The sequence below is a fragment of the Nocardioides sp. Z43_10 genome (assembly GCF_059766615.1).
On the sequence record NZ_JCBAJY010000002.1, the window covers coordinates 282197 to 395319 of the forward strand.

The following is a 113123-nucleotide window of genomic DNA, read 5'->3' on the forward strand; positions in this document are numbered from 1 at the left end:
CGCGGTACTTGACCAGCGCGCCGAGCGTCGCCGAGGCGGTGGCGAGGTCGAGGTCCTCGGCGCCCAGCATGGTCAGGGCGCGGGCCCAGTCGAGGGTCTCGGCGACCCCGGGCGGCTTGAGCAGGTCGTGGCCCTCGCGCAGCTGCTGAACGGCGACGACCACCTGGCGGGCCAGCGTCTCGGAGACCTCCGGGGAGCGGGTGCGCAGGATCTCCACCTCACGCTCCAGGCCGGGGTGGTCGATCCAGTGGTAGAGGCAGCGCCGCTTGAGCGCGTCGTGCAGCTCGCGGGTGCGGTTGGAGGTGAGCACGACGATGGGCGGGGTCGCGGCCTTCACGGTGCCGATCTCGGGGATCGTCACCTGGTAGGTGGAGAGCACCTCGAGCAGGAACGCCTCGAACTCGTCGTCGGCGCGGTCCACCTCGTCCACCAGCAGCACCGCCGGGCTGGCCTGCAGGGCGGCCAGCACCGGGCGCGCCAGCAGGAACCGCTCGCTGAAGAGGGTCTTCTCGGCCTCCTCCACCCCGTGGCCGGCGGCGCCGGTCGCCTCCAGGGCCCGCAGGTGCAGGATCTGGCGGGGGAAGTCCCAGTCGTAGAGCGCCTGGGTGGCGTCGATCCCCTCGTAGCACTGCAGCCGGATCAGCGGCACCCCGAGCACCTGCGCCAGCGCCTCGGCCAGCGCGGTCTTGCCCGTCCCGGGCTCGCCCTCCAGCAGCAGCGGACGCTCCATCCGCAGCGCCAGGAAGAGCACCGTCGCCAGCGACTCGTCGGTGACGTAGCCGGTGGCCGAGAGCCGCTGCGCGACGTCGGCGGGGTCGGCGAAGGACGCCGAGGCCGCCGGGGGCATCGAGGCGGCGGACGCCGGGGTGGCGGACGCGGTGGCGGCGGACGCGGCGCCGAGAGGGTGGGCCGAGCCGGCCGGGCGCACCGGCTCCACGGGAGGCGCGACCGGACCGGAGGAGTGTGACGGGGACTGCATCCGGCAAGGCTACTCAGCCGCACGTTGGATCCCGGTTGGCAGCACTTGACGAACCCCACCCCACCCAGTCGGCGAACTCGCGCCGTACAGGCGCCGAGTCGGCGTGAACTCGCGACGTATCCGGGCCGAGTCGGCGTGAACTCGCGCCGTACAGGCGCCGAGTCGGCGTGAACTCGCGACGTAGGGGCGCCGAGTCGGCGCTCAGGCGTGGCCGGGGGTGTCCACGTCGCGCCCGGTGGCCAGGTCGGCGCACTCCACGAGGCTCACCTCGCGGGCGGCCAGGTACTCCCGCGCCCCGCGGTCCCCGGTGGCGCTGGACGTGATGCCGGCCCAGTGCGCACGGCCGAGGAGCACGGGGTGCCCGGGCACGCCGGCGTACGACGCGCGCCGCAGGGTCGTGGGCCCAGGAGCCGGCCCCGCGGCGAGCAGGCGGGCGACGACCTCGGGTCCGACGTCGGGCAGGTCCACGAGGGAGACGAGGGCGACGTCCTCTGCGGACCCCAGCGAGGCGAGGCCGGCGCACAGGGAGGCGCCCATTCCCTCGGCCCAGTCGTGGGCGAGAACCACGTCGACGTCCTCACCGGCCTCGTCCAGCAGGGCGCGGGCGTCGGCGGCGGCTGCGCCGAGCACCACCGTGAGGCCGGCGCATCCCCCCAGGCGCAGCGCCGCGATGCTGCGCAGCAGCCACGACGTACCGTCCGCGTCGCGCACGAGCGCCTTGGGAGTCCCCATCCGACGCCCGGCTCCGGCTGCGAGGAGTAGTCCGGTGGTCACCGGCCAAGCCTCACACAGCCCGGCCACCTCAGGGTGGCCGGGAATCCACAGCGTTGGGTTTACGCAACATTTCGTTCTGTTTTTCCGACGATATGTGTTGACGGCCTAATGTTTCTCCACCTAAGTTCGACGCGTGACAGGGCGTAGGCGCAAGGACGCGAGACCGATCCACAACCGCGTGGCGGTGCTGCGCGCAGAGCGGGCCCTCTCGCGGGCCGCACTGGCCGAGCGAGTCGGCGTCAACCCGCAGACGATCGGTGCCCTCGAACGCGGGGACCACTCCCCCAGCCTTCACCTGGCGATGAGCATCTGCGAGGTGTTCGGCGTACCGATCGAGGCGATCTTCAGCCGGGAGCCGTTCCCGTCGATCACCGCGGGCTACCGAACCCAGAGCCCCCAGAACTCTCAGGAGGAGCCGACATGACCAAGCAGACGCTGACCCCGACCCGTCGCCATTCGCTGGCCCCCACGACCGCTCTGGTCGGCACGGCCGCCTGGCTGGTGTTCGTCGCCCTCATCGCGGCCCAGCAGCAGCCCTACGGCTGGGCGGGGGGCGCCAGTCTCCTGGTGCTGGGCGGTTGCTGGTTGGGCTGCCGCAAGCTGATCGGCGACATCGCCGAGCGCCGAGTCGACGAGGTGGACGAGTACGAGCTCGCCCAACGCAACCTGGCCCGCAACGCCGGCTACGCCGTGGCGCTGGGCTCGCTGACCGTGCTGTACCCGCTCGCCGTGACCGCCGACCGGCTGGCCGAGCGCGGGCGCACCGAGCTGCTCGACCAGCTCGGGCCGCTCGTTCTGGCGGCGCTGCTGCTCACCGCCGCGACGCCGACGTTCCTGCTCGCCTGGCGAACGCGCCTCCAGGCCGCGGAGCTCGACGAGCACGGCCTCTGAGCCGAGCGGCCGACGCGAGCTCACGCCGACTCGCCCCCCGTGCGACGCGAGCTCGCGCCGACTCGACCGCCGTACGACGCGAGCTCGCGCCGACTCGACCGCCGTACGACGCGAGCTCACGCCGACTCGTCAGCCGACCTTGTCCCAGCCTCGGCGAGGGCGGTGGCTGCCGAGCTGGTCGTCACGGCTGCGGTAGACGATGTAGGGCCGGGTCAGGTAGCCCACCGGAGCGCTGAAGACGTGCACCAGCCGGGTGAAGGGCCACAGCGCGAACAGCATGAACGCGGTCAGCGCGTGCAGCTGGAAGCCGATCGGCGCCTCGGCCATCAGTGCGGCGTCGGGCGTGAACGCCAGGAAGGAGCGGTACCAGACCGACACCCCCTCCCGGTAGTTGTACTCCCCGCCCAGGGTGAAGATCGAGCCCGCGATGGTGTTCCACATCCCGAGGAAGATCACCACCCCGAGGAAGGCGTACATGACCTTGTCCATCCGCGTGGTCGCCGAGAACACCGGCCCCACGGTGCGCCGGCGGTAGATCAGGATGACCATCCCGACCGTGGCCGCGATGCCGGCGACGAGGCCGCCGCCGACCGCCAGATAGTGGTAGAGGTGGTCGTCGATGCCGACCGCCTCGGTCCACGAGCGCGGGATCAGCAGGCCGATCACGTGACCGCCGACGACGCCGAGCATCCCGAAGTGGAACAGCGGCGAGCCCAGGCGCAGCATCCGGTCCTCGTAGAGCTGGGAGGACCGGGTGGTCCAGCCGAACTTGTCGTAGCGGTAGCGCCAGAAGTGGCCGACCACGAAGGTCGCCAGGCACAGGTAGGGAAAGACCACCCACAGGAACTGGTCCATGTCAGGCTCCTCGTCGGGTCGGCAGGGAGGGCATCGGCAGGTCCACGACCCCGCCGGTCGGCGGGGGCATCCGTCGGCCCCCCATCCGGTCACTCAGCGCCGCGTCGAACTGCGGCGTTCCGTACGGCGTGAGGCCGACCTCCTCCTCGGGAGGCCCCTCGGCGGCGAGCCGGCGCACGGCCTCGCGCTCCTCGCCCTCCAGGGGCGGCAGCGTCGCGGACACCGCCTCCATCACCTCGGCCCAGGGCGAGCCCAGGTCGCTCAGCGCGATCCGCAGCAGCTCCAGGCCGGCGCGGTGGTCGAGCATCAGCTGGCGGCCCTGCTCCTGGTCCACGCACGCGGCGTACTCGAGCACCACGCACAGGTGGTCGGGCAGCTCGGAGTCGTCGAGCTCGACGCCCGAGGCCTGGTAGGCCTGCTTGAAGCGCAGCAGCGCCATCCCCCGCTTGCGGGTGTCCCCGTGCGCGAAGTAGGTGAGGAACAGGTTGCAGCGTCGCCGCGAGTCGAAGGTCTCCACATAGTCCTGCTGCAGCTGGCGCAGGTCGGTGGCGTCGCGGTGGGCCAGGAACCGGGCCAGCGGCTCCCCGACGCTCGCCGGCAGGTGCGGCACCGCCCGGCGTACGACGTCGAGGTCCTGCTCGTCGCCGGGGTAGTCCAGCAGCAGCGAGGCCGACTGCCAGGCCAGCGTCAGCTCCTCGGAGGTCAGCGCGCGGCGTCCCGCCCGTGGGCGGGGCCGCAGCCGGGTCCTCATCGCGCCCCGCCCTCACTGTCCGGCTTGGGCGGGAACAGCCCCGTGGGCGCCCCCTTGCCGTCCCAGTTGAGCAGGTTGACCCGGGCGCTCTTGTTGTCCGGCGCGGCGAACGAGTCGGCGGTCTGGCGATCGCGCAGCATCTGGAAGTTCTCCACCGCGATCGGCGTGGGCGCCCCCGACCCCTCCCCGAACGGACCCGAGCCGCCCATCCCCGGCCCGCCGTCGTAGTCCAGCGAGCACTCGGTGGCCAGCTCCTCCAGCGAGTGCGCCTGCTCGGCGTGCGCCGCCGGGATGACGTAGCGCTCGTCGTACTTCGCGATCGCCAGGAGGCGGTACATGTCGTACATCTCCTCCTCGCTCATCCCGACCGCGGCCGGGATCGCCGCGTTCGGCTCGCGGCCCATGTTGATGTCGCGCATGTAGGAGCGCATCGCCGCGAGCTTCTTCAGCACCCGGTCGACCGGCGCCACGTCACCGGCGGTGAAGAGCTCGGCGAGGTACTCGATCGGGATCCGCAGGGCGTCGATGGCCGCGAACAGGTTGTCGGTGTCCTCGGCGTCCTCGCCGGTCTCCTTGACCACGTCGATGACCGGCGAGAGCGGCGGGATGTACCAGACCATCGGCATCGTCCGGTACTCCGGGTGCAGCGGCAGCGCCACCTTGAAGGTGTTGATCAGCGCGTGGATCGGCGAGCGCTGGGCGGCGTCGATCCAGTCGCGCGGGATGCCCTCGCGCTCGGCGGCCCGGATCACCTCGGGGTCGTTGGGGTCGAGCAGCACCGAGCGCTGTGCCTCGTAGAGCTCATGGTCGTCCTCGACCGAGGCCGCCTCCAGCACGCGGTCGGCGTCGTAGAGCACCAGGCCGATGTAGCGCAGCCGGCCCACGCAGGTCTCCGAGCACACCGTGGGCAGGCCGACCTCGATGCGCGGGAAGCAGAACGTGCACTTCTCGGCCTTGCCGGTGCGGTGGTTGAAGTAGATCTTCTTGTAGGGGCAGCCCGACACGCACATCCGCCAGCCGCGGCACTTGTCCTGGTCGACGAGCACGATGCCGTCCTCGGAGCGCTTGTAGATCGCCCCGCTCGGGCACGACGCGGCGCACGACGGGTTGAGGCAGTGCTCGCAGATCCGCGGCAGGTAGAACATGAAGGTCTGCTCGAACTCGAACTTCACCTTGTCGGCGATCTTCGCCAGCATCGGGTCGTGCTTCTCGGTGGCCTTGGAGCCGCCGAGGTTGTCGTCCCAGTTCGAGGACCACTCGATCTTCATGTTCTTGCCGGTGAGCAGCGACTTGGGCCGCGCCACCGGGGTGTGCTCCTGCGCCGGGGCGTCGGTGAGCGTGGCGTAGTCGTAGGTCCAGGGCTCGTAGTAGTCCTGGATCGAGGGCATCTTGGGGTTGGAGAAGATCGTGGCCAGCTTCTTCATCCGGCCGCCGGCCTTGAGCTTGAGCCGGCCGCGCTTGTTGAGCTCCCAGCCGCCCTTCCACTCCTCCTGGTCCTCGTAGGTGCGGGGGTAGCCCTGGCCGGGCCGGGTCTCCACGTTGTTGAACCAGACGTACTCGGTGCCGGCGCGGTTGGTCCACGCCTGCTTGCAGGTGACCGAGCAGGTGTGGCACCCGATGCACTTGTCGAGGTTCATCACCATCGCCATCTGAGCCATGACCTTCATCAGTAGGTCACCTCCTGCGAGCGCTTGCGGATGACCGTGACCTCGTCGCGCTGGTTGCCCGTGGGGCCGAGGTAGTTGAAGGCGAACGCCAGCTGGGCGTACCCGCCGATCAGGTGGCTGGGCTTGACCAGGATCCGGGTCAGCGAGTTGTGGATGCCGCCGCGCTTGCCCGACGTCTCCGCGAGCGGTACGTCGATCAGCCGGTCCTGTGCGTGGTGCATGTAGACGGTGCCCTCCGGCATCCGGTGCGAGACGATCGCCCGCGCGACGACGACGCCGTTGCGGTTCACCGCCTCGATCCAGTCGTTGTCCTCGACGCCGACCTTCTCGGCGTCCTTGTCGCTCATCCAGATCGTCTGCCCGCCCCGCGAGAGGGAGAGCATGAACAGGTTGTCCTGGTACTCGGAGTGGATCGACCACTTGTTGTGCGGGGTCAGGTAGCGCACGGTCACGCTGAGCTGGCCGTGCGACTCCCCCATCTCGCCGATGGCGGGCTCGCTGAACAGCGCCCCCATGTTCAGCGGCGGCCGGTAGACCGGCAGCGACTCGCCCAGCTCGGTCATCCAGTCGTGGTCGAGGTAGAAGTGCTGACGCCCGGTGAGCGTGTGCCAGGGCTTGAGCCGCTCCACGTTGATCGTGAACGGCGAGTAGCGCCGCCCGCCGGTCTCCGAGCCCGACCACTCCGGCGAGGTGATCACCGGCACCGGCGCCGCCTGGGTGTCGGCGAAGGTGATCTGCTTGCCCTCGTGCTCGGCCGCCAGGTCGTGCAGCAGCGTGCCGGTGCGCTTCTCCAGGGTCTTGAACCCCTGGGTGGCGAGGTGGCCGTTGGTGGTGCCCGACAGCGCGAGGATCGCCTCGCAGGCGTGCACGTCACGCTTGAGCGACGGGCGCCCGTCGGCCGGGCCGCCACGCACGGTGCCGTTCTTGTGCTTGAGGTACTCGATGGACTTGGTGACGTCGTAGGTGACGCCCTTGGTGGTCGTGCCGAGCTTGTCCAGCAGCGGACCGAGCGCCTTCATCTGCGCGCCGATCGCGGCGTAGTCGCGCTCCACCTCGACGATCTTGGGCATCGTCACGCCCGGCACCGGCTCGCACTCGCCGTGCTTCCAGTCCGCCACCACGCCGTGCGGGTTGGCCATCGCGTCCGGGGTGTCGTGCAGCAGCGGCACCGCCACGACGTCCTTGCGGGTGCCCAGGTGGGTGGCCGCGAGCTCGCTGAACTTGTCGGCGATCACCTGCCAGGCGTCCCAGTCGGTGCGGGTCTGCCACGGCGGCGCGATCGCCGGGTTGAACGAGTGGATGAACGGGTGCATGTCGGTGGTGTTGAGGTCGTGCTTCTCGTACCACGTCGCGGCCGGCAGCACGACGTCGGAGAAGATCGTCGTGCTGGTCTGGCGGAAGTCGAGGGTCAGCAGCAGGTCGAGCTTGCCCTCGGGGGCCTCCTCGTGCCAGTCGACCTCGGTGGGCCGCTGGCTCGGCGCCGCCTCGGTGGCGCGCAGCGAGTTGTCGGTGCCGAGCAGGTGCTTGAGGAAGTACTCGTTGCCCTTGCCCGAGGAGCCGAGCAGGTTGGCGCGCCAGATCGACAGGATCCGCGGGAAGTTCTCCGGGGAGTCGGGGTCCTCCGCGGCGAAGCGCAGCTCGCCGCTCTTGAGCTGCTCGACCACGTGCTCGGCCACCGGCCGGCCGGCGGCGGCGGCCTCCGCGGAGACCTCGATCGGGTTGCGGTTGAACGTCGGGTAGGACGGCATCCAACCCATCCGCGCGCTCTTCGCGATCACGTCGGCGGTGCTCATCCCGGCCAGCTTCCCGCTGCCGGTCTTCGCCGAGAGCACGTCGGCGGCGAAGTGGTCGTAGCGGAACTGGTTGGTGTGCAGGTACCAGTACGCGGTGTGGATCATCTGCCGCGGCGGGCGCATCCAGTCCAGCCCGAACGCCAGCTGCGCCCAGCCGGTGACCGGACGGCACTTCTCCTGCCCGACGTAGTGGGCCCAGCCGCCGCCGTTGACGCCCTGGCAGCCGGTCAGCGTGGTCAGCGCGAGGAAGCCCCGGTAGATCGTGTCGGAGTGGAACCAGTGGTTGGTGCCGGCGCCCATCAGGATCATCGAGCGACCCTTGGACTCCTCGGCGTTCTGCGCGAACTCCCGCGCGATCCGCGCCGCGGCCGAGGCCGAGACGCCGGTGACGGTCTCCTGCCAGGCCGGGGTGTACGGCGCGCTGGCGTCGTCGTAGGACGTCGCGTAGTCGCCGGCCAGCCCCTCACGCCCGACGCCGAACTGGGCCAGCATCAGGTCGAAGACCGTGGTGACCAGCCGGCCGGCCACGCGCCGTACCGGCACCGCGCGGGTCAGCGAGCCCGGCGTGCCGTCGACGTTGTCGAAGCGGGGCAGCTCGGCCAGCACCGTCTCGGCGCCGGGCTCGAGCAGGCTCAGCTGCGGGTCGACGTCACCGAGCTCGAGGTTCCAGTGTCCGGCTCCGCTCTCGCCGAAGCGGTGCCCCAGCGACCCGCCGGGGACCACCGGCTGCCCGGTGCGGGCGTCGACGAGCACGGTCTTGAAGTGGGCGTTCTCCTCGCCGGCGTGCTCGGGCAGGTCCGAGGCGGTGAGGAACTTGCCGGGGCGGAACACGCCGGCGCCCTCTCCGGCGACCTCGTCGAGGGCGACCAGGTAGGGCAGGTCGGTGTACTTCTTCGTGTACTCGGTGAAGTACGGCGTCTGCCGGTCGACGAAGAACTCCTTGAGGATCACGTGCGCCATCGACATCGCCAGGGCGCCGTCGGTGCCGGGCGCGATCGCGAGCCACTCGTCGGCGAACTTCACGTTGTCGGCGTAGTCGGGGGCCACCACGACGACCTTCTGGCCGCGGTAGCGCGCCTCGGTCATCCAGTGCGCGTCGGGGGTGCGGGTGACCGGGACGTTGGAGCCCCACATGATCAGGTAGCCGGCGTCCCACCAGTCGCCGGACTCCGGCACGTCGGTCTGGTCGCCGAAGACCTGCGGCGAGGCCACCGGCAGGTCGGCGTACCAGTCGTAGAACGACAGCATCGAGCCGCCGATCATCGAGGTGAAGCGGGCGCCCGAGGCGTGCGAGACCATCGACATCGCGGGGATCGGCGAGAAGCCGGCCACGCGGTCGGGGCCCCACTTGCGGATCGTGTGCACGTAGGCGGCCGCCACCATCTCGGTGGCCTCCTCCCAGCTCGCCCGGACCAGGCCGCCCTTGCCGCGGGCCGACTTGTAGGCCTTCGCGCGCTGGGGGTTGTCGACGATGTGCGCCCACGCCTTGACCGGGTCGCCGCCGTGCTGGGACTTGGCCTCGCGGTACATCTGCTGGAGCACGCCGCGGACGTAGGGGTAGCGCACCCGGGTCGGCGAGTAGGTGTACCAGGAGAACGCCGCGCCGCGGGGGCATCCGCGCGGCTCGTACTCCGGCGAGTCCGGGCCGACCGAGGGGTAGTCGGTCTGCTGGGTCTCCCAGGTGATGATCCCGTCCTTGACGTAGACCTTCCACGAGCAGGAGCCGGTGCAGTTGACCCCGTGCGTGGAGCGGACGACCTTGTCGTGGCTCCAGCGGTCGCGGTAGAAGTCGTCGGCCCCCCGCCCACCCGTGCGGTGCAGGGTGCGCAGGTCCGCGCTGACCTTGGCCTTGGTGAAGAACCGCCGGCTGCGCACCATGGCGTCGGAGAACCCGCCGTCCATTCCCGCCTGCTTGCTCCGCTTTCCCTCGGGCTGGACCTCAGTGCTCACGTTTCTCTCCCCTCGCCTGCGGGCCTTTGAGGGCCCTTCTGCCAGCCTGGATAGGGACCCTATCCTGGCCAGAACGGGCCGAATGTCCCTATATCCACGGAGCTGAGTACCCCGATGCTTAGCGACGTCCGCTTTACCTTGCCGACCCCCATGCAAGCAGACCGGAGAATCCAGTGTCAGCCCCACCCGTCTCACAAGCACCAACTGCAACAGCTCCGGCGCCCGTCCCCCCGGGCGCCGGTCGCGTGCTGAGCCTCTCCACGATCGCGTTCACCTTGATGTTCGCGGCCTGGATGATGTTCGGCATCCTCGGTATCCCGATCCGCGACGAGTTCGGTCTCTCCGACGTCCAGCTCTCGTGGCTTTCCGCCGTGGCCATCCTCAACGGCTCGCTGTGGCGGCTGCCCGCCGGCATCGCCGCCGACCGCTTCGGCGGCCGGGTCGTGTTCATCGGCCTGCTGTTGGCCACCGCGCTCTTCTCCTACCTGGTCGCCCAGGCCGGCAGCTACGGGATGCTCCTGCTGCTCGCCTTCGCGGTCGGTTTCGCCGGCAACGCCTTCACCGCCGGCATCGCCTGGAACTCGGCGTGGTTCCCGCGCCAGCGCCAGGGCTTCGCGCTCGGCGTCTTCGGCGCCGGCAACGTGGGCGCCTCGGTCACCAAGTTCATCGGCCCGGTGCTGATCACCGCCACCGCCGGTGGCACCTACTTCGGCTTCGTCGAGGGCGGCTGGCGGATGATCCCGGTCATCTACGCCGTGCTGCTGCTGGTCATCGCGGTGGCGCTGTGGGTGGGCACCCCCCGCCAGGACCGCAAGCCCGGCGCGGGCCGCCCGATCCGCGAGCAGCTCGTGCCGCTCAAGCAGCTGCGGGTGTGGCGCTTCAGCCTCTACTACGTCGCCGTCTTCGGCGCGTACGTCGCGCTGTCCTCGTGGCTGCCGAAGTACTACGTCGACAACTTCGACATCTCGCTGACCAAGGCCGCGCTGCTCACCGCGACGTTCATCTTCCCGGCCAGCCTGCTGCGCCCGCTGGGCGGCTGGTTCTCCGACAAGCTCGGCGCGCGCCGGGTGATGTACTGGACCTTCGCGATCATGCTGGTCTCGACGTTCCTGCTGATGATGCCCAACGGCCACGTGGTCGTGGAGGTCTCCGAGAAGACCGACCCCTCCGGCATCGCCGAGGTGCTGCCCTACTCGATCGGCCTGTGGCCCTTCGTCGGGCTCGTCTTCCTGCTCGGCTGCTCGATGGGCATCGGCAAGGCCGCGGTCTACAAGCACATCCCCGAGTACTTCCCCGGCGAGGTCGGCTCCGTCGGCGGCCTGGTCGGGATGCTGGGCGCGCTGGGTGGGTTCTTCCTCCCGCCGCTGTTCGCCTACACCACGTCGTGGACCGGCCTGCCGTCCGCCACGTTCTTCGTCCTCTTCCTGCTCACTCTGGTCTGTGCGATCTGGATGCACTGGACCGTGGTGCACATGCTGCACAACGAGTCCCCTGAGTTGGCAGGTCACTTCGAGAAGCCCAATGCCATGGAGGCACGAGTCTGATGACCACTTCCCCCCCGTCCGCCCCCGACGCCGCTCGCAGCGGCAAGGAATGGCTGCAGGCCTGGGACCCGGAGAACGAGGAGACCTGGGACAAGGCGCTCGCCTGGCGGACCCTGTCGATCACCACGTTCACCCTCACCCTCGCCTTCGCCTCCTGGTTCATCGCCAGCGCGCTGGCCCCGAAGCTGAGCAACCTCGGCTTCGACCTGACCAAGGACCAGCTCTACTGGCTGGTCGCGCTGCCCGGCCTCTCCGCCGGTCTGCTGCGGCTGACCTGGATGGTCCTGCCGCCGATGCTCGGCACCCGCAAGCTCGTCACGCTGACCACCCTGTTGCTGCTGCTGCCGCTCGTCGGCTGGGCGATCGCGGTGCAGAACCCGGACACGTCGTACACGACGCTGCTGATCCTGTCGTTCATGTCCGGCATCGGCGGCGGTGCGTTCTCCGGCTTCATGCCGAGCACCTCGTACTTCTTCCCGCGCCGGATGCAGGGCACCGCGCTCGGCCTGCAGGCCGGCATCGGCAACTTCGGCGTCTCGCTGGTCCAGTTCGTGACGCCGTGGATCATCGGCTTCTCGATGGTCGGCTTCCTCGGCTCCTCGCAGCTCGAGAGCGTGCCCGGGAAGGCCTCGCAGGAGGTCTGGTACCAGAACGCCACGTACGTCTACGTGCCGTTCGTCCTGATCGGCGCGTTCCTGGCCTGGACGATGCTCAAGAGCGTCCCGATCAAGGCCAACGTGCGCCAGCAGTTCGACATCTTCAAGAACCAGGACACCTGGTGGATGACGCTGCTCTACATCATGACCTTCGGCACCTTCGCCGGCCTGTCGGGCCAGTTCGGCCTGATGATCAAGAACCTGTACGGCGCCGGCAACACCGAGATCGCCACGATCCTCTCCGACGGCACCACCCAGATGCTCATCGAGGGCTACTCGATCCCGGACCCGGTGAAGTTCGCGTTCCTCGGCCCGCTGGTCGGCGCCGGCGCCCGGGTGCTGTTCAGCCCGCTCACCGACAAGCTCGGTGGCGCCAAGTGGACCCTGGTGAGCGGCATCGGCATCCTCGCCTCGATCATCTACACGAGCATGCACCTCACCCCCGACACCAGCTCGGCGGCCGCGCTCGACGCGGACTTCGACAGGTTCCTCTACGGGATGCTCGCGATCTTCCTGTTCACCGGCATCGGCAACGCCTCGACGTTCAAGCAGATGCCGATGATCTTCGAGCGCCGCCAGGCCGGCGGAGTGATCGGCTGGACCGCGGCGATCGCCGCCTTCGGGCCGTTCTTCTTCGGCATCGGCCTGACGATCATGGCGCCCGAGACCTTCTACTACATCGGCGCTGCCTTCGCGGCGATGTGCATCGCGATCACCTGGATGCGCTACGCACGCCCGGGGGCACCCAAGCCCTCCTGAGCGCACAGCGCTTCGCGCTGGCGCGAAGCAGCTGAGACGAGCCGCTGGCTGGACCGGTCACCCCGGATCCGGCCGGCGGCTCGCGTCGTTCCCGGGGTTTTACTACTGTGGGATCCGTGGAAAACGTCTCGTGGTCCCCGGCGGATCGCCCCGCCGGCTTCGGGCCCCGGCTGGGCACCTCGCGCCCCCTGTCCCCGGCGCGGGCCGCGATCCTGGCCAAGCTGCACGACCAGCCGGACCCCACCACCCAGGCCGCGATCGTGGCCGCCACCGGCCTGCACCCCAACACCGTGCGCGAGCACCTCGACGGGCTGGTCCGCCGCGGGCTGGTCCGTCGCACCCGGGCGCGACCGTCGGGGCGGGGCCGGCCGGCCTGGCTCTACGAGTCGGTCGCCGAGGACCCCGCACGCTCGGAGTACGCCGGGCTCGCCTCCGCGCTGGCCGTCACCATCGCGCGCCACAGCCCGGCCCCGCAGCACGACGCCGCCGAGGCCGGCGAGCGCTGGGGCCGTCAGCTGGCCCGCGACCGCGGAGCCTCGCCGGTGCCCGCCGAGCAGGCCCGTGCGCAGGTCGTCGAGCTCCTCGACGACCTCGGCTTCGACCCCTCCCCCGAGGAGGGGCGCCCCGAACACGTCCGGCTCACCCGCTGCCCGCTGCTCGAGGTCGCCTACCGGCAGCCCGAGGTGGTGTGCTCGGTCCACCTGGGCCTGGTCCGCGGCGTGCTGGCGGAGTACGGCGCCAGCGCGGAGGGCAGCGCGCTGGAGCCGTTCGCCGAGCCCGGGGCCTGTCGCCTCGTCGTACCGCCCGTGCCGGGGCCGGACGCCGGCTGAGCCTCCCGGGCCCCCTGGGACGCCAACAGGGCCCCGGTCCGAAGACCAGGGCCCTGCTGGTGGTGCTGTGCGGGAGGAGCTGGACTCAGAAGTCCATTCCACCCATGCCGCCGGACGGGTCGCCGCCCATGGGCGCCGACTTCTCCGGCTTGTCGGCCACGACGGCCTCGGTGGTGAGGAACAGCGCAGCGATCGACGCGGCGTTCAGCAGCGCGGAGCGCGTCACCTTGGCCGGGTCGATGATGCCCTCGGCGATCATGTCGACGTACTCGCCGTTGGCCGCGTTCAGACCGTGACCGGGGGTCAGGTTGCGCACCTTCTCCGCCACGACGCCGCCCTCGAGGCCGGCGTTGATCGCGATCTGCTTGAGCGGGGCCTCGGTGGCCTTCAGCACGATGTTCGCGCCGGTGGCCTCGTCACCCTCGAGCTCGAGCTTCGGGAACACGATCGCGGCAGCCTGGACCAGCGCGACGCCACCACCGGCGACGATGCCCTCCTCGACGGCGGCCTTCGCGTTGCGAACGGCGTCCTCGATGCGGTGCTTGCGCTCCTTGAGCTCGACCTCGGTGGCCGCGCCGACCTTGATCACCGCGACACCGCCGGCCAGCTTGGCCAGGCGCTCCTGCAGCTTCTCGCGGTCGTAGTCGGAGTCCGACTTCTCGATCTCGGCGCGAATCTGGTTGACCCGGCCCTCGATCTGGCCGGCGTCGCCGGCGCCCTCGACGATCGTGGTCTCGTCCTTGGTGATGACGACCTTGCGGGCCTGACCGAGGAGCTCGATGCCGGCCGACTCGAGCTTGAGGCCGACCTCCTCGGAGATGACCTGGCCACCGGTCAGGATCGCGATGTCCTGCAGCATGGCCTTGCGGCGGTCGCCGAAGCCCGGAGCCTTGACGGCGACGGACTTGAACGTGCCACGGATCTTGTTGACGACCAGCGTGGACAGAGCCTCGCCGTCGACGTCCTCGGCGATGATGACCAGCGGCTTGCCGGACTGCATGACCTTCTCGAGCAGCGGCAGCAGGTCCTTGACGTTCGAGACCTTCGAGTTGGCGATCAGGATGTAGGGGTCCTCCAGGACCGTCTCCATCCGCTCGGGGTCGGTGACGAAGTACGCCGAGATGTAGCCCTTGTCGAAGCGCATGCCCTCGGTGAGCTCGAGGTCGAGCCCGAAGGTGTTCGACTCCTCGACGGTGATGACGCCTTCCTTGCCGACCTTGTCCATCGCCTCGGCGATGATCTCGCCGACCGTGGTGTCAGCAGCGGAGATCGAGGCTGTGGAGGCGATCTGCTCCTTGGTCTCGACGTCCTTCGCCATGCTCAGCAGCTGGGCGGAGACCGCCTCGACAGCCTGCTCGATGCCGCGCTTGAGGCCCATCGGGTTCGCACCCGCGGCCACGTTGCGCAGACCCTCGCGGACCATGGCCTGAGCCAGCACGGTCGCGGTCGTCGTGCCGTCACCGGCGACGTCGTCGGTCTTCTTGGCAACTTCCTTGACCAGCTCTGCGCCGATCTTCTCGTACGGGTCCTCGAGCTCGATCTCCTTGGCGATGGACACACCATCGTTGGTGATCGTGGGGGCGCCCCACTTCTTCTCGAGAACGACGTTGCGGCCCTTGGGACCGAGAGTGACCTTGACGGCGTCGGCGAGCGTGTTCATGCCACGCTCGAGGCCGCGCCGGGCCTCCTCGTTGAAAGCAATCAGCTTTGCCATGTCTCCTGCGATTCCTTCACGCTAGAGAGTGTCGGACCGGGTCGTTGCCCGCGACGGACGATCTGGCCGTACCGGCGAACCCTTCCCGCCGACGCTGCAGACCTCAACTCACCGGTCCGGTGTCTGTCACTCTCATCACGAGAGTGCCAACGTCATGTTTAGCACTCGAGCAAGGCGAGTGCAAAGCCCTCAGGGCAACGAGGCGGCCACCAGGGCCGCGAACGCCTCCGCGTTGTCGGGCACGACGTCGAGGTAGAGGCCGGGTTCGATCAGCTCCAGCTCGCTGAGGACCGGCCGGCCGCCGTAGGACATCAGGTCGACCCGGCCGTAAGGCAGCTCGCGACCGAGCCTGCGCCCGGCCGCGGCGAGCGCCGCCTGCGCGGCTGCGGCCAGCTCCGGGTCCAGCGGGACCGGGCGCGACGAGCCGCCGTACGCCTCGTGCACCCGGATCTCGTCCCCGCCCGGCAGCTTGTCGACCTGGGAGACCGCGCGGCCGTCGAGCACGAAGACCGAGCTCTCACCGCGGCTGCGCACCGACTCGACCAGCGGCTGCACGATCCACGGGCCGGCGCTGAGACCGGCGAGCCTCGCGTCGTCGGCGCTGTCGGCCACCACCACCCCGACGCCACCGGCGCCGGTGCGCGCCTTGACCACCACCGTGCCGTGCTCCTCGATCGCGGCCTGCAGCCCCGGGCGCAGGTGGGAATCGTCGAGCAGCGCGGTGGGCACGACCGGGACGTCGTCGGCGAGCTCGGCGAGGTAGGCCTTGTCGGCGTTCCACGCGAAGACGTCCGCGCCGTTGAGCAGTCTCGTGCGCTGCTCCACGCCCCGGGCCCAGGCCAGGAACTCCGGCAGCCGCCGGTGGTAGTCCCAGGTCGACCGCACTGCCACCAGGTCAGCCGCCGCCCAGTCGATCGTCGTGTCGTCCCAGCAGACCCAGCGCGCCCCGATCCCCCGGGCGGCCAGCGCCGCCACCAGCAGCTGGCCCTGCGGCTCGCCGTCGGGCAGCAGCGGGAACGTCACCAGCAGTACGTCGGGCACCGGGCCAGCCTAGGCGCCGTCGGGCCCCTGGTGCGGATCCCTCAGCAGCCGCCGGCCACCGCCGGGATCACCGAGATCTGGGTCCCGTCCGGGGTCGGCGTGGCCAGGTCGTCGAGGAAGCGGACGTCCTCGTTGCCGACGTAGACGTTCACGAAGCGGCGCAGCTGGCCCGCGTCGTCGAGGATCCGCGCGCGGATCCCGGCGTAGCTGCTCTCCAGGTCGTCGAGCACCTCGCCCAGGGTGCCGCCCTGGGCGCTCACCTCGGACTCCCCTCCGGTGTAGGTGCGCAGGATCGTGGGGATGCGGACGGAAACGCCCATGTGCTGCTCCTCTGGTGCGGGCGGACGGTGCTGGGTGGGCTGCGGCGCCGGGTCAGGCGATGCCGGTGGCCGAGAACGCGGCGTACGACGCAGCGATGGTGGCCGCCGGACCCACCTGGTCGGAGATCGCGTCGAGGGTCTTGAGCCCCATGCCGGTGTTGATCACGACCGTCTCCAGTGTGGGGTCCAGCTGGCCGGTCTCCACCAGCTTCTTCAGCACCGCGACCGTGGTGCCGCCGGCGGTCTCGGTGAAGATGCCCTCGTTGCGGGCCAGCAGCAGGATGCCCTCGCGTACCTCGTCGTCGCTGACGTCCTCGACCGCGCCACCGGTGCGCCGGCAGATGTCGAGCACGTAGGGACCGTCGGCGGGGTTGCCGATCGCCAGGGACTTCGCGATCGTGTCGGGGCGCACCGGGCGCACCACGTTCTTGCCGTCCTTGAACGCCACCGACACCGGCGAGCACCCGGTGGCCTGGGCGCCGTAGATCTTGTAGGGCTTCTCCTCGACCAGGCCGAGCGCGATCAGCTCCTGGAAGGCCTTGTCGACCTTGGTGAGCTGGGAGCCGGAGGCGACCGGGATGACGACCTGGTCGGGCAGGCGCCAGCCGAGCTGCTCGGCGATCTCGTAGCCCAGGGTCTTGGAGCCCTCGGCGTAGTAGGGCCGCACGTTGACGTTGACGAACGCCCAGCCCTCCTCCTCCCCCGCGATCTCGGAGGCCAGCCGGTTGACGTCGTCGTAGTTGCCCTCGACGGCGACCAGCGCGTCGGTGTAGACCGCGGAGTTGACCTGCTTGGGCTTCTCCAGGTCCGAGGGGATGAAGACCACGGTCTTGATCCCGGCCCGGGCACCGGCAGCGGCCACCGCGTTGGCGAGGTTGCCGGTCGAGGGACAGGCGAAGACCTTGCTGTGGAACTCTCGCGCCGCGGACAGTGCGCAGGCCACGACCCGGTCCTTGAAGGAGTTCGTCGGGTTCGTCGAGTCGTCCTTGACCCACAGGTTGTCGATGCCGAGCTGGCGCCCGAGGTTGTGGGCCTTGAGCAGCCGGGTGAACCCGGGCTCCATGTTCGGGCTCTCCTCGATGTCCGCGGGCACCGGCAGCAGCGCCTTGTAGCGCCAGATGTTGCGCGGCCCCGCCTCGATCTCGGCGCGGGTCACGGCGGGGAAGTCGTAGGCGATCTCTAGGGGGCCGAAACACTCGGGACAGGCGTAGTGCGGGCCGAGGGCGATCGCGTGACCGCACTCGCGGCAGGCGAGGCCGGTGGCGTTGCCGAACGCGCCCTCGCGCAGGACAGGTGTGCCGGACGGTGCGGTCTCGGTTCGGACCGACGTGTCAACAGCGCTCATGAGTGACCTCCTCCTCATCTTCCCCGCGACGTACCTCGCCGTGGGCGGAATTAGCACCGTTTCCACGACTGCCGAAGCAGGGAGAACGTGGCGGTTGCCGGGACTTCACTGGGCCGTTCCCTCAGTCCCTCTCGATGAGCTGCCGCGAGCCTACGGCCGCCGTCTCACGATGTGCACATCGTGACCAACATGCGAGATGGTGGTGGGGGCTGGCGGGACCACGAGTTAACTCGTGAAACCCGCACTTCCCACATGTTGCAACGTGTGGGATGTACGGGTTTCGTGTGGCCAGTACGGCGCAGCCGGGCGACGGGCCGCGCGCGCCGTCGGCGTTGCGCTGAACCGCTCCGGATCGGACTTCCGCTACTCGCCGCGGCCGTGCAGGAGGCGGTCGTCGAGCTCGCGCCGCCGGCATCGATCGGCGAACCGCGCCCCGGCAGCCTCGTCCGCCGCGAGCGCGGCGTACTCATCTGGGGTGAGCCGGTAGTACACCTCGAACTCGACGCCCCCGTTGCTCACCGGGATGGAGAGGTAGGGCTCGCCGGTGCTCGCGACGACACCGAGGGAGAAGCCTCCGCTGCGGGAGACGTGGATGTCGCGGTAGGGCCGCGGTAGGGCAGGTCGTGCGGCAGGCCGCTGTCCGGGCCGCGTAAACGGGGACACGATGATCCCCAAGACGAGGGCAAGGATCGTGAGCATCGCGGAGAGCAGCACCGCCCAGCCGGCCCGCCATTGACCGAATGCGAACGCGAAGGTCGCGACGACGAAGACGACCACTGCCACCAGCGCGAGGCCGGCCAGCAGGTAGGTGGCGATCAACCTTCCTGACACCCGGCGCGGCGCGGCTGCGTCCCTCACCTGCATGTCCCGTCCCACCCTTGAGCACGCTTTGAGCGGAGTCGGGTTGCCGGGGAAGGCTGGTCGCTGGGCACGGGGTCCATCCTGCCAGTCCTGTGGCCCTGAGGGGCGGAGCTTCCGTGACCGGACCGCGACGAGAGGGGACGCGGCCGGAGCCTGCGCGGGTGGGACCGGTGAGGCTGGATCGCCGGCTGGGGCGGCCGGTGTCGGCGGAACCACGAGTTAACTCGTGAAACCCGCACTTCCCACATGTTGCAACGTGTGGGATGTACGGGTTTCGTGTGGCCAGTACGGCGCAGCGGGGCGAGGGGGTCCCAGCGTGCGGTCGGAGCCTGCGCGCATGGGGCTGGCGGGACTGGCTAGTCCGTTGGGGTTATCGGTGTCGGCGGGACCACGAGTTAACTCGTGAAACCCACACTTCCCACGTGTCGCAACGTGTGGAAAGTACGGGTTCCGTGTGGCCAGTACGGCGCAGCACGGCGCCGGCCCGCCGGCCCGCCCCGGCCCGCCCCGGCCCGGGCCGCCCCGGAAGACCCGCCCCTCAGCCGCCCGCGTTGAGCGCGTCCGCGGTGAGCTGGCGCAGCAGCTCCATCACGCCGTCGGGGCCCTTCACCACGATGTCGGCGAGCTCCACCAGGGCGCTCTGCTCCTCGGAGGCTGAGCAGACCAGGAGTGTGGCGAGCCCCTCCTCGCGCAGCTCGGCGACCGCGCGGAAGGCCTCGACGTCGCCCAGGTCGTCACCGGCGAAGAGGAAGCCCCCCGCGCCGACCTCCTCGGCGATCAGGTGCACGGCGTTGCCCTTGTGCATGCCCGGCGAGCGGACCTCGACCACGTTGCGCCCCGGCTCCACCGCGAGACCGTAGCTCTCGGCCAGCTTCGAGACCGGGGCGAGCAGCTGCGCGAACGCGCCGGCGGGGTCGGCCAGGCGGCGTGTGTGCACGGCGACGCCGAGCCCCTTCTCCTCGATGTAGGCGTCGGCAGCGCCGGCGCGGCGCAGCGTGGCAGGAAGGGCGGCGATGAAGGACGAGAGCCCGTGCGGGGGGCGCGGCGAGATCACCCGGCGGTTGGTCGAGGACCAGCGCTCGTTGCCGTACTGGCCGAACAGGTAGAGCTCGCGACCGGCGCCGCCGAGCTGGTCGCCGACCTCGTCGAGACCGCCGAGCGCGAGCGCCTGGCGGGCCGGCCGCCCGGTGATCACCGCGATGGCGCGCACGACGTCGGCCAGGCCGACCAGCACCTCGGGGGCGTCCGGGTGGATGTGCGCCTCGGTGGGGTCGTCCACGATCGGCGACAGCGTGCCGTCGAAGTCGAGACCGACCACGACCGACTCGGCGACGCGGACCAGGGCGGCGTAGCGCTGCTCGCCCTCAGGGGACGTGAACTCCATGGTGACAGCCAATCACGGAACCGGACGCCCACCGCAGCCAGCGAGGCTGCGCTGGGCAAAGCCCTGAGGCCTCAGCCCGTGTCGGACCGCTCAGCTGTAGTCGGCCGTCAGGATCACGGTGAGCCGGTCGAAGCGCATCGGCGCGACGGCGGGCATCAGCCGCTTGATCCCCAGGTCGCGCGCCAGCATGGTGGCGGCCGCCTCCAGGCGCGGAGGGAAGTAGACCGTGGACGCCGGGATCGTGCCGACCCAGTTGTCCGAGCCGACGACCTTCCAACCGGCCCCGGAGGCCTTGCCTGCCGTGGTCCCGGCCAGCCCGGTGATGCCGGAGTTGTTGAAGATCTCGACGTAGACCTCGCCGCGCTTGACCGCGGGCGCCTTCTTCACCGGCTTCTTCTTCGCCGGCGCCGGCGCGGTGCTGGGGGTGGGCGTCGGCGAGGTGGTGGCCTCGGGCTGGGAGACGACCTGGACCGTCTCGCCGGAGCCGTCGTCCTGGGTGGCGACGAAGGCGACCCCGGCCATCGCGACCGCGACCACGCTCAGCATCACCAGCGGGGAGGGCAGGGCGACCCCGCGCTCGTCGCGCCGGGGGGTGTGGGGAAGGAGAGTCACCGCGGCCTCAGACGTCGAAGCCGAGCCGGCGGGCCGAGCGCTGCCGTTGGCGGGCGGCGCGCAGTCGGCGCAGCCGGCGCACCAGCAGCGGGTCCGCCTCGAGGGCGGCCGGCTTGTCGATGAGGGCGTTGAGGACCTGGTAGTAGCGCGTCGAGGACATGTCGAACTTCTCGCGGACCGCCTGCTCCTTGGCGCCGGCGTACTTCCACCACTGGCGCTCGAACTCCAGGATCTCGCGGTCGCGGTCGGACAGGCTCTGCTCCGGGGCCTCGTGGCCCTGGAAGGCGTTTGCGGCGTCCATGCAAGGTCTCCCGGTGGTGCGTCTGGCTCTCGGCCGTGGGCGAACGAGATACGAGGTGCTGAGGTCCCACTCTAGGCGACGAACCACAACGGTGTCATTCGATCCCCGCGCGTCGCTCGGCGAGCGGAGGTGCCGCGCGAGATCCGTGCCACTAGCCTCGGCGCATGAGCACCGACACCGACGTGCGCTGGGGCATCCTGGCCACCGGCAAGATCGCCCACAGCTTCGCCGACGACCTGGCCGCCACCCCCGGCGCGCGCCTGGTCGCGGTCGGCTCGCGAAGCGCCGAGCGCTCCCGGGAGTTCATCGCCGAGGTGGGCGCGGACCCCGAGAGCGTCACCCCGCACGGCTCGTACGCCGACCTCGTGGCCGACCCGGACGTGGAGGTGGTCTACGTCGCCACCCCGCACGCGCGCCACCTGGCCGACGCCCGGCTCGCCCTGGAGGCGGGCAAGCATGTGCTCTGCGAGAAGCCGCTGACCCTCAACGTCGCCGAGGCCGAGGAGATGATCGCCCTGGCCCGCGACCGCGGCCTGTTCCTGATGGAGGCGATGTGGACCGCCTGCCACCCGCTGGTCCGCGAGCTCGGCCGGGTCCTGGCCTCGGGCCGCCTCGGCACCCCGCGGATGCTGCACGCCGAGCTGGGGTTCCGCGTCGACGCCTCCGAGGACGACCGGATGCTCGACCCCGCGCTGGGCGCCAGCACCCTGCTCGACATGGGCATCTACCCGCTCACCTTCGCCCACCTGATGCTCGGCGCGGCCGAGGACCTGCACGGCACCGCCTCCCTCTCCGACCGGGGCATCGACCTCGACGTGGTGGTGACCGGCCGCTACCCCGGCGGAGCGCTGGCCACGATGTCGGCGTCGATGACCTCGTGGTCCTCGCGCGCCGCGGCGATCGCCACCGACCTGGGCCGCATCGACGTCGCCGACTTCCACCACCCCACCCGCGTGACCTTCACGCCGTACGACGCCGCGGGCGCGGACCAGGCCGGGCACACCGAGCCGGTCGCGATCACCACCGACGAGCCGGTGCTGGGACGCGGGTACGGCAACGAGATCGCCGAGGCGGGCCGCTGCCTGCGCGCGGGACTCCTGGAGAGCCCGCTGGTCCCCCACGAGCAGACCCTCACCCTGATGCGCCAGCTCGACGACCTGCGTGCCCAGATCGGCGTCCGCTACCCCGACGAGCGCTGACGCGCCGTGGGTCACATGCGTGTGGACCACGCCTCCGTTCGACCCGAAGCACTAGGGTGGCTGTCGTGACGCACATCGGCTCGGCAGACCTCGTCATCGTGGCCAACCGACTGCCCGTCGACCGGGTGACCGACAGCGACGGCAACCTCGGCTGGCGCCGCTCGCCCGGCGGGCTGGTGAGCGCCCTGGAGCCGGTGATGCGGGCCAACGACGGCGCCTGGATCGGCTGGCCCGGCGGCGCCGACGAGGAGCTCGAGCCGTTCGTCGACGACGGCCTCTCGCTGATCCCGATCGCGCTGAGCGCCCAGGAGATCGAGGAGTTCTACGAGGGCTTCTCCAACGGCACCCTGTGGCCGCTCTACCACGACGTCGTGGCCAAGCCGGAGTTCCACCGCGAGTGGTGGGAGTCCTACGTCGTGGTCAACCGCCGCTTCGCCGAGAAGGCGGCCGAGGTCGCCTCCGAGGGCGCGACCGTGTGGATCCAGGACTATCAGCTGCAGCTGGTCCCGCAGATGCTGCGCGACCTGCGCCCGGACCTGCGCATCGGCTTCTACCTGCACATCCCGTTCCCGCCCGCCGAGCTCTTCCAGCAGCTCCCGTGGCGCCGGCAGCTGCTCGAGGGGCTGCTGGGCGCCGACCTGGTCGGCTTCCAGCTGCCCGGCGCGGCCCAGAACTTCGTCCGCCTGGTCCGCCAGCGGGTCGGGCACAAGACGCACCGCGACATGGTCTACCTGCCCGACGGCCGCTCGGTGAAGGCGCACGCGTTCCCGATCTCGATCGACGTGGAGGGATTCGAGGAGCTGGCCCGCTCCGAGGGCGTCGCGAAGCGCGCCCAGGAGATCCGCGAGGCCCTCGGCAACCCGCGCAAGATCCTGCTCGGCATCGACCGCCTCGACTACACCAAGGGCATCTTCGCCCGGCTGCGCGCCTTCAGCGAGCTGCTCGCCGAGGGGCGACTCGACGTCGAGGACGCCGTGTTCGTCCAGGTTGCCACGCCCTCGCGCGAGCGTGTCGAGCAGTACCGCATCCTGCGCGACGACATCGACCGCCTCGTCGGCCGGATCAACGGCGACCTGGGCCGGATCGGCACGCCCGCGATCTCCTACCTGCACTCGTCCTACCCGCGCGAGGAGATGGCCGCGCTCTACCGGGCCGCCGACATCATGGTCGTCACGCCGTTCCGCGACGGGATGAACCTGGTCGCCAAGGAGTACGTCGCCACCCGCCTGGAGAACGACGGCGCGCTGGTCCTCTCCGAGTTCGCCGGGGCCGCCGAGGAGCTGCGCCAGGCCTGGCTGGTCAACCCCTACGACATCAACGGGATGAAGTCCGCGCTGATGGAGGCCTACGAGGCCCCGCCCAAGGAGATCACCCGACGGATGAGGGCGATGCGCAAGACGGTCGGCGAGAACGACGTCTCGAAGTGGGCCAACCGCTTCCTCGAGGAGCTCGCCGCCACCCGCCCCGACCACGGCAAGGTCGTCCGCCCCGCCCGTCGCAGCTGAGCCGGGCTCAGTCCGTCGGCGGGGCCTCCGAGCCCGGCACCCGGGGCTCCATCAGCCTGCTCACCGACGCGGCGAGCTCGGCGCCCAGCCGCCCCCAGCCGGGCTGGTAGCCGAAGACCTCGGCCAGCGACGTCATCCCCTGCTGGCCGTCCATCAGGTCGACGTCCTCGGGCGTGATCAGCCCGGGGTGGGCCACCCCCACGGCCTCGGAGACCTTGAGCAGGTCGCGGCGCAGCGAGACCAGGTAGTTGGCGACCCGCTCGCTCTTCAGGTCCGGGTCCAGGCCGCGGACGTAGCGGGGGTTCTGCGTCGCCACGCCCACCGGGCACCGGTCGGTGTGGCACTTCTGGGCCTGGATGCACCCCATCGCGAGCATCGCCTCGCGGCCCACGTTGACCATGTCGGCGCCGAGCGCGAAGCCGACCACCGCGTTCTCGGTGATGCCCAGCTTGCCGGCGCCGATGAACACCACCTCGTCGGCCAGTCCGGCGGCGGCGAAGCGCTTGTAGACCTCGGCGAACCCGACCCGGAAGGGGTAGGCGACCGCGTCGGCGAAGATCATCGGCGCCGCCCCGGTGCCGCCCTCGCCGCCGTCGATGTTGACGAAGTCGACTCCCCGCTCGCGCGAGAGCATCATCGAGACCAGCTCGTCCCAGAAGTCGAGGTTGCCGACCGCCGACTTGATGCCGACCGGCAGACCCGTCGTGTCGGCGACCAGCTCCACGAAGTCCAGCAGCGAGTCGACGTCGTGGAAGACCTGGTGCCGGCTCGGCGAGGCACAGTCGACGCCGGCCTTGATCCCCCGGATCTCGGCGATCTCGTCGGTCACCTTGGCGCCCGGCAGCATCCCCCCGAGCCCGGGCTTGGCGCCCTGGCTGAGCTTGATCTCGATGGCCCGCACCGGGGCCGACTCCACCACCCGCCGCAGCTGGTCGAGGTCGAAGTTGCCCTCCTCGTCGCGGCAGCCGAAGTAGGAGGTGCCGATCTGGAAGACGATCTCTCCGCCGTGGCGGTGGTACGGCGAGAGCGCGCCCTCGCCGGTGTTGTGCAGGACCCCCGCGGACGCCGCTCCCCGGTTGAGCGCCTCGATCGCCGCGTGCGAGAGCGAGCCGAAGCTCATCCCCGAGATGTTCACCACCGAGCGCGGCCGGAAGGCGTGGCGCCGTCCCCGAGGACCGCCGAGCACCTTCGCCGCGGGCACCGCAATGCTGTCCTCGGTGTGCGGGTACGTCGAGGCGCCCTGCCCGGAGAACGTGCGGTGCTTGATCACCGGGTAGCCCACGACGTGCTCGATGTTGTTGTCGGTGCCGAAGCCGAAGTAGTTGTTCTCCAGCTTGGAGCTGGCGTAGATCCAGCTGCGCTGGTCGCGGCTGAAGGGCCGCTCCTCGTCGTTGGACGTGACGATGTACTGCCGCAGCTCCGGGCCGACCCGCTCCAGCAGGAAGCGCCCGTGCCCGATCACCGGGAAGTTGCGCAGGATCGCGTGCCGCTTCTGACGCAGGTCGTGGACCCCCACCACCCCCAGCGCGCCGAGTGCCGCCGTGCCTGCCGCCGTCGTTCTCCTCCACCTCATGGCACCGTGTCTAGCCGCACCACCCAAGGCGTGTCGAGGCGGGGTGCTGGCGCGGGAGGGCCGGCTACCGGCACTATCAGCCGCCAAGGGGCCCTCGCGGCCCGTTCTCGGGAACTTCAGGAGTACCACCATGCGCAGACGCGCTCTCGCCGCCCTGTCCACCCTGCTGCTGACGATGGCCGCCCTGGTCGGCGTCACGTCGGTGACCGCGGCTCCGGCAATGGCCGACGGCTGCTACTCGTGGAGCCGCAACCTCGCCCCGGGCGCGACCGGCGCCGACGTCACCGAACTGCAGGTCCGCGTCGCCGGCTGGGCCGGGTACGGCGCGACCTTCGGCATCGACGGCAGCTACGGCCCCGCGACCACCACCGCGGTGCGCAACTTCCAGAAGGCCTACGGCCTGAGCGCCGACGGCCTGGCCGGGCCCGCCACGTTCGCCAAGATCTACGCCCTGCAGGACGACGACTGCTCGACGCTGCACTTCACCTGGGCCGAGGTCGACGGCGGCTGCGGGGCCGGGGGCTACAGCGGGGGCTCGGTGAGCGCCGCCCAGGTCAAGGAGAACCTCGAGCGCGCGATGTGGCGCGCCGAGGCCCTGCGCCAGCGGCTGGGCAACAAGCCGCTGCGGGTGACGTCGGGCTTCCGCTCGAAGGCCTGCGACAAGTCCGTCGGCGGCAGCGGCACCGGCCAGCACACCTACGGCCGGGCGCTGGACTTCACCGGCATCAACGGCAGCCCGTCGTTCTGCCAGATCGCGCAGGCAGCCCGCTCCACGGCGTTCAACACGATCCTCGGGCCGGGCTACCCCGGCCACGACGACCACACCCACGTCGACATCCGCCCGGACCGGGTCTACTGGAGCGCCCCGGGCTGCGGCATCGGCTGATCCTCACCGCGTGGGGGCGGACGTCGCTAGGGTGCCAGCCATGTCACACGACGTCCTCCCCCGCGGGGTGCGCCTGGGCTACGGATCGGGATCGGTCGCCACCGGCGCCTTCGGCACCGTGCCCGGCTTGATGCTGCTGCCCTACCTGACCGACAGCCTCGGCATCGCCGCGCTGTGGGCGGGGGTCATCGTCTTCGTGCCGAAGTTCCTCGACGTGGTGCTGAACCCGGTCGCCGGACGGATCAGCGACCGCACCGTCGACCCGCGCGGCCCGCGCCGGCCCTGGCTGCTGCGCGCCGGCCTGGTGCTCGCGGTCTGCTTCGCGCTGATCTTCGCCGGGCCGTCGTGGGACTCCTCGCTCGCCGAGGCGGCGTGGGTGCTGGTCTTCTTCCTGGCCGCGGCGGCCGCCTATGCGTTCTTCCAGGTCCCCTTCGTCGCGATGCCGGCCGAGATCACCGACTCCTACGACGAGCGGACCCGGCTGATGACGTGGCGGGTGGCGATCCTGGCGCTGACCATCCTGCTCGCCGGCGCCTCCGCCCCGCTGATCCGCGACGCCATCGGCGGCCGCGAGGGCTACCGCGCGATGGGCGTGGCGATGGCCGCCCTGATCGCCCTGGGCGTCGTGCTCGCCTACCGCGGCACCCGCCGCGCCCCGATCGGCGCCAGCGCCCCGGGCGCCGGCACGCTGCGTGAGCAGCTGGGCATCGTCGCCGCGGCCCGCGACTTCCGGCTGCTGCTGGTCACCTTCGTGCTGCAGGCGCTGGCGGTCGGCTGCATGCTGGCCGGCGTCGACTACGTCGCCGGCGACGTGCTCGGGCGTCAGGGCTCCTCGACGCTGCTGTTCGTGTGCTTCGTGGGACCCGCGATCGTGCTCACCCCGCTGTGGGCGCGACTGGGCGAGCGGCTGGGCAAGAAGCGCGGGTACCTCGCCTCCTCGGTGCTCCTGGCCCTCGGCGCCGGGCTCTTGGTGATGGCCTCGTGGATGCCGGCGGCGGGAGTCCTCGCCGCCACCGCCCTGGTGGGCGTCGGCTACGCCGGCTGCCAGGTGTTCCCGATGGCGATGCTGCCCGACGCCGCGGCCGTCGACGCGCGGCGCACCGGCGAGAACCGGGCCGGGGTCTACACCGGGGTCTGGACCGCCGGAGAGACCTTCGGGATGGCGCTGGGCCCCGGGGTGTTCGCCGCCCTGCTCGCGCTCGGCGGCTACGTCTCCTCCACCGACGGCGACGCGGTCCAGCCCGACTCCGCGGTGACCGCGATCGTGCTCGGCTTCTCGCTGCTGCCCGCCGCGCTCGTCGTCCTCAGCCTGTGCTGGCTGGCCCGCTACTCCCTGGACGCGGCCGCGCTCGACGCCGCGGCACCGCCCTCCGAGAGGACCCCCGCATGAGTGACGCCCTGGCCCGCCTGCACGAGCTGCAGAGCGGCGACCTCCCGGTCCAGGGCGGGCGGACGCTGGCCTACGTCTACGACTCGGGGCTGGCCGACGTGGATCGGATCGGCCGTGCGGCGGTCGCGGCGTACGCCGGCTCGAACGGCCTGGACCCGACGGCCTTCCCGAGCCTGCTGACGATGGAGAACGAGCTGGTCGGCTTCGCCTGCGACCTCCTCGACGCGCCCGCCTCCGCGGTCGGCACGGTGACCTCCGGCGGCACCGAGTCGGTGCTGCTCGCGGTGCAGGGCGCCCGCGACGCCCGCCCCGACGTGCGGCGACCGCGAATGGTGATCCCCGAGACCGCGCACGCGGCGTTCCACAAGGCCGCCCACTACTTCGGCGTCGAGGCGGTGATGGTGCCGGTGGGTCCGGACTTCCGGGCCGTGCCCGAGGCGATGGCGGCGGCGATCGACGACGACACCGTGCTGGTGGTGGTCTCGGCACCGTCCTACGCGCACGGCGTGGTGGACCCGGTGGCCCCGATCGCCGCGTCCGCCGCGGCGGCCGGGGTGCGCTGCCACGTCGACGCGTGCATCGGCGGCTGGGTGCTGCCCTACGCGGAGCGGCTGGGGCGCGCGGTGCCCGGGTGGACGTTCGCCGTCGAGGGCGTCACCTCGATCTCCGTCGACCTGCACAAGTACGGCTACGCCCCCAAGGGCACCTCGCTGCTGCTGCACCGGACCGCGCAGCTGCGCCGTCCGCAGCTGTTCGCCTCGGCGCGCTGGCCCGGCTACACCATGCTGAACTCCACGATGCAGTCGACGAAGTCGGGCGGACCGCTGGCCGGCGCGTGGGCGGTGGTGGAGACGCTGGGCGACGCGGGCTACCTGTCGCTGGCGCGCGAGGTGTTCGCGGCGGTCGACGCGATCGTGGCGGGGGTGGGCGAGATCCCCGAGCTGCGGCTGGTGGTGGCGCCGGACTCCACGCTGGTGGCGCTGGCCACCGACGGGTCCTGCGATGCGTTCACGGTGTGCGACGAGATGGCCGCACGCGGCTGGTTCGTGCAGCCGCAGATGACCCACGGCGCTCAGCCGCCCACCATCCACCTGTCGGTGAGCGCCGCGACGCACCCGCACGTCGCGGAGCTCCTCGGCGCGCTGCGTGACTCGGTGGCCGCGGCGGTGGCCGCGGGGCCGGTGACGGTGGACCCGCAGATCGTGGCGTTCGTCGAGGCGCTCGACCCGGCGTCGCTGGGCGAGGACGACTTCGACGGCCTGCTCGCCGCCGCCGGTCTCACCTCCGGGGAGGCCGGCCCGCTGGCCCTGCCCGAGCGGATGGCCGAGGTCAACGCGCTGCTCGACGTGGCCAGTCCGGCGATGCGCGAGGCCCTGCTCGCCGCCTTCCTCGACCGGCTGGCCCGGCCCGCCCGCTGACGGGCGGCCGGGTGCGAGCCGGCTAGAGGTGGTCGGGGACGATCAGCGCGTCGGGGTCCTGGCGCACCGGCATCGCCTCGACCGCGCTCCGGGTCAGCCCGGCGGTGGACTTCACCAGCAGCGCGCGCCGGCGCGGGGGCATCGCGTCCCAGGAGCCGGGGTTGCGGTGGTCCATCAGGGAGCGGATCGCCTCCTCGGCCGCCGCGGCGTACTCGTCGGCGCTGAACTGGGGCGTCGCGCCCACGGTGGGCCGCTCCGGCAGCGCCAGCAGCGCGGGCAGGATCATCTCCCCGGCGGCGGCCTTGTGGTGGTACCTGTCGATGGGCGCCTGCGCCTCCCAGGACGCGTCGGCGCCGCCGCGCCGCCAGGGCGCCCGCTTCGCGACGTACAGCTGGCGGGCGACGGCCTCGACGGCGACGGTCATCTCGCGCTCGGTGAACTTCATGGTCACCGATTGTCGCGCACCGCGGAAGCGGCGCGCCCGCCCGGGCGGCTCAGCCGTCCGGCTGGGGACGGCCGTAGTTGCGCCTCTTCGCCGCCTCGACGACGTCGGAGAGCTGCTCCTCGGTGATCACCCGCGGGATGCCGAGCGCCGAGGCCCGGTGGTGCAGCTGGCACAGCCACTCCAGGAGCAGGGCCCGCTCGATGGCCTCGCCGAGCGTCTCGCCGTGCGCCACCGACCCGTGGTTGGCCATCAGCGCGGCGCTGCGCCCGCACAGCGCGTCGCGCACCGCCAGCGCCAGCTCCCGACTCCCGAACGTGGCATAGGGCGCCACCCGCACCGTCCCGCCGAGCAGCAGCTGCTCGTAGTGCATCACCGGCAGCTCGTCGAGCACGCAGGCGACGGCGGTGGAGTACGGCGCGTGGGTGTGCACGACCGCGCCGACCCCGGGGTTCCCGTCATAGATGGCCAGGTGCAGGTCGAGCTCCGAGGTCGGCCGCAGCGAGCCGTCGATCACCTTGCCGGCCGCGTTGACGAAGGAGACGTCCTCGGGCCGGCACTCCTGGAGCACCACCCCGGTGGCGGTGATCGCCACCAGCTTCGGGGCGACGAGCAGGCTGACGTTGCCGGCGGTGCCGATCAGCAACCGCTCCTCGGCCAACCGCCGCGCCGCCGCCGCCACCGCGCGGCGGGCGTCTCGTCGGCTCTCCCGCCCGGCCCCGAACCGCTGAGTGATCTCATCGTTCATCGCCCGCCTCCCCGAGAGCCGTGTCGCGTGACCAGGCCCTCCCCACCGAGGAGGTACTGCGCCACACCCACGTTCATACCACTGCGGTACCCCCCTCGGAGGCGTCCACGACCGATCCGAGTCGGCAATCGGGCCGGTCCCGGCACCGGGCCGGCACCGGGCGCCGCGTCGACGGCACAATGGCGGCCGTGAGCGTGCTGACTGGACTCGTGGACCGCGGACTCGTCGCCCCCGACTGGGCCGAGGCGCTGGCTCCGGTCGAGGACCGGATCGAGGTGATGGGACGGTTCCTGCGCGCCGAGCTGGCGGCCGGGCGGCCCTACCTGCCGGCCGGTGAGCAGATCCTGCGCGCGTTCGCCCGCCCGCTCGCCGAGGTGCGGGTGCTGATCGTGGGCCAGGACCCCTACCCGACCCCCGGGCACCCGATCGGGCTGAGCTTCGCCGTCGCCCCCGACGTTCGCCCCGTGCCACGCAGCCTCGCCAACATCTACACCGAGCTCGGCACCGACCTCGGCATCGAGCGACCCGAGCACGGGGACCTGACCGCCTGGTCGGAGCAGGGCGTGATGCTGCTCAACCGGGTGCTCACCGTGCGCCCCGGCGAGGCCGCCTCGCACCGCGGGCGCGGCTGGGAGGAGGTCACCGACTGCGCGATCCGCGCGCTGGCGCGCCGCGGTGGCCCGCTGGCCGCGATCCTGTGGGGACGAGACGCCCAGTCCCTGGCACCGATGCTGGGCGAGGTGCCGGTGGTGTCCTCGGCCCATCCCTCGCCGCTCTCGGCGAGGCGGGGGTTCTTCGGGTCCCGGCCGTTCAGCCGGGTCAACGCTCTCCTCGCGGAGAGCGGCGGTACGCCGGTCGACTGGCGACTGCCGCTGGCGCCCCCTCCCGATGTCTTGTTGAATCTTTAACTAAACAGGCGCACACTGGTGCCATGACCCTCATGCCCGCCCTGTTCCTGGGCCACGGCGCCCCGCCCCTGCTCGACGACCCGCGGTGGTCGGGCGAGCTGGCCGGCTGGGCGCGCGACCTGCCGCGCCCCAAGGCGATCCTGATCGTCTCGGCGCACTGGGAGTCGGCGCCGGTCTCGCTGAGCGCCTCGAGCGCACCACTGGTCTACGACTTCGGCGGCTTCGACGCCAAGTACTACGCGATGACCTACCCGTCCCCGGACGCCACCGCCCTGGCCCGGCGGGTGGCGGCGATGATGCCGCCCGGCGAGCCGGTCCACCAGCACGCCTCGCGCGGCCTCGACCACGGCGCCTGGGTCCCGCTGCGGATCATGTACCCCGACGCGGACATCCCGGTGCTGCAGATGTCGCTGCCCACCCACGACCCCGAGCGCCTGCTGGCCCTGGGCGAGCGGCTGCGGCCGCTGCGCGAGGAGGGCGTGCTGATCATCGGCTCGGGCTTCCTCACCCACGGCCTGCCGTTCCTGCGCGAGTTCTGCATCGACGCCGCCGCACCGGGCTGGTCGCGCGAGTTCGACGCGTGGGCCGGCGAGGCGCTGGCGCGCGGCGATGTGGACGAGCTCGCGGCGTACCGCCACCGGGCGCCGGGCATGCCCTACGCGCATCCCACGGTCGAGCACTACTCCCCGCTGTTCGTGACCCTGGGCGCGGCCAGCGACCCCGCGACGCCCGGCACCCAGGTCATCGACGGCTTCTGGATGGGGCTCTCCAAGCGCTCGCTGCAGGTCGCCTGAGCGCCCTGGCCCCACCCCGCCGGGGCGCTAGCGGATCCGGAGCCTGCGCATCATCGCCAGCCCCTGCAGCTGCTTGCGCGCCGCGTCCGCGAAGGGCACGTCGTCGGGCGTCTGCATGACCTGCTTCTTGAGCACCGCGAGGTTCTGGCAGTCGGTGTACTTCAGCAGCCCCTGGTCGCCGTGGCGGGCTCCGACCCCGGACTGCTTGACCCCGCCCGAGGGCGTGGCCTTCGCGGCGTACGCGGTGGCCAGGATGTCGTTGACGTTGACGTTGCCCGCCTCGACCCGCTTCGCCACCCGCACCGCGCGCTTGAGGTCGGCGCCCCAGACGCTGGCGTTCAGCCCGTAGTCGGTGTCGTTGGCGAGGCGGAGCGCCTCGTCCTCGGTGCGATAGCGGTGCAGCGCCACCACCGGCCCGAACGTCTCGCACGAGCCGGTCAGCATGTCGGTGGTGACGCCCTCGAGGATCGTCGGCTCGTAGAAGGCCGGGCCGAGGTCGGGGCGCACCCGGCCGCCGGCGAGCACCGTGGCTCCCTTGGCCACCGCGTCCCCGACGTGGGCGGCCACCCGGTCCCGGTGCTCGACGGAGATCAGCGAGCCGACCTGCGGGTCGAAGTCGTACGCCGCCCCGACGCGCAGCGCCCGCGTGGTGGCCACGAAGCGGTCGCGGAACTCGTCGTAGATCGAGTCGTGGATGTACATCCGCTCGATGTGCATGCAGATCTGGCCGGTGTTGCCGAAGGCGCCGAAGACGGCCGCCTCGACGGCCTCGTCGAGGTCGGCGTCGGGCAGCACGATCATCGGGTTCTTCCCGCCGAGCTCCAGGCAGCAGCCGATCAGGTTGCGTCCGGCGCGCTCGCCGATGGTGCGCCCGGTCGCCGTGGAGCCGGTGAACATCACGTAGTTGGCGTTGTCGATCAGGGTGGGTCCGACCGCGGGGCCCTCACCGCAGACCACCTGCAGCAGCCCCGGCGGCAGGCCTGCCTCCTCGAGCAGCGCGAAGCCGTAGAGCGGCGAGAGCGCGGTCTTGTTGTCGGGCTTGACCACCACGCCGTTGCCGGCCATCAGCGCCGGCATCGCGTCGGAGAGCCCGGTGGCGAAGGGGAAGTTCCACGGCGCGATGATCCCGACGACCCCCTTGGGCTGACGGATCTCGGTGGAGGACGACACCAGCGGGATCGGCCCGGGCCGCTTGACCGGGCGCAGCAGCCGGGGCGCGCGGCGCAGGTAGTGGCTGATCACCATCGGGACGTCGCAGGTCTCCTCGAAGGCCATCCGCCGCGCCTTGCCACTCTCGGCCTGGATCAGGTCGACGATGGTCTCGTTGTGCTCGAGGAGCAGGGCGTGGAAGCGCTTGAACACCGCGAGCCGGCGCCGCAGCGGCCACTGCGACCAGACCCGCTGGGCGGCCCGGGAGGCGGCGAAGGCCTGCTCGATGTCGGCCGGGGTCGACTGCGGCAGCTCGACGAGGACCTCGCCGGAGTAGACCTCGGTGAGCTTCCAGGTGCCTCCCGAGGTGGAGGGCACCCGCGCGACGAGGCGCTGCAGGAAGGAGTCGGTCAGGGAGGCGGGGCGCTGCAGGGTCATCGAAGGTCTCCGGTCTCAGCCGTTGAGGACGAGTTCGGCGCACTTGTCGCCGATCATGATCGAGGGAGCGTTGGTGTTGCCACCGGTGATCGACGGCATGATCGAGGCGTCGGCGACCCGGAGGCCCTCGACGCCGCGCACCTTGAGGTCCGGGCCGACGACCGCCCGCTCGTCGACGCCCATCCGGCACGAGCCGACCCCGTGGTAGACGGTGGTGGCCCGGTTGAGGATCTCCACGCGCATCGCGCGTGCGTCGTACGCCGCGCCGGGGTGGATCTCGCCGAGCACGTTGTCGCCGAAGGCGGCGCTGCGCATGATCTCGCGGATGATCTCCACCCCCTCCACCAGGACGTCGCGGTCGGACTGCTCGGCGAGGTAGTTGAAGTCGATCAGCGGCGCGGCGCGCGGGTCGGGCGAGGCCAGCCGGACGGTGCCGCGGCTCTTGGGATAGATCAGCGTCGACATCACCGTCAGCGCGGTGCGCTTGTCGACCTTGTGCCGGATCGGCGCGTCCTGGTTGGGCGAGGGGTAGGCCCAGGGCAGCACGTGGATCTGCAGATCGGGGACGTCGGTGGCCTGCGAGGTCCGCACGAACGCCGTCGACTCGAAGACCGAGTTGGCCAGGAACGACGAGGCGGTGCGGGTCAGCTCGCGGGCGACGCCCTTGGCGAAGTACGCCGGCGTGCCGCGGTGCAGCGAGTTCTTCATGTGGAACGACAGCGGCACGAACATGTGGTCGTGCAGGTTGTCGCCGACCGGCAGGTCCGCGCGGACCGCGAGCCCCATCGCATCGAGGTGCGCGGCCGGGCCGATCCCCGAGAGCATCAGCACCTGCGGCGAGCCGAAGACGCCGGCGGCGAGGATGACCTCCTTGCCGGCGCGGACCACGCGCCGCTCCCCCGACTTGTCGATCACCTCGACGCCGGTCGCGCGCCCCTGCTCGAGGACGATCCGGGCGACGTGCACCTCGGTCTGCACCGAGAGCGTGGGCAGGTCCTGGTTGTGCACGTAGCCACGCGAGGAGCTGTAGCGCAGGCCGTGGTGGATGCTCTGCTGGAAGTGGCTGACCCCCTCCTGCGCCGCGGCGTTGTAGTCGTGCAGGATCTTCACGCCCAGGGTGTCGGCGGTCGCCTGGTCGAACTGCTCGGAGGCCTCCGTGCGCATCGTGTGGCGGGTGACCTTGATCGGCCCGCCGGCACCGCGGTAGGCGCTCTCGCCGTCCTCGAAGTCCTCGACGCGCTTGTAGACCTGGTTGACCTCGCCGGCGCTCCAGCCGTGGTTGCCCTCGGCGGCCCAGGCGTCGTAGTTGGCGCGGTTGCCGCGCACCCAGAGCATCCCGTTCACCGAGCTCGAGCCGCCCAGCACCTTGCCGCGAGTCTGCGGGATGCGGCGGCCGAGGAGGTGGCGCTGCGGCGTCGTGTAGTAGCCCCAGTCGATCGGCTTCTTGACCTGCGGCACCGAGTGCATCGGGCCGATCATCCCGGGCTTGGTGACGACGAACTGGGTGTCGCGCTTGCCTGCCTCCAGGAGGATCACCGAGGCGCCCGAGGCGGCCAGCCGGGCCGCGGCCGCACAGCCGGCGCTGCCCGCTCCCGCCACCACGTAGTCGGCCTCGTTCACCAGCTGCTGCTTGCCCATGGATGTCCCCGCTCGGTGCAGTCGTACTCTCGGTATGTGATCGCGGACACACTGTAACAAGTTCTAGTTTGGACGTACAGGCGCGCTCGCCCCCGGATCGGGCAAGATGGCCTGGTGAAGTTCCTCTCGATCCAGTCCTCGGTCGCCTACGGCCACGTCGGCAACTCCGCAGCCGTCTTCCCCCTCCAGCGCCGGGGCCACGAGGTGTGGCCGGTCTTCACCGTGCACTTCTCCAACCACACCGGGTACGGCTCCTGGCGCGGGCCGATGCTGCCCGCCGAGGACGTGCGCGCGGTGATCACCGGCATCGAGGAGCGCGGCGTGCTCGGCCAGGTCGACGCGGTGCTGTCCGGCTACCAGGGCGGCGAGGACATCGGCGACGTGATCATCGACGCGGTGGCCCGGGTCAAGGCCGCCAACCCGCGCGCGACGTACACCTGCGACCCGGTGATGGGCAACGCCAAGTCGGGGTGCTTCGTCAACCCGGCGATCCCGGTGCTGCTGCGCGAGCGGGTGGTGCCGGTGGCCGACGTGATCACCCCCAACCAGTTCGAGCTGGGCTACCTCACCGGCACCGACCCCAAGAGCCTCGACGACGTGCTCGCCTCCGCCGACCTGGCCCGCGCGATGGGCCCCTCCACGATCCTGGTGACCAGCGTGGAGCGCGAGGACCGGCCCGCGGGCACCATCGAGATGATGGCCGTCACCGGGGAGGGCGCCTGGATCGTGCAGACCCCGCTGCTGCCGATGAAGGCCAACGGCTCCGGCGACGTGACCGCCGCCCTGTTCAGCGCGCACCTCGGCGAGACCGGCGACCCGGCGCTGGCGCTGGCCCGTACCGCCTCGTCGGTCTTCGACCTGCTGCAGAACACCCTGGACTCCGGGGACCGCGAGCTGCGCCTGATCGAGTCGCAGGACGCCTTCGCCACCCCGCGGATGCAGTTCGAGGTGAGCCGGGTCCGCTGAGGCGCATCGCGTCCCGACCGGGTGGAGCCGCGTGACGGGATCGAACCGACGACCTTCCGTTTACAAGACGGATGCTCTACCAGCTGAGCTAACGCGGCGCGGCCGCCGCAGCGGCGCGCGCTCATCGTAGTGGGCCCGGGTGCCCTGCCCCGAACTCGGCTGCGCCGGCCCACGATGACCCTGCCCCCCGGCGCCGCTCGGGTCTAGGCTGCTGGACCATGGCGCTGCGCATCGTGGCCGGGCGCCCGGACCCGGCGTTGCTGAGACTGCCCTGGTCCACGCCGTTGGCGCAGTGGACCGACGACTACGTCGTGCCGCTGCCGCGGGGCCTCTCGCGCCACGTCGTACGCATCATCCGGCTCGGCTCCAGCACCTACGCGGTCAAGGAGACCCAGGAGCCGATCGCGTTCCGCGAGTACCGGCTGCTGCGCGCCCTGCAGCAGCTGCAGCTGCCCGCGGTCGCGCCCCGCGGGGTGGTCGCGGGCCGCGTCGACGACGCCGGCGTGGAGCTGCCCGCGGTGCTGATCACCGACCACCTGCGCTTCTCGCTGCCCTACCGCAGCCTCTTCGCGCGCGGCGCCACCGCGGAGAGCCTGCCCCCGCTGGTGGACGCGCTGGTGGTGCTGCTGGTCCGGCTGCACCTGGCCGACTTCTTCTGGGGCGACGTGTCGCTGTCGAACGTGCTCTTCCGCCGCGACGCGGGCGCGTTCGCGGCGTACCTGGTCGACGCGGAGACCGGCGAGCTGCGCCGGACGCTCTCGGCGCAGATGCGGGCCTACGACGTGAGCGTGGGCTGCGAGAACGTCTTCGCCGAGCTCCTCGACCTGAAGGCCAGCGAGGCACTCGACGAGGTGGATCCGCACGAGATCATCGAGCGCATCGAGCTGCGCTACCAGGCTCTGTGGGACGAGCTGACCGAAGCCGAGGAGTTCTCCCCCGACGAGATGTGGCGCATCGAGCAGCGCATCGAGCGGCTCAACGACCTCGGCTTCGACGTGGACGAGCTCGACATCGTCACCGACTGGGACGGTGACCGGGTGATGATCCAGCCGAAGGTCGTGGAGCTGGGGCACCACCGCAAGGAGCTGCAGTCGCTGACCGGGCTCGACGTCCAGGACAACCAGGCGCGGCGTCTGCTCAACGACCTGGCCTCCTACACCGCCTACCACGACCTGGGCGCCGAGGACCGTGCGGTGGTGGCCAACCGGTGGCTGACGAAGGTCTACGAGCCGATCATCGCGATGGTCCCGCCGCAGGCCCGCGGCAAGCTCGAGCCGGCCGAGATCTTCCACGAGATCCTCGTGCACCGGTGGTACCTCTCCGAGCGCGCCGGGCACGAGATCGACATCTTCGAGACCGCCCGCGACTACATCACCCGATTCCTGACCCGGCGCCGCGACGAGGACCTCACCACTCCGCCCGGTCTGTGAGGACGGTCAGGAGGAGGGCGCGGCGGCGGCCTCGGCGGCCGGCTCGGTCAGGCTCAGCTCGTCGTACTCGCCGACGTCGAAGCGGCCGTTGGTCTGCAGCACCACCGCCTGGATCCCGACCGGCCGGCCGTCGCGGTAGGTGATCAGGCTGACCTCGGCCGCCCGGCGCGGCTTGCTGCCCACCGCGATCGCGTACGCCGCGCCGCCGGTGGTGCCGTTGGTGAAGGTGTAGCCCCGCTCCCCCTCGGGCCCGAGCACCAGGTCCGGCCCCGAGCGGACGTGGGTGTGGCCGCCCACGACCAGGTCGGCGCACCCCGCGTCCAGGACGTCGCTGGCGAGGTTGGCGTCGTGGACCAGGACGGTGGCGATCCGCTCGTCGGCGTCGCACACCTCCTCGGTGAGCCGCTCCTCCACCTCGGCGAACGTCAGCCCGCTCTCGTCGCGCCAACTGCCCAGCCCGCTGGAGCGCGGGTCCGGGACGCCGATCAGCCGCGACCCGCCGGGTCCCTCCACGACGTCGCCAGAGAGCACCGTCCAGCCGCGCTCGGCCAGGTAGTCGCCGACGAAGTCGCCGGTGTCGTGGTTGCCGGTGACCGCGAACCTGTCGAAATCCTGGAAGGCGGCGTCGAGGGAGTCCAGGCTGAACGCCTCCCAGGCCTTGCCGGTGGAGGTGTCGTCGCCGGCGTCGAGGATCGCGGTGGCGCCGGCGTTGTCGGCGATCGCCCGGGCGACCGGGTCCATGCCGATGTTGTCGTGGCGGTCACTGACCAGGATCGCCACCGTCTCGTCGTCGTCGGGCTGGCGCAGCTCGAGCTCGGCGGCCGCCTCGGCCGCCTCGGCGTAGAACGTCTTGGACTCGTCGAAGGTCTCCACCGCGCTCGAGACCAGCCGCCGGGTCTGCTCGGTGGTCACGTCGGAGCGGATCTGCACCTGGGCGGCCTCACCGGGCAGCGGCACCTCCTCGCCGAGGAAGTCCCCCAGCCCGACCCACTCGGCCGAGGCGTCCAAGGGCTCGCCCTGGCGCTCCCACGGCTGCCAGGCCACCGTGACCAGCACCAGCGAGCCGACCACCACGCCCGCACCGGCCGGGGTCGCCGCCCGGCGCGCGAGCTCCCGGCGGCGCCGGGAGCCCAGCAGCAGCCACAGCCCCACCGGCAGCGCGCCCACGACGGCGCCGCGCAGCAGCGCCAGCTCGGCCATGTCCCTCAGGGCGTCCTTCACCTTGGCGATCTGACCCTCGGGCTGGCTGGCGATGAACGCGTAGCGGCTGATCAGCTCGTCGGTGGACTCCGACTCCGTCTTGCCCAGGGTCACGTCGACGCCGATCGGCGCCCCCGAGTCCACCCGGACGTCGGGCAGCACGGGTCCGGTGCGCAGCACCACGAAGGAATCACGGGTGGGGCGCACCACCGCCTCGTGACCGGCGAGCACGGTGGTCCGGCTGCCGGTGAGGAAGAGCAGCCAGCTCGCCCCGAGCGTGACCACGATCCACACGGCCAGCAGCGCCGCGACCCGGGGCCAACGGCGCCGCACCTGCGGGGCTGCCGTGCTCAGACGCGCGCCTGGGCGACGGCGTACAGGGCGATCGAGGCGGCCACGCCCGCGTTGAGGGACTCCAGGTCGCTGGCCATCGGGATCGACACCAGCTGGTCGCAGGTCTCCGCGACCAGGCGGCCCAGCCCCTTGCCCTCGGAGCCGACCACGACCACCAGCGGGCCGTCGGCCAGCGCGAGGTCGGGCAGCGACACGTCACCGTCGGCGGCCAGGCCGACGACCATGCAGCCGGCGTCCTGGTAGGCCTTCAGCTGGCGCACCAGGTTGACCGTCTGGGCCACCGGCACGCGCGCAGCGGCCCCCGCGGAGGTCTTCCACGCGGCGGCGGTCATCCCGGCCGCACGCCGCTCGGGGATCAGCACGCCGTGGGCGCCGAAGCCGGCAGCCGAGCGGATCACCGCGCCCAGGTTGCGCGGGTCGGTGACCGAGTCCAGCGCGACGATCAGCGGCTTCTCGCCGAGCTCGGTGGCGCGGTCGATCAGGTCGTCGGGGTGCGCGTACTCGTAGCTGGGCAGGCGGGCCGCCAGGCCCTGGTGCACGGCGCCCTTGGTGATCCGGTCGAGCTCGCCGCGGGGCACCTCGAGCAGGCTCAGGCCCATCTCGGCGGCCATCGCGAACGCCTCACGCAGGCGACCGTCACGCTCGGCGCCCTCCGCGACGTACACGGCCGTCACCGGGATCTGGGCGCGCAGCACCTCGACCACGGAGTTGCGTCCCGCGACCCACTCGGCCTCCGAGGTGCCGGTGACGCGACGCTTGGGCGCACGCGGGCCGGTCCGCTCCGCGCGCTTCGCGTCACGGTAGGCCTGGTGGTAGGGCCGGTCCTTGGCCTTGGGGGTGGGGCCCTTGCCCTCGAGGCCGCGCTTGACGCGGCCCCCCGACCCGGCGGTGGGATTGCCCTTGCCGGTCTTCTTGATCGCGCCCTTGCGCTGGGAGTTGCCTGCCATCAGAGGTTCCACTTCGGTCCGGAGGGGGTGTCTTCGATCTCGATGCCGGCGGCCTTGATCCGATCCCGGATCGCGTCTGCGGCGGCGAAGTCCTTCGCCGCCCGAGCCGCGGCTCGCTGCTCGAGGAGGCCGGCGACGAGGACGTCGACGGCGTGGGTGAGCTTGTCGTCGTTGCTTGCGCCCGCGCCGGCGCCCCAGGCGGGGGCGGCGGGGTCGAGGCCGAGCACGTCGAGCATCGCGCGCACCTGCCCGAGGGCGGTGGCCAGCTCGGGGGACGCGCCGCCGGCGAGCAGCCGGTTGCCCTCGCGCACGGTCTCGTGCAGCACGGCCGTGGCGGCCGGGGTGCCGAGGTCGTCGTCCATGGCGGCGACGAAGGCGTCGGGCAGCTCCGCGGCGGCCGGCTCGACGCACGAGGAGGCGCGCTCGAGGAAGCCCTCGATGCGGCGGAAGCCGACGGCCGCCTCCTCCAGCGCCTCGAAGCTGAACTCGACGTGGCTGCGGTAGTGCGCCGCGACGAGGTAGTAGCGCAGCTCGATGCCGCGGAAGCGCTCGAGCACGGAGGGGATCGTCAGCGAGTTGCCCAGCGACTTGCTCATCTTCTCGCCGGCGGTGGTGATCCAGGCGTTGTGCATCCAGTACGTCGCGAACGGGTGCCCGGCGGCCCGGGACTGCGCCTGCTCGTTCTCGTGGTGCGGGAAGCGCAGGTCCACGCCGCCGCCGTGGATGTCGAAGGCGGTGCCCAGGTACTTGCCGGCCATCGCCGAGCACTCGATGTGCCAGCCGGGACGGCCCCGGCCCCACGGGCTGGGCCATGAGGCGGTGAGCGGCTCGGACTCCTTGTGTCCCTTCCACAGGGCGAAGTCGCGGGGGTCGCGCTTGCCGCGCGGGTCGGCGTCCTCGGCCGCCTCCATGTCGTCGATGCCCTGGCGGGTCAGCTCGCCGTACGACGGCCACGAGGCCACGTCGAAGTAGACGTCGCCGGACCCGTCCTCGGCGGCGTAGGCGTGGTTGCGCTCGATCAGCGCGGTGATCAGCTCGATCATCTCCGGCACGTGGCCGGTGGCGGCCGGCTCGTAGGTCGGCGGCGCCACGTTGAGCGCGGCGTAGGCGGCGCTCAGCTCCCGGTGCATCTCGTAGGCGAGGTTGTACCAGGGGCGGCCCTGCTCGGCCGACTTGGAGAGGATCTTGTCGTCGATGTCGGTGACGTTGCGGATGAACGTCACCTCGTAGCCGCGCGCGCGCAGCCAGCGCTGGAGGACGTCGAAGTTCACGCCGGAGCGGACGTGGCCGACGTGGGGCGCGGACTGCACGGTGAGCCCACAGACGTAGAGGCCGACCTTCCCCTCCTGCAGGGGCACGAAGTCGTGGACAGCGCGGGTCGCGGAGTCATAGAGCCTGAACGTCACCCGGCCAAGTCTAGGGGTGGCCGGCACCCGCGCCCGCATCGCCGGAGCCGGCACCGACGACGGAATCCGTGACGCACGGGACAGCAGTGACCAGTGGGAGTTATCGTCGGGCGGTGCCCGAGTCCCGCGTCGTGTCCCCCGTCCGTCCCCGCCGCCAGCAGCGTGCTCGTGCGGTGCTGGCGGGGACGCTGGCCGCGGTGAGCATCGCCCCGCTCGGCCTGCTCTCCCCCTCCGCCGCGCTCGACGCGTCCTCGCGCGGCGGCTCGTCGGCCAACGCCGCGCGCGCCGTACGCACCGCCGACTCGCAGGTCGCCTACCGCGAGTGGTCGAGCGACGCCCAGCTGGCCAAGGGCCGGATGCGCGGCGTCCGGGTCAGCGGCGGCCAGCTCGTGCTCGACGCCCCCACCGCTCTGCGCACCCGCGCCGGGCGCAGCTATCGCGCCGGCACCTGGGTCTCGCCGTGGGCGCGGACCGGGTTCGGACTCACCGAGATGGTGGCTTCCTGGAAGGCGACCACCCCGCGCGACAGCTGGATCCAGGTGGACGCCCGGGGCCGCACCGCCAGTGGCGCTCCCGCCACCTGGGACACCCTCGCCCGGTGGAGCGCCGGCGACGGCTTCCAGCGCCGCGACACCCTCAGCGGCCAGAGCGACGACCGCGCCAAGGTCAACGTCGACACCTGGCAGGTCACCGCACCCGAGGGGCTGACCTCGTGGCAGCTGCGCATCACGCTGCTGCGCCGCGACGGCGCCCGGTCGGCCAGCCCGGCCGTGGACACCGTCGGCGCCATGGTCTCCCGCCTGGGCGACCTGTCGAAGGCGCCGACCTCCGCGCCGGGCGTCGCGCGCGGGATCACCCTGGACGTGCCGCGCTACTCGCAGATGGTCCACCGCGGCCACTCGCCGCAGTGGGGCGGCGGCGGGCAGGCGTGGTGCTCCCCGACGTCGGCGTCGATGGTGCTGGGCTACTACGGGGCCCTGCCGCGACCGAAGGCCTACCGCTGGGTCGGCAGCGGACACCTGCACCCGTTCGTGGACCACGCGGCGCGCCAGACCTACGACTACGCCTACCGGGGCACCGGCAACTGGCCCTTCACCACCGCCTACGCCGCCTCGCGCACCGGCGCCGCCTTCGTGACCCGGCTGCGCGACCTCACCGAGGCCGAGCGCTTCGTCGCGGCGGGCATCCCGGTGGTGATCTCGGTGTCGTTCTCCTCCGGCCAGCTCACCGGCGCGCCGATCTCCGCGACCGCCGGGCACCTGCTGGTCGTGGTCGGGTTCACCAAGTCCGGCGACGTGGTAGTCAACGACCCGGCCGCCGCCAGCGCCGCCGGCGTACGCCGTACCTACGGCCGGGCGCAGCTCGAGCGGGCCTGGCTGGGCGGCTCGAAGGGGATCGCCTACGTGATCCGGGACGCCGCCCACCCGCTGCCGGCCCGGCGCGCGGGGGCGACCCCCAACTGGTGAGCCGGCGGTGAGCAGCGGCGCTCAGGCGCCGTAGCCACCGTCCACGTCGAGCTTCTGTCCCGACACGAACGCCGCCCGGTCGCTGGCCAGGAAGCAGACGGCCTCGGCCACGTCGACGGCGTTGCCGAAGCGCCGCAGCGGGATGTTGGCGCGAGTCACGGCGAGGGCGCGCTCGCCGAGCTCGCCGGACTCGATCAGCCGCGCGGCCATCCCGTCGGTGAGCATGCCGGGGCCGACCGCGTTGACCCGCACGCCGTAGCGGCCCTCCTCCACGGCCAGCGCCCGCACCATCGCCTCCACCGCCGCCTTGGGCACCGAGGAGAGCCCGTCGCGCACCGGGAAGCGGCTGGTCGCGGCCGTGGTCACCGCGACCACCGAGCCCTCCGCCGCGCGCAGCAGCGGCAGGGCCGGGTGCACGACGTTGAAGAAGCCGGCGGCGTCGGCGTCGAGCTGGGTGGCCAGCTCGCTGGGGGCCACCGTGGAGAGGTGGCGCATCGGCACGTGCGGGCCGGCCGCGTGCACCAGGGTGTGCAGACCGCCGTGCCGCTCGGCGACGGCGGCCACGACCCGGGCCGCGTCGTCGGGTGAGGACACGTCGAGCTGGTGCGCGGAGGCCTGCACGCCCCACTCGCGCACCGACGCCGCGACCGCGGCGCCCACCTCCGCGCGGGTGCGGTAGGTCAGCGCGACGTCGGCTCCCCGGCGGGCGAGCATCCGGGCGATCGAGAGGCCGATGCCTCCGCTGCCGCCGACCACCAGCGCACAGCCGGGCCGTTCGGCGAAGTCGAGGGGGTCGGGCATCAGGCCTCCTGAGCGGTGAACTCGATCGAGTGCCAGCCGGTCACGCCGTCCGGCAGGGGCTCGGTCTCGACGCCAGTCTGCACGTCGCCGTTCTTGTCGATGGCGCGGACCATGGCGATGTGGTCGCCCGGCGGCACGTCGAAGGTGATCGCCCACTGCACCCAGGTGTCGTCGTTGGGGGCCGCGGCGACGTCGGCGTGGAACCACTCGCTGCCGTCGATGGTGACCTCCACGGCCGAGACGCCCACGGGCGGCGCCCAGGCCACGCCTCCGAAGCGGACCAGCCCGGCGGGCTGGTCCTCGCCGTCGCGGGGTACGTCGATGCGCGAGGCGATCTTGACCGGCGCCTCGAGCGCCCACCCCCGGCTGGGCCAGTAGGGGTCCATCCGGTCGAGGCGGGTCACCTCGATGTCCACGACCCACTTGCACGCCGACGCGTAGCCGTACACGCCCGGGACCACGCTGCGCGCCGGGGACCCGTGCTCGACCGGGAGCGGCTCGCCGTTCATCGCCACCGCGAGCATGGCCGCGTCGACGCCGTCGATCGCGGTGAGCGGGGTCCCGCAGCTCCAGCCGTCCTGCGAGGTCTGCAGGATGGCGTCGGCCTCGGGGAGCACGCCCGCCTCGGCGAGCAGCACGTGCAGCGGCACGCCGCTCCACCAGGCGTTGCCGACCTGGTCGCCTCCCACCTCGCTGGTCACGCAGACGAGCGTCACCCAGGCCTCGCTCATCGGCCGGGTCAACAGCTCCTCGTAGCTGAGCACGACCTCGCGCTCGACCATCCCGTGGATGCGCAGGAACCACGCGTCGGGGTCGATGGAGGGCGGCACGAGCACCGTCTCGACGGTGAAGAACTTGTCGGTGCGGGTGCGCCACGGCGCGACGCCGGCGAGCCCGATCCGCGCGTCGGCCGGGGCCAGCGGCTTGGAGACTCCGGCGATCCGCAGGAGCTTGCGCTTGCGCTCGACCAGCTGGCGGCCCTTGCCCCAGGTGCTGGCCGCGACGCTGAGCGCGACCGACCCGGCGGTCGCCACCCCGGCGCGCACCAGGAACGAGCGGCGGTCGTGCTCGACCTGCGCCAGGCTGCGCGCCCGCGGGGGCTCGGGCGACTGGGGCTGGGCCGGCTCGGGCTGGGGCTGGGGCTGGGCGGGGTGGGTCGGGACGGGCTGGGGCTGGGTCGGCTGGGGCTGGGTCGGCTGGGGCTCCTCGAGGCGGCCCGCACGCAGCGCCCGGGCCCACCGGCGCAGCGGCCGGGTGAGCAGCAGCAGCATCACCACCCAGGTGAGGAGCGCGACGAGCACCGGGATCTGGTCGTACCAGTTCGTGGCCGGCAGGGCGATCACCGCCAGCGCGGCGAGGCCGGCGAGCGGGACGAGGACCACGCACGAGAGCCACCAGTGCCGCTCGGCCAGGCGCCCGGCGTACCCGAAGACGGTGCCGAGGACCAGCACCACCACCAGCACCGTGACCGGTGTGCGCAGCGTGCCGACCAGCGCGTCGAAGCGCCCGTCGAGCTCGCCCGGGGCCAGGAAGGACAGCGCCTCGCCCGCCGCGCCCAACGGCGACTCGACGGTGAGCAGGCGGGCTGCCGCGTGGCTCGTCGCCAAACCGGCCAGACCGGCGACGATGCCGCTCAGGGCCCACAGGCGACGAGGGGTATGCACTCGGTGATTCTTGCTCAGGCATGATCGGTGCGTGAACGACACCCCTCGCCTCCCGCGCGTCGGCCTCGGTACCGACGTCCACCGCCTCGTCGACGGGACGCCGATGCACCTGGGCGGTCTGGCCTGGCCGGAGGAGCCGCAGGGGCTCGAGGGTCACTCCGACGCGGACGTGGCGGCGCACGCCGCCTGCGACGCGCTGCTCTCGGCTGCCGGGCTGGGCGACCTCGGCAGCAACTTCGGCACCGCGGAGCCCGAGTGGGCAGGTGCCTCCGGGGTCACCCTGCTCGCCGAGACCGCCCGCCGCGTCCGTGCCGCCGGCTTCGAGATCGGCAACGTCGCGGTCCAGGTGATCGGCAACCGTCCCCGGATCGGGCCGCGCCGCGCCGAGGCCGAGACGGCGCTCTCCCAGGCGGCCGGCGCGCCCGTGACCCTCTCCGCCACCACCACCGACGGGCTCGGTCTGACCGGCCGGGGCGAGGGCGTGGCCGCCGTCGCCACCGCCCTCGTCGTCTAGCGGCCCGGGGAGACCGCGCGGACTGCCCGCGTCGCCGCCCACCGTGCGCGGGCCTCGTGGCCGGCGTCGTCGCAGGCACGTCGCTCAGGCGACCCGAGGGGCCTGCTTGCGGTGACCCACCATCACCACACCGTCGACGATCCGTACGTCGTAGGCCGGGACCGAGACGCCGGCGTCGTCCAGGCACTGCCCCGAGCGCAGGTCGAAGGCGTTCTTGTGCGTCGGCGAGGCCACGAACGGCACGTCCCCGCGGGTGCCGACGATGCCGCGCGCGAGCACCGAGGCCTTCGCGAACGGGTCGTGGTTGCCGAGCGCGTAGACCTGGTCGTCGGAGGTGCGGAAGATCGCCACGGCCTGGCCGTGGACGAGCGCCGTGGCGCCGCGCTCGACCTCCAGCTCGTCGACCCGGCAGACGGGGTGCCACTCCTCTCGCGAGCTCGCATTGGGACTCATGGTGCTCCTACCGGGATGGTGCTACCGAGATGTACCGACTCGTCGACGTCGACGAAGGACTTCAGCGCCACCCGGTCGTGGCCGGGATGCGGCATGCGATGTCCTTCCTGGTGCGTTGACGGTAGGGGTCGCGTGTGTGGTGGCGGTTTCACCGTGTTACGACCGTGATAACGCGTGCGCACGCGCCGACAGGCCCCCGAGGCCGCCGGGCCGAGCGCCGTCCGGGCTAGCATCACCTCGTGCGTGCCGCCGTCGTCATCCTCGCCGCCGGGTCCGGCACCCGTGTCGGCGCCGACCGCAACAAGGTCCTGCTGCTGCTGCTCGACGCCCCGGTGGTGACGTGGTCGGTGCGCCAGGCGCTGAGCGTGCCCGATGTCGCGCACGTGGTCGTGGTCGCGCGTCCCGGCGAGGAGGAGGACGTGCGCGCGGCGGTCGAGGCGCACATCGGCACCGCCGAGGTCCTCCTGGTCACCGGTGGCGAGTCCCGCCACGCCTCCGAGGCACGCGCGCTGCGGGCGCTGGCCGCGCAGATCGAGGCCGGCGAGATCGACGTGGTGGCCATCCACGACGGGGCCCGCCCGCTGGCCGGGCCCTCGCTGTTCGCCGCGACGCTGCGCGCGGCTCGCGACCACGGCGGCGCGCTGCCCGTCGTACCGCTCGATCAGCTGGTGGGCCGCGACGGCTCCGCAGTGCCGCTGGCCGACGGCGAGGCTCTGGTGGCGGTGCAGACCCCTCAGGCGTTCCGGGCCCGCGACCTGTTGGCTGCCTACGCCGCGGCCGAGGTCACCGGCTTCGAGGGCACCGACACCGCGAGCTGCCTGGAGCGCTGCGGCGGCGTCGAGGGGGCCCCGGTCCGGATCGTCGCGGTCGACGGCAGCCCGCTCAACATCAAGATCACGTTCCCCGAGGACGTCTCCCTGGCCGAGTCGCTGGCCTGACCCACGCTCGCCGGGCCCACGCTCGCCGGGGCCACGCTCGCCGGGGCCTGTGGCTCCCGCCCGGGCGGTTGCCCGGGACTCAGGCGGTGGTCATCGCCTCGAGCAGTCGAAGGTCGTCGGTGGAGCTGATCCGGCGGCCCTGGGCCGGAGCCTGGCTGAAGACGAGCGGGAAGCGCGCGCGCAGCTGGGTCACCAGCGTCGCGAAGTCGAGGGAGGGCAGCGCCTCGAGCGCGGCGACCACGGCGGGCGGCAGCACGATCGGGGAGGCGACCGCGACCAGCTCGGCCCGGTCGAGGGTGCGGCCGACGCTGGGCACCCCCTCCTGGCCGGTGACCACCTTGACCGTGTCGGTGACGGGCCGGACCCCGACCACCACGCACGAGCGCTCCACCGCGAGCTCGAGGCAGTGCTGCAGGAACTCGGCGGGGACCAGGGGGCAGAGCGGGTCGTGGAGCACGAACGGCTCCCCCGACGCCTGCACCTCGCTCCACGGCGTGCCGGTGTCGACGGCGGTGACCCCGGCGTCGCCCAGCGCCCAGGCCGCGCACGCGACCAGGGACTCGCCGTGCACCAGCGCGAAGGGCAGCGAGCCGCGCCCCTCCTCCACCACCGCACCGAGGGCGCTGAGCGGCTCGTCGTCGTACGCCGCGAAGGGCTGCGGCTCGGGCGCATCGTGCGGAGTGGTCATCAAGCAGCCCCAGTCGTTCGTGGTGCGGGTGTCGGGTGGTGCGGGTGGTGCGGGGGTGGAGTCGGTGCGGCCAAGGTAGGCCGACCGGGGACGACGAAGGCCCCCGGGGTCTCCCCCGGGGGCCTCACGTCGTCGATCTCGGACAGCGTCCGAGGATCAGCTCACTCAGGAGGCGAGGACCTCATCGAGGATCGCCTCGGCCTTGTCCTCGTTCGTGCGCTCGGCCAGGGCCAGCTCGGAGACGAGGATCTGTCGCGCCTTGGCCAGCATCCGCTTCTCGCCGGCCGACAGACCACGGTCACGCTCGCGGCGCCAGAGGTCGCGCACGACCTCGGACACCTTCATCACGTCACCGCTGTGCAGCTTCTCGAGGTTGGCCTTGTAGCGCCGCGACCAGTTCGTGGGCTCCTCGACGTGCGCGGCACGGAGGACGTCGAACACGCGGTCGAGACCCTCCTTGTCGACGACGTCGCGGACCCCGACCAGGTCGAGGTTGCAGGCCGGCACGCGGACGACCAGGTCCTGCTGGGCGACGATGCGCAGCACGAGGTACTGCCGGTCCTCACCCTTGATGGTCCGCATCTCGATGTCCTCGATGACTGCGGCCCCGTGATTCGGATAGACAACCGTTTCGCCGACGGTGAAAGTCATATGTCAGGTACCCCTTTCCAGACCACTATGTTAACACGTGATCCGGCTTACGGGGACCGCGTTTCTGCAGGTCAGACGCCCAATCAGGGCTTGACAGATCGCGGGTCGATGTGTTGCCCAACGAATTTGGGGCCGTTCCGGCCGCGCGCGGACAGCCTGTGGACACACTGAGAGACACTCGGAGTTACCCCTGTCCCGACGATTGGGCCGCGCCCCTGTCGTCAGCGCCGGTGTTGGTCGATACTGCACCCATGCCGCCCACCCTGCGCAGGCTGCGACGCAGTCCCTCGACCTCCGATGCCCGCCCACCCGAGGCCAGCGCCCCCGCATCCTCGAGCCCCGAGACGCAGCCGGACAAGACGCAGGACAAGAAGGCCCCCGGCACCCCGCGCCCCGCCGGGAAGCCGGCCGAGCCGGCGTCCGGGGCCCCCGAGCCGGGCCGGCACTTCTCCGGCTTCCGGCACCCGCGGCTGGCGCTGCTGCGGGCCGCCCACCCCCGCCAGGCCGTGCTCACCGCGCTCGCGCTCGCCGTCGCCGCCGCGCTCTCCGGGCGCTCCGGGCGGGAGGTGGGCCTGGTCCTGCTCACCGTGCTGGTGGGCCAGGTGGTGCTGGGCTGGCACAACGACCTCGTCGACCGGGCCCGCGATCGTGCCGACGACGCCCCCCGCAAGCCACTCGCCCACGAGCAGATCGACCCGGGCACGGTGTGGTTCGCGCTCGCCTGCGGGGTGCTGCTGGTCGTCCCACTGGCGGTGGCCAACGGGGTGACGGCCGGCAGCTACTACCTGGGGTCGCTGGCCATCGGCCTGCTCGGCAACCTCGTGCTGCGCGGCACCGTGCTGTCCTGGCTGCCCTGGGCAGCCTCGTTCGCGCTGTACCCCGCCTTCCTCTCCTACGGGGGCTGGGGCGGTCAGGCGACCGGCAGCCCGCCGGAGCCGCTGCTCGTCGTACTGGCCGGGCTGTTGGGCGTGGGCGTCCACTTCCTCAAGGCCCTGCCGGGCCTGGTCGGCGACAACCGGGCCGGGCTGCGCCATCTGCCGCTGCGCATCGCCCTGCGCACCGGGGCGCCGCGCCTGCTGTGGGCCTCGATCGCCTGGACCGCGCTCGTCGTGGCCGGGCTGGTGTGGGCCGGGCTGACGGTAGGCCTCGCACGCTGACCGAGGCGCTCGGCGCTAGGCTGTGTCTGCACCCTGCCTCCCGGCCCTGCCCGACAGGCCGACGACGACCGCGAAGGTATCGAAGACCACGATGATCACCCGACGCAGCCTCGCGCTGGCCACCGGCGCCCTGGCGCTCGCCGTTCCGACCCTCTCCTCCTGCGGTTTCGACTACGCCACCGACCAGGTGTACACGCCGGCCCACGGGGTCAACGACCGCGACGGCGACGTCGACGTGCTGGGCGCGGTCATCGTGGCCAGCGACGACGACTCCGGCACCTTCATCGCCAGCTTCGCGAACAACTCCCCCACCGAGGAGGCCTCCGTGACCTCCTTCGCCGGCGCCGGCGACGACTCGTCCCTGACCGCACCGAGCTTCAAGCCGATCGAGATCCCCGCGGGCGGCTTCGTCTCGCTCTCGCAGGAGGGTGGCATCGAGGTCGAGGGCGACTTCAGCCACGGTGACTTCGTCGAGATCGTGCTCGAGTTCGGCAACGGCGAGAAGAGCGAGATCAAGATCCCCGTGGTCCCGAACGCCGGGGACTTCGCCGACCTCGACGGCCCCGCCCCGGCTGTCAGCGAGACGCCCGAGACCGAGAGCGAGACCGAGGACCACTGATGACCTACACCCTCATCCTCCTGCGCCACGGCGAGAGCGACTGGAACGCCAAGAACCTCTTCACCGGCTGGGTCGACGTCGACCTCACCGAGAAGGGCCGCCAGGAGGCCGCGAACGGCGGCGTGCTGATGCGCGAGGCCGACCTGCTCCCCGACGTGGTCCACACCTCGTTGCAGCGCCGCGCGATCACCACCGCGAACCTGGCCCTCGATGTCGCCGACCGGCACTGGATCCCGGTGCGCCGCTCCTGGCGCCTCAACGAGCGCCACTACGGCGCCCTGCAGGGCAAGAACAAGAAGGAGACCCTGGAGGAGTACGGCGAGGAGCAGTTCATGCTCTGGCGCCGCAGCTTCGACGTGCCGCCGCCGCCGCTGGACGACGCCAGCGAGTTCTCCCCGGCCCACCTGCCGCAGTACGCCGACCTCGGCGACGAGCTGCCGCGCAGCGAGTGCCTCAAGGACGTCATCGCCCGGATGCTGCCCTACTGGGAGTCCGGCATCGTCCCCGACCTGCGCGCGGGCAAGACGGTCCTGGTGGCCGCGCACGGCAACAGCCTGCGCGCAGTGGTCAAGCACCTCGACGGCATCAGCGACGCCGACATCGCCGGGCTGAACATCCCCACCGGCATGCCGCTGGTCTACCGCCTCGACAGCGACCTCAAGCCCACCGTCCCCGGTGGCGAGTACCTGGACCCGGAGACCGCCGCCGCCGCGGCCGCGGCCGTCGCCAACCAGGGGCGCTGAGCCTGCGCCTCGGCGGCGTCCCACCCCTCGCCGTTTGGTCCCCAACGGAGCGATTTCTCACGGAATCACCTCCGTTGGGGACCAAACGGCGGGGGTTTCTTCGCTTCCCGGCCCCGGCGACTCAGACGTCGGCGAGGTACGGCGCCTCGCCGGTGACCACGAACACCACCCGGTTGGCGACCGACACGGCGTGGTCGGCGATGCGCTCGTAGTAGCGGCCCAGCAGGGCGATGTCGACCGCCGCCTCGACGCCGTGGCTCCAGTCCGCGGAGAGCAGCTCGCTGAAGCTGGTACGTCGCAGCCGGTCCATCTCCTCGTCGACGACGCTCAGCTCCCGCGCCCCCTCGACGTCGCGCTCGGAGATGATCCGGGCGATCTCCTCGACCATCGTCTCCGCGACCGTGGCCATCCGGCCGATCAGCGGTCGCAGCTCCTCGGGCACGGCGACGTGGGGCACCCGCAGCCGGGCGATCTTCGCCACGTGCACCGACAGGTCCCCCATCCGCTCCAGGTCGGCGACCATCCGCAGCGCCGCCACGATCGTGCGCAGGTCCCCGGCGACCGGCTGCTGCAGGGAGAGCAGCGCGAAGGCCCGGTCCTCGAGCCGCTCGCGGGCAAGGTCGATCTCGGCGTCGCCGGTGATGACGCCCTCGGCAAGGCCGGCATCACCCTCCAACAGGGCCGCGGTGGCGCGCCGTACGGCGAGCCCCACGGTGGTCGCGATCTGGTGCAGATCGCCGAACATGGAATCGAGCTGGTCGGTGTAGGCCTCGCGCATGCGGCGACCCTAGGCCGCGCCGGTGACGCCAGGGAGCGGTGAGATGAACGCACGATGAACACTCCCGCAGCCCCTCGGCCCGGCCCGGACCCGCCTGCGCGACTGCGTAACATTCAGCCCGTGGACCCGACGACGCAGGCGCTGCTGGCCGCCATCCTCGGGGCCGTCGTCGCCGGCAGCGCGGTCCTCGCCTGGCACGTCAGCGAACGTCAGCAGCGTCGCCTCCCCGAGCTGGAGGAGCCGATCGTCTCCGCAGACGTGCGCACCGTGCTCTCGGTGCTGCGCAGCAGTGCCGTCGTCCTCGACACCGACGACGTCGTGCGCAAGGCCTCGGCCCCGGCGTACGCGCTCGGTCTGGTCCGCGGGGCCCGGCTCGTCCACGAGGAGCTGGCCGAGCTGGTCCACCAGGTCCGCCGCGACGGCCAGATCCGCGAGTCCGACCTCGTCATCGCCGGCGGCCTCGGCGTGCCGCAGCGCCACGTCAGCGCCCGGGTCGCCCCACTGAGCTCGCGGCTGGTGCTGGTCCTGGTCGAGGACCGGACCCGCGAACACCGCATCGAGGCGGTCCGGCGCGACTTCGTCGCCAACGTCAGCCATGAGCTCAAGACCCCGGTGGGCGCCATCAAGCTGCTGGCCGAGGCCGTCGACGAGGCGGCCGAGGACCCCGAGGCGGTACGCCGCTTCGCGGGGCGGATGGTCACCGAGAGCGACCGGCTGACCATGCTCGTCCAGCAGGTCATCGAGCTGTCCCGGCTCCAGGCCGACGACCCGCTCGAGACCACCCAGCCGGTGCCGGTGTACGAGGTCCTGGCGCGGGCGGTGGACGCCAGCTCCACCGACGCAGGCTCGCGCGGCATCGCCGTGGTGACCGACGCGCCCGAGGACCTGATGGTGCTCGGCAGCCCCGACCAGATCGCGCTGGCGGTGAGCAACCTGGTGGCCAACGCGGTGACCTACTCCCCCGCCGGCTCGACCGTCGCGGTGGGCGCGCGCGGCACCGACGGCGAGGTGGAGATCTCCGTGGTCGACCAGGGCATCGGCATCTCCCCCGACGACCTCGAGCGCATCTTCGAGCGCTTCTACCGCGTCGACCCGGCCCGGCGTCGCTCCACCGGCGGCACCGGGCTCGGCCTCTCGATCGTCAAGCACGTCGCCTCCACCCACGGCGGGGAGGTCCGGGTCTGGTCGGTCGAGGGCCAGGGGTCTACGTTCAGCCTGACCCTTCCCCGACCGGCCCAGGAGACAACACTGTGACGCGGGTACTCGTCGTCGAGGACGAGGAGAGCTACGGCGACGCGCTCTCCTACATGCTGCGCAAGGAGGGGTTCGAGGTCGCTCTCGCCACCACCGGCCCCGAGGCGCTCAGCGAGTTCGAGCGGCACGGCGCCGACATCGTGCTGCTGGACCTGATGCTGCCCGGCCTCTCGGGCACCGAGGTGTGTCGACGGATCCGCGCCACCTCGCACGTGCCGGTGATCATGGTGACCGCCAAGGACGACGAGATCGACAAGGTGGTCGGGCTCGAGCTGGGCGCCGACGACTACGTCACCAAGCCCTACTCCCCGCGTGAGCTGGTCGCCCGGATCCGGGCCGTCCTGCGGCGCGGCGGCGAGCCTGACCAGGAGCCGGCCGCCCTCGAGGCGGGGCCGGTGCGGATGGACGTGGAGCGGCACAAGGTGACCGTCGACGGTGCCGAGCAGCGTTTCCCGCTCAAGGAGTTCGAGCTGCTCGAGATGTTCCTGCGCAACCCCGGCCGGGTGCTCACCCGGGGACAGCTCATCGAACGGGTCTGGGGTGCCGACTACGTGGGCGACACCAAGACTCTCGACGTGCACGTCAAGCGGCTGCGCGCCAAGCTCGAGCCGGAGCCGTCCGTGCCGCGCTACCTCGTCACCGTGCGGGGACTGGGCTACAAGTTCGAGGTGTAGCGCGCCCGGCCCGGCCGACCCGGCCCGCGTCGTACCCACGGGGAACTGGCAGCACCTCGCGTATCGACGTCCGGAAACCGCGTGTCGGGCGGCTCGCGCGCGACCTAGGCTCCGTGGGGTGACTCTGACCCGTACCGGTACCGGCCACGCGACGGCACCCACGCGCGCGTGGCTGCCCGTGGCTGCCGCGACGGTGACGCTGGTCTTCTGGGCCTCGGCGTTCGTCGCGATTCGCCACCTGGGCAGCGACGTACCGCCCGGAGCGCTGTCGCTGGGCCGGCTGCTGGTCGCCGCCGTCGTGCTCGCCGCCCTGCTCGCCCGGCGACCGCGCACCTGGCCCGAACGACGCGACTGGCCACTGCTGGTGCTGTGCGGGGTCGCCTGGCTGGGTGTCTACAACCTGGCCCTCAACGAGTCCGAGCGCCGCATCGACGCCGGCACCGCGGCGCTGATCGTCCAGGTCGGCCCGATCATCGTGGCGCTGCTGGCGACCGTGTTCCTCGGCGAGCGGCTCACCCGGTGGCTGGTCATCGGCATGGTGGTGGGCTTCGCCGGCGTGCTGATCATCGCCCGCGGCTCGGCCGGTCACGCCGACGGCGACGTGGTCGGGGTGCTGCTCGCCGCCGTCGCCGCGGTGACGTACGGCGTGGGCGTGCTGGCCCAGAAGCCGCTGCTCGCGCGCCTCCCACCGTTGGAGGTGACGTTCCTGGCCACCGTCATCGGCGCCGCGGTCTGCCTGCCCTGGGCCGGGCAGCTCGTCGAGGTGACCCGCGAGGCGTCGGCGTCCACGCTGCTGTGGATCGTCTACCTCGGGGTCTTCCCGACGGCGATCGCGTTCACCACCTGGGCCTATGCGCTGGCGCGCACCGACGCCGGCAAGATGGCGCTGACGACGTTCCTGGTGCCGCTGCTGGCCACGCTGATGGCGTGGGCCGCGCTCGACGAGGTGCCGCCGGCGCTGGCGTTCCTGGGCGGCGCGCTGTGCATCGGCGGCGTCCTGCTCACCCGCCGCTCCGCCCGCCCGCGCCCGGCCCAGGCGGCGCCCGAGGACGTCGTACCGGGCTGAGCGCGCGGGCCTGAAGCGGGCGGGCCTGATGCGGGGCGAGCCGTCACTGGCGCCGCGACACGCCGCGCAGAAGGTCGAGGGAGTGACGGGTCGCGGGGGTGGGGGGAGGCTGGGGCTGGGGGCTGGGGGTCAGGGGGTGGGCTGGGGGGCCTCGTCGCCGGCCTCGAGCCAGCCGCGGAAGGCCTCGAGGTTGCGGGTCGACTCGCCACGCAGCTTGCGCCACTCCCACTCCTTGCGGATGGAGGAGGCGAAGCCGAGCTCGAGGATGGCGTTGAACGAGTCGTCGGCGTACGACAGCACCGCGCCGACCAGCCGGTCCAGCTCCTCGGGGGTGATCGAGGCGAGCGGGAGCCGGGCGTCGAGGTAGATGTCGCCCAGCCGGTCGACCGCGAACGCGACGGCGTAGAGCCGCAGGTTGCGCTCGAGCAGCCAGCGGTAGACGCGCTCGTGGTTCTCGTCGGGCTTGCGGCACACGAAGGCGTGCACCCCGAGGGCGTGCGGGCCCACGTCGAGGCGCATCGGCACCTGCAGCTTCTTCTCCCCCGGCACGGTCAGCGTGAAGACGCCCTCGGAGGGCTCCTGGTGCTCGATCTCGGCTGCGCTCAGGTAGTCGCGGACCACCTGGACCTGTTCGGCGCTCACGACGCGACCTCCTGCTTCATCTGGGCTCGCGCCCGACGGTAGACCGCGAGCGTGCGCTCGGCGGTCGCCTCCCAGGCGAACTGGGACGCCTGGCGCACGGCGCCCTCGCACAGCCGCGCGTGCAGGCCCTCGTCCTCGAGCACCCGGCGCAGCGCGGCGGCCCAGTCGCGGGGCTCGTGCCCCTCGACCAGCAGCCCGCTGTGGCCGTCGCGCACGACGGTGGTGAGGCCCCCCACCGCGGCGGCGACGACCGGGGTGCCGGTGGCCTGGGCCTCGGCGGCGACCAGGCCGAAGGACTCGTTGTAGGACGGTACGGCGACCAGGGTCGCGGCCGCGCACCAGCGGGCCAGCTCGTCCTGGGCGACCGGCGGGACGAACCGGACCACGTCGTGCAGGCCGAGCTCGTCGGCGAGCTGGGCCAGCGACTCGGGATGCTCCAGACCGCTGCCGGAGGGGCCGCCCACGATCGGCACCACCAGGCGCGAGCGCAGCGCCGGGGACTGCTCGATGAGCACCGCGACCGCCCTCAGCAGCACGTCGGGGGCCTTGAGGGGCTGGATGCGGCCGGCGAAGAGCAGCACGTGCGCGTCGGCCGGCAGGCCCAGGCCGGCGCGTGCTCGGGTGCGGTCGAGGGGCCGGAAGACGTCGAGGTCGACGCCGGGGTGGACGACCTCGACCCGCGCCGGCTCCGCGTCGTACAGGTTGATCAGCTGCTTGGCCTCGAGGTCGGTGTTGGCGATGAGCATGTCGGCGGCCTCGACCACCTGCTCCTCCCCGATCAGCCGGGCGGCGGGCTCGGGGACGTCGCCGGCGGCGAGCGCCTCGTTCTTGACCTTCGCCATCGTGTGCATCGTGTGCACCAGCGGCACGCCCCAGCGGTCGCGGGCCAGCGCACCGACCTGCCCGGAGAGCCAGTAGTGGGAGTGCACGGCGTCGTAGTGGCCGAGCGGCTGGGCGGCCTCGGCACGCAGCACCTCGCGGGCGAACACGCACAGCTGGCCGGGCAGCTCCGCCTTGCCCAGGCCCTCGAAGGGGCCGGCGTGGATGTGGCGCACCAGGATCCCGTCCTCGACCTGCACCAGCGGCGGCAGCCGCGAGGACGTCGCGCGGGTGAAGATGTCGACGGCGATCCCGCGCTGGGCCAGTCGCCGGGAGAGCTCGAGGACGTAGACGTTCATCCCGCCGGCGTCGCCGGTGCCGGGCTGGTCCAGGGGTGAGGTGTGCAGGCTGATCATCGCCACCCGGGAGACGTCGCCGGACATCTGCTCACCGCGGACGGAGAGGGTGGGCTCGCTGCCCCGGCGCACTCGCGCAAGCTTCACGTGATCCCTTCCGTCGCTCCTGCGGGATCGAGTCCCGCAGTCTGAACCACGGAGGATTCTCCTGGATTCCCCAAGCGCGCGCCTCAGCGGGCATGGCTTCCGCGCGGCGCCCGCCGCGAGGGCGGCGCCGCCCGGCGCCCCCGCCGCTCGGCGGGAGCCGCGGTCCCGGCCCACCACAGGCAGGCCAGCGCGACCAGCGCACCCGCGAAGGCGTCGACGACGTGCGCGTCGGCGAGGCCGCCGTCCGCGACCGGGCGCACCAGCGCGAACACCGACCAGACCAGGAGCGGGAGCGCCGCCCCCACGACGACACGCAGCCACAGCGGCGCCCGGCGCACCATCGCGACCCCGATCCCGGCCAGCGCCACCGCGAGCAGGACCAGACCGGCCCAGTAGAGCCCGTCGAGCTGGCCCGCGGTGGTGCGCTCACCGCGCGACAGCGCCGAGCGGGCGATCCAGGCTCCGGCGCCCAGAACGCCGGCGATGCCCACGGTGCTCCTCAGAGTCATGGGGTGACACTCCCAAAGACAACCCGAAGAGACAACGGGGGTTGACACACCGTGGACGACTCCCACCTCGCGGCGCCCCGACCGAGGGCCGGCGTGCCCCGGGCGCACCGGTGACCCGCCCCACTGCGGCGCGCGAATACGTGGGTGTCGCCGCGCGGTCACCGCGTCGATGCAACACTGATCCCGTGCAGACCATCGGACTCATCGGCGGCATGAGCTGGGAAAGCAGTGCCGTCTACTACCGCGACCTGAACCTCGGTGTGGAGAAGCGACTCGGCGGCTACTCCTCCGCCAAGAGCGTGCTGTCCTCCGTGGACTTCGCCGAGGTGACCTCCCTGCAGCGCGAGGAGCGGTGGGACGACCTCGCCGAGGTCGTCGCCGAGGCCGCCCGCGGCGTCGAGCGGGCGGGAGCGGACTTCCTCCTGCTGTGCACGACGACCTTCCACCGGGTCGCCGACCAGGTGGCGGCCGCCGTGGACATCCCGCTGCTCCACCTCGCCGACGTGATCGCCGAGGCGTGCAAGCGCGAGGGGCTCAGCTCCGTCGGGTTCCTGGGTACGGCGTTCTCGATGGCCGACGGCTTCTTCACCGACCGCATCGCCTCCCACGGCCTGCAGGTGGTCGTACCCGACCCCGACCAGCACGAGCGGGTCGACCGGATCATCTACGACGAGCTGGTCCACGGCCGGGTCCTGGACGCCTCGCGTCGCGAGATCGTCAAGCTCGTCGACCAGCTCTGGGACAAGGGAGCCGGCGGCGTCGTCCTCGGCTGCACCGAGCTCGAGCTCCTGGTCAAGCAGGCCGACGTGGAGCTCCCGCTCTTCCCGAGCACGGCCCTGCACGTCTCGGCTGCGCTCGACCGCGCCCTGGGCTGAGGCGTACGGGGGTCGTCGGCGCCTCAACCCGTCGCCGTTTGGTCCCCAACGGGAGCGAAAACCGGCATCCGGCATCCGTTTCCGCCCAATCGGCGACCCCACCGTCCCCGAGACACCGAATCACCCTCCGTTGGGGACCAAACGGCGACGAAAACCGGCGCCAGCCATCCGTCTCCGCCCAATCGGCGACCCCACCGTCCCCCGCCCCACCACCCCGCCCCACTCCCGCGGCACCGACTACGGCGCCGACTCGTCGGGTAGCGCCAACGAGGCCAGGCGCCGGAGGTCGTCGGTGAGGTGCTGCTCGCCGACCGCGACCGTGTGGTCGTCGAGGACGAACGAGTAGACGTAGCGGTCGGGGTGCGCGGGGGTCTGGATGAGGCCGGTGAGCTCGACGCGGCCGAGCAGGTCGCGGGCCTCGGCGACCCGAGGATCGTCACCGTCGAGGTCGAGGCGTCCCGCGGTGGTCTGCCCGACGAAGCCGCCCGAGCGCCGCACTTCGAGCACATGGGCGGCGGCGACCTGTCCGGCGCCGTCGACCGGGGCCGTGGGCGCGCCGGACCGGGACGGCTCGACCGCCTGCCCACCGGGCACCGCCGCCCCCGCGGGCACCACTCCCACCTGCGCCCAGGCCGACGCGACCGCCTCCCGATGCGCGCCCGCCACCGCGAGCGTCGCGGCGGCGAACGACGCGAAGCCGGTGCCGGGGCCGACCTCGCCGGAGGTCAACGCGTCGTACCAGACCCTGCCGGCGCCGTCCCACGACGAGCCGCCGATCGCCACCGCCGCCAGCTGGAAGGCGCGGTTGGGGATGCCGGAGTTGAGGTGCACTCCGCCGTTGTCGTCCTGGGTCTCCACGTAGTCGTCGAGGTGGCCGACCTGCGGGTCGCGCCCCAGCACCGGGTCGTCGTACGCCGTGCCGGGCGCGGCCAGGTCGCGCAGGCCGCGGGCCCGCACCCCCGGCAGGAACAGCCCCTCTCCGATCAGCCAGTCGCCCTCGGCCGCCTGCTGCCCGAGCAGGCGCTGCTTGAGGCAGGAGGCGAACGCGTCGGACAGCGACTCGTTCAGGGCGCCGGGCTGGTCCTGGTAGGCCAGGTCCGCGGCGTGCTGGACCACGCCGTGCCCGAACTCGTGGGCGAGCACGTCGACCGGCTTGGTGAACCGCTCGAAGACCCGGCCGTCGCCGTCGCCGAAGACCAGCTGGGTGCCGTCCCAGAAGGCGTTGGCGTAGTCGCGGCCGTAGTGGACGGTGAGGCTCACCGGTGCGCCGCGGCCGTCGTAGGAGTCCCGCCCCCACACCTCGGCGAAGAGCGCGAGCGTGGCGGCGATGCCGGCCGCCGCCTCGTCGACCGCCGCGTCCCCGCTCGCCGGCTCCCCCGCGGCCCGCGCCGGCATCCCCGGCAGGGCGGTGCCGCCGCCCGCGGTGTGCACCGTCCACGCGGGCGCCTGCGCTGCCACCAGCAGCTCCGGGGGCGCGTCCCGGGCGGTGCGGGCGGCGCGCAGCTGCTCGTCGAGCACCAGCGTCTCGCGGCACGGGTCCGCCGCGGCGAGGGCGGACGACTCCTCGGCGCAGGCGGCGGCGATGTGCTCCAGGAGATAGGACGGCACGAACTGGCAGCTCATGGGGCCACCCTCCGCCCCACCACCGACACTGCGCAACGGTCCGAGGGCGATCGGGGTTTCGGAGCCTGTGGGGCTCGGCGACTAGACTGCTACGGGCCCCGCTGGGCCCTCCATAGAAGCCCTACAGAACGGCGCCGCTCACCCATGTCTGGAACCACCGCACGCAACGACCTCAGGAACGTCGCCATCGTCGCGCACGTCGACCACGGCAAGACCACCCTGGTGGACGCGATGCTGCGCCAGGCCGGGGCCTTCTCCGCCCACCAGGCCGAGAGCGTCGCCGAGCGCGTCATGGACTCCGGCGACCTCGAGCGCGAGAAGGGCATCACGATCCTCGCGAAGAACACCGCGGTGCACTACGCCGGCCCGGCCGCCGACGGCAAGCCGATGGTCATCAACATCATCGACACCCCCGGCCACGCCGACTTCGGTGGCGAGGTGGAGCGCGGCCTGTCGATGGTCGACGGCATCGTGCTGCTCGTCGACGCCTCCGAGGGCCCGCTGCCGCAGACCCGGTTCGTGCTGCGCAAGGCGCTCAACGCCGACATGCCGGTGGTCCTGGTCGTCAACAAGACCGACCGCAGCGACGCCCGGATCGCCGAGGTCGTCGACGAGACCTACGAGCTCTTCATGGACCTGCTCGACGAGTCGCACAGCCAGGACGCCCTCGACTTCCCGGTGGTCTACGCCTCCGGTCGCGCCGGTGTCGCCGGCCTGGAGCAGCCCGAGAACGGCGCGCTGCCCGACTCCCCCGACCTCGAGCCGCTCTTCAAGACGATCCTCGACACCATCCCGCCGCCGATGTACAACGAGGGCGCCCCGCTGCAGGCCCACGTCACCAACCTCGACGCCTCGCCGTTCCTGGGTCGTCTCGCGCTGGTCCGCGTCCACCAGGGCACCCTGCGCAAGGGCCAGAACGTCGCCTGGATGCGCACCGACGGCACCGTCAAGACCGTGAAGATCACCGAGCTGCTGGTCACCGAGGGCCTCGAGCGGGTCCCCGGCACCGAGGCCGGCCCCGGCGACATCGTCGCCATCGCCGGCATCCCGGAGATCATGATCGGCGAGACCCTGGCCGACCCGGAGAACCCGATCGCGCTGCCGCTGATCTCGGTCGACGAGCCCGCCATCTCGATGACCATCGGCACCAACACCTCGCCGCTGGTCGGCCGGGTCAAGGGCTCCAAGGTCACCGCCCGCCTGGTCAAGGACCGCCTCGACTCCGAGCTGGTCGGCAACGTGTCGCTGCGCGTGCTGCCCACCGAGCGTCCCGACGCCTGGGAGGTCCAGGGCCGTGGCGAGCTGGCGCTGGCCATCCTGGTCGAGCAGATGCGCCGCGAGGGCTTCGAGCTGACCGTGGGCAAGCCCCAGGTGGTCACCAAGGAGGTCAACGGCAAGGTCCACGAGCCCGTGGAGCGCCTCACCATCGACGCCCCTGAGGAGTACCTCGGCGCGATCACCGAGCTGCTCGCCGCCCGTAAGGGCCGCATGGAGCAGATGACCAACCACGGCACCGGCTGGGTCCGGATGGAGTTCCTGGTTCCGGCCCGCGGCCTGATCGGCTTCCGCACCGAGTTCCTCACCGAGACCCGCGGCACCGGCATCGCCCACCACATCTTCGAAAAGTACGAGCCGTGGGCCGGCGAGATCCGCTCGCGCAACAACGGCTCGCTGGTGGCCGACCGCAAGGGCGCCGCCACGGCGTACGCGATGACCAACCTGCAGGAGCGCGGCGTGATGTTCGTCGAGCCCACCACCGAGGTCTACGAGGGCATGATCGTCGGCGAGAACTCCCGCGCCGACGACATGGACGTCAACATCACCAAGGAGAAGCAGCAGACCAACATCCGCTCGGCCACCTCCGACAACTTCGAGAAGCTGATCCCGCCGAAGAAGCTGTCGCTGGAGCAGTGCCTGGAGTTCTGCCGCGACGACGAGTGCGTCGAGGTGACCCCGGAGATGGTCCGCATCCGCAAGGTGGTGCTGGACGCCAACGAGCGCGCCAAGACCGCCTCGCGCGCCCGCAAGGCCAACAAGTAGGAACCCGCTGCACCGCACCCCCGCGAGCCGGTGGCCGCGCCGGACATCCTCCGGCCGGCCACCGGCTCGCGGCGTCTCAGCCCTCGCCGGGCGCGCGGCTCACGCGGAGAGGCGCGCTCCGGTGTGGGTGTCGAAGACGTGTACGGCGCCCGGGTCGATGACCAGCTGGATCGGGGCGCCCTTCTGCAGCTGGGGCCGCCCGGTGAGCCGGACCACCGCCTGCGAGGGGGTGTCGTCGGGGGTGGCCTCGTCGTCCACCAGGGCGTAGAGGAACGCGTCCGCGCCGAGCTCCTCGACGATCGTGACGGTGACCGGCAGCCCCACCTCGTCCGCGCCGCCGAGCCGCCAGGCGTCCGGCCGGACGCCCAGGGTCACGTCGCCGGTCGCCTGCGCCGCGACGTGGCGCTCCAGCGGGATCTCGTAGCCGCCGATCCAGGCGTGGCCGTCCGCGACCTTGGCCGGCAGCAGGTTCATCGCCGGGGAGCCGATGAAGCCTGCCACGAAGAGGTTGACCGGCCGGTCGTAGAGGCCCAGCGGGGTGTCGACCTGCTGGAGCAGACCGTCCTTCATCACCGCGACCCGGTCGCCCATCGTCATCGCCTCGACCTGGTCGTGGGTGACGTAGACGGTGGTGGTCCCCAGGCGCTGCTGCAGGGCCGCGATCTGGGTGCGCGTGGAGACGCGCAGCTTGGCGTCGAGGTTGGACAGCGGCTCGTCCATGCAGAAGACCTGGGGCTGACGGACGATCGCGCGCCCCATCGCGACGCGCTGGCGCTGACCGCCCGAGAGCGCCTTGGGCTTGCGGTGCAGGTACTCGGTGAGGTCGAGCAGCCGCGCGGCCTCGGCCACCCGCCGGGCGCGCTCCTCCTTGCCGACCCGGGCGACCTTGAGCGCGAAGCCCATGTTCTCCGCGACGGTCATGTGCGGGTAGAGCGCGTAGTTCTGGAACACCATCGCGATGTCGCGGTCCTTGGGCGCCTCGTTGCTCACGTCGCGGTCCCCGATCAGGATCCGGCCGGCATCGACGCTCTCCAGGCCGGCCAGCATCCGCAGCGAGGTGGACTTGCCGCAGCCCGACGGGCCCACCAGCACCATGAACTCGCCGTCCTCGATCTCGAGGGACAGGTCGTCGACCGCGGGCCGGTCGGTGCCGGGGTAGCGGCGCTGTGCGTGCTCGAAGCTGACCGTGGCCATGGGGGTCCCTTCAGTGCGGAGTCCGTCGCCCGAAGCGGGCCGGACAGAGCTGTTCTCGCCAAGGTACGACGCGCGCCGCGCCGCGTCTAGTGGGAGCGCTCTCAGCGGGACCAAAGTCCCGATTCACGCTGAGACTTGGCGCTCTCTTGACACCGAATGTGACGGCTGTCATGGTGACGAACGGCGATCAATGGAAGCGCTCCCACACCCTTTCACGCTTGACCGCCCGCCCCGTCGCCCACCCTGGGCGGACGGCACGTGAGGGCAGGAGAGAACGGTGCACACGAGGCAGAGCAGGCGAGCACGACTCGCCATCGGCGTGTTGACGACGCTGGCGCTGGGCGCCACCACGGCCGCGTGCGGCGGCGGCAGCGACCCGAAGGAGTCCGCAGAGCAGGAGAAGCTCGCCGACGGCGAGTCCGTCACCATCACCACGTTCGGCGAGTTCGGCTACGACGCGCTGATCGACGAGTGGAACAAGGCCAACCCCGACATCCAGGTCGAGCAGACCAAGGTGTCCAAGTGGGACGACTGGAAGGCGGAGATCACCACCAGCCTGCAGGCCGGCGGCAAGGGCCTGCCCGACATCGTCTCGGTCGAGGGTGACTACATGCCGGCCGTGGTGGCCGCTCCCGACGTCTGGGTCGACCTGGCCCAGTCCGAGGTCGAGGGCCGCTGGCTGGACTTCAAGGAGGCCGAGGCCAGCACCGACGACGGCCAGCTGCTCGGCTACGCGACCGACGCCGGCCCGGAGGCCATCTGCTACCGCAAGGACCTCTTCGATGCCGCCGGCCTGCCCAGCGAGCGCGAGGAGATCGCCGCCCGGATGGGCACCTGGGAGGACTACTTCGCCCTCGGCGAGGAGTTCAAGAAGAAGTCGAACGCCCACTTCTACGACGCCAGCGGGTCGATCGCCCAGGCGATGCTCAACCAGGTCGAGTTCCCGTTCGAGACCGCCGACAACGAGGTGGACGTGAGCGGTGAGGAGCTGAAGGCGATCTGGAAGGACGTCACCTCGCACACCGACCTGGGCAGCAAGGCCGTCCAGTGGAGCCCCGACTGGACCTCCGCGTTCAAGAAGCCGGGCATCGCGACGATCGCCTGCCCCGGTTGGATGCGCAGCAACATCAAGGAGAACACCGGCGACCCGGCCCCCAAGGGCGTCGTCTGGGACATCGCCGACGTCTTCCCCGGCGGCGGCGGCAACTGGGGCGGCTCCTACCTGACGATCCCCAAGGTCTCGAGCCACCAGGCCGAGGCGAAGGAGTTCATCACCTGGATCACCGCTCCCGAGCAGCAGGCCAAGGTCTTCGAGCTGACCGGCAACTTCCCCTCGCAGGTCGAGGCGCTCGAGAACGAGACCGTCCTCGCCGCCACCGACGAGTACTTCAACAACGCGCCGGCCGGCGAGATCTTCTCCAGCCGCGCCGCGGCGATCACCGTCCAGCCGCACCACGGCCCGCTGTACTCGGACATCCTGCAGAAGTTCCAGGACGCCATCAACCGCGTCGACCAGGGCACCGCGCCCGACAAGTCCTGGAAGACCTTCGAGCAGGACGTCGCCTCGCTGCAGTGATCGCGCTCCCCCGAGCCTACTGATCACGCTCCGCCCAGCAGCACTCGGAGCGTCGGGCCGCTCGAAGCTCTCCCCGAGCGGCCCGACACTCCCCGCACCACCCCTGAACCCCCAGGACCCACAGGAAGGGCGCCGATGCTCATCGACGAACGTCCAGGCCCCGGCGCCGAGACCACCGAGTCCGCACCCACCACGCCCCCGGACCCGGCGAGCCAGCGACGGATCCTGCGCCGCCAGCGACTGAACCGCTGGGACCTGAGGCTCTCCCCGTACCTCTACATCTCGCCGTTCTTCCTCCTGTTCATGCTGGTCGGCCTCTTCCCGCTGCTCTACACCGGCTATCTCTCGGTGCACGACTGGGACAAGATCTACCGCCAGCGCGGGGAGTTCACCGGCCTGGAGAACTTCGAGTTCGTCCTCTCCGACCCGATCTTCCGCAAGGCGCTGGTCAACACCTTCAGCATCTTCCTGATGTCGTCGGTGCCGCAGATCGTCCTCGCGGTCACGATCGCCGCGCTCCTGGACAACCGGCTCCGGGCGGCCACCTTCTGGCGGATGAGCGTGCTGCTGCCGTTCGTGGTGGCGCCGGCGGCCGCCGCCCTGATCTTCGGCAGCCTCTTCGCCGACCAGTCCGGCCTGATCAACGCCACCCTGCGCGAGATCGGCCTGGAGCCCATCCGCTGGCACGTGGACCGCCTCTGGAGCCACTTCGCCATCTCCAGCATGGTCAACTGGCGCTGGACCGGCTACAACACCCTGATCTTCCTGGCGGCCATGCAGGCGGTGCCACGCGAGCTCTACGAGTCCGCCGCGCTCGACGGCGCCGGGCGCGTGCGCCAGTTCTTCTCGGTGACCCTGCCGATGATCCGCCCCACGATGGTGTTCGTCATCGTCACCAGCACCATCGGCGGCCTGCAGATCTTCACCGAGCCCCGCCTCTTCGACGACTCGATGAGCCGCGAGGGCGGCGCGGACCACCAGTACATGACCCTGGCGCTCTACATCTACGACCGGGGCATCGTCGACGGCTTCTACGGGCGCGCCTCGGCAGCCGCATGGCTGCTCTTCCTGATCGTCGTCGGGATCGCGCTGCTCAACTTCGCCCTGACCCGCTACTTCACCAGGAAGTCCGCATGAGCACGCGCAGCAAGCTGGTCGATCGCCCGGGATGGGTCGTCTACGGCCTCCTCGCCGCCTTCGTCATCGGTTCGGCCCTGCCGCTGTACTGGTCGTTCGTGATCGGCTCGCACACCAAGGCCGAGGCGATGGAGATGCCCCCGCCGCTCCTGCCTGGCGGGCACTTCCTCGACAACGCCAGCCGGGTGTTCGACACCATCGAGTTCTGGCAGGCGATGTTCAACAGCATCATCGTCTCGACCGCCTGCGCGGCGTCGGTGGTGTTCTTCTCCACGCTGGCCGGCTACAGCTTCGCCAAGCTGAGGTTCCGCGGCAGCAACGCGCTGATGGGCTTCGTCGTGCTGACGATGGCGGTCCCCACCCAGCTCGCGATCGTGCCGCTGTTCATCCTGGTCACCGACTACGGCCTGTACGACACGCTGCTCGCGGTCGCCATGCCCACCCTGGTCACGGCGTTCGGCGTCTTCTTCATGCGCCAGTACCTGCTCGACGCGATCCCCGGCGAGCTGATCGAGGCGGCCCGCGTCGACGGCGCCTCGATGCTGCGCACCTTCTGGACGGTGGCCGTGCCGGCCGCCCGCCCCGCGATGGCGATCCTGTCGCTGTTCACCTTCATGACCGTGTGGACCGACTACATGTGGCCGCTGGTCGCGCTCAAGGACAACCAGACCCTCCAGGTGGCGCTGGACGAGCTGGCCATCAGCGGCCAGGGCCAGACCACCGACTATGCGCTCGTGCTCTGCGGTACCGGGCTCGCCACCATCCCGCTGCTGGTCCTGTTCATCCTCTCCGGCCGCCAGCTGGTCGCCGGCATCATGCAAGGAGCCGTGAAGGGATGACCTCCCCCACCACCATGATCACGCCCGCCACCACCGGGCAGCTGGTCTTCCCTCCCGGCTTCCTGTGGGGAGCGGCGACGGCGGCGTACCAGATCGAGGGCGCCGCCCGCGAGGACGGCCGCACCCCGTCGATCTGGGACACCTTCTCGCGGGTGCCCGGCGCCGTCCTCGGCGCCGACACCGGCGACGTGGCCTGCGACCACTACCACCGCGTCCCCCAGGACGTCGCGCTGATGCGCTCGCTGCACCTCAACGCCTACCGGTTCTCCACCGCGTGGCCGCGGGTGCGCCCCGACGGCGGCGCCCCCAACCAGGCCGGCATCGACTTCTACTCCCGCCTGGTCGACGAGCTGCTCGGCAGCGGCATCACGCCCTGGGTCACGCTGTACCACTGGGACCTGCCGCAGGCGCTCGAGGAGGCCGGCGGCTGGACCAACCGCGACACCGCCTACCGGTTCGCTGAGTACGCGCTCACGCTCCACGACGCGCTGGGCGACCGCGTCGCGTACTGGACCACGATGAACGAGCCCTGGTGCTCGGCGTTCCTCGGCTACACCGGCGGCCAGCACGCGCCGGGCCGTCAGGAGGGCGTGGCCGGGGTCGTCGCCGCCCACCACCTGATGCTCGGGCACGGGCTGGTCGTCGACGAGCTGCGCCGGCGCGCGAGCACCGCCCAGCTCGGGATCACGCTGAACCTCACCGTGGCCGACCCCTTCGACCCCGCCGAGCCCGCGGACGTCGACGCGGCACGTCGCATCGACGGGCTGTGGAACCGGGTCTTCCTCGACCCGATCTTCCGCGGCCGCTACGCCGACGACCTGGCCGGCGACACCGAGGGGATGACCTTCGCGGGCCGGCCGTGGCAGGACTTCGTCCACGACGGCGACCTGGCCCTGATCAGCACGCCGCTCGACGTGCTGGGCGTGAACTACTACCACGGCGACGCCGCGTGCGGCCGCCCGGTCGCGGACCACGCGCAGCTGCTCGGGTCGCGCATCGAGCACGCGCCCCGACCGGTCGGCTCGCCGTTCCCGGGCTGCGCGGACATCAGCTTCCCGCGCCGCGGGCTGCCGGTGACCGGGATGGACTGGGAGGTCCAGCCCGAGGGGCTGACCCGGCTGCTGGTGCGCCTGCGCGACGAGTACGCGGTGCCGCCGATCCACATCACCGAAAACGGCGCGGCCTACGACGACGAGGTCGGCCCCGACGGGAACGTCGACGACCCGGCGCGGCTGGCGTTCATCGACGCCCACCTGCGCGCCACGCACGAGGCGATCGAGCAGGGCGTCGACGTGCGGGGCTACTTCGCCTGGTCGCTGCTGGACAACTACGAGTGGGCCTACGGCTACGCGCAGCGGTTCGGCATCGTGCACGTCGACTACGAGACCCAGGTGCGCACGCCCAAGTCCAGCGCCCTGTGGTACGCCGAGGTCGCCCGCACCGGGGCCCTGCCGGCCCCCGGACCGGCGCTGCCGGGGCCCGGACCGGCGCTGCCGGGGCCCGGACCGGCACACGAGAACGCCGGCTGAGGCCAGTACCGTGACGACGATGAACGGGAACGGGCGCCACCCCCAGACCGCGTCCACCTCGCCGACCCTCGACGAGGTGGCGCGGGTGGCCGGCGTGTCCCGGGCGACCGCCTCGCGGGCGGTCAACGGCGGGGACCGGGTCAGCGCGAAGGCCCAGCAGGCCGTCGAGGAGGCGGTGCGGACGCTGGGCTACGTCCCCAACCGGGCCGCGCGCAGCCTGGTCACGCGTCGTACCGACTCGGTGGCGATCGTGGTGCCCGAGCCCGACGACCGGGTCTTCTCCGATCCGTTCTTCGCCGCCACCCTGCGCGGGGTCACCCACGTGCTGGCCGAGCGCGACCTGCAGCTGCTGTTGCTGCTGGCGCGGGCCGGCGCGGAGAAGGAGCGCACCCTGCGCTACCTCAGCAACCGCCACGTCGACGGCGCGATCGTGGTCTCCCATCACCGCGACGACGGGCTGGCCGACCACCTCGCCGCGATCAACCTGCCCTGCGTCTTCGGCGGGCGGCCGTGGAGCGGCGGCGACAAGGTCGCCTACGTCGACGTGGACAACCTCGCGGGCGAGCGGGAGGCGACCGAGGTCCTCATCGCGCGCGGCTGCCGCCGGATCGGCACCATCGCCGGGCCGGTCGACATGACGGTCTCCCAGGACCGCCTCCAGGGGTGGTGCCAGGCGATGGGGGCCGCGGGGCTCGCCGACGACGCCATCCGGCACGGCGACTTCACCGAGTCCGGCGGCGAGCTGGCGGCGCGGGCCCTGCTGGCCGCGCACCCGGACCTCGACGGGCTGGTGGTCGCCTCGGACCTGATGGCCCGCGGCGCGCTCAAGGTGCTCGCCGAGCACGGTCGCCGGGTCCCCGAGGACATCGCGGTGATCGGCTACGACGACCTCGGCGTGGCCGAGCAGACCCGTCCCCCGCTGACGACCATGCGCAACCCGATCGAGGAGATGGCCGAGCGGGCCACCCGGCTGCTGCTCGAGCAGATCGACGGCGACCGGGCCGGCCGGCCGATGCGGGTGGTCATCCAGCCGCAGCTGGTACGCCGCGACAGCGCCTGACGCTCGCCGGGGGTCAGTCCTGCTCGCCGATGTCCTCGTTCCACAGGCCCGGGTGCTCGGCGATGAAGTCCGACATCATCTGTGCGCAGCCCGGGTCGTCGAGCACCACCACCTCCACCCCGCGGGCCGCCAGCAGCTCCTCGCCGCCGAGGAAGCTGCGGTTCTCCCCCACCACCACCCGCGGGATGCCGTAGAGCAGGATCGCGCCGGTGCACATGTCGCACGGCGACAGCGTGGTGACCATCGTGGAGCGCGCGTAGACGCTGGCGGGCAGCCGCCCGACGTTCTCCAGGCAGTCGGTCTCGCCGTGCCGGATGGCGCTGCCCTGCTGGACGCGACGGTTGCGGCCGACGCCCAGCACCTCGCCGTCCGCGACCAGGACCGCCCCGATCGGGATCCCGCCCTCGGCCAGCCCGGCCCGGGCCTGCGCCACGGCCAGGGCCAGCATCTCTTCGTCGCTCATCTGGGTCTCCTTCTCAGGGTCGGATCGGGTGGGGTCGGATCGGTCGGGGTGGGATCGGGTGGGGTCGGATCGGGCGGGTCGGGCGTACGGCGGGCGCGGTCAGGCCCGCCGGTAGGCCTGCAGGTACGACCCGGGGTAGCGCACGGTGCGGCCCCAGACCGCGAGGGCGGCGATCACCGCCAGGTACGGCAGGGCGAGCATCAGCTCCCCGGGCACGTCCCCGAACGCCGGCGAGATCGCCAGCTGCAGCTGCAGCGCGTCGGTGCCGGCGAAGATCAGCGCCCCGCCGACCAGCGGCCACACGCGCCACCGGGCGAAGATGACCAGCGCGACGCAGACCCAGCCGCGTCCGCTGACGATGTCCAGGGTGAAGCTGCCGAGCACGGCCAGGGTGAGGAACGCGCCGCCGACCGCCATCAGGGCCGCGCCCACCATCAGCGCCGCGTAGCGGGTCCGGGTCACCGAGATGCCGGCCACGTCCGCGGCCTCGAAGCTCTCGCCCACCGCGTGCAGGCGCATCCCGACCCCGGTCGCGCGCAGCACCCACCAGGTGAGCGGCGCCAGCACCAGGAAGCCCAGGTAGGTCAGCCAGTGCTGGTCGAGGACCTCGACGTCGGGCAGCAGCACCGCGAAGCGCTCCTCCAGCCGCGGGCGCTCTCCGGCGTAGAGCAGCCGGAAGGTGAACTCGCAGCCGGCGATCAGCAGCAGGGTGAGGCCCAGTCCGGCGACGTGCTGGTTGAGGCCCAGGGTGACCACGAACAGCCCGAGCAGGGCACCGGCGACGACGCCGGCGAGGACCGCGGCCCCCAGCCCGAGCATCGGCGAGCCGGTGCGCGCGGCGACCAGGAAGCCGGTGAACGCGCCGAGGTACATCGTCCCCTCGATGCCGAGGTTGAGCACGCCGCTGCGCTCGGTGACCAGCTCGCCGATCCCCGCCCACAGCAGCGGGGTGGCGATGGTGAGCATGGCGCCGAGCAGCGCGAGCAGGTTGATGCTCATCGTGCTGCCTCCTTGGCTTCGACGTGCCCCGGTCGCGACGTCGGCGGCGGGGGCCGGCGCCACTGCACCCGGTAGCGCCGCCAGCTCATCGCCGAGAGCACCGCCAGCAGCAGCAGCGAGCTGAACATCGCCCCGAGCTGGGTGGGCACCTGCAGTACCAGCGACACGTTCTGGGCGCCGACGGTGATGTCGCCGAGCAGTCCGGCGACCAGCAGCACGCCGAGCGCGCCGAGCCCGCCCAGGGTGGCGACGATGACGCCGGTGTAGCCGTAGTTGTTGCTGATCCCCGAGGTCAGCTGGTGCTGCACGCCCATCACCTGCGAGGCGCCCCCGAGCCCGGCGATGGCGCCGGAGGCCAGCGCGCAGCGCAGCTGGAGCCGGCCGACGGCGATGCCGCTGAACTCCGCGGCCCGCGGGGACTGGCCCGCGGCCCGGATCCGCAGGCCGGTCGCGCTGCGGGCCAGCACCACGCCGACGACCACGATGACCGCCAGCGCCACGGCGAAGCCCCAGTGCACCCGGGTGCCGGGGATCAGGGCCGGCAGGTCGTAGCCGGCGCCGAGCCGGTCGGAGTCGGTGAAGCCGCTGGCGGAGTTGCGCCAGGGGCCGTTGAGCAGGCCCTGCACCACCAGCAGCGCCACCGGGTTGAGCAGCAGGGTGGTGACCACCTCGTCGATGCCGGCGTGCCGCTTGAGCCAGGCCGGGACCACGGCCCAGGCCAGGCCGCCGACGGCGCCGGCGAGGAACCCGGCCGGCAGCGCGAGGGCCGCCGGCAGGTCGGGCAGCCCGATCCCGACGGCGGTGGTGCCGACCGCGCCGAGCAGGAACTGTCCCTCTGCCCCGATGTTCCAGTAGCCGGCCCGGAACGCCAGCGCGACGGCGATGCCGGTGAACATCAGCGGGGTCGCGGTGAGCAGCACCTCGTGCACGCCGTGCGCGCTGGTGAGCGGGGTGAGCAGGTAGCGCTGGAAGGCGGCGGGCGGGTTGGCCCCGGCCAGCCGGATCGGCAGGGCGGTCAGGGCGAGGGTGACCAGGACGGCGGCCAGGACCGCCGCCGGGGCCAGCCAGCGGGGCTCGTGGCCGCGCAGCACGAGCCTCATGCGGCCTCACCGCCGGCCATCAGCACGCCGAGCCGTTCGGGGTCGGCCTCCGCGGCGCTCAGCTCCCCGACCAGCTCCCCGCGGAAGAGCACCACGATCCGGTCGGAGAGGCTGCGCAGCTCGTCGAGGTCCTCGGAGACCACCAGCACCCCGCCGCCGCCGTCGCGCACGGCGGCCAGCTGCTCGTGCACGTAGCGGTAGGCGCCGATGTCGAGGCCGCGGGTGGGCTGCGCGACGACGAGCACGCGCGGGGTGCGGGCCAGCGCCCGGGCCAGCAGCACCTTCTGCATGTTGCCTCCCGACAGCGTGGCGACCGCGTCGGTGGGGCGGGCCCGGATGTCGAAGCGCTCGATCAGCGCCTGCGCGTGGCGCCGGATCCCGCGCCGGTCCACCAGCCCCCAGCGGGTCCAGGCGTGCAGGTCCTCGAGCACCAGGTTGTCCTCGACGCTGAGCCGGGCCACAACGCTGCCGCGCCGGTCCTCGGTGAGCCGCCCGAGCCCGGCGGCCAGCCGGTCGGCGACCGGGGCGCGGGTGATGTCGACGCCGTCCACCTCGATGCGGCCCGCGGTGACCGGCACGGTGCCGCCGAGGGCGCCGACCAGCTCGCTCTGCCCGTTGCCGGAGATCCCGGCCACGCCGACGATCTCGCCGGCGTGCACGGTCAGGTCGAGGCCGCGCAGCGCCTCCCGGTCGCCGTGGGCGGCGCAGAGCCCCACCGTGCGCAGCACCGCCGGCCCGGTCGTACGTCGCGCGCCGGCGTCGTGCTGCGGCTGCGCCTCGATCCCGACGGCGGCACCGGTGTCGGCGTCGGTCACCGAGGCGGTGACGGTGCCCATCATCAACCCGGCCAGCTCGGCGGCGTCGACGTCGGCGGTGGCCCGGGTGCCGACCAGCCGGCCGCGGCGCAGCACCACGACCCGGTCGGAGATCTCGGCGACCTCGCGCAGCTTGTGCGAGACCAGCAGCACGCCCAGCCCGGCCCCGGTGAGCCGGCGCACGGTGGCGAACAGCGCCTGCACGTCCTGCGGGGTGAGCACCGCGGTCGGCTCGTCGAGGATCACCACCCGGCAGTCGTGGAAGAGCGCCTTGACGATCTCGACGCGCTGGCGCTCCCCGATGGACAGGCTGGAGACCAGCCGGTCCGGGTCCAGGCGCACCCCGACCCGCTCCATCGTGGCGACCACCTTCGACCGCAGCGCGCCGCGGTCCACCGGTCCGAGGCCGAGCCCGGAGAGCGCGACGTTCTCGGCCACCGTCATCGTCTCCACCAGCGAGAACTCCTGGGTGACCATGCCGATCCCGGCGTCCATCGCGTCGCGCGGCGAGCCGATCGAGAGCACCCGTCCGTCCATCGCGACGGTGCCGGCGTCGGCGCCGACCAGGCCGTAGACGATCTTCATCAGCGTCGACTTGCCCGCGCCGTTCTCACCCAGCATCGCGACCACCTCGCCGGCGCCGACGTCGAGGGAGACCGCGTCGTTGGCCAGCAGGTCCCCGTACCGCTTGGTGATGCCGCGCAGCTCGAGCAGCGCGCTCACTTGCTGGAGACGTCGATGGACTTGGCGGGCGCGCTCTCGTCCACCGGGGTCTCGAAGCTGCCGTCCATGATCGCGGCCTGCTTCTCCTCCACCTGGGTGACCAGGGCCGCCGGGATCCCGCCCACGATCTGGGTGTTGATCTCGGCGAGCTCGGAGCCGCCGACCTTCATGAACGAGTACTCCCCCAGGTCGACGGCCTTCGGCCCGTCGGTGATCTGCTCGACGACGGCCTCGACGGTCGGGCCCATGTGCCACAGCAGCGAGGTCATCACGTGGCCCGGGGCCTCCTCCTCCTGGTCGACCATCATGCCGATCACCGGGATGTCGGCCTCCTCGGCGGCGGCGATCACCCCGTCGCGCTCGGCGAAGAGCACGTCCGCGCCGGCCGCGACGTGGGCCTCGGCGGCGTCCTTGGCCGCGGCGGGGTCGAAGAAGCTGTTGATGAACGACACCTTCACCGTGGCCTGCGGGTTGGTCTCCTTCACGCCGAGCACGAACGCGTTGACGATCCGGTTGACCTCCGGGATCGGCATCGCACCGACCACGCCGATGGTGTCGGACTTCGACACCCCGCCGGCCAGCATCCCGGCCAGGTACGCCGGGTCCTGCAGCCAGTTGTCGAACACGCTCATGTTGGGCTCGACCGGCTTCTCGCCCGACCCGAACGCGAACGGGATCTCGGGGAACTCCGCGGCCACCTTGCGCACCGCCTCCTCGGCGGCGAACGCGTCGCCGATGATGGCGTCCGGCTGCTCGTTGGTGGCGATGTCGCGCAGGCTGCGCTCCATCACGTCGGCGGTGCTCAGGTCGTCGACGTGCTTGTACTCGATCGTGCCGTCGTCGGCGGCCTGCTGCAGGGCGGCGTGGATCGCGCCGTCCCAGGGCTCCTCCAGCGGCGTGGCGAAGACGCCGTACACCAGGGGCAGATCGCTCGACGAGCCGCCGTCGCCCTCCTCCTCGCCGGTGGCGCCGCCACAGGCGGCGAGCAGCAACAGCGCCGCTCCCGCGGCGAGGGTGGCGCGGGCGCGGGACAGGGTGAGCGACATGGGGACTCCTCCGACGGGGCAGCGGGCTGACGCTGCGAGTTGGGCGCGAGCCGAGTCAACCGCGTGGAGCCGGGGGCCAACAAGGGACAACCTGTCGTTTCGTCGGGGTTACAGACGGACGGTTCGTCCCCCACCGCGCCGTCGCGGGCGGCAGGATGTCGCCATGTCCTTCACCCTCCAGCAGCTGCTCGACCTGCCGTTGATGGCCGATGCGCGCGCCGAGGTCGTGGTCGGCGAGCACCTGGACCGGCGGGTGGTGCGCTGGGTGCACACCTCGGAGATCTACGAGATCTCGCCGCTGCTCAAGGGTGGCGAGGTGCTGCTGACCACCGGTCTGGGACTGGTCGGGGTCGGCGACGCCGCGATCACGACGTACGTCGCGGCGCTGGCCCGGCAGGGGGTCGCGGCGCTGCTGCTGGAGCTCGGTCGCACCTTCAGCCGCCCGCCGCAGGCCCTGCTCGGCGCCGCCGCCGCGCACGCGCTGCCGCTGGTGCTGCTGCACGGCGTGGTGCCGTTCATCGAGATCACCGAGGCGGTGCACCCGCTGCTGATCGGCGGCGAGGTCGAGCAGCTGCGCCGCCGTGAGCTGGCCTCGGCGCGTCTGCACAGCGCGTTGGCCGAGGGGTGCGGCATCGACGAGCTGGTCGCGCTCGCCGCCGAGGTGTGCGGTGCGCCGGCCGGCCTGTACGCCGCGGACGGCGAGCTGCTGGCCGGGCTCGACGTGCGCGCGGCACCGACCGGGAGCCTCCTCGAGTGCGAGGCGGGCCGGGCCGGCTGGGCCGTCCTGGTCCTGGCAGCGCCCGCGGCGGCGCCCGGGACGGCGACCACCCGGCGGATGGGCGAGCTGTGCGCGGCCGTGCTCGGGATCCGGCTGGGCGCAGGGGCCGCGGCGCTGGGGCGGCCCGGCTCCGAGCTGGTCCGCGCCCTGGCCGGCGGCTACTACCTGTCCAGCACCGAGATCGCGGCACGGGCCCGGGCGGCGGGACTGTTCCTGCCGCCCGGCAACCGCGCGCTCGGGCTGGCCCTCGACGTGTCCCTGCCGGGCAGCGCCCGGCCCGGGCGGCCCGCGCTGGCCGCGGCCACCGAGGCGGCCCGCGCGGTCTTCGGCCCGGCCCTGGCCGCGGAGGCCGACGGGGAGCTGCTGGTGGCGACCTCGGTGCGTCCCGCCGAGCTGCGCGCCCGGGTGGCCGCGTTCGCGGCGGCGCTCGAGCAGGAGCTGAGCGCGACCGTGGGCCACAGCGCGGTGCGCGTCGCAGCGGGCACGCCCGTCGACGACGTGGCCGGCCTGGCGCGCTCCCTGCCCGCCGCGCGGGAGGCGCTGCGGCTGGCGGGGCGGCTGACCCTGGGCTCGCGGGTGGTCCTCGCCAGCGACCTGGGCGTCTACCACCTGCTCGCCGGCGTGGTCGCCGACGCCGACCTGGAGCGCTTCGTGCAGGACCAGCTCGGGCCCCTGCTCGAGCAGGACGCACGGCGCGGCTCGGACCTGGTGCCGACGCTCGACGCCTACCTGGAGGCCGGGCTGTCCAAGACGGCCGCGGCGCGGCTGCTGGGGATCCGCCGCCAGACCCTCTACGGCCGGCTGGACCGGATCAGCCGGCTGCTGGGCGGCCTCGACTTCGAGGAGCGTCAGGCGCGCACCGCGCTGGACCTGGCCCTGGTCAGCTGGCGGATGCGCAGCTCGGCGCTCACCCGTCGGTAGCCGGCGTCGCGGCGGGCGCGCGCAGCGTGGGAGCGAGCGCGATCAGCCCGAGCAGCGGCAGCGCGGCGAGCAGCAGCAGGCTCCAGGCCATCCCCCAGACGTCGCCCAGCCCGCCGACGACCGCCGAGCCGACGCTGCCGCCGACCAGGAACAGCAGCGTGGCCACCCCCAGCGCGACCCCGCGCACGTGCTCGTGGACGGCGTCGCCGACCGCGGCGCTGAGCGCGGGCTGGCCGAGCCCGAAGGCCACCGTGACCAGCCCCACCGCCAGCAGCAGCACGCCGGCCGCGACCGCGGGCGCGGGCTCGACCACGGCGGCGCCGGCGGCGGCCATCAGCAGCGCCAGCGACGCGCCGATGCCGGAGCGGCGCAGCGCGGCCGCGGCGCCGATCCGGGTGAGCAGCGGCCCGGCGACCCGGGGGGTGAGCAGCGCCAGCCCGGCGCTGGGCAGCAGCAGCAGGCCGACCTGCCACGCCTGCCAGCCATGGCCCACCAGGATGGCCGGCACCGCGATCAGCATCGCGAACCAGGCGGCCGGCACCGCCGCCGCGGCCAGCGCGCTGCGCACCACGATCGGGTTGCGGACCACCGCGAGCGGCAGGAAGCCGTGCGGTCGGCGGCGTACCCGCATCACCACGGCCGGCGTGCCGAGCAGCAGGAGCAGCGCACCCACCACGGCCACCACGAGGCCGGTCGAGGGTGACTGCACCAGCAGCACCAGCCCGGCGGCGGTGCCGGCCACCGTGAGCGCGCCGAGCACGTCTAGGCGGGCGCCGGTGCCGTCGGTGTGCAGCGTGTGCCACAGCAGCGGCAGCACCAGCAGGCCGAGCACCGGCAGCGCCATCACCGCGCGCCACCCGAAGGCCGCCTCGACGAGACCGCCGGCCAACGGCCCGGCGCAGCTCAGCGCCGCCGCCACGCCGGCCAGGCGGCCCAGCGCGAGGCCCCGCACGGCTCCCTCGTAGCGCCGGGAGAGCATGGCGACGCCCAGCGTCGGGACCGCCGCCGCGCCGGCGCCCTGGAAGAGCCGGGCCACCAGCAGCACCGGGAACGACGGGGCGAGGGCCGCGACGACCGCCCCGGCCGTCATCAGCCCCACCCCGAAGACCAGCGGCAGCCGCACCCCGACCAGGTCCGAGACCCGCCCGTAGACCGCGGTGGTGACCGCCAGCGTCAGCGCGTAGAGGCTGATCACCCAGGCGCTGACCCCGATCGTCACGTCCAGGTCCTCGGCGAGCAGCGGCAGCCCGATCGCCGCCGAGGAGGAGCCGAGGCCCGCGAACCCGAAGAGCAGCCCCAGCAGCACCGACACCCGGGTGGAGTCGTCACGGGTGCGAGGTGTCATGCGGGTCACAACCATCGCACCGCGCCGCAGATTCCCCGGCCGCGCCGGATCCGAGCCAACGGCTCGGGGTGGCGCGGCATCATGGCGGCATGGCCCGGCCCGTCCTGCTCGACTGCGACACCGGTACCGACGACGCCGTGGCGATCGTCCTGGCGGCGCTGCACCCGGCGCTCGACCTGCGCGGCGTCACCACGGTGTGGGGCAACCACCCGCTCGCACGGACCACCGACAACACCCTGCGCGTCCTCGACCTGGTGGGCCGCACCGAGGTCCCCGTGCACGCCGGCCTGGCCGCGCCGTACGCGCGATGTCAGCGGCCCGCTCCCCGCCCGGGACCGGACGTGGCGCTGGCGCTGCCGCCCGCCTCCCGCCCGCCCGGCCGGGAGGGCGCGGTGGAGTGGCTGCTGGAGACACTGCGCGCGGCGACCGAGCCGATCACCTGGGTGGCCACCGGACCGCTGTCCACCGTGGCCGCCGTCGTCGCCGCGGACCCCGGCGTCGTCGACGCGGTCGCCGAGCTGGTGGTGATGGGCGGCGCGCACGCCCACGGCAACGTCACCGCGAGCGCCGAGACCAACGTCTGGCGCGACCCGGTCGCCGCCGCGCGGGTCTGCGCGGCCGGCTTCCGGCGCCTGGTGCTCGTGCCCCTGGACGCCACGCTGTCCGCCACCGTGCCGGCCCGGCTGTGCGACGAGCTGCGCGCCGCCGGGCCGGTGCCGGCCGCGGTGGCCGGGTTCATCCATGCGCGGATCGTGCGCTACGACGGCTCGCCGCACCTGTCCGAGGAGGACCGCACCGAGCACGCCGGACCGGTCCACGACGCGCTGGCGGTGGCCTACCTGGTCGACCCCGGCCTGGTGCGCCTCGCCCCGGCGTACGTCGCGGTCGAGACCGCCGGGCGGCTCACCACCGGGCGCACGGTGATGGACTTCCGCGGGGTGGGCCCCGAGCCGGCCAACGCCCTGGTCGCGATCGGCGCCGACCGCGAGCGCTTCCGCTCCCTGCTGCGTACGACGCTGGGCCCCGGGATGCGGGGGCCCGATCTAGGCTGAGGCGGCGACGAGAGCGGAGCGACGATGACCAGCACCGACAGCACCCTGCCCGGCCGGCCCGAGCTGCCCGGCCTGCCCGACCTGCCCAACCTGCGCGACGTGGGCGGACTGCGCACGGCCACCGGCGCCCGCACCCGCCACGGCGTCCTCTACCGCAGCGCCACCACGTCGTTCGTGGACGAGACGCAGGCGCGGGTGCTCGTCGAGGACCTCGGCATCCGGGTGCGGGTGGACCTGCGCAGCGACCTCGAGGTCAGCCAGTCCACCAACCCCGTGCTCGGCGCGCTGGAGCGACGCGTCGCGCACCTGCCGTTCCGGGCCGGCGGCGCGTGGGAGCACGACCCCACCTCGGCGGACCCCGCGCAGCGGGTCTCCAGCCACTACCTGCGCTACCTGGCGCACTCCGCGGACTCGGTCACCGCGCTGGTCCAGCTGCTGGTGCAGCCCGAGAGCGTCCCGGCGCTGGTGCACTGCACGGCCGGCAAGGACCGCACCGGCGTCGCGCTGGCCCTGGTCCTCTCCGCGGTGGGCGTCGAGGACGACGAGATCGTCGCCGACTACGCCCGGACCCGCGAGCACCTGGACGCGATCTTCGGCCGGATCCGGTCGCTGCCGGCCTACGAGGAGCGGCTCGCGGCGCTGCCGGAGGAGTCGTTCACCGCCGAGCCGGCCAGCATGGAGCGCTTCCTCGAGCGGCTCCGGGCCACCCACGGCGACGCCCGCTCTTACCTGCTCGGCGTGGGGCTGCGCGACTCGGAGCTGGAGCGGCTCGTGCAGGTGCTCGTCGAGGGCTGAGCCGGACGGTGCGCCAGCACGGCCGGACGGGCTACGCGGGCGCCAGCGCGCTGCGCCCGTGCGCGGCGAATTCCGCCTCGAGGGCCGCGCGGACGTGCTCGTCGAGCAGGGCGTACTGGGCGGTGCGTCCGACCCGCACCCAGACCGGGTCGTCGGTGAGCCAGGCGGCGGCGCGCAGCGGGGCCTTGTCGACCTTGTTGCTGCCGGTCAGCGGCACGGCGTCGACCAGGCGCACGAACGAGGGCCACCACTTGGCGCCCATGTCCGGCTGGGCCGCGAGGAACGCGCCGAACGCCTCGGCGTCGAAGACCGCCCCGGCCTCCAGCTCCAGCGCGCACATCACCCGGTCCCCGGTGGCCGGGTCGGGTACGGCGTAGACCGGCGCCGACGTGACGCCGGGGAAGCGCTGCAGCAGCCGCTCGATCGGCGCGGCGGCGAAGTTCTCGGAGTCCACGCGCAGCCAGTCCGAGGAGCGCCCGGCGAACCAGAACCAGCCGTCGGCGTCGCGGTAGGCCAGGTCCCCGGCCCAGAAGTCCTCGCCGCGCACCCGCTCGGCCATCGCGCCGGGGTTGGCCCAGTAGCCCTCGAAGGTATGCGCGAGCCCCACCCCGACGAGCTGGCCGACCGCCTCGGGGTTCGTCAGCCGGCCGGCCGCGTCGAAGACGGCCCGGGGGCACTCCCGCCCGGTCGCCTCGTCGAGGACCCGCACGTCGACGTCGCCGGCCGGCTTGCCCAGCGACCCGGGCGGGGTGTCGGGGGTCCGGTTGATCCGGAACACGCCCTCGCTCATCCCGTAGCCCTCCTGCACCACGCAGCCGAAGCGCTCGCCGAAGCGGGTCACGTCGGCCTCGGAGGCCTCGGTGCCGTAGGCCAGCCGCAGCGTGCCGGTGCGGTCGCGCGGGTCCTCGGGACGGGTCAGCACATAGGACAGCGCGCGCCCCACGTAGTTCACGTAGGTGGCGCCGAAGCGGTGCACGTCCTCGGAGAACCGGCTCGCGGAGAACTTGCGGGCCATCCCGACCCGGGCGCCGACCGCCATCGCCGGGGCCAGGTTCATCATCACCGCGTTGCCGTGGAACAGCGGCATGGTCAGGTAGGTCACCGACTCGCGGTCCAGCCCGATGCGCCCCACGATCGCCGAGGTGAGCCGGCCCAGGCGTCCCTGGCCGACGATCACCGCCTTCGGCGCGCCGGTGGACCCGGAGCTGAACAGCAGCAGCGCGATGTCGTCGGCCGCGGGCGCGGCGGCCGGCAGCGCGGCGCCCCGGTGCGGCGCCAGCCACGCGTCGTACGGCGCGGTGTCGACGACCAGCACCCGCTCCTCGGGTACGCCGTGCCCACCGGCCGACGTGCTCGGGGCGCCGGCGGGGTCGCGGACCAGGTGGGCCAGCCGCTCCTCGGTGACGATCAGGTCGACGTCGGCGTGGCGGATGTCGACGGCCAGCTCGGCGGCACTGCGGCTGGAGTTGATCCCGACCACCACCGCGCCGGCCAGCGAGCCGGCGCCGAGCCAGAAGACGAAATCGGGCACGTTCTCCAGCAGCACCCCGACGTGGATCTGGCGGCCCTCGGGCGCCGGCACCGCGGCGAGCAACGCCGCGGCCCGGTCCGCGGACTCCTGGACCACCTCGGCCCACGTCCAGGAACGGTCCTCGAAGAGCAGGCCGACCGCATCGTCCCCGGCCCGGCTGCGCACGATCTCGGCAAAGGTCTCCACGGGCGTCATCCGACCAGTCGGACGCGCGACGCGCCGCTGCTCTCCCGCTCACCGGGAGGCGCGCGGACGCGCACGCGAGGAACCGGGGACGGTGCCTGCATGAGTTCTCAGAGCGGCCCCCGGACCGGCTCCGCCGGCATCGCCACCACCCCCGAGCAGGCCGCCGTCCAGGACGCGGTGCGCTCCTTCGCGCGCTCGGCCCAGGTGCTCGAGGCCGCGCGTGACGAGTCCGCCGACGCGTGGCGCAAGATCTGGCCGGGGCTGGCCGAGCTCGGGATGTTCGCGGTCACCGTCCCCGAGGAGCACGGCGGCGCCGAGGCCGACCTGGTCGACCTCGCGGTGATGGTCGAGCAGGCCGGGGTCGAGTGCGTCCCCGGCCCGCTGGTGGCCACCGCCACCGCCGCGCACCTGCTCGGCCGGGCCACCCTGTCCGGCTCGGCGGCGCAGGCCCGCGACGAGGTGCTCGCCGGGGAGCTGCCGGTGGCCATCGCCTCCCCCGGCGTCGCCGCGCCAGCTGTCGCTGGCGGCGCCCCCGCCGCCGACGGTGCGCTGCGGCTCACCGGGTCGCTCGGCGCCGTGGTCGGCGCCTGCGCCGAGGCCGCGCTGCTGGTGCCCGCCGAGCTGGACGGGGCGCGGACCTGGTGCCTGGTGCTGCCCGGCGAGGGCGTCGCGCTCAGCGCGCTGGAGAGCGTCGACGTGGCCACCCCGCTGGCCACCGTCGAGCTCGACGAGGCCCCGGCCGTGGCGCTGACGGGCCTCGCCGAGCACGAGGTGGAGGACGCCCACCTGCTGCTCGCCGCGTCGCTCGCGGCGGGGATCGCCGGGCGCGCCCTCCTGGTCGCCGCGTCGTACGCCGGGCTGCGCGAGCAGTTCGGGCGCAAGATCGGCTCCTTCCAGGCCATCAAGCACCTGTGCGCGGAGATGCTGTGCCGCACCGAGCAGGCCCGCGTGGCGGCGTGGGACGCGGCCGTGGCCGAGCCGGGCGAGCGCTCGCTGGCGGCCGCGGTGGCCGGCGCGGTCGCCCTGGACGCGGCGGTGGACAACGCCAAGGACTGCATCCAGGTGCTGGGCGGGATCGGCTACACCTGGGAGCACGACGCCCACCTGTACCTGCGCCGCGCGCTGGTGCTGCGCCAGAGCCTCGGCGGCTCGTCGCGGTGGCGCATCCGGCTGGCGCAGCTGGTGCGCGCCGGGGAGCGCCGTCACCTCGGCGTCGAGCTCGGCGAGGTCGAGGCCGAGCGCGAGGAGGTACGTCGCCTGGCCGGCGAGCTGGCCGGCAAGTCCGGGCGCGAGCTGCGGGTGGCGCTGGCCGACTCCGGCCTCTACGCGCCGCACTGGCCGGCGCCGTACGGGCGCGACGCCGGGCCGGCCGCCCAGGTCCTGATCGCCCAGGAGCTGGAGCGCGCCGGGGTCTCGCGCCCCGATCTGGTGATCGGCTGGTGGGCGATGCCGACCATCCTGGCCGGCGGTACCCCCGAGCAGGTCGAGCGCTTCGCGATGCCGACCCTGCGCGGGGACATCACCTGGTGCCAGCTGTTCAGCGAGCCCGGCGCCGGCTCGGACCTGGCGTCGCTGTCGACCACCGCCACCCGGGTGGAGGGCGGCTGGTCGCTGAGCGGGCAGAAGGTCTGGACGTCGATGGCCGCGCAGGCCGACTGGGGCGTGTGCCTGGCGCGGACCGACAAGGACGCGCCCAAGCACCGCGGCATCACCTACTTCCTGGTCGACATGCGCACCCCCGGGCTCGACATCCGCCCGCTGCGCGAGATCACCGGCGAGGCGCTGTTCAACGAGGTCTTCCTCGACGACGTCTTCGTGCCCGACGACTGCGTGGTCGGCGAGGTGAACGACGGCTGGCGGCTGGCGCGCACCACGCTGGCCAACGAGCGCGTGGAGATGGGCGGCAGCTCCTCGATGGGCAGCGGTACCGAGGAGCTGGTCGCCCGCGCGAGCGCCCACACCGGCGACCTCGTCGACGACCGGCTGGGTCACCTGGTGGCGCAGACGATGACCACGGCCCTGCTCGGTCACCGCGCGCTGCTGGCCCGCATCGGCGGCGCCCAGCCGGGCGCGGAGTCGTCGGTGCAGAAGATCGTCGGTGTCCGGGCCCGCCAGGACGCCGCCGAGCTGTCGCTGGAGCTGGTCGGCAACGAGGGCCTGGTCCGGGGCCCGGTGACCCGCGAGATGCTCAGCGCCCGCGCCCACTCGATCGCCGGCGGCTCCAGCCAGATCCTGCTCTCGGTCATCGGCGAGCGCATCCTGGGCCTCCCCCGCGACTAACCCACCCCGTACGGCGGCCGAGTCGGCGCAAACTCGCGCCGTACGGCAGCCGAGTCGGCGTGAACTCGCGCCGTACGGCAGCCGAGTCGGCGTGAACTCGCCCCGGGGAGCATCCGGTGCGCGCGTCGTTCTCCACAGGCGGCCATCTCCCTCTGGCGCGGTGTACCGGCCGCCCGCAGGATCCCGGCATGGGAGAACCGGCGCACACCAGCACCCCGTCCGCCGTGGACGCGGCCCTCGCCGCCGTTGCGGTCGGCCAAGCAGGCGTGGTCGCGCGCCGGCAGGTGTTCGCCCTCGGCGGTTCGGACCACGACATCGCCCGCAAGCTCCGCCGCCGGGAGTGGGCGCCGATGCTGCCCGGCGTGTACGTCGACCACACCGGCGAGCCCACCTGGCTGCAGCGGGCGTGGTCGGGCGTGCTCTTCCACGAGCCCGCCGCGCTCGCCGGCAGCTCCGCGCTGCGCGCCGCGGCCGGTCCCGGCTGGCGCCACCACGATGACGGCGCCGCGATCCACGTGGGGGTGGCCGAGGACCGGCGACTGGTCGTGGCCGAGGGTTACCGCCTCACTCGCTACCGCCACCTGGACGGTCACGTCCTGTGGAACACCGGCCCGCCGCGGGTCCGCGTGGAGCAGGCCGCACTCGACGTGGCCGCCGAGGCCGACACCGACCTCGCCGCGGTGGCCGGTCTCGCGGACCTCTGCCAGTCCCGCTGGACCACCCCGCACCGGCTCCGCCTCGCCCTTGATGGCCGTCGGCGACTGCGACGCCGGCGATGGCTGGACTCCGTGCTGCGCGACCTCGCCGAGGGCACCTGCTCGGTCCTGGAGCACGGCTACCTCACCCAGGTCGAGCGTGCCCACGCCCTGCCGCGCGGAGTTCGCCAGTCCCGCTCCGTCGCCGGCGCGGGGCTGGCGCTGCGCGACGTGGGGTACGACGAGTGGGGGCTGGTCGTCGAGCTCGACGGTCGCCTCTTCCACGAGGTGGCCCGCCAACGAGACCACGACCTCGAGCGGGACCTCGATGCCGCACTGACGGGCAGCGTCACCGTGCGGTTGGGGTGGGGCCAGGTCCACGAGCGTCCGTGCCAGACCACCGCCCGGATCGCTGCGCTGCTCCAAGCGCGCGGATGGCCCGGCGCGCCCCAGCCGTGCGGCCGCACCTGCGTCCTCTCTCGGCGGTGACCCGCGTGGCGTTGTGTCCCCGCCCCGCTACGCGGTCTGCTGCGACGAGAGGCGCGAGGCCGGTCCGTCCCGCGGGCCCCCTGCTCCGCCGCCGGCGGAGCGTCGGCGCGAGCTGCCTAGGAGTGCTGCGGGAGCCGCCCGCGCTCGCGGGCGAACAGGACGGCGAAGTACAACGCGAGCACGCCAGGAATGAGCCACTCCCAGTGCGAGCTGCCAACGAAAGCCACGGTAGAGCCCAGGCCACTGAGCAGGCCGAGCGAGATCACGGTGACACGGAGTGGATAGGACGCGGCCCGGCCAGGCACCCGCCACAAGCGCACACAGTCCCTGGCGCAGGACCCCACACAGCTGACACCGGCCAGAACCAAGAAGGCAGGCCAATACTTCGGAGCAAGGGGATCATGCAGGTGCGAGAGCAAGAAGGCTGCGAGCCAGGCGTTGCAGAAAGCCATTGACGGCAGCCACAGCACAGACGCCTGCTTCTCGGACTTCACCAGGCAGAACCTAGCGACACCCCAGCCCGGGTGTTGGCAAACGCGAAAGCCAGCCTTCGGGCTGATCGGAGCCGCCTGCAGCGGCATTCTCATCTTGATGAGTCTCGACCTTCCCGGGCTGTCGGTTCTGGGCCGTGCTCACCTCCGCGGCCCGTCATCTCGAAGCGCCCGGGGAAGGGCGAAAAAGAGGCCGCGCAGCACGAGGTCGGGACGATCGTGCACGTCGCCCGGACACCCTGCTCCTGCGCCCGCCCCGCCTACCCGCAGGTAACTGGAGGATCGCACGCACCAGGTGCACGGGAATCTCCAGTTACCCGTGGGTCACTGGGGCGGGCGGGTCAGGGGGCGGTGAGGTGCTCGGAGAGGTCCCAGAGGCGACGGGCGCGCTCGGGGTCCACGGCGTACGAGCGGTGCCGGGGGCTCACCGCGCAGTCGGCGAGGTAGACGCCGCCGATGTCCGCCAGCTCCGGCGAGGTGGCCGCCCACACCTGGGTGGCCGCGCCCTGCTCGACGTCGAGGAAGCTCATCCGCGGCTTCGCCTCCCCCGACGCCCCGCCACCGGACGCCCCACCACCCGACGCCCCCTCACCAGCAGAGGGCTTCACCGCGGCCGCCATCGCCGCCATCCGCTTGAAGTCGTCGCGATCCATGTGCCGGGCGAGGTCGGTGGCGACCATGCCCGGGTGTACGGCGTACGCCCGGACGCCGCGCTCGCGCAGGCGCCGGTCGAGCTCGACGGTGAACAGGATGTTGGCGGTCTTCGAGGCCCCGTAGGCGGCGAACTTCTCGTAGTCGCGGCGCTGCCAGTTCGGGTCGTCGAGGTCGAGGTCGGCGATGCTGTGCCCCGCGGAGCTGAGGTTGACCACCCGGGAGCTGGCGCCCAGCAGCGGCTCCAGCAGCCGGGTCAGCGCGAAGTGTCCGAGGTGGTTCGTGCCGAGCTGCAGCTCGAAGCCGTCCTCGGTGCGCCCGAACGGCGTGAACATCACCCCGGCGTTGTTGACGAGCAGGTCCAGCCGGTCGACCCGGGCCAGCACGTCCGCGGCGCCGCGCCGCACGGACGCCAGCGAGGCCAGGTCGAGCAGCACGCTCTCCACCGCCGCCCCCGGCACCAGGGCCCGTACCCGCTCGGTCGCCTCCGTGCAGCGGGCCGCGTCCCGTCCCGCCATCAGCACCCGCGCGCCGACCGAGGCCAGCGCCCGCGAGGTCTCCAGGCCGAGGCCGCTGGTGGCGCCGGTGACCAGACACGTCGTACCCGTCAGCGTGATGCCGTCGAGCACATCGTCGGTCGTCGGAACCGGCGCTCCCGGTGTCGCCGAGTCGCTCATGCGTCGAGCATCCGCTGCACGTGGCCGAGCAGATCGGGGTAGCGCTGCAGGTGCGCGCCGCCGTTGAGGTCGATGACCTCGCCGGTCAGCCACTGGGCACGCGTCAGGAAGACCACCGCCTCGGCGATCTCCTCCGCAGTGCCCACCCGCCCCAGCGGGGTGTTCGCGACGTAGTCCTCACGCACCCCGGGGATCTCCATCGACCCCTCGGTCAGCGCCGTCAGCACCAGCCCGGGCGCCACCGCGTTGACGCGGATCCCGCGCGGTCCGAGCTCGAGCGCGGCGACCTCGGTGAGCATCGAGACCCCCGCCTTGGCCGCGCAGTACGCCGCCATCCCGGCCGCCGGCTGCCGGGCGTTGAGGCTGCTGAGCAGGGTGATGGACCCGCCGCCGGGCATCCGCCGCGCGGCGTGCTTCACGACCAGGAAGGAGCCGGTGAGGTTGACGTCGACCAGGCCGCGGAACTCCTCCACCGCCAGGTCCGTGACCGCTCCCAGCCCGCCGACGCCGGCGGTGCTGACCACGGTGTCCAGGCGCCCGCACCGAGCCAGCACCTCGTCGAGCAGGGCCTCGACGGCCGGCTCGTCGCAGACGTCCACCGCTGCCGCGTGCGCGCCCTCGAGCGACTCGGCGACCGTGGCGGCCCCTCCGGCGTCGCGGTCCGCCACGGTGACGCGGTAGCCCTCGGCGGCCAGCGCCCGGGCGGTGGCGCGACCGATCCCGGAGGCACCCCCGACGACCACGGCGACGGGACTGCCGGCGGGTCCCGACGACGGGGGCGGTGCGTTCACGGGCGGTCTCCTGATGCGTGTCGACGTCTCTTGACGCCCGTCAACCTAGCCCCTAGCGTCGCCGAGCGACAGGCCGAGCTGTGAACTGACTCACACCCCGGCCGCCCCTCCCCGCTAGGAGCCCTCGTGCCCGGACCCACCACCGCGATCATCGGCGCCGGCATCAGCGGCCTGACCAGCGCGAAGATGCTCAACGACTACGACGTGCCGCACACCGTCTTCGAGCTCTCCGACCGCGTCGGCGGCAACTGGGCGTTCGGCAACCCCAACGGCGCCAGCAGCGCCTACCGCTCGCTGCACATCGACACCTCCAAGCACCAGCTGTCCTTCCGCGACTACCCGATGCCCGAGGACTACCCCGACTTCCCGCACCACACGCTGATCAAGGACTACCTCGACGGGTACGCCGACGCCTTCGGCCTGCGCGAGCACATCGAGTTCGAGAACGGCGTCGAGCACGCGCGCCGCCTGGACGGCGGCGGCTGGGAGATCCGCGACCAGCGCGGCGACCTGCGCCACTTCGACTTCCTGGTGGTCGGCAACGGCCACCACTGGGACCCCCGCTACGCGCGCTTCCCCGGCGAGTTCACCGGCACCACCATGCACTCCCACCACTACGTGGACCCGCAGAGCCACGGGCTGAGCGGCAAGCGGATCCTCGTCGTCGGGATCGGCAACAGCTCCGCCGACATCACCGTCGAGCTGTCCTCGCGCACCCTCGACAACACCGTGGTGCTCTCCACCCGCTCGAGCGCCTGGATCGTGCCGAAGTACATCGCCGGCGCCCCGGCCGACAAGTACTTCAAGACCTACCCCGGCATCCCCTACGCCTGGCAGCGCCGGATGGTGCAGTTCGGGACGCCGAAGATGACCGGGCGCCCCGAGCAGATCGGCCTGCCCACCCCGAACCACAAGTTCTTCGAGGCCCACCCCACCCAGTCGGTCGAGCTGCCGCTGCGGCTGGGCTCCGGCGACGTCACCGCCAAGCCGAACGTGACCCGCCTGGACGGCGAGACGGTGCACTTCGAGGACGGCACCAGCGCCGACTTCGACGTGATCATCTACGCCACCGGCTACCACATCACCTTCCCGTTCTTCGACCCCGAGTTCCTCTCCGCGCCCGACAACCACATCCCGCTGTACAAGCGGATGTTCAAGCCCGGCGTCGACGACCTGGCCCTGGTCGGCTTCGCGCAGTCCACGCCCACGCTGTTCCCGTTCGTGGAGGCCCAGGCCCGCCTGGTCGGCGCGTACGCCGTGGGCCGCTACCGGCTGCCCGACATCGCGGAGATGGAGCGGGTGATCCTCGCCGAGCAGCAGAAGTACACCGGCCACATGGTGCCCACGCCGCGCCACACCCAGCAGGTCGACTACTTCCTCTACGAGCACGACATGCGCACCAAGGAGATCCCGGCCGGGCTGGCGCGGGCCCGCGCGCACGGCGCGCCCAGACTGGCCGGCCGGGCCCTCGACCAGGCCGACGCCGGGGCCTCCGCGTGAACCGCGCCCTGCCCAGCGACCGCCGCCCGGCCCCGCGCGGCGACGTACGACGCGCGGAGCTGCTGCGCGCCCTCGACGAGGTGCTGCGCGAGACCGGCGGCGACCTCGAGCCGGTGAACATCGCCGACATCTCGCATCGCGCCGGGGTCACCCGCTCGGCGTTCTACTTCTACTTCGAGAACCTCGCGGCGGCGGTCGCGGCGGTCTCGCAGGAGATGTACGACGAGATCCTCGCGGTCACCGACGTACTGGTCGGGCAGGACCCGCCACGCGAGCGGATCACCAGCACCGTCCACGGCCTGGTCGACATCTGGGACCGCCACCGCCACCTGCACCGGGCGCTGCTCGAGGCGCACGACGCCTCGCCGGGCGTGCGCGGGATGTGGGAGACCGGGCGCCGGATGCTGGTGGAGCGGATCGCGGCGATGATCGAGGCGGAGCGGGCCCGCGGAGTCGCGCCACCCGGACCGGACGCCGTACACCTCGCGACCGTCCTGCTCGACCTCAACGAGAGCCTGCTCGCGCGACTGACCTACGTCGCCGACGCCGACCGCGCGGGCCTGGCCGAGGCCACCATCGCGATCTGGCTGCGCTCGGTCCACGGCCACCTCGACCCGTCCACCGAAGGGACCCCCCGATGACCCCGATCTCCTTCGACTCCCACGGCACCCGCTGCGACGCGTGGCACTTCACCGCCGCCTCCGACGCCCTCGCCTCGGCGGCAGGGCGACCGGTGGTGGTGATGGCGCACGGGCTCGGCGGTACCAAGGACTCCGGCCTGGCGCCGTTCGCGACCGCGCTGGCCGCGGCCGGGCTGGACGTGCTCGCCTTCGACTATCGCGGCTTCGGCGCCAGCGACGGGACGCCGCGCCAGCGGGTCTCCGCGCAGGGCCAGGTCGAGGACTACCGGGCGGCGATGCACGCCGCCGCGCGTCTCGACGGCGTCGACCCGCAGCGCCTGGTGCTGTGGGGCGTCTCGCTGGCCGGCGGTCACGTGCTGGCCGCCGGCGCCCGGCGCGACGACGTGGCCGCGGTCGTCTCGCTCACCCCGCTGGTCGATGGACTGGCCGCCGGACGACTCGCCCTGCAGCACCACCGCCCGGGCCAGCTGCTGCGCTCGAGCGCGGCCGGGGTCCGCGGCCGGGTCGCCGAGCTGGCCGGGCGCGGGCAGGTGATGATCCCGCTGGTGGCGCGGCCCGGCGAGCTGGGGGCGCTCACCCTGGACGGCGCGCTGGAGGACTACCGCTCGCTGGCCGGGCCCACCTGGCGCAACGAGGTGGACGCCGGCGTGACGCTGGAGCTGGGCCGGGTGCGTCCGGGCAGGCACGCCGCCGAGCTGCGGGCGCCGTTGCTGGTGCAGATCGCGGACTTCGACCGCAGCGCCCCGCCGCACGCGGCCGCCCGGGCAGCGTTCGCGGGCCGCGCCGAGGTACGCCACTACCCCTGCGACCACTTCGACGTCTGGCCGGGGAAGTCCCAGCACGAGCGGGTGGTCGCCCATCAGGTGGCGTTCCTGACCCGCGCGCTCGCGGTCGGCTGAGGTGGGGCGCGTCGGGGCGCTGGAGGGGGCGGCGCCGGGTCGTGGCGGCCCCGGGTCGTGGAGCGGGCAACGCCTGGTTGTGTGCCTGAGCACGCGCCATACCGCGTCCACGGGCACACGACCCACAGGGGGCGGAGCGGGCGACGCGAGTCATTCAGGGCAACGCCGGGTCGTGTGCCTGACCACGCGCCCTACCGCGCCCACGGACACACGACCCACAGGGGGCGGAGCGGGCGGCGCGAGTCATTCAGGGCGACGCCGGGTTGTGTGCCTGAGCACGCGCGATACCGCGTCCACGGGTACACGACCCACAGCGGCGGGGCGGGCGACACGAGTCATTCAGGGCAACGCCGGGTCGTGTGCCTGAGCACGCGCGATACCGCGCCCACGGGCACACAACCCACAGCGGGCGAGCGGGCAACGACACCCAGAGTGGGCGACGCCGGGTCGTGTGCCTGACCACGCGCCCTACCGCGCCCACGGACACACAACCCCCCAGCGGCGGACCGGGCAGCGCCACCCAGACAGGCCGACGCCGGCTCGTGTGCCTGACCACGCGCCATACCGCGCCCACGGACACACAACCCACAGGGCCTGAGCGGGCGGCGCCACCCAGACAGGGCAACGCTGCGTCGGTCAGGCGCGCCCCGGGACCGTCCTTGGCCAGGGCATCGCCTGCTCGAGCTGGGTGGCGACCGCGAGGAGCAGGCCCTCCCCGCCGAGGTCGGCGACGAGCTGGACCCCGATCGGCAGCCCGGTGCCGTCCGGGCCCGTGCCGTCCAGCCCTGCCGGCACTGACACCGCCGGCGAGCCGGTGACGTTGAAGACGCTGGTGAAGGCGGAGTACGTCGTGGCGTGCTCGTAGATGCTCTCCGGGCGGGTGGTGTCGAGCAGCCCGAGCGGCGGCGCCGGCTGGGCGAGCGTGGGACACAGCAGCAGGTCGTACGACGCGAACGCGGCGCCGACGTGCCAGCCGATGTCCTGCACCGCGCGCAGCGCCCGGTTCAGGTCGGCCGCGGAGAGGGTGGAGTAGTGCTCGTACATCATCCGGGTGAACGGCTCCACGTCGTCCTCGCGCAGCGACCGGCCGAGCTCGGCGAGCCGGTCGTCGATGCTGACGACGAGGTGGGCGCCCATCACCAGGCTGGAGTCGGCGGCGACCTGCCCGGGGTCGTACGGCGCGTCGATGGGCGTGACCTCGTGGCCGAGCTCCTCCAACTGCTGGGCGACGCGCAGGGTCGCCTCGACACAGCGCGGGTGCGTCTGACGTCCGGGCAGCGAGGTGTACAGGCCGATCCTCAGCCGACCCGGCGTCCGCGCGGCCAGCTCGGTGAACGAGGCGGCCGGCGTGGGCGCGGCGAAGGCGTCACCGGGCAGCGGGCCCGCCGCGACGTCGAGCAGCAGGGCGCTGTCGCGGACCGTGGTGGTGACCGCGTGCTGCACGCTGACCAGGTTGGCCAGCGAGGCCGTCGACGGCGCGGTGCTGACCCGGCCGCGGCTCGGCTTGAGACCGAACAGGCCGCAGGCCGAGGCGGGGATCCGGATCGACCCGCCGCCGTCGCTGGCGTGGGCCACCGGCACCATCCCCGCGGCGACCGCGGCCGCCGAGCCGCCGCTGGACCCGCCGGGCGAGCGGTCGGTGCCCCAGGGGTTGCGGGTCGGGCCCTGCCAGGTCGGCTCGGTGCTCGCGTTCAGCCCGAACTCCGGGGTGTTGGTGGTGCCGAGCACCACCATCCCGGCCTGTCGGTAGCGGGCGACGATCTCGCTGTCACGGGTCGCCACCGCCTCGGCGAACAGCCGGGAGCCGCCGGTCGCCGGCAGCCCGGCGACCTCGGTGCCGAGGTCCTTGATCAGGATCGGCACGCCGCGCAGCGGGCCGTCGGGCAGACCGGCCTCGACCTCGGCCAGCGCCTGCTCGTAGCGCCGGCTCACCATCACGTTGAGCTCGGCGTCGCCGTGCTCGATCCGGGCGATCGCGTCCTCGGCGACCTCGCGCGCGGACAGCTCGCCGGCGGCGATCGCCGCGGCCAGCCCGGTCGCGTCGTGGCCACCCATCAGTTCGCCACGTGGTGGCACGCCACCGTGTGGCCGGTGGCGATCTCGCGCATCACCGGCTCCTGCTGCGCGCACAGCTCGGTGGCGAGCGGGCAGCGGGTCCGGAAGCGGCAGCCCGAGGGCGGGTTCAGCGGCGAGGGCAGCTCGCTGGCGACCTGGTGGCCGTGCGGGTGCTCCACCGCCTCACCGGGGATCGAGGCCAGCAGCAGCCGGGTGTAGGGGTGCACGGACTTGATGTGCATCTCGTCGGAGGGCACGACCTCGCAGGCCTTGCCCAGGTACATCACCATCACCTTGTCGCTGATGTTCTTCACCACCGACACGTCGTGGGCGATGAAGACCATGCTCAGCCCGAAGCGGCGCGCGCTCTGCTCGAGCAGGTTCAGAATCTGCGCCTGCACCGACACGTCGAGGCTGGAGACCGGCTCGTCGCAGATCAGCACGTCGGGGTCCATCATCAGCGCCCGCGCGATGCACACCCGCTGGCACTGGCCGCCGGACAGCTCGTGCGGGTGCTTGTCGCGTACGGCGGCCGGGTCGAGGCCGACCGCACGTAGCGCCTCGTCGATCCTGGTGGCCTTGTCGTCGCCGTCGTAGCCCCAGATCGACAGGCCCTCCCAGACCAGGTCCTTGACCTTGCGGCGGGGATTCAGCGCGGACACCGGGTCCTGCATGATGATCTGCATCCGCGCGCGGGCCCGGCGTAGCTCCTTGGGGCTCAGCGAGGTCAGTTCGAGGTCGCCGAGCTTGACGCTGCCGGAGTCCGGCGAGGGCAGCTGGATCAGCGCCCGCCCGATCGTGGACTTGCCGCAGCCGGACTCCCCCAGGATGCCGAGCGTCTGCCCGGGCTGCACCTCCAGGCTGACCCCGGAGACGGCGTGCACGATCTGGCCACGGCCGACCGGGAACTCCACCACGATGTCCTCGGCGCGCAGGGTCGAGACGTGGGCGCGGGTGCCGGGCTCGGTCACGGACGTGGCGCTCATGCTCCGACCTCCTGGTGCAGTGGTGCGGTCAGTGGGAAGTGGCAGGCGACGACGCTGTCGGTGCGGGCGCCGCGCGGCTCCAGCGCCGGCGACTCGACGTGGCAGCGCTCGACCGCGTAGCGGCAGCGCGCCGCGAAGCGGCAGCCCGCCGGCGGGGTGAGCAGGTTCGGCGGCGAGCCCTCGATCGTGGGCAGCAGCGTGTGCGGCCGGGAGTCGATGCGCGGGATCGACTCGATCAGCGCCTGGCTGTAGGGGTGGCGCGGCGCCCCGAACACGCTGTCGGTGTCGGAGGACTCCGCGATCCGCCCGCCGTACATCACCGCGACCCGGTCGGTGCGCCCGGCGACCGTGCCGAGGTCGTGGCTCACCAGGATGGTGGCCATGTCGAGCTCCTCGCTGAGCGTCTGCAGCAGGTCGAGGATCTGCTTCTGCACGGTCACGTCGAGCGCGGTGGTCGGCTCGTCGGCGATCAGCAGCTTGGGGTCGCAGGCCAGCGCCATCGCGATCACCACCCGCTGCCGCATCCCGCCGGAGAGCTCGTGCGGGTACTGCCCGGCCCGGCGGGCGGGCTCGGGGATGCCGACCTGGCGCAGCAGCTCGACGGCCCGCTCGCGGGCCGCGCCGCGGCTCAGCCCGAGGTGGGCGCGCAGGCTCTCGGTGAGGTGCAGCCCGACCTTCTTGACCGGATTGAGCGAGGTCATCGGGTCCTGGAAGACCATCGCCACCTCGGTGCCCCACAGCGACCGGCGCTGGGCGGGCTTGAGGGCGTGCACGTCGCGTCCGCCGATCCGGACAGTGCCGGTGACCCGGCTGGTGTCGCCGTTGCTGATCAGGCCCATGATCGTGCGGCCGAGCACGGACTTGCCGGACCCGGACTCGCCGACGATGCCCAGGGTCTCCCCGGGGGCCAGGGTGAGCGAGACGCCGTCGACGGCGTGCATCTCGCCGCGCGGAGTGCGGAAGACGGTGTGCAGGTCGTCGACCTCGAGCAGGGGGGCGGTCACAGTTTCACGCTCCGGGAGTCCCAACGCGCGCGGGCCTTCTCGCCCACGAGGTTGAAGGCGAAAACGGTCAGGAAGAGGAACATGCCGGGCACCAGGATGATGTGCGGGTGGTCCTCGAAGACGTCACCCTCACCCTCTGCGATCATGTTGCCCCAGGTGGGCTCCGGCGGCTGGATGCCGAGCCCGAGGAAGCTCAGCGACGCCTCGGCCACGATCAGCACCGAGATCATCACGATCGCCAGTGACACCAGCGGCAGCAGCACGTTGGGCAGCAGCTCGCGCAGCATGATCCGGCCCCGGGTGGCGCCCAGCGCGCGGGCGGCCACGACGAACTCGCGGTTGGCGTACGACATCGTGGTGGCCCGGGACAGCCGGACCATGCTCGGGATCGTCAGCAGCGACAGCGAGAACGCGATGTTGCGCAGGTTGGGCTCCAGCACGGTCGCCAGCGCGATCAGCAGGATGAGCGGGGGTACGGCGAGCAGCGAGTTGGTGAAGACGCCGACCAGCCGGTCGAAGGTCTTCTTGAAGTAGCCGGCCATCAGCCCGATCGCCCCGCCGATGATCGTGCCGATCAGCACCGCGCTGAGCGCGATCAGCAGCGACGAGCGCGCGCCGTACACCGAGCGGGCGAGCAGGTCGAGGCCGAAGCCGTTGGTGCCCAGCGGGTGGTCCGAGGTCGGGTCCGGCCGGGCGAAGGGCTCCTCGAGCAGGGTCGTGGCGACGTCCTGGTGCTCGGAGAACGGCAGCAGCGGCGCGAGCGCGGCCACCACGACCAGGCCGATCAGCCAGGCCATCGCCAGCCAGTAGGTCAGGTCGAAGCCGGGTCCGGACAGGGTGCGCCCGAGCCGGCTGCCGCCGACCATCGCCAGGGCGAAGCCGCCGAGGATCAGCAGCAGCTTGATCGGGGTGAGCAGCAGCGCCGTGGTGGCGCCGAAGCCGAGCAGGATCAGGCCCAGCACGGTGAGCGCCCCGCCCAGCAGCAGCTGGTTGCGGCGCGAACCCGAGGCCGGCGCCGGCTCCGGCGCGGTCCCGGGGGCGAGCGCGGCGGCCTGGGGGGCCAGCGCGGTGGGGGGGACCTGCGCCTCGAGCCCGGTCGGGTCGGGGTCCGCCGAGCCGGGAGTGAGTGAGGTGCTGGGCTCAGACATGGGCACGTCGCGTCCTCGGGTCGAGATAGCCGTATGACAGGTCGATGCCGGCGTTGATCAGCACGTACAGGACCGCGATCACCAGGACCGCCCCCTGCACCATCGGGAAGTCGCCCTGGTTGGCGGCGTTGACGACCAGGGAGCCCATGCCGGGCAGCGAGAAGAGGTACTCCACGATCACGGTGCTGCCGATCAGGCGCCCGAGGCTGAGTCCCAGCAGCGTGACCAGGGAGAACGAGGAGGGGCGCAGCGCGTCGGAGAAGAGGATCCGCAGGGGATGCATCCCCTTCGCCCGAGCCGCGAGGATGTAGTCCTCGCGCAGCGTGGTGATCAGGTCGCCGCGCAGCACCCGCGAGAACATCGCGAGCTCGGCGAGCGCCACGGTCAGCGCCGGCAGGAAGGCGTGGTGCAGGTTCTCGAAGAGGCCACCCTCCCCGAGCCGCACCCACTCCGAGCGGGGGAACCAGCCGGTCCCGCTGACCAGCAGCAGGATCAGCAGCAGTCCGGCCAGGAAGCTCGGGATCGAGAGCAGGGCGAAGGTGCTCGCCCCGATCAGGCGGTCGATCTTGCCGCCCTCGTGGTACGCCGCGCGCATCGCGACCGGGACCGCGACGAGCAGGGCCATCAGCAGGCCCATCACGGCGATCTGGATGCTGACGGGGAGGGCAGAGGCGATCCGGTCGATCACGTCGGACTGCGGGGGGACCACGGACTGGCCGAGGTCCCCCTGCACGGCACTGCCGAGCCAGTCGACGTACCGGGAGAGCATCGGGTCGTCCAGGCCGAGCTGCGTGCGCAGCTCGGCGTAGGCCTCCGGTGCCCGCCCGGCTCCCAGGATCGCCACTGCAGGGTCACCGGGGAGCAGCGCCATCAACGAGAAGACCCCGAAGCTGACAATGAGCAGGACGAGTCCCAGCTCCCCGATCTGCAGGGCGATCCTACGGATCACGGCACGATCCACGCGTCAGAGAAGTCGGGCATGTACTCGGCCGCCATCGCCACGCCGTGCACGTTGTCGTTCCAGGCGTGGAACGCGGCGCTCGCGCCGGTGATGACCGAGGGCACGTCCTCGTTCATCAGGGCCTGGATCTCGTCCAGCGAGGCCTGGATCTCCTCGTCGGTACCCGCGGCCTGGAGCTCGGCCAGTGCGGTGTCCATCGCCTCGGAGGCGTAACCGGTGGCGTTGCCGTAGCTGGTGGAGCTGAGGTTGTTGACCAGACGGTGGTACGGGTCGGACTCCGAGACGCTGAGCGCGCCGCGGGCGATGTCGAAGTCGTGGTCGACGAAGACCCGGCTGGTCTGGTCGGCGATCGAGGCGACCAGGTCGGTCTTCACGGTGAAGCCGACGCGCTCGAGCATCGCCTTCATCGCCACCGCCTGGGTGCGCGAGGTCGGGTCGGTGCCGTCCATGTAGGTGACGACGCCGTCGAAGCCGTCGGCCTTGGCCTCCTCGACCAGCTTCTTGGCCTCCTCCAGGTCCGTCGGCAGCGCGGCGTCGCTGGTGTCCCACTTGGACTCCGGCGGGAACATCTCCTTGCCCGCCATGCCCTTGCCCTCGTAGGAGCGCTTGTAGTCGAGCTCGGGCTCGTAGGCCAGCGCGATCGCCTTGCGCACGCGCGGGTCGGAGCCCGGGTAGCCCTCGCGGTTGTTGATGGTGAGCGTGTTGCCCAGGCTGGTCAGGGTCAGGTGCCCGGCGTGCCCGGCGTCCACGGCCTGGTCGACGACCTTCGGGTCGCGCATGTAGGTGACGTCGGCGCTGCCGTCCTCGAGGGCGTCGAGCTTGGCCTCGTCGGCCAGCGGCCAGAAGATCCGGATGCTGTCGAGGTGCGGCTTGCCGTCCCAGTAGTTCTCGTTGGCGGTAAGGATGAGCTCCTCGGCCGGCTTGTAGGAGTCGAAGACGAAGGCCCCGGCGCCGATCGGCTTGAACTCCGCACCGGCGTAGGAGGCGGGGGCGACGATCATGCCCGAGGCCTGCGCCAGCATCGAGGGGAACTTGGCCCACGCGTTGTTGAGGTTGAAGACGACCGTGCGCTCGTCCTTGGCGTCCATGCCCGCGAGGTTCGGCGCGAGCATCGCGGTGTCGGCGCCCTGGTTCTTCATGTACCAGTTGATGCTGCCGATCACGGCCTTGGCGTCCAGCGGCGTGCCGTCGGAGAAGTTGACGCCCTCGCGCAGGGTCAGCGTCCAGGTCTTGAAGTCCTCGCTGCTCTCCAGGGACTCGGCGAGCTTGGGCGTGTACTCCTGGGTCTCGGCGTCGAGGGTCATCAGGGTGTCGTAGACCGCGACCATCGCGCCGCCGCCGGACGCTCCCGTTGCGTAGCTGGCGGCGGGGCTGAGGCTGCGGATCTCGCCGTAGTCGGCGAAGTCCAGGGTGCCACCCTCGACCGGCTCGCCGGCCTCGGCCTGGTCCCCGATCACACCGAAGGTGTAGCGGCCGCGGTCGACTTCAGCGCTGCCCTTCCCCTCGTTGCCCTTCTCGTCGTCGTCGGTGGATGCGCACGAGCTCAGTAGCAGGGCGCCGGCGACGGCCGCGACGGCGAGACGAGCGCTGACACGATGGGTCGACTTCATTGTTCCTCCAGGTCGGGATGCAGGTGGACTTTCGGGCAGCCACCGTGCAGGACCCGACGCTAGGTGGCGTGGCGTGGATCACGTGACGCACGTCCCACTGATCGGAAGAAATTAAGACGCGCATCTGAACCCGGTGTTCCCGGCCGTGGACCGGGGGGTGCTGGAGGAGCGTGCCGCGACGCGGTAGCGATGGCAGTACGACGCGTGGCACAGGTAGGAGCCGCCGCGCAGCACCCGCCGGGTGCCTGCGGGCGGACCGGCCGGCGCGAGCAGCGGCGCCCCGACGGAGCTCGGCGAGAACCAGTCCGCGCACCACTCCCAGACGTTGCCGGCCATCTGCAGAAGCCCATAGCCGTTGGGCTCGTAGGAGTGGACCGGGGCGGTGCCCAGGTGTCCGTCGGCGAGGGTGTTGGCGTGCGGGAAGTCGCCCTGCCAGATGTTGCAGCGCCAGCGCTCCTCACCGTCGGGGCCCACCTCGGTCAGCCGGTCGCCCCACGGGTAGCGCCTCCCGTGCAGGCCGCCGCGCGCGGCGTACTCCCACTCGGCCTCGGTGGGCAGCCGCGCGCCGGCCCACGCGGCGTACGCCGTGGCGTCGCGCCAGGACACGTGCACCACCGGGTGCTCGGACAGGGCCGCGGCGTCCGAGCCGCGCCCCGCGGGACGGCGCCAGTCGGCGCCGCGGACCACCAGCCACCACGGCGCCTGGTCCACCGCCCGCACGACGTCGGCGTCCGGGCCGGTGTGGGCGAGGTGGAAGACCGCGCTCAGGCCGGCCAGCTCGGCGTCGGTGACGTGCCCGGTGGCCTCGACGAACTCCGCGAACTGCGCGTTGGTCACGGTCGTGGCGTCGAGGTGGAACGACGCCAGCATCACCGCCCGCACCGGGCCCTCCCCGTCCTCGGGGTAGCCCTCCGCGAAGTGGTCCCCCATCGCGAACCCGCCGCCCGGGATCGGCCGGCGCCCGGCCCGCCGAGCCGGCGAGCGGGTCGCGGCGTCGCGGGGGCGTTCGGGCTGCTCCGGTCGCTGCGGGTCCGGCGCGAGCCCGCCCGGGGAGCAGCAGCCGCTCACCCGTCGAGCTCGATGTCGACGCGCTCGATCCGCCCGCCGGCGAACGGGTAGCTGACCGGGTAGTCGCCGACCGGCGAGCCGGTGGTGAGCCCGATGTCGAAGGTCTCGTCGATGGAGAAGATGGCCGGCGGGGTGACCGCGACCCGGCCCTCGTCCACCGCCTCGCCGTCCACCACCAGGGTGATCGTGGCGCCGCGCCCGCGCCCGCCGCCGTCGTACTTCAAGGTCACCTCGACCTGGTGGCGTCCCGCCGCCAGCGGCGCGCCGCGCAGCTCCAGCTCTGCCATCTCGAAGGTGCGGTAGGTCAGCACGGGGCGGCCGTCCTGGCTCAACCACAGCGACCAGCCGGCGGCGCGGCCGCCCATCGTGGCCACCACCCCGCGCACGCTCGCGTCGGCAGCCACCTCGAGCCCGGCGCGCAGGTGCCAGGAGCGGCCCAGCATCCGGGGCGCGTTGCTCTCGGGGATGCCGACGGTGCCCGCGTGGAAGGTGAAGCTGGTGCGGTCCTCGACCAGGTTCGGCATCGGGGTGCGCGAGACCCGGGTGTCGCGCAGCGGCCAGATGCCGACCCGCTCGGCGTGCCGGCCGAACAGCTCCACCAGCTCCGCGAGCCGCTCCGGCTCCTGCGCGGCGAGGTCGTGGGCCTGGCTGAAGTCGGTGGTCAGGTCGTAGAGCTCCCACACGTCGTCCTCGAACGGGCGCGGGCGCCCCGGCGGCAGCCCGACCGTCCAGGGCACGCCCCCGTGGTGGGCCGAGGCGAGCCAGCCGCGGTGGTAGACCGAGCGGTGGCCGTTGACCTCGAAGTACTGCGTCTGGTGCTCCTCGGGCGCCTGCGGGGAGTTGAAGGAGTACACCAGGCTGGTGCCGTCCATCGGCAGCTGCTCCACGCCGTCGACGCTGTCGGGGGCGGCGATCCCGGCGAGCTCCAGGACCGTGGGCGCGAGGTCGTTGACGTGCGCGAACTGCTCGCGCATCCCGCCCGGCTCGTGGATCCCGGCCGGCCAGGTCAGCACCATCGGGTTGCGGGTGCCGCCCAGGTGCGAGGCGACCTGCTTCATCCACTGGAACGGCGCGGTCATCGCCCACGCCCAGCCCGCGGGGTATTGCGCGTAGGAGTCGGGGCCGCCGATCCGGTCGAGGCCGGCCAGCTGCTGCGCGGTGGACTCCTGGAGCCCCTGCAGCGCACCCATGTAGTTGAGCGACCCGGGTGGCCCGCCCTCAGCGCTGCTGCCGTTGTCGCCGACGATGTAGCAGAACAGGGTGTCCTCGAACTGGCCGCTGGCCTCGAGCTCGTCGACGAGGCGGCCCAGGTGGGTGTCGGTGTGCTCGAGGAAGCCCGCGTAGACCTCCATCAGCCGGATCGCGACGGTGCGCTCGTCGTCGTCGAGGTCGGCCCAGGCCGGGATCTCCTCGGGTCGCGGGGTCAGGTCGGTGTCGGCCGGCAGCACGCCGCGTCGCTTCTGCTCGTGCAGGATCCGCTCGCGCATCGCGTCCCAGCCCTCGTCGAAGCGGCCGGCGTACCGCGCGCTCCACGGGCCGGGTACGTGTAGCGGCGCGTGCGTCGCGCCCGGGGCGAGATAGAGGAAGAAGGGCCGCTCGGGGGTCATCGCGCGCTGCATCCGCACCCACTCGATCGAGCGGTCCACCAGGTCCTCGGTGAGGTGGTAGTCGTCGCGGTCAGGCCGCTCGACAGGCCGGGTGCCCTCGTAGAGGGTCGGCTCGTACTGGTGGGTCTCGCCGCCGAGGAAGCCGTAGAAGGTGTCGAAGCCCTGCCCGGTGGGCCAGCGGTCGAACGGGCCGACCTGGGAGGACTCCCAGGCCGGCGCCAGGTGCCACTTGCCGATGCAGGCGGTGCTCCAGCCGTGGTCCTGCAGGATCGTCGCGAGTCCGGCGGTCTCCGCGCGCAGCACGCCGCGGTACGCCGGGTGGTCGAAGGCCGAGTTCAGCACCGTGCCGACGCCGGTGACGTGCGGGTCGCGGCCGGTGAGCAGCGAGGCGCGGGTCGGCGAGCAGATGGCGGTGGTGTGGAACCGGTTGTAGCGCAGGCCCCGCGCGGCGAGCCGGTCCAGGGTGGGGGTCGCGATCACGCCACCGAACGTCGCGGGCGCGCCGAAGCCGACGTCGTCGAGCAGCACCACGACGACGTTGGGTGTGCGGGTGGCGGGGGTCATCTGGGCTCCTGGTCCGCGCTAAGATACGTGTCTTACGCCGGACGCTAAGACAGCCGCCTCAGGGCGTCAACGGTCCGTCCCGCTCGGCGACAGGCGACGAGGAGCGGGGTTGAGCGAGGTGCAGTGGTGAGCGAGGCCCAGGACGCCCGGGAGCGGATGATCGAGGTCGCCGAGCGGCTCTTCGCCGAGCAGGGCGTGGGCGCGGTGTCGCTGCGCACCGTCGGCCAGCACGCGGGGCAGCGGAACAACTCGGCCGCCCAGTACCACTTCGGCTCCAAGCAGGGGCTGGTGGACGCGGTCGTGGCGCTGCGCTCGGTGCCCATCGACCAGCGCCGCGCGGCGCTGATCGCCGACCTGGCCCAGCAGCAGCCGGACGTGCGCTCGCTGGTCCGGGTGCTGGTCTACCCGCTCGCCGAGAGCCTCCGAAGCTCGGCGCCGCGCACCCACTACCTGCGCTTCCTCGCCAACGCGATGGACGACTACTCGCTGGCCGACTCCTGGCGGGTCAGCCAGGTCCAGCCGCCCTCCTTCCGGGCCACCGTGCGCCAGCTGCGCTGGATGATGCCCTCGCTCAGCTCGGAGGTCTTCGAGCGGCGGATGCGCTGGGTGGCCCGGATCAGCCTGCGCCTGCTGGCCGACCACGAGCAGGAGCTGGCGATCCGACCGGAGACGGCCGCCAGCACCGGTGAGGTGCTGGCCGACCTCGTCGAGATGATGGTCGCGCTGCTGGAGGCGCCCCAGCGCCCGAGCGAGGCCCGGCCGCTCTGAGGCGCTTGGGCGGGCCCTGCCGGTCTCAGCCGAAGTGGGCCTGTCCGCCGTCGAGCGGGATCGTGGCGCCGGTGAGGTAGCGCATGTCCGGGCCGACCAGCGCCACCACGGCGCGGCCGATGTCGTCCTCGCAGTCGCCGATGCGCTTCATCGGGATCGAGGCGACGAACTCCTCGGCCTCCTCGGGGTGCGCCTCGGTCCACCACTTCAATCCCGGCGACAGCGCGTGCGGGGCGATGCAGTTGGCGCGGATCCCGTCGGAGGCCCACTCGACGGCGGCGGTGCGGGTCAGCGAGCGCAGCGCCTGCTTGGCGGCCGCGTAGGCGCCGTAGTTGCTGAGGTCCCAGCGCACCATCGCGGAGGTGACCAGGTTGATGATGTTGCCGCCGCCGCGCTGGACCATGTGCGGGTGGCACGCGCGCATCAGCGCGAACGCGGCGAACGGGCCGCTCACGAACCCCCGCGAGAACGCGCGGTCGTCGAGGTCCAGCAGCGGGCCCTGCGCCCCGTCGTAGGCGTTGTTGACGAGGATGTCGACGCCGCCGAACTCCGCGACGACCTCGTCGACCACCCCGGCGAGGGTGTCGGTCTTGAGCACGTTGCAGGCGAACGGCTCGGCCTTCACGCCGCGCTCGCGCAGCCGCGCGCAGGTGTCCTCCAGCTTGGCGAGGGTCCGGCCGAGCACCGCCACGTTCACCCCCTCGGTGGCCAGCGCGAGGGCGATGCCCTGGCCGACCCCCTGGCCGGCGCCTGTCACGATCGCGACCTGTCCCTCGAGCGTGTCCATGGTTCTCCTCGGTGTGGTGGCGCCCGGTCGCCGGCGACGGAGCGGAGCCGTCACCGTAGGAAGCGCCGGCGCACCCGGCTCCGGATCCATCCCGATCACCGGGAGCGCCGGCGTTCCCGGCAGAGGCCGGGCGTTGGATGAGCGCCATGGGAAATCGGCTTGCAGGACGCGTCGCGGTCATCACCGGCGGCGGCGACGGGATCGGCGCCGGCATCGTCCGGCGCTTCGCCGCGGAGGGTGCCCGCGTGGTGGTCGCCGAGCTCAACGAGGAGACCGGCCGGGCCACCGCCGAGGAGGTGGGCGGCACGTTCGTGCGCACCGACGTCGGGGACCGCGCCCAGGTCGAGGCGATGGTCGACACCGCGCTCACGACGTACGGCTCGGTGGACATCCTGGTCAACAACGCCTGGGGCGCGGGCAACGTGGGCCGGGTCGAGCACAAGACCGACGAGATGCTCGAGGCCGGCTTCCGGGTCGGCTACTACGGGCCGTTCTGGGCGATGCGCGCGGCGTTCCCGCACATGAAGGCGCGCGGCTGGGGCCGGGTGGTGAACATGGTGAGCCTCAACGGCGTCAACGCCCACATGGGCTCGCTGGAGTACAACAGCGCCAAGGAGGCGCTGCGCACGCTGACCCGCACCGCGGCGCGCGAGTGGGCGCCGACCGGCGTCACCGTCAACGCGCTCGCGCCGGGTGCGAAGAGCGCGGCGTTCCGGCGGATGATGACCGAGCACCCCGAGCTCGAGGAGTCCGCGAACCGGGCCAACCCGATGGGACGGATCGGCGACCCCGACGACGACATCGCGCCGGCCGCGCTGTTCCTGGCCTCCGAGGACTGCCGCTACGTCACCGGCAACACGCTCTTCGTCGACGGCGGGAGCCACATCAACGGCGTCAGTTGGGCGCCGGACCTGGGCGAGTGAGGCCCTGACTGGCAATCTGGGCATATGAAGGATGAGCGTTGGCCCAGTTGGGTGTACGACACCGGCGAGGAGCCGGACTACTCCTCGAGCCTGGCCAACGAGCGCACCTTCCTCGCCTGGATCCGGACCTCGCTCACGCTGATGGCAGGCGGGGTCGGCCTCGACGCCGTGAACACGCGACTGCCTGAGGGGCACCAGCGCGTCCTCGCCGGGCTGTTGGTGGCGTTCGGGATCCTGTGCGCCCTCGGCGGGTGGGTGCGTTGGGCTCGCGGCGAGCGGGCGATGCGCCGCAGCGAGCCGTTGCGCTCGCTGGGCTTCGGGGCACCGTTCGCGGTGTCGCTGGCGGTCGTGGCCGTCGCGCTGATCCTCCTGGGCATCTGAGATGCCCGCGCCCGGCAGCGACGGGGAGATCAACGAGCGCACCGCGCTGGCCTGGCAGCGCACCGCCGTCGCGCTGATGGCCGGCTCCATCGCGCTGGCGCGGGTGAGCACCGACGGCGCGGGAGACATCGTGCTGGTCCCGCTGGGTCTCGCCGTGGTGCTCACCGTCTGGGTCTTCATCGAGACCCGCGACCGCTACGACGAAGAGGTCGGCCTGAGTGCCCGGCCGTTGCGGCGCGGCGGGCGGGCGCCGTTGGGCGTGGCCGCGGCCACCGCGCTCCTGGGCGTGACCGAGCTGACCGCGCTCGTCCTGCGCTGAGCCTGCCTCGCTACCGTGTCTCGACGCGCGGCCGTCCCTGCGTGCGACCCGTCCCGACGAACCTGCCGAGGTGCCGATGACCGCCAGCCGCGTGCTGCCCACCGACGAGGCCACCGACCTGCTCCGGCTGGTCCGCGAGCTCGCCGAGCGCGAGCTGGCGCCGCGCTCCGCGCAGGCCGAGGCCGACGAGGAGTTCCCCCGCGACATCTTCCGGATGCTCGGCGAGACCGGGCTGCTGGGCCTGCCCTACCCCGAGCAGTACGGCGGCGGCGCTCAGCCCTACGAGGTCTACCTGCAGGTGCTCGAGGAGATCGGCGCGGTCTGGTCGAGCGTCGGCGTCGGGGTCTCGGTGCACGCGCTGTCCTGCTTCGGGCTGGCCACCCGCGGCACCGAGGAGCAGAAGCAGGCCTGGCTGCCCGACATGCTCGGCGGCCAACTGCTCGGCGCCTACTGCCTCTCCGAGCCGCACGCCGGCTCCGACCCCGCGGCGATGCGCACGACCGCGCGCCGGGTCGGCGACGAGTACGTGCTCAACGGCGCGAAGGCGTGGACCACGCACGGCGGCCAGGCCGACTTCTACAAGGTGATGGCCCGCACCTCCGAGGACCGCAACGGCATCTCCTGCTTCCTCATCCCCGCCGACACCCCCGGCCTGGTCGCCGACACCCCCGAGCGCAAGATGGGCCTGACCGGCTCCACCACCGCGACGATGCTCCTCGACGACGTCCGGGTGCCCGTCGAGCGTCGCCTCGGCGACGAGGGTGACGGCCTCAAGATCGCGCTGGCCGGGCTGGACTCCGGGCGCCTCGGGATCGCCGCCGTCGCCACCGGCCTGGCGCAGGGGGCGCTGGACCGCGCCGTCGCCTACGCCCAGGAGCGCGAGACCTTCGGCAAGCGGATCATCGACCACCAGGGCCTGGCCTTCGTCCTGGCCGACATGGAGGCCGCCGTACAGAGCGCCCGGGCGACCACCCTGCACGCGGCTCGCCTCAAGGACCGCGGCCTCCCCTTCGGCCGCGAGGCCTCGATCGCCAAGATGGTCGCCACCGACAACGCGATGAAGGTGACCACCGACGCCGTCCAGGTCCTCGGCGGCTACGGCTACACCCGCGACTTCCCCGTCGAGCGCTACATGCGCGAGGCCAAGGTGATGCAGATCTTCGAGGGCACCAACCAGATCCAGCGGATGGTCATCGCCCGCCACCTCGACAAGGCCGGCGCCGGCCGCATCGCCACGGACCCGGGGCTCGGGCTGGGGTGAGGGCGGGGCTGCGGGGGTGCTGCGGCGCTGCGGGGGCGGGCTGGCGCTGACGGGGCCTTCGGGGCTGGCGGGGCTCCTGGGACTGTCGGATTCACGAGTTAACTCGTGAAACCCGTACTTCCCACGCGAAGGAACACGTGGGAAGTACGGGTTTCGTGTGGCCAGTACGGCGTGCGGGCGGCGCCGCGCGTCATGCGGCCCCGGCGGCGCGGCGGCGCTGACTTTCCCGCGGGATCGGGCGGGGGCGGATCGGGCAGCGACCGTTCAGAAGGAAAACTCGCCGGCGCCCACGCCTGAGGCGGCTGCGCAGGGCCGCGTTTTCCTTCTGAACGGTCGCTCTCCCCGCGCCCACCCGTTCGCCCCTCCTCGGCGGCCCCTCCTGCGCGGCCCCTCCTCGGCGACCCCTCCTGCGCGGCCCCTCCTCGGCGGCCCCTCCTGCGCGCCCCCTCCGCGGACCCTCCTCCGCCACCCCCCATCGCCATCCCGCCCCAGCCCCGCCCCAGCCCCCGCCGCACCCCAGCACGCAACCCCCACCCACCCACCTCGCCCCCTAGGGTGGACGTGACCCACGCCACGTCGCGCCACTCGAGGAGAGCCGCATGCCCGAGCCGTCCCCCGTCCTCCAGGCCCGTCAGCAGTCCCTCGGCGACCTCCCCCGCCGTACGGCGCGGCGGGTGCCGGCCCGCACCGCCCTCGTCGACGGCGACGTGCGACTCACCTTCGCCGAGCTGGAGGCGGTGGTGGACCGGACCGCGGCGGCGCTGGCCGCGCAGGGGCTGGTCAAGGGCGACCGGCTGGCCCTGCTGAGCCACAACTGCTGGCAGTTCGCGGTGCTCTCCTTCGCGACCGCGCGCCTCGGCGTGGTGTTGGTGCCGATCAACTTCATGCTCGGCGGCGACGAGATCGCCTACATCCTCGACCACAGCGGGGCCTCCACGTTCGTGGTGGAGTCCGCGCTGGTGCCGGTCGCCGAGCGGGCGATCGCGGCGTCGACGGGCACGGTGACGCGGCGGGCCGTGATCCAGCCGGCCGCGACGGCGGCCGGGGCGGCTCCCCCGGCCGGCTGGCACGACGTGCAGGACTGGTGCGACCACGACGGCGCCGCGCCGCCGGTGCACGTGGACGACGACGACCCGATCCGGCTGATGTACACCTCCGGCACCGAGTCGCGGCCCAAGGGCGCCCAGCTGTCCAGCCGCTCGCTGCTGTGGCAGTACGTGTCCTGTGTCGTGGACGGGTCGATGAGCGCCGACGACGTCGACCTGCACACGCTGCCGCTCTACCACTGCGCGCAGCTCGACTGCTTCCTCGGCCCGGACGTCTACCTGGGCGCGACCAGCATCATCCTGCCCGGCCCCGACCCGGCGGCGATCCTGCGCACCATCGAGGCCGAGCGGGTCACCAAGTTCTTCGCGCCGCCCACGGTGTGGATCGGCCTGCTGCGCGCCCCGGAGTTCGAGACCGCGGACCTGTCCAGCCTGCGCAAGGGCTACTACGGCGCCTCCGCGATGCCGGTCGAGGTGCTCAAGGAGATCCGCGAGCGGCTGCCCGAGGTCGACCTGTGGAACTTCTACGGCCAGACCGAGATGGCCCCGCTGGCCACGATCCTCGGCCCCGACGAGCAGCTCTCCCACGCGGGCTCGGCCGGCCGGGCCGCGCTCAACGTGGAGACCCGCATCGTCGACGACCTCGACGCGCCGGTGCCGGCGGGGACCGTGGGCGAGATCGTGCACCGCTCACCGCACGCGACGCTGGGCTACCACCGCGACGAGGCCAAGACCGCGGAGGCGTTCCGCGGCGGCTGGTTCCACTCCGGGGATCTGGGCTACCTCGACGACGAGGGCCGCCTCTACGTCGTGGACCGCAAGAAGGACATGATCAAGACCGGCGGCGAGAACGTCGCCAGCCGCGAGGTCGAGGAGGCGATCTACGGCCTCGCCGACGTCGCCGAGGTCGCCGTCTTCGGGGTCAGCCACCCGCACTGGGTGGAGGCGGTCGCCGCGGTGGTGGTGCCCAAGGCCGGCACCACCCTCACCCCCGACGACGTCCTCGCGCACTGCCGCTCGGTGCTCGCGGGCTACAAGGCGCCCAAGTACGTCGTGGTCGCCGACGCCCTGCCCAAGAACCCGTCGGGCAAGATCCTCAAGCGCGAGCTGCGCGCGGCCCACGCGGACATCGCCCAGGCCTGAGCCCCCTCAGAACCGGCGGCTGCCGCCCGAGCGACGCGTCGAGCGCCGGCTGGACCCGCCGCCGGAGCTGCGCCGGCGCGACGACGTCGACCGCGACCGGCTCGAGCCCGACCCGGAGTCCGAGTCGCCCTCCCACACGAACGAGACCGGCCGGCGCTGCCGGGGCGCGGACGGCCGGGCCGTCGGCGAGGAGGAGTCGAAGTCGCGCGGCGAGGCGCGGCGTACCCGCTCGGCCTGCTCGTCGGCGAACCGGTCGTCCTGCCAGTAGCCGTTGAGGTAGGGCCGGCTGGTGCGCCCGACGTCCCAGTAGAACCGCCGGTCGCTGCCGATCTTCACCGTCCGCGTCGTCGGGGTCCGCTTGGCCTCGACCTGGGCCCGGCAGTCGACGCACACCGGCACGTGCCGCTCGGTGCCGCGCGCGGGCGTGAACAGCTGCTGGTCGACGCTGGGCCCGTGCCGGGGGTCGAAGAAGCACGGCGCGGTACGGCGCGGCACCGGCTTGCCGCGGCGCAGCGCGTCCACCACGGTCAGCTCGTAGCGGGCGTCGGCCAGCCGGGTGACCACCCCCTCCACGTCCTCCGAGGTGCTCATCGTGTCCAGGCGCTGCCGGGCCGCCTCGACCAGGTCCAGCACGGTGCGCGCCCGCTGCGCCTCCGGCGAGTCGGCCGGCGCCGGCGGCAGCGCGGAGACGGTCGCGGAGAGCTCGATGACCTCCTCGTTCAGGGGCTCGCGCCAGGCGTCGGCGACCGCGGCGTCGGCCCGCCGCCGGGTGCGGACCCGCCGTCCCACGACCACGCCGCCGCCCACCACACCCGCGACACCGACGCCGCCCGCGGTCCAGGCCACGATGGCGCCGACGTTGGCCTCCTCGTCGTCGACCTCCGCGACGAACTCCGTCAGCATCCGCCCGTACTGGGGCGCACAGCAGTCGACGGCGCTGTCCACGGCGTCCTCGACCTTGTAGAACGGCCGCTCCTCGGCGAACTGGTACGCGGTGAACGAGCGTCCGTCCTCCGGGCTGTCGGCCGCGACCAGCACCGCGTACGTGCCGTCCACCCCGACCCGGTCGTAGATCTGCCCGACGAGCTCGGAGGGGTCGTAGACCAGGTTGTCCTCCTGGTTGGCCCACGTCACGGGGTCGTCGATGACCAGGGACTCGGCGGCGAGGACCGCGATCCGCACCGGCCCGGGGGTCTCCGCGGTCGCCTCGTCGAGCTCGGTCGCCGCCGCCGGGGTCAGGTCCCCGTTCGCGTGCACCCGCGGGTCGACGTACACCCCGGGCTGCGCGAGCTCGATGGCCACCTGGTCGAGGTAGGCGTCCGCGGTGCCGCCGTTGCGGGAGCCGATCGAAGGTCCGTCGGAGAGCTCCTCGCCCGAGCAGCGCCCGAGCAGGGCCATCGCGAAGACGACCAGCACCACGCCGGGGACCACCACATTGGCCAGGTTGATTCTCATTCAGCTCATCCGATCGAGACAGGGGCGGCAGACGGGGACGGGGCGCTCGACGCCGCCCGGGGGCGACCAGCGGGCATCGGTGACCGAGACGCCGTGCTCGGCGTCGACGAAGCAGGGCACCCGACGCGGCGGTGGCGCCGTGCCGGCGAGTCGGGCGCGGGCGCAGGCCAGCTGCCAGCGGGCGTACTCCACGACCTCGCCGATCTGGCGCAGCTCCTCGTCGGTGGTGAGCGCGTCGACGCGGCGCGAGGCGTCGTAGTAGGCGTCCAGTCCGGCCCCGACGTGCGCGGCCACCGCCGGGTCCGTGGTCGGCAGATCCTCGCGGTCGATCTCCTCGCCGAGCCGGGTGACGTCCTCGCGGGCCAGGGCGGCGCGCTCCTCGACGGTGTCGTGCTCGTCGGGCTGTACGGCGAACGCCGGGCGGTAGTCGGCGGGGCCGGCCCAGCGCTCCTCCTCGCTGGTGGCGCGCGAGCGGACGGTGCCGCGCCGGCGCCCCACCAGCACCCACAGCAGGGCCCCGGCCAGCGCCGCGACGCCCAGCCCGAGCAGGAGCCATCCCCACCTGAAGCCGTCGTCCTCGCCGCCCGGGGCGCCGAGCCCGTCCAGGACGCCGTTGAGGATCTGCTCGACCTGGCCCAGGGTGTGCTCGTCGACCTCGTCGGCGACGATCCCCCCGATCGGGTCGTCGGTGCCGTAGGCGGCGCCGTAGGTGCCCGCCCCGCTGAAGCTGACGACGTAGACGCCGTCGCGGCCCACCTGGTCGGCCACCCCGTCCACGAACGCCATCGCCTGCGCGGGGTCGCTGGTCCCGGGCATCGCGGAGAGCGCCGCGGCCGGGACCACCGCGACGTACACGTCCTTGCGCCAGCCGTCGATGCGCTCGGCGAGCGCGTCGGCCTGCGCGGTGCTCAGCGCGCCGCTGTCGTCGCTGAGGTGCACCGGCCCCTCGGCCAACGCGCGCGCGACCTCGGTGACGTAGTCGGTGGCGGCACCGGCGCGGGCCGGCAGCGCCGGCACGAGCGCGAGCATCAGGAGGACGATGAGCAGCCGGCGGGTCACGCGGCAGTATCTACCGCCGCTCGGGCCCTCCCAAACCGCGCTCCACGCGCTCAACGCGCTCAACGCGCTCAACGCGCGAAGGTGGGCTTCTCCTTGGCGACGAAGGCGCGCACGCCCTCCGCGAAGTCGTCGCCGGTGTAGACCTCGCGCAGCAGCTCGTCGTCGCCGGCCGGCTCGGCCTCCAGGACCCGGGCCCGCGCGGTCAGCTGCTCCTTGGTGGCGCGCAGGGTGACACCGGAGGCGGTGAGCAGGCCCTCGACGACCGCGTCCACCTCGGCGGTCAGCCCGTCGGCGGGCACCACCGACATCAGCGCGCCCGCCGCGTAGGCCCGCTCGGCCGACGTCAGCCGGGAGGTCAGCAGCATCTCCCGGGTCAGCGACTCCCCGAAGACCGCGGCGCAGCGGTAGACCACCGACGCGGACAGCGCGTTGCCCAGGGTGCGGGCGATCGGGTAGCCGAAGCGCGATCCCTCGGCGGCGATCCGCAGGTCGCAGTGGGTGGCCACGGCGAGCCCGCCGCCCACGCAGACGCCCTCGATCGCCGCGACGGTCACCTGGGGCAGCTCGAAGAGGGCGCGCAGCAGCTCGCGGATCCAACCCTCGTAGGCGACCGCGTCGGCCTCGACGAAGTCGCTGATCTCGTTGCCGGCGGCGAACGCCCGCCCGCCGGCTCCGCGCAGCACCAGCACCCGCACGGACGCGTCCTCGCGCAGCTCCTCGCACAGGTCGCGCAGCTGGGTGTACATCGCCTTGGTGAAGGCGTTGTGCCGCGCCGGACGGTTGAACACCACCTCGACGACGCGGTCGCGACGGTGGATCAGCAGCTCGGCGGGCTCTGCGTGCTCAGTCACGCGCAGGAGCCTAGGCCACCGGGGCGGCCCGCCCGGCGCCGTTCCTCCAGGCGGTCAGTCGCGCAGGAACGTGACCGCGTCGGCGACCTCGGCGCGCGAGGTGCGGAACCGGTTCACCGGGTCCTCGAGGTCGGCGTAGCCGAACGACACCGCGCAGACCACCAGCCGGTCCTCGGGCAGGTCGAGGAACTCGCGCACGTGGTCGGAGTACATCGCGATCGCCGCCTGGGGAACGCATGCCAGCCCGAGGGTGTGCGCGGCGTGCATCAGGTTCGCCACGTAGCCGCCGCAGTCGATGGCGCCGTACACGCCCTGCTCGCGGTCGGTGGTGATCACCGCGACGTGCGGCGCCCCGAAGAAGCTGTAGTTCCTCAGCATCTGCGCGAGCCGCGCCTCCTGGTCGCCGCGGTCGATGCCGAGGCTGGCGTAGAGCGCGTAGCCGCCCTCACGGCGCCGCTCCTGGTAGACGCCGTGGTAGCCCGCCGGCATCGGCAGGTCCGAGGTCTGCGGGTTGGCCAGCACGTGCTCGCCCAGGCTCTTCGCGAAGCGTCGCGTCGCCTCGCCGCTGGTCACGTGCACCTGCCACGGCTGGGTGTTGCACCACGAGGCGGTGCGCTGGGCCAGGGAGAACATCCGCGTCATCACGTCGTCGGGGACCTCCTCGGCGAGGAACGCGCGGCAGCTCCAGCGCTGGTCCATCAGCTCGGGGAAGGAGGGGGCCGCGGAGGCGTCGTTGACAGTCACGCTGTGAGCGTACGACGCATCAGGTGGCGGAGGTCACACGGGGGATGTCGGCGGCGGACCTAGACTCTGGTGACCTCAGGGTCACCCCCGCCCGACCGTCAATCCCGCCCCTGCCCGCCCCTCCCCCGAGGACGTCCGCCGTGAAGCTCTCCTCCCGCAGGACCGCCGCGCCCGCCGCGGCGCCGGCCAGCGCGGGTCGCGACCTGGCGCTGGTCGCGATCTTCGCCGGCGTCATCGCCGCGCTGGGCGCGATCCCGGCGATCGTCCCGTTCGGGGGGAGCGTCCCGATCACCGCCCAGTCGATGGGCGTGATGCTCGCCGGCGCGCTGCTCGGCCCGCGCCGCGGCGCGATGGCGGTGCTGCTGCTGCTGGGGCTGGTCGCCCTCGGCCTCCCGCTGCTGGCCGGCGGCCGCGGCGGGCTCGGCGTCTTCGCCGGCCCGAGCGTCGGCTACCTGCTCGGCTACCCGGTGGCGGCCTTCGTCATCGGCTGGCTCACCCAGGTCGCGGGCGCGCCGTACCGGCTGTGGACCGGCATCGCCGCCAACCTGCTCGGCGGCGTGCTGGTGCTCTACGCCTTCGGCGTGCCGGGCACCGCGATCCGCACCGACACCAGCCTGTGGGCCGCCCTGGTCGCGGCGCTGGTGTTCCTGCCCGGCGACGTCGTCAAGGCGGTGCTGACCGCGCTCGTGGCGCGCGGGGTGCACACCGCCTACCCGGGCCTGCTGCGCACCCGTCGGCGCGCCGCCACGCCCGCGCACCCGACCGGGACCGCCTGACCCGATGTCCGCAGCACCGGTCCACCCGCCCGTCGAGGTCCTACTGGCCCCCGACCCGGTCGCGGCGTTCCTCGACGCCCACCGCGCCGGGCGCGACGTCGTGCTGACCACGTCCGGCTCCTCGGCACACCCGCGTCACGTCGTGCGCAGCACCGCCTCGTGGATCGACTCCTTCGCCGTCGTCGGCGACCTCGTCGACCTGGACTCCGACAGCCTGGTCTGGGTGCCGGGGCCGGTCACCTCGACGATGAACCTGTTCGCCGCCGTGCACGCCGCCTGGGTCGGCGCCACCCAGGTCGCGACCCTCGCCGACCGGCCCACCCACGCCCAGCTCACCCCCACCGCACTGCGCGGGCTGCTGCGCGCCGACCCGGCCGCGCTGGCCGGGGTGAGCGTGCTGGTCGCCGGCGACGGCCTCGACCCCGCGACGTACGACGAGGCGACGGCGGCCGGCGCCCGCGTCCAGCACTACTACGGCGCGGCGGAGCTGTCGTTCGTGGCGTGGGGCC

At 72.6% G+C, this 113123-nt stretch carries 102 protein-coding genes, 1 tRNA gene and 1 riboswitch (2 of these 104 running past the window's edge); of the genes, 46 read left to right on the plus strand and 57 right to left on the minus strand.

From position 1 onward, the window contains the following. Both AC6EI4_RS04610 and AC6EI4_RS04615 read right to left on the minus strand, forming a co-directional pair. Window positions 1–979, minus strand: partial view of an AAA family ATPase gene (locus tag AC6EI4_RS04610; protein ID WP_498450699.1) — the 5' portion only. 50 nt of this gene lie to the left of the window's left edge; the window shows 979 of its 1029 coding nt (coding positions 1–979); the start codon lies at window positions 977–979; its stop codon lies off the left edge, out of view. Between the two features lie 201 nt (window positions 980–1180). Continuing rightward, window positions 1181–1753, minus strand: a complete 573-nt coding sequence (locus tag AC6EI4_RS04615) for a nucleotidyltransferase family protein (RefSeq protein WP_498450700.1) — start codon at window positions 1751–1753, stop codon at window positions 1181–1183. Between the two features lie 133 nt (window positions 1754–1886). Here AC6EI4_RS04615 and AC6EI4_RS04620 point away from each other — a divergent pair, with 133 nt between their 5' ends. Both AC6EI4_RS04620 and AC6EI4_RS04625 read left to right on the plus strand, forming a co-directional pair. After that, on the plus strand, window positions 1887–2177 hold the full coding sequence (locus tag AC6EI4_RS04620; RefSeq protein WP_498450701.1) for a helix-turn-helix transcriptional regulator: 291 nt from the start codon (window positions 1887–1889) through the stop codon (window positions 2175–2177). Beyond that, the gene (locus tag AC6EI4_RS04625; RefSeq protein WP_498450702.1) at window positions 2174–2644 is read left to right on the plus strand and encodes a hypothetical protein; all 471 of its coding nucleotides are present in this window, start codon (window positions 2174–2176) and stop codon (window positions 2642–2644) included. Before AC6EI4_RS04620 ends, AC6EI4_RS04625 begins: the two co-directional genes overlap by 4 nt. A gap of 129 nt (window positions 2645–2773) precedes the next feature. Here AC6EI4_RS04625 and narI read toward each other — a convergent pair whose 3' ends face one another. From narI to AC6EI4_RS04645, 4 genes are read right to left on the minus strand one after another with little or no spacing between them, the layout of a single operon-like run. Continuing rightward, window positions 2774–3499, minus strand: coding sequence for a respiratory nitrate reductase subunit gamma (gene narI / locus AC6EI4_RS04630; RefSeq protein ID WP_498424490.1), 726 nt, complete (start codon window positions 3497–3499; stop codon window positions 2774–2776). 1 nt (window position 3500) lies between these two features. Then, on the minus strand, window positions 3501–4250 hold the full coding sequence (gene narJ / locus AC6EI4_RS04635; protein WP_498450703.1) for a nitrate reductase molybdenum cofactor assembly chaperone: 750 nt from the start codon (window positions 4248–4250) through the stop codon (window positions 3501–3503). Continuing rightward, on the minus strand, window positions 4247–5917 hold the full coding sequence (gene narH, locus AC6EI4_RS04640; protein ID WP_498450704.1) for a nitrate reductase subunit beta: 1671 nt from the start codon (window positions 5915–5917) through the stop codon (window positions 4247–4249). The genes narJ and narH overlap by 4 nt, the downstream gene beginning before the upstream one ends. Further along, entirely contained in the window at window positions 5917–9612 is a 3696-nt protein-coding gene (locus tag AC6EI4_RS04645) for a nitrate reductase subunit alpha (RefSeq protein WP_498424506.1), read from the minus strand. The genes narH and AC6EI4_RS04645 overlap by 1 nt, the downstream gene beginning before the upstream one ends. 293 nt (window positions 9613–9905) lie before the next feature. Here AC6EI4_RS04645 and AC6EI4_RS04650 point away from each other — a divergent pair, with 293 nt between their 5' ends. The 3 genes from AC6EI4_RS04650 (at window position 9906) to AC6EI4_RS04660 (ending at window position 13449) form a co-directional block, all read left to right on the plus strand. Then, window positions 9906–11204: an MFS transporter gene (locus tag AC6EI4_RS04650; protein WP_498450705.1), complete on the plus strand. Its 1299-nt coding sequence runs from the start codon at window positions 9906–9908 to the stop codon at window positions 11202–11204. After that, the gene (locus AC6EI4_RS04655) at window positions 11204–12619 is read left to right on the plus strand and encodes an MFS transporter (RefSeq protein ID WP_498450706.1); all 1416 of its coding nucleotides are present in this window, start codon (window positions 11204–11206) and stop codon (window positions 12617–12619) included. The genes AC6EI4_RS04650 and AC6EI4_RS04655 overlap by 1 nt, the downstream gene beginning before the upstream one ends. A gap of 116 nt (window positions 12620–12735) precedes the next feature. Further along, window positions 12736–13449 (plus strand): helix-turn-helix transcriptional regulator, encoded by a 714-nt coding sequence (locus AC6EI4_RS04660; protein WP_498450707.1) that lies wholly within the window; start codon window positions 12736–12738, stop codon window positions 13447–13449. 85 nt (window positions 13450–13534) lie between these two features. Here the strand turns inward: AC6EI4_RS04660 and groL are convergent, their stop codons facing one another. The 8 genes from groL to AC6EI4_RS04700 form a co-directional block, all read right to left on the minus strand. After that, on the minus strand, window positions 13535–15163 hold the full coding sequence (groL, locus tag AC6EI4_RS04665) for a chaperonin GroEL (RefSeq protein ID WP_498450708.1): 1629 nt from the start codon (window positions 15161–15163) through the stop codon (window positions 13535–13537). Between the two features lie 189 nt (window positions 15164–15352). Then, window positions 15353–16204, minus strand: coding sequence for an ATP-grasp domain-containing protein (locus tag AC6EI4_RS04670; protein ID WP_498450709.1), 852 nt, complete (start codon window positions 16202–16204; stop codon window positions 15353–15355). Window positions 16205–16245: 41 nt separating this feature from the next. Next, on the minus strand, window positions 16246–16524 hold the full coding sequence (locus AC6EI4_RS04675) for a MoaD/ThiS family protein (protein ID WP_498424500.1): 279 nt from the start codon (window positions 16522–16524) through the stop codon (window positions 16246–16248). Between the two features lie 52 nt (window positions 16525–16576). Continuing rightward, window positions 16577–17869, minus strand: a complete 1293-nt coding sequence (gene thrC / locus AC6EI4_RS04680) for a threonine synthase (RefSeq protein ID WP_498450710.1) — start codon at window positions 17867–17869, stop codon at window positions 16577–16579. An 11-nt stretch (window positions 17870–17880) separates the two neighbouring features. Beyond that, window positions 17881–18010: riboswitch (SAM riboswitch) on the minus strand. 222 nt (window positions 18011–18232) lie between these two features. Then, entirely contained in the window at window positions 18233–18688 is a 456-nt protein-coding gene (locus AC6EI4_RS04685; protein WP_498450711.1) for a hypothetical protein, read from the minus strand. Between the two features lie 580 nt (window positions 18689–19268). Next, complete coding sequence (otsB, locus tag AC6EI4_RS04690) at window positions 19269–20114, minus strand: trehalose-phosphatase (RefSeq protein WP_498424029.1); 846 nt, start codon at window positions 20112–20114, stop codon at window positions 19269–19271. 90 nt (window positions 20115–20204) lie between these two features. Continuing rightward, window positions 20205–20726 carry a LytR C-terminal domain-containing protein gene (locus tag AC6EI4_RS04695; RefSeq protein WP_498450712.1) on the minus strand — a complete coding sequence of 174 codons (522 nt, stop codon included), beginning with the start codon at window positions 20724–20726 and terminating at the stop codon, window positions 20205–20207. A 7-nt stretch (window positions 20727–20733) separates the two neighbouring features. Next, window positions 20734–21027 (minus strand): DUF3263 domain-containing protein, encoded by a 294-nt coding sequence (locus AC6EI4_RS04700; RefSeq protein WP_498424031.1) that lies wholly within the window; start codon window positions 21025–21027, stop codon window positions 20734–20736. A gap of 164 nt (window positions 21028–21191) precedes the next feature. On the opposite strand from AC6EI4_RS04700, the gene AC6EI4_RS04705 reads away from it, so the two are divergent. Both AC6EI4_RS04705 and AC6EI4_RS04710 read left to right on the plus strand, forming a co-directional pair. Further along, on the plus strand, window positions 21192–22226 hold the full coding sequence (locus AC6EI4_RS04705) for a Gfo/Idh/MocA family protein (protein ID WP_498450713.1): 1035 nt from the start codon (window positions 21192–21194) through the stop codon (window positions 22224–22226). Between the two features lie 65 nt (window positions 22227–22291). Next, window positions 22292–23731 carry an alpha,alpha-trehalose-phosphate synthase (UDP-forming) gene (locus AC6EI4_RS04710; RefSeq protein ID WP_498424034.1) on the plus strand — a complete coding sequence of 480 codons (1440 nt, stop codon included), beginning with the start codon at window positions 22292–22294 and terminating at the stop codon, window positions 23729–23731. Between the two features lie 7 nt (window positions 23732–23738). Here AC6EI4_RS04710 and AC6EI4_RS04715 read toward each other — a convergent pair whose 3' ends face one another. Next, window positions 23739–25304, minus strand: a complete 1566-nt coding sequence (locus AC6EI4_RS04715) for an FMN-binding glutamate synthase family protein (protein ID WP_498450714.1) — start codon at window positions 25302–25304, stop codon at window positions 23739–23741. 130 nt (window positions 25305–25434) lie between these two features. Between AC6EI4_RS04715 and AC6EI4_RS04720 the strand changes: the two genes are divergently transcribed. The 3 genes from AC6EI4_RS04720 to AC6EI4_RS04730 are packed head-to-tail and all read left to right on the plus strand — an operon-like array spanning window position 25435 to window position 28998. Then, on the plus strand, window positions 25435–26190 hold the full coding sequence (locus AC6EI4_RS04720; RefSeq protein WP_498450715.1) for a D-Ala-D-Ala carboxypeptidase family metallohydrolase: 756 nt from the start codon (window positions 25435–25437) through the stop codon (window positions 26188–26190). A 40-nt stretch (window positions 26191–26230) separates the two neighbouring features. Continuing rightward, on the plus strand, window positions 26231–27580 hold the full coding sequence (locus AC6EI4_RS04725; protein WP_498450716.1) for an MFS transporter: 1350 nt from the start codon (window positions 26231–26233) through the stop codon (window positions 27578–27580). Further along, window positions 27577–28998: a pyridoxal phosphate-dependent decarboxylase family protein gene (locus AC6EI4_RS04730; RefSeq protein ID WP_498450717.1), complete on the plus strand. Its 1422-nt coding sequence runs from the start codon at window positions 27577–27579 to the stop codon at window positions 28996–28998. Before AC6EI4_RS04725 ends, AC6EI4_RS04730 begins: the two co-directional genes overlap by 4 nt. 22 nt (window positions 28999–29020) lie before the next feature. Here the strand turns inward: AC6EI4_RS04730 and AC6EI4_RS04735 are convergent, their stop codons facing one another. Together AC6EI4_RS04735 and AC6EI4_RS04740 are read right to left on the minus strand one after the other, a co-directional pair. Beyond that, a complete protein-coding gene (locus AC6EI4_RS04735; RefSeq protein WP_498424040.1) occupies window positions 29021–29443 on the minus strand; it encodes a hypothetical protein in 423 nt (140 codons plus the stop codon). A 49-nt stretch (window positions 29444–29492) separates the two neighbouring features. After that, window positions 29493–30188: a class II aldolase/adducin family protein gene (locus AC6EI4_RS04740; RefSeq protein WP_498450718.1), complete on the minus strand. Its 696-nt coding sequence runs from the start codon at window positions 30186–30188 to the stop codon at window positions 29493–29495. A gap of 278 nt (window positions 30189–30466) precedes the next feature. On the opposite strand from AC6EI4_RS04740, the gene AC6EI4_RS04745 reads away from it, so the two are divergent. Next, window positions 30467–31096 (plus strand): uracil-DNA glycosylase, encoded by a 630-nt coding sequence (locus AC6EI4_RS04745; protein WP_498450891.1) that lies wholly within the window; start codon window positions 30467–30469, stop codon window positions 31094–31096. Between the two features lie 23 nt (window positions 31097–31119). Next, entirely contained in the window at window positions 31120–31890 is a 771-nt protein-coding gene (locus AC6EI4_RS04750) for a dioxygenase family protein (RefSeq protein WP_498450719.1), read from the plus strand. Window positions 31891–31917: 27 nt separating this feature from the next. Here the strand turns inward: AC6EI4_RS04750 and AC6EI4_RS04755 are convergent, their stop codons facing one another. Both AC6EI4_RS04755 and AC6EI4_RS04760 read right to left on the minus strand, forming a co-directional pair. Beyond that, entirely contained in the window at window positions 31918–33477 is a 1560-nt protein-coding gene (locus AC6EI4_RS04755; RefSeq protein WP_498450720.1) for a succinic semialdehyde dehydrogenase, read from the minus strand. Window positions 33478–33492: 15 nt separating this feature from the next. Continuing rightward, a complete protein-coding gene (locus AC6EI4_RS04760) occupies window positions 33493–35115 on the minus strand; it encodes a GMC family oxidoreductase (RefSeq protein WP_498450721.1) in 1623 nt (540 codons plus the stop codon). Window positions 35116–35229: 114 nt separating this feature from the next. Between AC6EI4_RS04760 and pdxY the strand changes: the two genes are divergently transcribed. Then, window positions 35230–36081, plus strand: a complete 852-nt coding sequence (pdxY, locus tag AC6EI4_RS04765) for a pyridoxal kinase PdxY (protein ID WP_498450722.1) — start codon at window positions 35230–35232, stop codon at window positions 36079–36081. Window positions 36082–36103: 22 nt separating this feature from the next. On the opposite strand, the gene AC6EI4_RS04770 is transcribed toward pdxY, so the two are convergent. Beyond that, window positions 36104–36179 (minus strand) — tRNA-Thr (locus tag AC6EI4_RS04770). Window positions 36180–36299: 120 nt separating this feature from the next. Here AC6EI4_RS04770 and AC6EI4_RS04775 point away from each other — a divergent pair. Further along, window positions 36300–37511 carry a DUF4032 domain-containing protein gene (locus AC6EI4_RS04775; protein WP_498450723.1) on the plus strand — a complete coding sequence of 404 codons (1212 nt, stop codon included), beginning with the start codon at window positions 36300–36302 and terminating at the stop codon, window positions 37509–37511. A gap of 6 nt (window positions 37512–37517) precedes the next feature. On the opposite strand, the gene AC6EI4_RS04780 is transcribed toward AC6EI4_RS04775, so the two are convergent. From AC6EI4_RS04780 to cysS, 3 genes are read right to left on the minus strand one after another with little or no spacing between them, the layout of a single operon-like run. Further along, window positions 37518–39044 carry a metallophosphoesterase family protein gene (locus AC6EI4_RS04780; protein ID WP_498450724.1) on the minus strand — a complete coding sequence of 509 codons (1527 nt, stop codon included), beginning with the start codon at window positions 39042–39044 and terminating at the stop codon, window positions 37518–37520. 17 nt (window positions 39045–39061) lie between these two features. After that, on the minus strand, window positions 39062–40012 hold the full coding sequence (gene rlmB / locus AC6EI4_RS04785; RefSeq protein ID WP_498424050.1) for a 23S rRNA (guanosine(2251)-2'-O)-methyltransferase RlmB: 951 nt from the start codon (window positions 40010–40012) through the stop codon (window positions 39062–39064). Further along, complete coding sequence (gene cysS, locus AC6EI4_RS04790) at window positions 40012–41418, minus strand: cysteine--tRNA ligase (protein WP_498450725.1); 1407 nt, start codon at window positions 41416–41418, stop codon at window positions 40012–40014. Before cysS ends, rlmB begins: the two co-directional genes overlap by 1 nt. 113 nt (window positions 41419–41531) lie before the next feature. Between cysS and AC6EI4_RS04795 the strand changes: the two genes are divergently transcribed. Further along, window positions 41532–42884: a C39 family peptidase gene (locus AC6EI4_RS04795; RefSeq protein WP_498450726.1), complete on the plus strand. Its 1353-nt coding sequence runs from the start codon at window positions 41532–41534 to the stop codon at window positions 42882–42884. Window positions 42885–42905: 21 nt separating this feature from the next. Here the strand turns inward: AC6EI4_RS04795 and AC6EI4_RS04800 are convergent, their stop codons facing one another. Both AC6EI4_RS04800 and AC6EI4_RS04805 read right to left on the minus strand, forming a co-directional pair. Further along, window positions 42906–43685: an SDR family NAD(P)-dependent oxidoreductase gene (locus AC6EI4_RS04800; RefSeq protein WP_498424055.1), complete on the minus strand. Its 780-nt coding sequence runs from the start codon at window positions 43683–43685 to the stop codon at window positions 42906–42908. Then, window positions 43685–45349 (minus strand): molybdopterin-dependent oxidoreductase, encoded by a 1665-nt coding sequence (locus AC6EI4_RS04805; RefSeq protein WP_498450727.1) that lies wholly within the window; start codon window positions 45347–45349, stop codon window positions 43685–43687. The genes AC6EI4_RS04800 and AC6EI4_RS04805 overlap by 1 nt, the downstream gene beginning before the upstream one ends. A 31-nt stretch (window positions 45350–45380) precedes the next feature. Here AC6EI4_RS04805 and ispF point away from each other — a divergent pair, with 31 nt between their 5' ends. Next, entirely contained in the window at window positions 45381–45863 is a 483-nt protein-coding gene (ispF, locus tag AC6EI4_RS04810; protein WP_498424058.1) for a 2-C-methyl-D-erythritol 2,4-cyclodiphosphate synthase, read from the plus strand. 84 nt (window positions 45864–45947) lie between these two features. Here the strand turns inward: ispF and nirD are convergent, their stop codons facing one another. After that, window positions 45948–46316 carry a nitrite reductase small subunit NirD gene (gene nirD, locus AC6EI4_RS04815; protein ID WP_498424059.1) on the minus strand — a complete coding sequence of 123 codons (369 nt, stop codon included), beginning with the start codon at window positions 46314–46316 and terminating at the stop codon, window positions 45948–45950. A 239-nt stretch (window positions 46317–46555) separates the two neighbouring features. Between nirD and AC6EI4_RS04820 the strand changes: the two genes are divergently transcribed. Continuing rightward, window positions 46556–47254 carry an IspD/TarI family cytidylyltransferase gene (locus AC6EI4_RS04820; RefSeq protein ID WP_498450728.1) on the plus strand — a complete coding sequence of 233 codons (699 nt, stop codon included), beginning with the start codon at window positions 46556–46558 and terminating at the stop codon, window positions 47252–47254. Between the two features lie 79 nt (window positions 47255–47333). Here AC6EI4_RS04820 and AC6EI4_RS04825 read toward each other — a convergent pair whose 3' ends face one another. Further along, window positions 47334–47942: a 2-C-methyl-D-erythritol 4-phosphate cytidylyltransferase gene (locus AC6EI4_RS04825; RefSeq protein WP_498450729.1), complete on the minus strand. Its 609-nt coding sequence runs from the start codon at window positions 47940–47942 to the stop codon at window positions 47334–47336. 165 nt (window positions 47943–48107) lie between these two features. Then, window positions 48108–48593 (minus strand): CarD family transcriptional regulator, encoded by a 486-nt coding sequence (locus tag AC6EI4_RS04830; protein ID WP_498424065.1) that lies wholly within the window; start codon window positions 48591–48593, stop codon window positions 48108–48110. A gap of 251 nt (window positions 48594–48844) precedes the next feature. Between AC6EI4_RS04830 and AC6EI4_RS04835 the strand changes: the two genes are divergently transcribed. From AC6EI4_RS04835 to AC6EI4_RS04845, 3 genes are all read left to right on the plus strand, one after another. Continuing rightward, entirely contained in the window at window positions 48845–49750 is a 906-nt protein-coding gene (locus AC6EI4_RS04835; protein ID WP_498424066.1) for a UbiA family prenyltransferase, read from the plus strand. 91 nt (window positions 49751–49841) lie between these two features. Continuing rightward, window positions 49842–50369, plus strand: coding sequence for a copper chaperone PCu(A)C (locus AC6EI4_RS04840; protein WP_498450730.1), 528 nt, complete (start codon window positions 49842–49844; stop codon window positions 50367–50369). Continuing rightward, window positions 50369–51112, plus strand: coding sequence for a phosphoglyceromutase (locus tag AC6EI4_RS04845; protein ID WP_498450731.1), 744 nt, complete (start codon window positions 50369–50371; stop codon window positions 51110–51112). The genes AC6EI4_RS04840 and AC6EI4_RS04845 overlap by 1 nt, the downstream gene beginning before the upstream one ends. A gap of 121 nt (window positions 51113–51233) precedes the next feature. Here AC6EI4_RS04845 and phoU read toward each other — a convergent pair whose 3' ends face one another. Beyond that, window positions 51234–51890: a phosphate signaling complex protein PhoU gene (phoU, locus tag AC6EI4_RS04850; RefSeq protein WP_498424071.1), complete on the minus strand. Its 657-nt coding sequence runs from the start codon at window positions 51888–51890 to the stop codon at window positions 51234–51236. Window positions 51891–52010: 120 nt separating this feature from the next. Between phoU and AC6EI4_RS04855 the strand changes: the two genes are divergently transcribed. From AC6EI4_RS04855 to AC6EI4_RS04865, 3 genes are all read left to right on the plus strand, one after another. Next, window positions 52011–53144, plus strand: a complete 1134-nt coding sequence (locus AC6EI4_RS04855; protein ID WP_498424072.1) for a sensor histidine kinase — start codon at window positions 52011–52013, stop codon at window positions 53142–53144. After that, window positions 53141–53818 carry a response regulator gene (locus AC6EI4_RS04860; protein ID WP_498424073.1) on the plus strand — a complete coding sequence of 226 codons (678 nt, stop codon included), beginning with the start codon at window positions 53141–53143 and terminating at the stop codon, window positions 53816–53818. The genes AC6EI4_RS04855 and AC6EI4_RS04860 overlap by 4 nt, the downstream gene beginning before the upstream one ends. A 118-nt stretch (window positions 53819–53936) precedes the next feature. Next, window positions 53937–54884, plus strand: a complete 948-nt coding sequence (locus tag AC6EI4_RS04865) for a DMT family transporter (protein ID WP_498424074.1) — start codon at window positions 53937–53939, stop codon at window positions 54882–54884. Window positions 54885–55013: 129 nt separating this feature from the next. On the opposite strand, the gene AC6EI4_RS04870 is transcribed toward AC6EI4_RS04865, so the two are convergent. The 3 genes from AC6EI4_RS04870 to AC6EI4_RS04880 all read right to left on the minus strand — a co-directional run bounded on the left by AC6EI4_RS04870 (window position 55014) and on the right by AC6EI4_RS04880 (window position 57357). Continuing rightward, window positions 55014–55526, minus strand: a complete 513-nt coding sequence (locus AC6EI4_RS04870) for a type III secretion system chaperone family protein (protein WP_498424075.1) — start codon at window positions 55524–55526, stop codon at window positions 55014–55016. Further along, window positions 55523–56848, minus strand: coding sequence for a D-inositol-3-phosphate glycosyltransferase (gene mshA / locus AC6EI4_RS04875; protein ID WP_498450732.1), 1326 nt, complete (start codon window positions 56846–56848; stop codon window positions 55523–55525). The genes AC6EI4_RS04870 and mshA overlap by 4 nt, the downstream gene beginning before the upstream one ends. An 83-nt stretch (window positions 56849–56931) precedes the next feature. After that, window positions 56932–57357 (minus strand): hypothetical protein, encoded by a 426-nt coding sequence (locus AC6EI4_RS04880; RefSeq protein ID WP_498450733.1) that lies wholly within the window; start codon window positions 57355–57357, stop codon window positions 56932–56934. A gap of 185 nt (window positions 57358–57542) precedes the next feature. Here AC6EI4_RS04880 and AC6EI4_RS04885 point away from each other — a divergent pair, with 185 nt between their 5' ends. After that, entirely contained in the window at window positions 57543–58232 is a 690-nt protein-coding gene (locus AC6EI4_RS04885; RefSeq protein ID WP_498450734.1) for an aspartate/glutamate racemase family protein, read from the plus strand. Between the two features lie 237 nt (window positions 58233–58469). Here the strand turns inward: AC6EI4_RS04885 and AC6EI4_RS04890 are convergent, their stop codons facing one another. Next, complete coding sequence (locus AC6EI4_RS04890) at window positions 58470–59855, minus strand: protealysin inhibitor emfourin (RefSeq protein ID WP_498450735.1); 1386 nt, start codon at window positions 59853–59855, stop codon at window positions 58470–58472. 144 nt (window positions 59856–59999) lie between these two features. On the opposite strand from AC6EI4_RS04890, the gene typA reads away from it, so the two are divergent. Further along, entirely contained in the window at window positions 60000–61895 is a 1896-nt protein-coding gene (typA, locus tag AC6EI4_RS04895; RefSeq protein WP_498424081.1) for a translational GTPase TypA, read from the plus strand. Window positions 61896–61994: 99 nt separating this feature from the next. Here typA and AC6EI4_RS04900 read toward each other — a convergent pair whose 3' ends face one another. Continuing rightward, complete coding sequence (locus AC6EI4_RS04900) at window positions 61995–63089, minus strand: ABC transporter ATP-binding protein (protein ID WP_498424082.1); 1095 nt, start codon at window positions 63087–63089, stop codon at window positions 61995–61997. A 277-nt stretch (window positions 63090–63366) separates the two neighbouring features. Between AC6EI4_RS04900 and AC6EI4_RS04905 the strand changes: the two genes are divergently transcribed. From AC6EI4_RS04905 to AC6EI4_RS04925, 5 genes are all read left to right on the plus strand, one after another. Continuing rightward, on the plus strand, window positions 63367–64665 hold the full coding sequence (locus AC6EI4_RS04905; RefSeq protein ID WP_498450736.1) for an ABC transporter substrate-binding protein: 1299 nt from the start codon (window positions 63367–63369) through the stop codon (window positions 64663–64665). 135 nt (window positions 64666–64800) lie between these two features. After that, on the plus strand, window positions 64801–65802 hold the full coding sequence (locus AC6EI4_RS04910) for a carbohydrate ABC transporter permease (RefSeq protein ID WP_498450737.1): 1002 nt from the start codon (window positions 64801–64803) through the stop codon (window positions 65800–65802). Then, window positions 65799–66641 (plus strand): carbohydrate ABC transporter permease, encoded by an 843-nt coding sequence (locus tag AC6EI4_RS04915; RefSeq protein WP_498450738.1) that lies wholly within the window; start codon window positions 65799–65801, stop codon window positions 66639–66641. The genes AC6EI4_RS04910 and AC6EI4_RS04915 overlap by 4 nt, the downstream gene beginning before the upstream one ends. Beyond that, window positions 66638–68170: a glycoside hydrolase family 1 protein gene (locus tag AC6EI4_RS04920; RefSeq protein WP_498450739.1), complete on the plus strand. Its 1533-nt coding sequence runs from the start codon at window positions 66638–66640 to the stop codon at window positions 68168–68170. The genes AC6EI4_RS04915 and AC6EI4_RS04920 overlap by 4 nt, the downstream gene beginning before the upstream one ends. Before the next feature lie 19 nt (window positions 68171–68189). Then, on the plus strand, window positions 68190–69230 hold the full coding sequence (locus AC6EI4_RS04925) for a LacI family DNA-binding transcriptional regulator (protein WP_498424088.1): 1041 nt from the start codon (window positions 68190–68192) through the stop codon (window positions 69228–69230). Window positions 69231–69243: 13 nt separating this feature from the next. Here the strand turns inward: AC6EI4_RS04925 and AC6EI4_RS04930 are convergent, their stop codons facing one another. The 5 genes from AC6EI4_RS04930 to AC6EI4_RS04950 form a co-directional block, all read right to left on the minus strand. Further along, on the minus strand, window positions 69244–69693 hold the full coding sequence (locus tag AC6EI4_RS04930; protein ID WP_498424089.1) for a nucleoside deaminase: 450 nt from the start codon (window positions 69691–69693) through the stop codon (window positions 69244–69246). A gap of 99 nt (window positions 69694–69792) precedes the next feature. Beyond that, entirely contained in the window at window positions 69793–70692 is a 900-nt protein-coding gene (locus AC6EI4_RS04935; RefSeq protein ID WP_498424090.1) for an ABC transporter permease, read from the minus strand. Next, complete coding sequence (locus AC6EI4_RS04940; RefSeq protein WP_498424091.1) at window positions 70689–71792, minus strand: ABC transporter permease; 1104 nt, start codon at window positions 71790–71792, stop codon at window positions 70689–70691. The genes AC6EI4_RS04935 and AC6EI4_RS04940 overlap by 4 nt, the downstream gene beginning before the upstream one ends. Next, on the minus strand, window positions 71789–73330 hold the full coding sequence (locus AC6EI4_RS04945) for an ABC transporter ATP-binding protein (protein WP_498450740.1): 1542 nt from the start codon (window positions 73328–73330) through the stop codon (window positions 71789–71791). The genes AC6EI4_RS04940 and AC6EI4_RS04945 overlap by 4 nt, the downstream gene beginning before the upstream one ends. Further along, window positions 73327–74376, minus strand: coding sequence for a BMP family protein (locus AC6EI4_RS04950; RefSeq protein WP_498450741.1), 1050 nt, complete (start codon window positions 74374–74376; stop codon window positions 73327–73329). Before AC6EI4_RS04950 ends, AC6EI4_RS04945 begins: the two co-directional genes overlap by 4 nt. 163 nt (window positions 74377–74539) lie before the next feature. Between AC6EI4_RS04950 and AC6EI4_RS04955 the strand changes: the two genes are divergently transcribed. Further along, the gene (locus AC6EI4_RS04955; protein WP_498450742.1) at window positions 74540–76075 is read left to right on the plus strand and encodes a PucR family transcriptional regulator; all 1536 of its coding nucleotides are present in this window, start codon (window positions 74540–74542) and stop codon (window positions 76073–76075) included. Here the strand turns inward: AC6EI4_RS04955 and AC6EI4_RS04960 are convergent. Further along, window positions 76062–77420, minus strand: coding sequence for an MFS transporter (locus AC6EI4_RS04960; protein ID WP_498450743.1), 1359 nt, complete (start codon window positions 77418–77420; stop codon window positions 76062–76064). The genes AC6EI4_RS04955 and AC6EI4_RS04960 overlap by 14 nt on opposite strands. An 89-nt stretch (window positions 77421–77509) precedes the next feature. Here AC6EI4_RS04960 and AC6EI4_RS04965 point away from each other — a divergent pair, with 89 nt between their 5' ends. Both AC6EI4_RS04965 and AC6EI4_RS04970 read left to right on the plus strand, forming a co-directional pair. Further along, the gene (locus AC6EI4_RS04965) at window positions 77510–78472 is read left to right on the plus strand and encodes a nucleoside hydrolase (RefSeq protein ID WP_498450744.1); all 963 of its coding nucleotides are present in this window, start codon (window positions 77510–77512) and stop codon (window positions 78470–78472) included. 24 nt (window positions 78473–78496) lie between these two features. Then, on the plus strand, window positions 78497–79267 hold the full coding sequence (locus AC6EI4_RS04970) for a tyrosine-protein phosphatase (RefSeq protein ID WP_498450745.1): 771 nt from the start codon (window positions 78497–78499) through the stop codon (window positions 79265–79267). Between the two features lie 31 nt (window positions 79268–79298). On the opposite strand, the gene AC6EI4_RS04975 is transcribed toward AC6EI4_RS04970, so the two are convergent. Continuing rightward, complete coding sequence (locus AC6EI4_RS04975) at window positions 79299–80993, minus strand: AMP-binding protein (RefSeq protein WP_498450746.1); 1695 nt, start codon at window positions 80991–80993, stop codon at window positions 79299–79301. 90 nt (window positions 80994–81083) lie between these two features. On the opposite strand from AC6EI4_RS04975, the gene AC6EI4_RS04980 reads away from it, so the two are divergent. Together AC6EI4_RS04980 and AC6EI4_RS04985 are read left to right on the plus strand one after the other, a co-directional pair. Beyond that, the gene (locus AC6EI4_RS04980) at window positions 81084–83264 is read left to right on the plus strand and encodes an acyl-CoA dehydrogenase family protein (protein ID WP_498450747.1); all 2181 of its coding nucleotides are present in this window, start codon (window positions 81084–81086) and stop codon (window positions 83262–83264) included. A 188-nt stretch (window positions 83265–83452) separates the two neighbouring features. Beyond that, on the plus strand, window positions 83453–84448 hold the full coding sequence (locus AC6EI4_RS04985) for a putative endonuclease domain-containing protein (RefSeq protein ID WP_498450748.1): 996 nt from the start codon (window positions 83453–83455) through the stop codon (window positions 84446–84448). A 116-nt stretch (window positions 84449–84564) separates the two neighbouring features. Here the strand turns inward: AC6EI4_RS04985 and AC6EI4_RS04990 are convergent, their stop codons facing one another. The 3 genes from AC6EI4_RS04990 to AC6EI4_RS05000 all read right to left on the minus strand — a co-directional run bounded on the left by AC6EI4_RS04990 (window position 84565) and on the right by AC6EI4_RS05000 (window position 87058). Beyond that, window positions 84565–84942, minus strand: a complete 378-nt coding sequence (locus AC6EI4_RS04990; RefSeq protein ID WP_498424104.1) for a hypothetical protein — start codon at window positions 84940–84942, stop codon at window positions 84565–84567. A 338-nt stretch (window positions 84943–85280) separates the two neighbouring features. Next, entirely contained in the window at window positions 85281–86267 is a 987-nt protein-coding gene (locus tag AC6EI4_RS04995) for an SDR family NAD(P)-dependent oxidoreductase (protein ID WP_498450749.1), read from the minus strand. Then, the gene (locus AC6EI4_RS05000; protein WP_498450750.1) at window positions 86264–87058 is read right to left on the minus strand and encodes an SDR family NAD(P)-dependent oxidoreductase; all 795 of its coding nucleotides are present in this window, start codon (window positions 87056–87058) and stop codon (window positions 86264–86266) included. The genes AC6EI4_RS04995 and AC6EI4_RS05000 overlap by 4 nt, the downstream gene beginning before the upstream one ends. Window positions 87059–87184: 126 nt before the next feature. On the opposite strand from AC6EI4_RS05000, the gene AC6EI4_RS05005 reads away from it, so the two are divergent. The 3 genes from AC6EI4_RS05005 to AC6EI4_RS05015 are packed head-to-tail and all read left to right on the plus strand — an operon-like array spanning window position 87185 to window position 90098. Then, complete coding sequence (locus tag AC6EI4_RS05005) at window positions 87185–88558, plus strand: flavin-containing monooxygenase (protein WP_498450751.1); 1374 nt, start codon at window positions 87185–87187, stop codon at window positions 88556–88558. Then, window positions 88555–89199 carry a TetR/AcrR family transcriptional regulator gene (locus AC6EI4_RS05010; RefSeq protein ID WP_498450752.1) on the plus strand — a complete coding sequence of 215 codons (645 nt, stop codon included), beginning with the start codon at window positions 88555–88557 and terminating at the stop codon, window positions 89197–89199. Before AC6EI4_RS05005 ends, AC6EI4_RS05010 begins: the two co-directional genes overlap by 4 nt. Beyond that, window positions 89196–90098 (plus strand): alpha/beta hydrolase, encoded by a 903-nt coding sequence (locus tag AC6EI4_RS05015; RefSeq protein ID WP_498424109.1) that lies wholly within the window; start codon window positions 89196–89198, stop codon window positions 90096–90098. Before AC6EI4_RS05010 ends, AC6EI4_RS05015 begins: the two co-directional genes overlap by 4 nt. A 636-nt stretch (window positions 90099–90734) precedes the next feature. Here the strand turns inward: AC6EI4_RS05015 and AC6EI4_RS05020 are convergent. From AC6EI4_RS05020 to AC6EI4_RS05055, 8 genes are all read right to left on the minus strand, one after another. Beyond that, window positions 90735–92153, minus strand: a complete 1419-nt coding sequence (locus AC6EI4_RS05020; protein WP_498450753.1) for an amidase — start codon at window positions 92151–92153, stop codon at window positions 90735–90737. Continuing rightward, window positions 92153–93139: an ABC transporter ATP-binding protein gene (locus tag AC6EI4_RS05025; RefSeq protein WP_498450754.1), complete on the minus strand. Its 987-nt coding sequence runs from the start codon at window positions 93137–93139 to the stop codon at window positions 92153–92155. Before AC6EI4_RS05025 ends, AC6EI4_RS05020 begins: the two co-directional genes overlap by 1 nt. Beyond that, entirely contained in the window at window positions 93136–94143 is a 1008-nt protein-coding gene (locus AC6EI4_RS05030) for an ABC transporter ATP-binding protein (RefSeq protein ID WP_498450755.1), read from the minus strand. The genes AC6EI4_RS05025 and AC6EI4_RS05030 overlap by 4 nt, the downstream gene beginning before the upstream one ends. Further along, complete coding sequence (locus AC6EI4_RS05035) at window positions 94140–95291, minus strand: ABC transporter permease (RefSeq protein ID WP_498424114.1); 1152 nt, start codon at window positions 95289–95291, stop codon at window positions 94140–94142. The genes AC6EI4_RS05030 and AC6EI4_RS05035 overlap by 4 nt, the downstream gene beginning before the upstream one ends. Next, window positions 95284–96240: an ABC transporter permease gene (locus tag AC6EI4_RS05040; RefSeq protein ID WP_498424116.1), complete on the minus strand. Its 957-nt coding sequence runs from the start codon at window positions 96238–96240 to the stop codon at window positions 95284–95286. The genes AC6EI4_RS05035 and AC6EI4_RS05040 overlap by 8 nt, the downstream gene beginning before the upstream one ends. Beyond that, window positions 96237–97862, minus strand: a complete 1626-nt coding sequence (locus AC6EI4_RS05045) for an ABC transporter substrate-binding protein (RefSeq protein WP_498424117.1) — start codon at window positions 97860–97862, stop codon at window positions 96237–96239. The genes AC6EI4_RS05040 and AC6EI4_RS05045 overlap by 4 nt, the downstream gene beginning before the upstream one ends. A 111-nt stretch (window positions 97863–97973) precedes the next feature. Continuing rightward, window positions 97974–98930, minus strand: a complete 957-nt coding sequence (locus AC6EI4_RS05050) for a formylglycine-generating enzyme family protein (RefSeq protein ID WP_498450756.1) — start codon at window positions 98928–98930, stop codon at window positions 97974–97976. Then, window positions 98927–101101, minus strand: a complete 2175-nt coding sequence (locus AC6EI4_RS05055; RefSeq protein ID WP_498424120.1) for an arylsulfatase — start codon at window positions 101099–101101, stop codon at window positions 98927–98929. Before AC6EI4_RS05055 ends, AC6EI4_RS05050 begins: the two co-directional genes overlap by 4 nt. A 126-nt stretch (window positions 101102–101227) precedes the next feature. Between AC6EI4_RS05055 and AC6EI4_RS05060 the strand changes: the two genes are divergently transcribed. Beyond that, entirely contained in the window at window positions 101228–101869 is a 642-nt protein-coding gene (locus tag AC6EI4_RS05060; RefSeq protein WP_498424121.1) for a TetR family transcriptional regulator, read from the plus strand. 25 nt (window positions 101870–101894) lie between these two features. Here AC6EI4_RS05060 and AC6EI4_RS05065 read toward each other — a convergent pair whose 3' ends face one another. After that, window positions 101895–102656 carry an SDR family NAD(P)-dependent oxidoreductase gene (locus AC6EI4_RS05065; RefSeq protein WP_498450757.1) on the minus strand — a complete coding sequence of 254 codons (762 nt, stop codon included), beginning with the start codon at window positions 102654–102656 and terminating at the stop codon, window positions 101895–101897. A 146-nt stretch (window positions 102657–102802) separates the two neighbouring features. Between AC6EI4_RS05065 and AC6EI4_RS05070 the strand changes: the two genes are divergently transcribed. The 5 genes from AC6EI4_RS05070 to AC6EI4_RS05090 all read left to right on the plus strand — a co-directional run bounded on the left by AC6EI4_RS05070 (window position 102803) and on the right by AC6EI4_RS05090 (window position 107729). Further along, on the plus strand, window positions 102803–103579 hold the full coding sequence (locus AC6EI4_RS05070) for an SDR family NAD(P)-dependent oxidoreductase (RefSeq protein ID WP_498424123.1): 777 nt from the start codon (window positions 102803–102805) through the stop codon (window positions 103577–103579). Between the two features lie 24 nt (window positions 103580–103603). Continuing rightward, window positions 103604–103960, plus strand: coding sequence for a YidH family protein (locus AC6EI4_RS05075; protein ID WP_498450758.1), 357 nt, complete (start codon window positions 103604–103606; stop codon window positions 103958–103960). 1 nt (window position 103961) lies between these two features. After that, window positions 103962–104279: a DUF202 domain-containing protein gene (locus tag AC6EI4_RS05080; RefSeq protein WP_498424125.1), complete on the plus strand. Its 318-nt coding sequence runs from the start codon at window positions 103962–103964 to the stop codon at window positions 104277–104279. Between the two features lie 76 nt (window positions 104280–104355). Then, complete coding sequence (locus tag AC6EI4_RS05085) at window positions 104356–105540, plus strand: acyl-CoA dehydrogenase family protein (protein ID WP_498424126.1); 1185 nt, start codon at window positions 104356–104358, stop codon at window positions 105538–105540. Window positions 105541–106139: 599 nt separating this feature from the next. Beyond that, window positions 106140–107729 (plus strand): acyl-CoA synthetase, encoded by a 1590-nt coding sequence (locus tag AC6EI4_RS05090; protein ID WP_498450759.1) that lies wholly within the window; start codon window positions 106140–106142, stop codon window positions 107727–107729. A 6-nt stretch (window positions 107730–107735) separates the two neighbouring features. Here the strand turns inward: AC6EI4_RS05090 and AC6EI4_RS05095 are convergent, their stop codons facing one another. The 4 genes from AC6EI4_RS05095 to AC6EI4_RS05110 form a co-directional block, all read right to left on the minus strand. Further along, window positions 107736–109184: a hypothetical protein gene (locus AC6EI4_RS05095; RefSeq protein ID WP_498450760.1), complete on the minus strand. Its 1449-nt coding sequence runs from the start codon at window positions 109182–109184 to the stop codon at window positions 107736–107738. Next, a complete protein-coding gene (locus tag AC6EI4_RS05100) occupies window positions 109185–110243 on the minus strand; it encodes a hypothetical protein (protein WP_498450761.1) in 1059 nt (352 codons plus the stop codon). It lies immediately after the preceding gene. A 68-nt stretch (window positions 110244–110311) separates the two neighbouring features. Continuing rightward, window positions 110312–111094: an enoyl-CoA hydratase-related protein gene (locus AC6EI4_RS05105; protein ID WP_498450762.1), complete on the minus strand. Its 783-nt coding sequence runs from the start codon at window positions 111092–111094 to the stop codon at window positions 110312–110314. Between the two features lie 54 nt (window positions 111095–111148). After that, a complete protein-coding gene (locus AC6EI4_RS05110) occupies window positions 111149–111838 on the minus strand; it encodes a nitroreductase (protein ID WP_498450763.1) in 690 nt (229 codons plus the stop codon). 140 nt (window positions 111839–111978) lie between these two features. Here AC6EI4_RS05110 and AC6EI4_RS05115 point away from each other — a divergent pair, with 140 nt between their 5' ends. Together AC6EI4_RS05115 and AC6EI4_RS05120 are read left to right on the plus strand one after the other, a co-directional pair. Then, a complete protein-coding gene (locus tag AC6EI4_RS05115; protein WP_498450764.1) occupies window positions 111979–112614 on the plus strand; it encodes a biotin transporter BioY in 636 nt (211 codons plus the stop codon). 4 nt (window positions 112615–112618) lie between these two features. Further along, window positions 112619–113123, plus strand: the 5' portion of a protein-coding gene (locus tag AC6EI4_RS05120) for an AMP-binding protein (RefSeq protein ID WP_498450765.1). The gene runs 554 nt beyond the window's last position; 505 of the gene's 1059 nt are visible here — the first part of the coding sequence; its start codon is at window positions 112619–112621; its stop codon lies beyond the right edge, outside the window.

Excerpts from the sequence above, each read along its gene's own strand:
- AC6EI4_RS04625 (WP_498450702.1), top strand. The coding sequence starts at position 2,174 with ATGACCAAGCAGACGCTGACCCCGACCCGTCGCCATTCGCTGGCCCCC.
- narI (WP_498424490.1), bottom strand. The coding sequence starts at position 3,499 with ATGGACCAGTTCCTGTGGGTGGTCTTTCCCTACCTGTGCCTGGCGACC.
- narJ (WP_498450703.1), bottom strand. The coding sequence starts at position 4,250 with ATGAGGACCCGGCTGCGGCCCCGCCCACGGGCGGGACGCCGCGCGCTG.
- narH (WP_498450704.1), bottom strand. The coding sequence starts at position 5,917 with ATGAAGGTCATGGCTCAGATGGCGATGGTGATGAACCTCGACAAGTGC.
- AC6EI4_RS04645 (WP_498424506.1), bottom strand. The coding sequence starts at position 9,612 with ATGGACGGCGGGTTCTCCGACGCCATGGTGCGCAGCCGGCGGTTCTTC.
- AC6EI4_RS04655 (WP_498450706.1), top strand. The coding sequence starts at position 11,204 with ATGACCACTTCCCCCCCGTCCGCCCCCGACGCCGCTCGCAGCGGCAAG.
- groL (WP_498450708.1), bottom strand. The coding sequence starts at position 15,163 with ATGGCAAAGCTGATTGCTTTCAACGAGGAGGCCCGGCGCGGCCTCGAG.
- AC6EI4_RS04675 (WP_498424500.1), bottom strand. The coding sequence starts at position 16,524 with ATGGGCGTTTCCGTCCGCATCCCCACGATCCTGCGCACCTACACCGGA.
- thrC (WP_498450710.1), bottom strand. The coding sequence starts at position 17,869 with ATGAGCGCTGTTGACACGTCGGTCCGAACCGAGACCGCACCGTCCGGC.
- otsB (WP_498424029.1), bottom strand. The coding sequence starts at position 20,114 with ATGGAGTTCACGTCCCCTGAGGGCGAGCAGCGCTACGCCGCCCTGGTC.
- AC6EI4_RS04700 (WP_498424031.1), bottom strand. The coding sequence starts at position 21,027 with ATGGACGCCGCAAACGCCTTCCAGGGCCACGAGGCCCCGGAGCAGAGC.
- AC6EI4_RS04705 (WP_498450713.1), top strand. The coding sequence starts at position 21,192 with ATGAGCACCGACACCGACGTGCGCTGGGGCATCCTGGCCACCGGCAAG.
- AC6EI4_RS04715 (WP_498450714.1), bottom strand. The coding sequence starts at position 25,304 with ATGAGGTGGAGGAGAACGACGGCGGCAGGCACGGCGGCACTCGGCGCG.
- AC6EI4_RS04720 (WP_498450715.1), top strand. The coding sequence starts at position 25,435 with ATGCGCAGACGCGCTCTCGCCGCCCTGTCCACCCTGCTGCTGACGATG.
- AC6EI4_RS04725 (WP_498450716.1), top strand. The coding sequence starts at position 26,231 with ATGTCACACGACGTCCTCCCCCGCGGGGTGCGCCTGGGCTACGGATCG.
- AC6EI4_RS04730 (WP_498450717.1), top strand. The coding sequence starts at position 27,577 with ATGAGTGACGCCCTGGCCCGCCTGCACGAGCTGCAGAGCGGCGACCTC.
- AC6EI4_RS04735 (WP_498424040.1), bottom strand. The coding sequence starts at position 29,443 with ATGAAGTTCACCGAGCGCGAGATGACCGTCGCCGTCGAGGCCGTCGCC.
- AC6EI4_RS04740 (WP_498450718.1), bottom strand. The coding sequence starts at position 30,188 with ATGAACGATGAGATCACTCAGCGGTTCGGGGCCGGGCGGGAGAGCCGA.
- AC6EI4_RS04745 (WP_498450891.1), top strand. The coding sequence starts at position 30,467 with ATGGGACGGTTCCTGCGCGCCGAGCTGGCGGCCGGGCGGCCCTACCTG.
- AC6EI4_RS04750 (WP_498450719.1), top strand. The coding sequence starts at position 31,120 with ATGACCCTCATGCCCGCCCTGTTCCTGGGCCACGGCGCCCCGCCCCTG.
- AC6EI4_RS04755 (WP_498450720.1), bottom strand. The coding sequence starts at position 33,477 with ATGACCCTGCAGCGCCCCGCCTCCCTGACCGACTCCTTCCTGCAGCGC.
- AC6EI4_RS04760 (WP_498450721.1), bottom strand. The coding sequence starts at position 35,115 with ATGGGCAAGCAGCAGCTGGTGAACGAGGCCGACTACGTGGTGGCGGGA.
- AC6EI4_RS04775 (WP_498450723.1), top strand. The coding sequence starts at position 36,300 with ATGGCGCTGCGCATCGTGGCCGGGCGCCCGGACCCGGCGTTGCTGAGA.
- rlmB (WP_498424050.1), bottom strand. The coding sequence starts at position 40,012 with ATGGCAGGCAACTCCCAGCGCAAGGGCGCGATCAAGAAGACCGGCAAG.
- AC6EI4_RS04800 (WP_498424055.1), bottom strand. The coding sequence starts at position 43,685 with ATGCCCGACCCCCTCGACTTCGCCGAACGGCCCGGCTGTGCGCTGGTG.
- nirD (WP_498424059.1), bottom strand. The coding sequence starts at position 46,316 with ATGAGTCCCAATGCGAGCTCGCGAGAGGAGTGGCACCCCGTCTGCCGG.
- AC6EI4_RS04825 (WP_498450729.1), bottom strand. The coding sequence starts at position 47,942 with ATGACCACTCCGCACGATGCGCCCGAGCCGCAGCCCTTCGCGGCGTAC.
- AC6EI4_RS04830 (WP_498424065.1), bottom strand. The coding sequence starts at position 48,593 with ATGACTTTCACCGTCGGCGAAACGGTTGTCTATCCGAATCACGGGGCC.
- AC6EI4_RS04835 (WP_498424066.1), top strand. The coding sequence starts at position 48,845 with ATGCCGCCCACCCTGCGCAGGCTGCGACGCAGTCCCTCGACCTCCGAT.
- AC6EI4_RS04840 (WP_498450730.1), top strand. The coding sequence starts at position 49,842 with ATGATCACCCGACGCAGCCTCGCGCTGGCCACCGGCGCCCTGGCGCTC.
- AC6EI4_RS04845 (WP_498450731.1), top strand. The coding sequence starts at position 50,369 with ATGACCTACACCCTCATCCTCCTGCGCCACGGCGAGAGCGACTGGAAC.
- phoU (WP_498424071.1), bottom strand. The coding sequence starts at position 51,890 with ATGCGCGAGGCCTACACCGACCAGCTCGATTCCATGTTCGGCGATCTG.
- AC6EI4_RS04880 (WP_498450733.1), bottom strand. The coding sequence starts at position 57,357 with ATGACTCTGAGGAGCACCGTGGGCATCGCCGGCGTTCTGGGCGCCGGA.
- AC6EI4_RS04890 (WP_498450735.1), bottom strand. The coding sequence starts at position 59,855 with ATGAGCTGCCAGTTCGTGCCGTCCTATCTCCTGGAGCACATCGCCGCC.
- typA (WP_498424081.1), top strand. The coding sequence starts at position 60,000 with ATGTCTGGAACCACCGCACGCAACGACCTCAGGAACGTCGCCATCGTC.
- AC6EI4_RS04900 (WP_498424082.1), bottom strand. The coding sequence starts at position 63,089 with ATGGCCACGGTCAGCTTCGAGCACGCACAGCGCCGCTACCCCGGCACC.
- AC6EI4_RS04910 (WP_498450737.1), top strand. The coding sequence starts at position 64,801 with ATGCTCATCGACGAACGTCCAGGCCCCGGCGCCGAGACCACCGAGTCC.
- AC6EI4_RS04915 (WP_498450738.1), top strand. The coding sequence starts at position 65,799 with ATGAGCACGCGCAGCAAGCTGGTCGATCGCCCGGGATGGGTCGTCTAC.
- AC6EI4_RS04920 (WP_498450739.1), top strand. The coding sequence starts at position 66,638 with ATGACCTCCCCCACCACCATGATCACGCCCGCCACCACCGGGCAGCTG.
- AC6EI4_RS04925 (WP_498424088.1), top strand. The coding sequence starts at position 68,190 with ATGAACGGGAACGGGCGCCACCCCCAGACCGCGTCCACCTCGCCGACC.
- AC6EI4_RS04930 (WP_498424089.1), bottom strand. The coding sequence starts at position 69,693 with ATGAGCGACGAAGAGATGCTGGCCCTGGCCGTGGCGCAGGCCCGGGCC.
- AC6EI4_RS04935 (WP_498424090.1), bottom strand. The coding sequence starts at position 70,692 with ATGAGCATCAACCTGCTCGCGCTGCTCGGCGCCATGCTCACCATCGCC.
- AC6EI4_RS04940 (WP_498424091.1), bottom strand. The coding sequence starts at position 71,792 with ATGAGGCTCGTGCTGCGCGGCCACGAGCCCCGCTGGCTGGCCCCGGCG.
- AC6EI4_RS04950 (WP_498450741.1), bottom strand. The coding sequence starts at position 74,376 with ATGTCGCTCACCCTGTCCCGCGCCCGCGCCACCCTCGCCGCGGGAGCG.
- AC6EI4_RS04955 (WP_498450742.1), top strand. The coding sequence starts at position 74,540 with ATGTCCTTCACCCTCCAGCAGCTGCTCGACCTGCCGTTGATGGCCGAT.
- AC6EI4_RS04960 (WP_498450743.1), bottom strand. The coding sequence starts at position 77,420 with ATGACACCTCGCACCCGTGACGACTCCACCCGGGTGTCGGTGCTGCTG.
- AC6EI4_RS04965 (WP_498450744.1), top strand. The coding sequence starts at position 77,510 with ATGGCCCGGCCCGTCCTGCTCGACTGCGACACCGGTACCGACGACGCC.
- AC6EI4_RS04970 (WP_498450745.1), top strand. The coding sequence starts at position 78,497 with ATGACCAGCACCGACAGCACCCTGCCCGGCCGGCCCGAGCTGCCCGGC.
- AC6EI4_RS04975 (WP_498450746.1), bottom strand. The coding sequence starts at position 80,993 with ATGACGCCCGTGGAGACCTTTGCCGAGATCGTGCGCAGCCGGGCCGGG.
- AC6EI4_RS04980 (WP_498450747.1), top strand. The coding sequence starts at position 81,084 with ATGAGTTCTCAGAGCGGCCCCCGGACCGGCTCCGCCGGCATCGCCACC.
- AC6EI4_RS04985 (WP_498450748.1), top strand. The coding sequence starts at position 83,453 with ATGGGAGAACCGGCGCACACCAGCACCCCGTCCGCCGTGGACGCGGCC.
- AC6EI4_RS04995 (WP_498450749.1), bottom strand. The coding sequence starts at position 86,267 with ATGAGCGACTCGGCGACACCGGGAGCGCCGGTTCCGACGACCGACGAT.
- AC6EI4_RS05015 (WP_498424109.1), top strand. The coding sequence starts at position 89,196 with ATGACCCCGATCTCCTTCGACTCCCACGGCACCCGCTGCGACGCGTGG.
- AC6EI4_RS05020 (WP_498450753.1), bottom strand. The coding sequence starts at position 92,153 with ATGGGTGGCCACGACGCGACCGGGCTGGCCGCGGCGATCGCCGCCGGC.
- AC6EI4_RS05025 (WP_498450754.1), bottom strand. The coding sequence starts at position 93,139 with ATGAGCGCCACGTCCGTGACCGAGCCCGGCACCCGCGCCCACGTCTCG.
- AC6EI4_RS05035 (WP_498424114.1), bottom strand. The coding sequence starts at position 95,291 with ATGTCTGAGCCCAGCACCTCACTCACTCCCGGCTCGGCGGACCCCGAC.
- AC6EI4_RS05045 (WP_498424117.1), bottom strand. The coding sequence starts at position 97,862 with ATGAAGTCGACCCATCGTGTCAGCGCTCGTCTCGCCGTCGCGGCCGTC.
- AC6EI4_RS05055 (WP_498424120.1), bottom strand. The coding sequence starts at position 101,101 with ATGACCCCCGCCACCCGCACACCCAACGTCGTCGTGGTGCTGCTCGAC.
- AC6EI4_RS05065 (WP_498450757.1), bottom strand. The coding sequence starts at position 102,656 with ATGGACACGCTCGAGGGACAGGTCGCGATCGTGACAGGCGCCGGCCAG.
- AC6EI4_RS05070 (WP_498424123.1), top strand. The coding sequence starts at position 102,803 with ATGGGAAATCGGCTTGCAGGACGCGTCGCGGTCATCACCGGCGGCGGC.
- AC6EI4_RS05075 (WP_498450758.1), top strand. The coding sequence starts at position 103,604 with ATGAAGGATGAGCGTTGGCCCAGTTGGGTGTACGACACCGGCGAGGAG.
- AC6EI4_RS05080 (WP_498424125.1), top strand. The coding sequence starts at position 103,962 with ATGCCCGCGCCCGGCAGCGACGGGGAGATCAACGAGCGCACCGCGCTG.
- AC6EI4_RS05085 (WP_498424126.1), top strand. The coding sequence starts at position 104,356 with ATGACCGCCAGCCGCGTGCTGCCCACCGACGAGGCCACCGACCTGCTC.
- AC6EI4_RS05090 (WP_498450759.1), top strand. The coding sequence starts at position 106,140 with ATGCCCGAGCCGTCCCCCGTCCTCCAGGCCCGTCAGCAGTCCCTCGGC.
- AC6EI4_RS05095 (WP_498450760.1), bottom strand. The coding sequence starts at position 109,184 with ATGAGAATCAACCTGGCCAATGTGGTGGTCCCCGGCGTGGTGCTGGTC.